Origin of the sequence: Pseudoalteromonas prydzensis (genome assembly GCF_001661495.1) — a bacterium.
Taxonomy (GTDB): Bacteria; Pseudomonadota; Gammaproteobacteria; order Enterobacterales; family Alteromonadaceae; genus Pseudoalteromonas; species Pseudoalteromonas prydzensis.
This window is the reverse complement of sequence record NZ_BDDT01000002.1, coordinates 346,029-461,371: the sequence shown is the minus strand read 5'-3', so window position 1 is coordinate 461,371 and position 115,343 is coordinate 346,029. Positions and strand designations below refer to the sequence as shown.

Genomic DNA, 115,343 nt, shown 5'->3' with positions numbered 1-115,343 from the left:
AAATGCATTCCCTGCTGCAAGTGCAGGGCCTGATTTCCAACAGGCTATTTGCAATGGGTAATTCCATGCGCCAATACCTGCGCAAATACCTAGCGGCTCTTTACGGGTGTAATAAAAGTCTTCGCCAACCATTTGTTGTTGGCCTACTTGAGCCGGTGCCAGCCCTGCAAAATATTCAATTACGTCAGCGCCAGTTTGTACATCAACACATTCTGCTTCTTGCCAAGGCTTACCTGTATCTAGCACTTCAATTTTTGCTAACTCATCGTTACGTGCGCGAAGTAATTCAACGGCTTTTAATAAAATACGACTACGCTCAATGGGTGCCATTGCAGACCACGTAGCAAAACCTTGCTTAGCACTTTCAATAGCCGCGTTTTGTACAAACGCATCAGCGACTTCTACATGGTAAATTACTTCATCTGTAGCAGGATTTTTAACTGCGAAAGTTTCGCCACTTTGATTCTTTAAAAAGTGACCATTGATAAAATTTTGATAAACAGGCGTTGTCACATTAAGCTCCATACTGTTTGATAAGTGAATTTACATAGCCTTTGGCTAAGCGTTCGCAATGTTCAAATTGATTTTCGTTTGACTTACTTAGCACCGCTCTTAACCACAGCCCATCAATCATGGCTGCACAAAGCTCAGCAGCGAGCTTGGCATCGGCATCATTCATCAATGCTTTGAATGAGCTGGTTAAGTTACTAAAAAGGCGGCGACTATTAACGTTTTGCAAACGATGCAATTGCACGTCATGCATTGACTGCGCCCAAAAACTTAACCAGGTTTTAGTGGTATCGCTTTGCAACTGTAAGCGTGCAAAGTTTGCTTCAATGATAAACATCAGCCGTTGCTCTGGCGTCGTGGTTACTGTGACACGTTCAATCAACTCACGCTTCAAGTTGGTTAATAAATAACGTACCGTTGCTTCAATCAAGCCCTGCTTACCACCAAAGTAATGACTAATAATACCTGACGACAAACCCGCTTTTTTACTAATGCTGTTAATCGTTGTGCCTTGTAAACCAAGCTCAGCAACCGACTCTATTGTGGCGTCAATTAACTGCTGACGACGAACAGGTTCCATTCCAACTTTAGGCATAATTTTTATTAATTGAACGTTCAATAAAAAACAAGGTTAGAGTAAGAGAACTGATAATTCAAGGTTGACAAACTGTGAACGAGCTAAAGTGACATCAACAAAGTGCCTCTAAGTAACTGTATTGGCTTTTATAAATTGGCTTAGAAAAAAGATTCAAAAAAATGGCTAGAGAGGAAACTAATGGCAAGCTTAGGAGGAGATCTGCAAACATTGCTGTTTAATTTTACTTTTTGTAGTGCCAAAGCTGAAGTAAAAAACACGCTACAAAATGCTACATATGTGGACTTGGTTTTCCATACAAAATAATTAACCATAAGTTAACAATAAATCATTAGTAAAATTTGATTTAATAATAATAAAGAATTGGATTAAAAATTTGAGTAATAGACTCTTACTGGTTGTATTAGTTATTGTGACAGGTATTGCCAGTACTCATGTAGCAGCGCTGGTGCGCCCTATGATTGCAGCTAATAAAATAGCGCAGCAGCCAATAACCCTGATCACGGGTGATGTTGCTATTTTCGATATCAGCCAAACGCAATCGATTGTCCACGCCCGATTAAGTGACCCTTCAAGTACTTTTATTTCTTACGTAAAAAACACACAAGTCTATTTAATTCCCAGCCATGCCCAAGCGCTTATCGCACAAGGTATTGTCGATACTGAACTGTTCAATGTATCAAAATTAGTGTCGCTAAACCTTGATGATCGCAACAGTCAGTACCTCCCTGTTTTAGTGAAATTCTCAGTTGCAGATCAACGCTTAGAGGCAGGAATAGACAGTCAGTTTTATCCAGCAATAAATACACAGTTTATTCGTTTAGATAAAACTAAATTAGCGCAAACCTGGCAACAGCTCAGCACTAACCGAGTAATTAAATCAATCACATTAGATAAGCAAATCCCCCACCACTAATAATTACCAACTATCAACATTAATAATAGAAAAACAAAATAAATCATCAACCTAAGGATAAATAATGAAAAGAAAACCAAAACTTTCCACTTTAACGAAAACATTGCGAAAAACGCTTTATGTTGGATTATTATCGACCATCAGCAGCCATGCCTTTGCAGATGCACCACTTGAGAGCTCAGAAAGAAACCTCAGCTTTACTTTAATTACTGGTGATAAAGTTGCAGCACGTTTAAACACCGACGGTACAATTGGCGGTATCCGTCTACTTGGTCAAGAAGGCGAAGAAGTGTTTACCAGCTTATTTAAACGTGGTGGTGAAAGCTACGTTATTCCTGCTGCCGCACAAGCAAAAGTTGACTCTGGCGCCTTAGATATGGAGCTGTTCAATATTGATAAGCTTTATCAAGCAGGTTATGACGATGCAAACTCAGATTCATTACAAGTAATTGTTGAATACCGTGCAAACACGTTAGCTAAAAAGCCGTTTTCAATGGCAATGCCTGGCGCGAAAGTAAAAGCCACCTTTGAAGTTATTGACAGTGTGGTAATGACTGTTGAAAAAGATCAACTGAGTGATGTACTAAGTGGCCTCTCAAGCAATACGGCAGTTGAAGGTGTATGGCTTGATGGCATGGTTCAAGCTTATAAACGCTCTGAAGGTAAGCATAAGGCAAAGCACGGTCCAAAAGACCCTAATAAATGGTGGAAAAAACTATTAGAAGTAGATGAAACTTCTCCAACAGTGCCACTGACAGGTGCTTATGGACCTTATGCAATCGGTTACAATGGCGCAGGCGTTAAAGTAGCCGTGCTTGATACTGGTTACGATACCGATCACCCAGACCTATCAAGCAATGTATTTTTATATCAAGATTTTAATAGTTACGGCTCATCAGGTATTGATGACTTTAGCGGCCACGGCACCCATACTGCCTCGACCATTGCCGGCTCAGGTATTGAGTCAAACGGTAAATATGTTGGTATGGCACCGGGCGCGCAACTACTTATTGGTAAAGTATTAAGCGATACTGGCTCCGGCACTACATCTGGCATTCTAGCCGGTATGCAATGGGCTGTTGATAATGGCGCAGACATTGTCAGTATGTCACTAGGTGGCACTGTTACATCGTGTGACGGCCCAATGGTTGATATGGTTGAAGCTTTAAGCGACGACGCCTTGTTTGTTATCTCAGCTGGTAATAGCTTTGTCCGCGAAACTATTGGCTCACCGGGTTGTTCACCGAGTGCATTAACTGTGGGTGCAATTGACCGCACAGGTAATACGGCTGAATTCTCAAGTCGTGGTCCGTCACCAGATGGTCATTCCGCTAAACCTGATATTACCTCACAAGGCGTAAGTGTAATTGCGGCAGCATCTGGCGGTAAGGGTGAATATGCGTATCGTGCAAATTCAGGCACTTCAATGTCTGCTCCACATGTATCCGGTGGCGCCGCTTTAGTACTTCAAGCTCGCCCAGATTTAACACCAGCACAACTTAAAGCGGTATTAACATCTTCGGTTGCCCCAACCCGCGCTCACGTTCTTGATCAAGGTGCAGGCCCTATGGATGTGAACCAAGCGATGATCCAATCGGTGATCGGCGCGCCAAATCTTGAGCTTGGCTTTTTTGATTCACAAAGTGAGTCTCAAGTACATGAAACAACGGTTACCTTAACAAACTTAAGTGATGATGATGTTACTTTTGATTTAGATATTACATTTGTGGGCGAAGATGACAAGCCACTCAATGCTTATAAATTGGCAGGGCTAGGTACACATGAGATAACAGTACCGGCTAATAGCAATGCAGAAGTGCCAGTTTGGATCAACCCAACGGTTGCCCTTGATAATGCCGCATACGGTACTATCACTGGCCGTTTAGTTGGTAAAGAAGTAAGAAGCCACAATGGCAAAAAACAAGGCCATTACCAAAATGGTAAGTTCTCTGAGCTACAGAAAGTCACTGTGCCGGTATCATTCTGGATTGAACCACCTACAGTTAATTTAACAATCAATGCAACTGACCGTTTAGGCTTACCAGCAGCAAGCCCATCTAAATTTTACATCATGAGTGGCGAAGATAGCTGGGGTCAATCAGGCCAATTCATAAACGGTAGCAGCACAATTGAAGTGCCCAAAGGCCATTATAGTATTGTAAGCAACATAATGACTTACGATAATCCAACGCAATTTGGGGGATTAGTTGAGTCTGCAGCAATGATGGCAAAACTTAATGTTAACTTGGATACGGATATAGCAATTAATTTTGATGCTAATCAAGCAAAACCGGTGACATTTAAAACCGATAAACCTTCACAAATGCAGGGTTTCTCATTTGGTTTTACTTATGCGTTAAGTGATGCTGAGGTATTAAAATTAGCCGCAATGGAACTTGCACCTGACTATGTTACGGGCTTTTATGCGCTTTCAGAAGGCACTGATGAACGTTTCCGTAGTTTTGTCACTACCCGCGCTTATGCACCAAAACCTATATTAACCACCCAAGGTGGCCATCAACTAGAGTACATTTTAGCAGGTGCTGCATTATCGTTTAATGGCACTGGCAGTGCAGAAGTGGTTGCTGTCGGCGATGGCGGCTATAACACAGATTGGAACAACTTTGATGTTGCTGGAAAAATTGCTCTCGTAGATGCCGATTACTATGTAACATCTAATCAAGTAGCAAAAGCGCTAGAGCATGGCGCTGTTGGCGTTATCGGTTCTGTCATTAATAGAAGTGGTCGTTACAAACCAAATATTCCAGGTCGCTTAGATATTCCTGTTGTTTCAATTACTCAAGAGGAAATGGCTGCAATCTATGCTGAGCTTGAGAATAACGAAAACTTAACTATCAGCTGGTCAGGTACTGCGCATGAGCACTCTCCTTATGTTTATAGTATTGCACACTGGACTGACGGCAGCATCGAAACAGGCCAAATAAAAATTAAAAATAAAGATTTAGCGCAAGTTGAAGCAACTTATTATACGCAAGGAAACGCGCGTATAAAGTACAGTGACACTTACACATCATTACCAAGTACAGGGGAATTTTACAGTACTGGTAGCCCACAAATGATTGCAACACCGCAAGTTAGAACTGAGTACTTTACAGCGAGTAATGTTGATAAAGCCAAGACACAGTTGCCGCGTATAACTTGGACGAGCCTTGTTATGCCATCAGTAAATTATAATACCGATGGTGGTTTATTTGATGGCCCACGTGAATACACTAAAAATGCGCAACAAGTAACTAACTGGGATAAAGCACCTATGAGTGCGACCCCTTTAACGAATGGTTCACCAAGAGGCTACCGTGATACAAACCTGCTTTATATAAAGAATGCACCTTATGGCGATGCAAATGGCCATGATGGCGGTTCAGGTTATAGTTTAAGTTCATCTGTAAGCTTTAAACTTAACGGTGAGCAGACCCACCCTACTAATGGCTATATAGAAATGCCAGATGAAAACGCCGAAATAGAATACACAATTAATACTTATAAACGTGGTGTCGGTAATGTTCATCAAGCAAAAGAGTTATTAGCCCCTGAAATGTATGTAACCCACACATTTACTTCAAGTGCTGATTCTCAAGGTGTGCAGCCTATTTTAATGCCGCAAATCGATATTCCACTTGATCTTGAAAATACCGCGTCTGCAAACACACCGGTTCGTATTAAAATCAATGGGATGATTGAGGGTATTGGCCAAGTCAATTTAGCTGATGTGAAAGTAATGTACCGTTATGGCCATGAGTGTCTTATGTACCGTTACAGTTCATGTCGAGTTGACGAAAACCAAAGCTACCCTTTTAATACAAATAAAGTTCTGCCGGAAGATATATCTACTGTGGCTGACGTTAAAAAAGTCAATGGCGATTGGTACGCAACTATTCCAAATAACGCTATTTCGGGTGATTTTGTGCATTTGCGCATTATTATCACTGATGAGAATAACAACAGCACAGATCAATCGGTATTGCGTGCTTACTTGCTAGATTAACCCGTTAATCTATACCAGTCGTGTTAAGTTATTGGTCATTTATAGCGACAGATAAATAGAGTGATAACAAGGCATAAATTTTGACATGTAGTTGCTCTACATAAGAAATTTATAACGCAGTTAGGGCTTTATTTAGCACGCTAGAATAGCTAAATATTTAAGTCGATTGGTATTAATCATAAAGCAGGTGGGTCAACTCACCTGCTTTTATTAACTCCACATATGCTTACAACCATACGTTAGATGATTAGCATTTATCAGCTATGTTGAGCGACTATCACACACACTAAAACTTAACCCTAATATACTCGCGATACAAAATAATTGAATAGCCTCTTGCTCGCTAAAGCGTCCTTGTGTTCGCGCAACATTTAATGTGCCGTAGCAATGATCATTAAAAATAATTGGCGCATCCATGCAGGTTGTTAAACCGCCTTCATGTAACATTCGACAATCTTGTTCTGTACTGGCGGATAATTGATGACAGGTAATTAAAGTTTTCGTTTTAAAGGCACGCCCCGTGAGCGTAAAGTCCACTGGCAGTGGAATAATAGAAGGGATAGCAAGATTACCTTTCACGGATACGATACTCAAGTAACCACTTTGCAAATCCAACGCCACACTGGCTCGATCCCAACTAAATAATTGCACTAACCAGCGCGCTAACACTTGTAATACCTCATTACGCGTGGATGCACTGCTAAGGGCAACAATAAAACGTGAAGGTAAGCTAACCAGCTCATGATCAGGGCGATCAAAAAAGCATCTGGCAGCTAAGTGAAATTCATTATTTTCCATAGCGGGCTCTTTCTAAAAGCAGACAGTACCATTTAGTGTAGCTGCTAAAATAAGCCAATACTCAGTTTATTACATCATTTCAGCCTAATTTAATCTAAGTTAACCCATTGCTTAATTTCTAACGCAGTCATGATCAGTTCAACAGAAAATGCAGCTAGGATCATACCCATTACACGGGTTAAAATTGATGCTCCCCCCGTACCTATTAACTTGATTATTTTACCTGATAACAACAATAAAATAAGTGTAAGCCCCAAAACAGCTAACATAACTAAAGCGGTACCTATCTGGGTTGTAATGGGATAAATATGATTATCTGTTAGTAAGATCACCGCTAAAATAGCACCGGGAGTAGCCGTTGCCGGTATTGCCAATGGAAACACTGCAATATCGTGGGCAGGGTCTTGTTGCGCTTTATTGGAGTCATTGCCAAAAATCATTTGTAAGCCAAATAGAAATAAAATAATCCCGCCTCCTAGCTGAAACGACACTAACCTTATTCCCATTGCATTTAAAATAAGCTGACCAACTAAAATAGAACCGAGCAATACACCTGCTGCATAAAGAACTGTTTTAAATGCCGTTTTACGCCGCTGTTGCTCTGTTAGATGTGACGTCAATGCCGCAAACAGCGCCATAGTACCGATAGGGTCGATAGTAGCCCAAATTACAAGGGCATCTTGAGATAGCTTTTCGAGCATATAAAAGTCCTTGTTAAACGAAAGTTCTGGTTGAAATCGGGTAACAAATTCATCTGCTTACATCGCATCATAAATTAATCTGCTGATATTTTATACATCACATTAGCAAAAAAACTTTAAGTAAAATGTAATAGCTTGGTTTATCAAGTTTGTCGTTAATAAAATACAAACTCGGCCTATACCGTTTCAATCATAAAAAATAATACGCCTAGCTATATTGATTATTTGTAAATAATCACACTTTGTTCTAAACCTAAAAGAAGCGCTTTGATTAGGAGCAAAACATGCCAACACCGCAGACAATTGATAAACACCCCCCCTTTGCAGCATGCATTGAATGTAATACGGTTAGCACATTCGCAGCATTTCATTGGCTGGCATTGGCCTTTAAAGACATGATAAGAGCTCCCGTTTTGAGCTTAATTTATGGACTGGTTTTCACTCTTATTCCGCTGGCCATCATATATTCGGCTGTATTTACTGGCAGCCACTTAGTGGTGTTACCCGCCACAGTTGCATTTGCGTTGATTGGCCCCGTGTTTGCCGTAGGACTTTACGATGTTGCATGGGAGCTTGAAAAAGGCCATAAGCCAACGCTTAGTCACTCACTCAAATCCATGTTCAGAAACCCAGTGGGTGAATGGGGCTTTGCCGTACTGCTTATGGTTGTTATGATTGTATGGATGCGCCTTGCGGCACTGGTTCATGCCCTATACCCAAGTTACGCAAATCCTACCTTTGAAGAGTTATCCGCATTTCTAACCGTCGGTTCAATTATTGGTGGTGTATTATTGGTTACCGTATTTGCGATTTCAGCCTTTACACCGCAAATTATGATGGAAAGACGGGTTGATATCATGACTGCGGTCGTCTCATCTATGCATGCTGTGCGAGTTAACTTTGCAGCCATGTTAGTGTGGTCTATCTGTATTTTTGTGTTAGTTGCCTTAGGTTTTGTCACCGGTGCTACCGGGTTTATTGTGATTATGCCGCTGCTAAGCTACGCCAGTTGGCACGGCTACATTGCTGTGATAAAAACCAAAAAAGCTAGAGGTTATGAGTAATCTTCAGTATATGAAAAGCTAACTATGGTTAGCTTTTCTTTGGTGATTATTTTTTACCTGTTAACATTGCGCTCATTACACCATCTTGCTTTATTAAGCCGTGATATAACGCAGCGCTGATGTGCATAAAGATCATTGCTAAAAATAACCACGCAATTATTCCATGTAATTCTCGAAATAGCGCAAAGTATTTAATATCTGCTTCAACCAAGTTAGGCACCGTAAAAAGCCCAAATACGTGTACTACTCGCCCATCGGCATTTTGCATCAACCAACCCGATAAGGGCATGAGCAACATCGCGATATAAAGACCACAATGGATCACCGACGCCGCTAAGCGTTGAATTGCTGGTAGCTCATTGGGTAATTCAGGTTTGGTGCTAAGCGCTTTATTTATCAGCCTTATTATTACCAGTACAAGTGCTAAAAAGCCGAATGATTTATGCAAAGCCACAGCTTCTACCTGCCAAACAGCCAAGCTTTGCACCATTGATAAGCCTAAGAACAGCATCGAAATCAAAAGTAACGCCATAGTCCAATGCAATGTTCGACTTACAGCTGAATAGCCTTTAGTTACTGACATTAGGCTCTCCTTGAGAATTTGTTGATTGGCCATAGAGTAGTTTTTCAGTAGCTCTGCGACGATAAGACTGAGCATACGCTGCTCCTCTTGCACGCAAGATAGGATCCGCTGTCGCACTCATTCCTGCGGGTAAAACTAATGGGTCAAAGTTTTGTTCGCCGCACTTCCCTTGTGCTTGAGGGCGCCAGTCAGTGATGACTAAGGTGCCAGCATTGACTGTTTTACGCGTCATGGGCCAAGGTATTGTCGGGTTATTTTCATCATCACTGTTATTTGCCAAGGTAAACAGTAGATCAAACTTAACTGACTGACTTTTGAGCTGCTGCGCCAGCTGCTTTTGTAAGGCATCAGCAGATGTTTTATCAAGCTCTGCTAACTCACGGTAATCATCATGAGGGACGGCCTGCCACCGTACGGCTTGTTTTTCGCCTTGTTCATTGTGTAAGTAAAATGCATTGATGCTGTGATAACGCTCTGCTGCAAAGCTATTGGTTGGCACGTAAGCGGCTTTCCAATCATTGAATGCTTTGCTTTCTGGGTGTGCTTTAAAAAAAGCTTTAATTTTTTCAGGATCACGTTGTTTAGTTATTGGATCAGGCGATAATGCCTGTAATTGCTGAAAAAATGCATCAGGTGTTGCAACAGCCATCACCGGTGGAGTATTCATCGCTACTCGCCATTCCTGCGACGTTGCAGGGTTAACCACAAAAGCGAAACTGCGCACCGGTGCTTTTAAATCAGGCGCCGTAGGGTTATTACCTGCAATTGAAAAGCGCCCTAGAAATTCCGTGTGGCCCTGAGCAAATATTGCTGCAGTGGAATAACTCGCTAATTCACCTGTCGACTCAAAATGGCCTGAAACACACATTCCTTTTGCATGCGCTCGGCGAAAGCCTAAATGAGGCTTATCACCTTGCTGTAAATCAACAAATCTTTGCGCGGTCACTGTATCGCCATTAAATGCGCCGGCAAAATACAAGGTTGCAGTTGCAAAACTTGCGATCGAAGCAACCAATAAAAATTTGCGTACTATTAAGGAGCCGCCATCGCTACCGTGTTTGTCTTTTGTCATATTAAAACCAGCCCTTCTATCTCATCATTTATTATCAACACTCCCCTGCAAAGACCGACTAAAGGTAGAAACTATTTCAATAAATTAAAAAAAATTCACATTGGGGTTAGCTACAAAAAGAAAATTATCAACTGCCCGTAGGTAAATATGATTTAAAGAAAACTAGCAATGTACTTCAACACAGGATGCTTAAGTGAAGGCGCTGCACTTCACTTAAGCGCCTATTTTATCGCTGAAAACTATCCCATGGTCCTGTGATGGCCAGTGTTTTGGTGGGTTTGTAAACATTAACAAATAGCGTGCTGCCATCGGGTGAAAAACACGCGCCAGCCAGCTCCGTTTGTGTATGTAGCTTTGCGAAATTATACACTTCGCCTTTAGGCGTGACACCACGTAAATGGTTGTCGACGATGTCTGTGTATTGATCTTCACAGACAATTAAATGGCCGTTAGGTGCAACGGTCAAGTTATCACCAAAGTTAAACAGCGATGCATTGGTACTTTCTACAAATAACTGCACCTGTCCTGGCGAAGTTTGCTCTTTTGCTGTTCCTTCAAACTTTGAAGGCTGATATTTCATAACTTGACCAAGCTGCTTATTGCCGCCGTTAGTACAACAAAAGTACAATTCATTTTCGCCCCAGTGTACTCCTTCACCACGAGCAAATAATGCAGCGCCCTGAGCATAACCGCGTAAACGCAGATCATCTTTCGGACTTTCGGGGCTATCTAAATCAATCCACTCTACATCCATATTGGCGTGTAATGGCATTTTCTCGCCAGCCCAATTTCGCGTATCAAATTGTGGTTGTTGCTTGATAACCATCGCTTGTAATTTCCCGCCTTTATTTAATTTACCAAACTCATTAGGAATAAACCGGTAGAACAAGCTATCACCTTTATCTTCGGTGAGGTAAACAATGCCAGTACGCGGATCAACTGCGGCTGCTTCATGATTAAACCGCCCCATCGCTATCAGTGGCTCAGGCTTAACTAAACCTTTGGCGTCTGCTGGTACTTCAAAAATATAGCCGTGCTCTTGCCCCAAGCCATCGGCTTTAGTTACCGTAGTCTCTTCACAGGTCAACCAAGTACCCCAAGGCGTGATACCGCCAGAACAATTGCGAATAGTGCCAACCAGTGATAAATATTCTTGCTCTTTTTTACCCGTTTTCAAGTTGTAAACAATATGACTGGTGCCACCAGGTAAAGCAACACCTTGACTATCAACGTCATACGCTAGCGAGGTTTTATGAGTTTGTAGGCTTAATTCAGCTTTTGCTAAATCAGTTGGTTTAAGTTCATGGTTACGTACCAAGGCGACACGTTCATCATCAAGGGCGATACACCCCATACCATCGGCTTTATCTGGTACTGTAAAACCATCAGTCATATTATCACCAAGTTGCGAAATCACTTTGTAACTAAAGCCCTTAGGTAAATCTAACAGCTTGTTGCTATCGGCGATTAAAGGCCCATAGGCTGGTAAATTACTACCAAAATCAGTGGCTGGAATTTTGCCAAATGCACTACGAGAAAGCCCTACGAACGCCAGTGTTCCCGCACTAAAAAGAAACTGTCTTCTGCTAACCATATTCAACTCTATTTATAATGTCTGATAATTTTGCCAACATCATAAATTAAAAAGAGCAATAAAAATGGGGCCAAGCAGTAAATTCACGCAATTGTCATATTTCACATTTTTAAGCGCATTCGCTAGCGGCGAGTACCGCTTTGAATAATTTACAAAGTTCTGCACTATTTTCATATTGGCTCGCAGATAAAAGTGTGAACAGTTCAAACTAATAATGTAATGCATTGATAAATAATTAAATTTAAAATATTGATATATCGGCATGGCCATTGCTTTATTAAATACATACACGCTTAGGATTCATTAACCCTAAGCGCTCAGTTTTTAATTTAGGAGGAAGTATGAGTAATAGTAAAGTCGCTGAATTTACCGCCCCTGGCATGAATAGTGAATCTGCGGAGCAAACAATTGCCCAACTCGATAACCGCATGGTCGCGTTAATTGATTTACAACTTACTTTAAAACACATTCATTGGAATGTGGTAGGCCCTAACTTTATTGGTGTTCACGAAATGCTCGACCCACAAGTAGCAGCAGTACAAGAAATGACCGACACTATCGCAGAGCGGATTGCGACTTTAGGCGGTGTACCTGTGGGAACGCCAAAATCAATTGTTGATCGCCGCTCTTGGGAAGATTATTCAATAGGTAAAGGCTTAGCAAAAGATCATTTAATTGCTTTAGATAAAGTATATAACGGGGTTAATGGCGATCACCGCAAAGCGCTTGAGAAACTATCTGAACTTGATCCTGTTTCAGAAGATATGATCATTGCACAACTTGCAGAACTAGAGCAGTTCCAATGGTTCGTACGTGCCCACATTGAATCATCAACTGGTGAATTACAAAGCTAATAAATCGTAATCCCCCCCTTCTAAAACCCCAAGTAACTTAGTTACTTGGGGTTTTTAATGGTTAATAAATAAAAGTCACATAAACTGAGCACTACAACCAACCCTTGTGTTTAAAAAACAAGTAAGGTGCAAATCCAGATAGCAGCATCACCCCAATCGCAAACGGATACCCCCACGCCCACTCAAGCTCTGGCATACTATTAAAATTCATACCGTAAACACTGGCCACCACAGTTGGCGGTAAAAACACTACTGAGGCAATCGAGAAAGTTTTAATTATTTGGTTTTGTTCAATATTAATAAAGCCTTGCGTTGAATCCATGAGGAAATTAACTTTATCAAACAAAAACGTACAGTGTGACATGAGAGTATCTATATCAAGTACAATCTCTCTTAATGACTCGCGATCCTCACCTTGAACACCTAACCGGCGTATCAAAAATGAAATGTTGCGCCGAGTGTCCATCAAGCATAAACGTACTTTACCATTGGCATCTTCTAAACGAGCGATACGACTGACCGCTTCTTCTAAATCAGAATCATCTTCTTCCAGTACGTAAGCACTGAGTTTCTCTAACTGATGATGCATATCCTCAAGCATATCAGCGTGGTTTTCGACTTTTTGGTCAAATAACGTAACCAGTAATTGCTTTGGCGTATCACACATTACCTGCCCTTTACGCGCTCTTAAACGTAATAGTCGAAAGTCAGCGAGCTCATCATCGCGAATAGTCAGTAAACAGTTATCTTTAAGTAAACAAGCCACTGTGACCGTATTAAAACGCCCTTCGTTTGGCGACATAAATAATGCGTGCACATGCAAACCTTCATTATCGATAAAGCATCGTGATGAAGCCTCAATTTCTTGAACATCTCCAGACTCAGGAAACGTTATGTCGAGTGTTTTTGCCAGGATATTACGCTCATCTTCAGTCGGTTTGATTGTGTCAATCCAATGTGCATTTCTAATTGATGTCTCTAGAGGAGTATCAGCCGAAGGCTCTAACTCATTGATCACTCCCTGCTCGATAGAAAAAAATCTCAGCATACACTTCTCCATTAAAAACAAGATAGCTTAAGTATATGTAACCGATCATTAATCAACAATGACAATACACTCGCCTGTACCGCTATTATTAATAGTATTCTCTGATCCGTTAATTGCTGAAAGGCTGATAGTTTAATAGCACATGATATCGGCCTTCATTTTTATCTTTAAAAAGTGTAAGGCGTAATGAAAAGCACCACTGGGTATGATAAATAAATTTATGCACGCTCATCTTTTGGCGAATCCATCACAATATGAGAGGTAATCGTTCGCACTTGCGGTATGGCGCCTAATACATCAGCGTGAAACGCTTTGTAGGATTTTATATCGGCCGTTTCTACTCGTAACAAATACTCAAAAGCTCCTGTCACATTGTGGCACTCTTTTACTTCATTTATAAATTCCAGCGCGTGTTCAAATGCACGTTGCGATTTCGTGGAATGTTCATTTAAACCCACACCCACATAAGCGACAAAGCCCAAGCCAAATGCTTGATTATTAATAACAGCGCGATAGCCTTTTATTACGCCTGCTTTTTCTAATTCTTGAACGCGACGCAAGCAAGCTGATGGCGATAAGCCAACATGATCTGCAAGTTCAGCGTTAGCTATGCGGCCATTGATTTTTAATTCTTGCAATATTCTGTCGTTAATTCGATCTTTTTTCATGGTAAGTTGCCAAAACAAGTCATTTAAAACACTATTAGCGCGGAAGTTGCGCGAGAATAAAAATATAATTGCATAACAATTATCCTCTGAGCAACTATAAATGAATATTGAACTGATATCGGCATTGGCACTATTTGCACTGGTTTCTTCCATCACTCCAGGTCCTAACAACTTTATGTTAATGAGTTCAGGGGCTAACTTCGGCTTTAAGCGCACAGTACCGCATATGTTAGGCGTTGCACTGGGATTTGTATTAATGTTAGTGCTCGTTGGTCTTGGAGTAATGCAATTATTTGATTTATTTCCAATCAGCTACCAAATACTCAAAGTTCTGTGCGTCAGCTATTTGTTTTACCTTGCCTATAAAATTGCCACCAGCCATGCGCCAGATAGCAGTAGCAAGGCTGAAGCTAAACCTTTTACGTTTGTGCAAGCAGCATTATTTCAATGGGTAAATCCTAAAGCATGGACCATGGCATTAAGTGCCATGAGTGTTTACGCACCATCAAAAACGTTCAACGCAATACTTATTGTTGGTTTAGTTTTTGGTTTAATAAACTTGCCCTGTGTGAGTTCATGGACACTGCTAGGTCAAAAGCTACAAAACTATTTAAACGATCCTCGTCGTTTGCGGCTATTCAATATCACAATGGCTTTGCTATTAATCACCTCAGTATTATTTAGTATGGTGTAAAGCCACGACCATCTATAAGGAAGCTCTCAGCTTCCTTTATAATAACTCTGTAGTTACAACTTTAGAGCTAACCCTTTTGCTTATACACCATTAATAACATGGCAGGCAGCACAGTTAAGCTCACGATTGTTGATACCGCAATACCACACAACACGATAATCCCCACCCCACGATACAACTCAGAGCCTTCACCTGGAATAAATACTAACGGTGCTAAACCACATAGCGTTGTCATAGTTGACATTACAATAGGTTTTAAGCGCGTTTCAAGTGCGCTAATAACCGCCTGGTAAGCCTCAATACCTGCGGCTAAATTGCGACGACTTTGATCAACAATTAGAATTGGATTATTAACCACTGTGCCTAATAAAATCAAAAAGCCAAGCATAGTGATCATGTCAAACGGTTGGTGAAAGCCGCCAAATACAGAGCCAAATCCATTAATTATATTTAGCCCTAATAAGCCACCAGCCATTCCTAGCGGCACGGTTGCCATAATAAATAGCGGCTGTCCCCAATGTTTAAAAATAGCAACTAATAATAAGTAACATAACGCTAAGGCAACAATAAAATTACCACTGAGGGCATCGCGTGTTTTCTCTAATTGGTCTGCTGCACCGCCAATACTGATATTTACCCCAGGAAGCAAGTCACCTTGCTGCTGAAGCTGGGGCAATAACTGCTCACGTACTAATTGCTGTGCTCGTTCAAGAGCGACATCACGCGGCGGAATAATATAAACGGTCACAGTACGGCGACCATCGACTCGGCGTAAACTATCGCTATCTGCTTTTTCGTTTAAATTGGCCAGTGCATTTAACGGCAGCAAGCCTTGTGAGGTCACAACTGGTGCTTGCTCAAGCCCCTCTAGACTTTGCTTATTACCCGCTTCAGAGAATATAAACACGTCGACCTTATCATCATCTAAAATAAGCTCATCGACATAGGCACCATCACTTAAAGCCGCAACGGTATAACCAAATTCATCTGCGGTCATACCAACTTCAGCAAGGCGCTGCCAACGTGGCTGAATTTCAATTAAAGGTTGATCGAGGGTTAATGAAGAGGGCTCTGAATCCACTTGTGGGTTATCAAAAACTTTACTGGCTAGACGGTAAACTGCATCGGCAGCGCGGTATAAATCTACCTGCTCTGTACCGCTTATATCAAGTGCTACAGCACGCGTCCCGCCATCATTACTTGAAATAATGGAACCTCGCGATGAAAACGCCCGCATGCCGGGATAACTTTTAAATTTGGCGGTTATCGCCGCCATCATCGCATCAATATGTTCAGGATTATTAGGCTCACTTAAAAACCAAATATTGCCGGCACCAACCGATAATGAATAATATTTTAATGACGGTAATTCTGTATTACCTTGCTCAAAGTCAGTACTCGGCGCATTTAAATGCTGATTAAAATAAGTCAGCAATTCATCACCTATTTTTTGCATGTGACTCAAGTTATAACCTGGAGGGGCAATCATCATTGAAAATGCCTTCGGCTCTTCCCCTTCAGGCAGATATTCTGCTTCAGGCATAAATAACCAAGCGCTGCCCACTAAGCCTATTATCGCCACAACAACGCATATGATTCGCTGCATTTTTGAGGCTAAAAATGATGGAATAAACCGCGGTAACCGCATTGCAAAGGTCATTGCAGCATCTGTTGTGGTACACGCAAATCGTGCCGATGCTGCTGGCACCACTAATAAAGCCACTAACATAGAGGCGATAATTGCCCCTGAAATAGCAATAGCAACATCAGAGTACAATTGCCCCGCTTCTTGCACGATAAATAAAATAGGCGCAAACACCAACACGGTCGTCATCGTTGATGCTAATACCGCAGGCCATACTTCTTGCACCCCAGCAATAGCTGCGTCGAGTTTTGACAGACCACGTTGCTTTGCTTGTTCAATATTCTCAAGTACCACAATGGTATTATCCACAGTCATACCGATAGCAAATGCCACCCCAGCTAATGAAATAACATTAATCGTGCGATCAAATAATAATAGTCCTAAAAATGCGGCAATAGTACAAATTGGTACGCCCATTACACCGATTAAAGTCGAGCGTGGGCTTTTTAAAAACCAAAACATCACTAAAGTAGCCAGCAATGCACCAATACCTAAGTTGGTCCAAACATTTTTCACTGAGCCTTTTACATAACGTACATCATCACTGAGCAAGGTTAATTGCAGGCCATTTTGTGCTAATAAATCACGGTTAATACGATCCACCACCGCGGTCATTTCATCTTTAATAGTCATCACGTTTGAACCACTTTCACGACGCACTGACAGCATTAAATTTCGCTCACCATCATTATATGACAGATCGCGAAGTTCATAGTGATCTAACTGTACTTTCGCTACATCTTTGAGCCGTACTGTGCGGTCTTGGTCGTGCGCAATCACTAATTCTTCAAGTTCTTGCGCTGACTGAAAGCGCCCGACCATACGTAATAAATATCGGCGCTTGCCGCTGTCGATGTCACCGGCTGACGCATCTTGGTTACGACTGCGAATGGCGTCTCTGACAGCGACTAAACTAATGTTTCTACTGGCAAGCTTTTGTTGATCAACCAATATCTGTATTTGATATAACGCACCGCCACGTACGTTGACTTGCGACACACCTGCTACACGCTCCATCTCTGGACGTACATTGTCTTGAGCAAAGTCCCTTAGCATATCAATATCGATATTTAGCGGGTTACCTGTAAGGGGTTTTAACGAAAAAAACATAAATGCATTAGATGAAAACGAGCTACTGTAGAGCACGGGCTGGTCAACATTTTCCGGGTAATTAGGAACTTGAGCCAATGCGTTACTGACATTGATCAGTGCTTCATTAACATCAACGCCAAACGGAAACTCAAGTTCAACCTCCGCTTCCCCCGTATTAGCATAACTCGACATCCGCTTTAAATTTGGCAATGAACGTAAATACCGTTCTTGCTCTATCAGAATTTCTTTTTCCACATCTTGTGGGGTTGCACCTGGCCACTGCGTTACAACTGTTATAGTACGTACATCTAAATCAGGGATCATCTGCACGGGAATTTTAAACGCTGCTACTAATCCTAAAATACAGGAAATAAGCACTGCAACAGCCACCAGCGTTGCGTTTTTTACGGCACCTTGGAGCATTATTTAGCCCCCGTTTGCGTTACTAACTTAACCGCTTGACCATCCTGAAGTAGTTCATTACCTTGTGTAACCACCCACTGTCCAGCGTTCAAGCCTTGTATTATCTCAACGTGGCCATTCATACGAGATCCCACTTTGACACTTTGCCTTGTAGCAACGCCATCAAGCACCGTAAATACACTAAACCCGCCATCAGGGTGACGTAACAAAGCATCTCTGTCTATCACCACGCTCGCTTTAGCACTCGGTTTTAATGCGACTTCAGCTGTTGCCGACAACCCCACTTGCAAGTCAGCTGAATTAGTAATAGCCAGACGCAGTAAAAAACTACGATGCGTTGTGTTCACGACCGGTACTTTCGCTATAACTTTTGCACTAAATGTCTCATCTGGGCGTGAGGCTAGATATACATCAACGGCAGTTTCGATATCTATTGCCGAGAAATGTTCTTGTGGCATATACAGGTCAAGCCAAAGCGTTTCATTACTTACTAACTCAAAAGCACTTTGTCCTCGGGTAACCCACTCACCTAAATCCACCATACGTTTAGCCACGATACCGTTGAAAGGTGCAGCCAATTGGTGACGTTTTAAAAGCTGTTGTTGATAAGTTTGCTTTGCTTGTGCTTCAAGTAGGCTTGCCTGAGCACTTTTTACTGCTGCTTGTCGTTGTGCTAGCTCAGTTTGCGCAAACAGCTTTTGCTTCGATAACGATTGCGCCTCAGTAAATCGACGTTTTGTATCATCAACGTCCACTTGCGCACGCGCAACATCAGCATCATTAGCTTGTAATTGCGCTTTTATTAACGCTGAATCTAACGCCAGCAGAGGCTCTCCTTGTTTAAGATATTGGCCTGTTTCTGCATATATTTCAGTAATAACCCCATCGGCAAGAACCGAAAGCTGCGCATGACGCTGTGCTTTTAACGAACCTGTAAGGGTTATTTTTGGAACCAACTGCTGCTGTTTAACTTGCTGGGTCACAACATTCACAGTTTCAGCCGCAAAGCCCAATGAGCTAAAAAGCATTAAGCCAACGAAGCAACAACACGTAAAAATTTTCAAAATAACTCCTTTTCCAATCCAATAAAAGCTATCCAATAAAAACAACTCATTACAGGCATCATATTTTAGTTAGATAAAGTTTAGATTAAAGCCTGTAAGTAACAAGATACCCAGCATTTGATAAGGGTGTAGCTACTATAATGCAAATTCAACCACGTAAACAAGAATCATTTGCAAAATGATAGTTTTAAACGCAAAATAGCGGACAATAATAAATAATTAAACAACTGGAGTATGTATGAGGCAACAAGCACTTTATGAGGCCAAAAAGTTAGTGTTTCAAAAAAATAGCGGCGTTATGTCTACCCTTTCTCATAACTTAAGAGGCTACCCGTTTGGCTCTGTTACCCCTTATATGTGTAATGAACAAGGGCGTATTTATTTTTTATTAGTAATATAGCGCAGCATACTAAAAACCTACAGCATGACAAACGTATGAGCCTAACGGTGTTTAATGCTGCCGAACAAGGCGACCAAAATGAACATGGCCGAGTCACTATTGTGGGTGATGGCAGCCTAGTTCCTCAACAATACGCTGATCGTTTAATTAATAAATACATCTCTTTATACCCAGAAGCGCAGAGCTATCGTAATGCTCATGATTTTAATCTTTGGCAACTTGACGCGATACGTGTGCGCTATATTGGCGGCTTCGGAAAAATATTTTGGCTAGAGCAAAACGAGTGGCTTCAAGCAAGTAAGCAATGGGACGAGTCACAAGAACAACACATGATTGAGCACATGAATAGCGACCACCAAGATGCAATGAGCCTGATTTTAAAACAACACTATAACCTTGATGACGCATCACCAATTATGAGTGGTTTATTGCCGCAAGGCTTTTACCTACAAAGCCTAAAAAATAATTATTACATAGCATTTAGTGAGCCATGCGACAGTCCGATGGCAGTGCGTAAAGCACTAGTAAAAATGACGCAAGATGCTAGAACAAAAAGTATTGCTTAGTAACAACTATAAGATATGGAACTTTATTTGACTAGGCTTACCTAATATTCAAATCAATATGGAGAACCCCATGAAAGACTTACAAAAATTAGTAGGCAGTCTAAATAAATCAGGTGCATTAAGTGGCTTTTTGGGTGGTGTAGCCGGTGGCGGCTTAACCAGCTTAGTGAGCGGTAAAGGCAGTAAAAAAACCGGTAAAAAAGCCATAAAATATGGCGCACTTGCAGCTGTTGGTGGCTTAGCTTGGAAGGCCTACAAACAATACTCGGAACAAAATAGCAACACACAACATCAGACAGCTAAACAAACCAGTAATTTTGACTATGCCCCCGAGACAATGCCAGAGCAGTTTTTTCAACACGTTGTAGAAGATGAAAGCGGAGCGGGCCAACTAATTTTAATGCGAGCAATGATTGCTGCTGCATATGCCGATGGCCATATAGACGAAACAGAGCGGCAAAAAATATTTGCTGCTGTTGAGAATATGCAACTCTCAATGCAAGAAAAAGCCATGTTGTTTGATGAATTGCGCAAACCAATGCAGCTTGCAGAGCTAGTGCAAGCCGTACCAGATGCGCAAACAGGTATCGAAGTATACGCCGCCAGTGCCAGTGCTATTGATTTGCAACAATCCGTGTCAGAACAATATTTGGCAGCACTTGCCAATCAACTTTGTTTACCAAAAGAGTTAGTTAGCAATATTCATCAACAATTAGCGCTTCAGTAACAGCCTAGCTTCACTCCCCCCTTTGTATTTATCAAAATCACAAAGGGGTGGCTATACTATCCCAGTGCTCACAACCAACAAGGAAACAAGTGTGCTATCGCGTTTATATGATTTCATGCCAGGTCTAAATACGTTATTTCATTATGAACGAAAGTGGTTTGCTGATGATGCCAGAGCCGCACTATCTGTTGCCGCTGTTGCTTTGCCGGTTGCTATTGCCTATGCACAACTTACCGGGGTAAATGCCGCCGTTGGCTTGTACTCATGCATACTACCGATGATCCTATATGCTCTGTTTGGCAGCTCCAAACAACTCATTGTTGGCCCTGATGCCGCAACCTGCGCCGTTATAGCTGCGGTAGTCACTCCCCTTGCAGCAGGCGACACTGTTAAGCATTGGCAACTCGTTGTTACTATGACCGCCATGACTGGCTTTTGGTGCTTAATTGCCAGCAAATTTAAATTAGGTGTACTGGCTGATTTTTTATCTAAACCAATCTTAATGGGCCTGTTAAACGGGGTAGCCATTACCATTATCGTCAGCCAATTTTCTAAAGTGTTTGGCTTTACCTTTGATGAGAAATACCTACTTGAGCGTTTAGGTGGCGTGCCCACCTATTTAGCACAAACTCATATTCCCACCTTGTTAATGGCCTTATTCACTGTTGGTGTGTACTTTACAATGAAACGGCTTAAACCAAGCTGGCCGGCATCTATGTTTGCGATTGCATTTGGTGCCGTGCTTGTATGGCTGTTTAATTTAAAGCAGTTTGATATTAATACCATTGGCACAGTTAGTGGTGGCCTACCAGTATTTAACACCCCGATTTATGATATTGGTATTATTCGTGAACTTGTCGTACCGGCACTTAACTTAGCAATCGTAAGTTTTGTCAGTATGATGCTTACAGCACGCAGCTTTGCCGCTAAAAATGGTTATGATATCGATGCTGATAAAGAATTCAGAGCCTTAGGCATTGCAAACTTTGCCTCTGCTTTATCGCAAGGTTTTGCCGTCAGCGGCGCTGATTCGCGCACAGCAGTTAACGATGCTGCCGGTGGTAAAACACAATTAGTATCAATCATTGCGGCGGGGATCATCGCTATCATTGCTTTGTTTTTAACAGCGCCGCTTGAGTTTATCCCCAGTGCCGCATTAGGGGTTGTGCTAATAATTGCGTCAGTTCACTTATTAGACTTAAAAGCCGTATGGCAATTAAAACGTAAAGATAAACACGCCTTTTATCTTGCATTAGCAACCTTGTTTGCCGTGTTATTTATTGGCGTAATACCGGGCATTACGCTCGCGGTATTATTGGGTTTATTTCAATTTATTCGCACTGTAATGCGCCCAACAGACAATATATTAGGTGTTGATATTAACGGGGTCGTAAGAAGCCTTGATGCCACTGATAAAGCAAAAGCAGTGCAAGGAGTGTTTATCTATCGTTTTAATTCCCCGTTAACTTACTTTAATGCCGGTTACTTTAAGCGGCGATTACTAGAACAATATGCACGGCAAAAAGACGATACCCAATGCGTTATTATTGATGCTGTGCCCTGCTTCACTCATTTAGATTTAAGCGTGATGGCGATGCTCGCCGATTTAGACGTGATCTTCAAAAAGCGTAACATTAGATTAGAAATAGCAGGCAGAAAACGACAACTGCTGTCATGGTTTGAAGTTGCCGGTATGACATCCGGCAGAGAAGGCATTTATATCCATTCAGATCTGTATATTGCTTTACAGAAAAACAGCGTCAACCAGTCAAGTGCAGAAGTAAGCATATTCGAAACTGACGAAGTTAAGGATACCAGCACACACCAAGCCTAAATAAATATTAAGCCGTGTTAGCCCTTTTCTGCAACCGACTAACAATTGCTTGAATGCAGGTATCTTTATCAACAACCCATAAGCCATAGCTTATGGGTAACATTTCAATTTTTGCACGACTAAATAGTTTATAAGTATCGAGTTCAAAAAAGTCAGCCCAAGGTCCAGGGTAACCAATCAAATCTATAGCTAAATACTGACCATTATATCGACATAAAATATCAACCTCAGTGCCCGCAACAGCATAACCAGACCATGTCTCAATCTTTAGCTTCGTCAGCTCTTGGATTACATCACGTTGAAAATCATCAATATCAGATAAACGCGTATGAACGGCTGAAAACTCAGTTATCGAGCCTAAATAACGTCTTAATAAATACTGTTCAGGTAACTGTGTTTCATCAATAGATAAAAATAAATGCTGTGCTTGTCTTGCCCGCGTTATAGTCACATTAAAAACATCTGCTTTATTTAAATAGACTGCCGCACGTTTAGCATCGTTATCCACCGCAAAAGAGATCAACATTATATCGCGTTCCTCCCCCTGAAACCCAAAAGGGGTGGCGGCTCTCAGTTTGTGCCTAATTATTTCAGCTTCACTAAAGTTAGCGCCTATTTGCTTAGCGATAAAGTCTGCTTGGCTTCGAAATGGCGAAACAACACCAATACTGTGATACATCCCGCTATCTCGATCATCACTCATTTGCTGCTTAATACACGCTATTATGGCACTTGCTTCAAGCTGATTAACACCATTTTTATCCCTTTCACCATTAACGCGGTGGATAAATAAATGACCACTGCTTGTACACGGGCGATGTTGCATTACTTTTAACTTTGCTTGATAAAAATGCGCGTTACTAAAATGGATTAACTCAGGTTTACTTCTAAAATGTTCATCTAAAAAGGCTAATTGCTGATCGCTGTTGAGCGCATTTAATGTCAAATCTAAAATTGAGTTATCACGATAACTAACGACCCCTTCACTTGAGAGCGATAAGTGATTTTTAGCACGAAGCTGAGTCTCTTTAGATTTGGCTAAAAAGGAGTAATGCCGTAGTTGTTTAGTATCTCCAACCACCAACGCTCGCTTTGCCCGATAAAGGGCTGGTAAACAACTGCTAATATTGCACTGCGTTGCTTCATCGATAATAACTAAATCAAACATTTGCGGCTTTAAGGGCAATACTCGATATAACGAATTTAAACTCACTAACCACACCGGAAATGCCGCTAGCAATGATGAGTATTCTATATTATCAAATAACTCAAACTGCCTTTTAGAGGTACGACTACGAATAGCCTGATTAAATGCCTGTAACGATTTACGCTGAGTGTTAACTAATGCCCGTAAGTTATTATTTTTTAACGCGGTTAAATAGCGACTCGCCAACAATTCTCTGCTTGTTTGTTGATCGTTAATTTTATCTAAAGCAGACCACTGTCTTGCGAGCTGTTTAATACTGCGCTGCGCCCACTTGATGTATAAATTGCTTAACCATCGCATATCTTTATCTTCAAGCTTTTTAAGCCGTTGACCTCGTATTATTGCTTTGCGACAAAACTTATTAAAGCGTTGCTCTAAATCATGCAGTATTGCGTTTTGTGCTCTTAGCTCTGATTCAAAAATAGCTGGGGCTTTTTCCTGCTCGTCCGCTAAATACCCAGACAATAAATCAGCAATGTAGTCTTTTAATTTTTTTAAGAACGCTTTTTGCCCAGCCCGAATTGATACATCACTTAACGCAAAGTTTTCATTCAATTTATCTGCAATCACATCAAGTGCCGGATCATTATTTGCGACAATCAGTACCGACTCACCACGGGCCATGTGCTCAGCAGCAACTGCGGCAATGGTGTAGCTTTTCCCTGTCCCCGGCGGCCCTGATACACAGCCTAAATGTGCATTAGCAGCTATCGAAATAACTTTCTTTTGCGGGGCTGATAATAAGCCTGGTAAGTAGTCATACTTTAACTCTTTAGTACTTATGGACATCTCATAACCTGCAACTAACGCGTTAATTGGTGGTGAAAGCGTCGCTGAGTCGGTGATCTCTTCAAGCTCGTGTAGTACACCCCGACTACTAGCTGAGCGCTCTACAAACACCAATATTGATGCAGGTAACAAGGTTACAGTGCTACTTTTTAAGGCGGTTTTAATTTCCTCAAAATTGGCTAGTTCTGGGTAGTTTAAAAGCGTTAATAAATTTAATTCAATGGGGCTTTGTTTTAGTATTGAGGTCCAAAAATAGGGGGACTGAATATCTGCGGTGTCATCAAGCAATTCACCTTCTGGCATTAACAGTTGAGTGAGCGATTCATTAATTTCAGGTTGAGAATCGATAACCGAAAAATAATAGTCATCGTCATTGTCTTTTTCTATTACTGCTTCATTAAATAAAATCGGTGAAACAACTTGTTTAATCTCGCCTTTTATCTCAAGTTTACCGACCAAAATAAACCGTACATATAATAAAACACGCTCTCGTTGATAAACCTCAACGCGCTTCATCATTGGCTCTGCAAATTGTTGTGGTATTGGTAATCGGGGTAAAAAGCCCGAGCCTAAGTCATCCCTTCCTTCAAGTACGTGGCAGTCTTGTTTTTTTAATTTACTCAAATCCCATAGGTTTAAGTCAGCACTATCTTCTTTGTAGCAATCGCGGTAATAACTAAGTACGTTTTGCTTACTCACATTTAAATTCCATTTCGATTTATGCGCTATCGTTAAGTTGTGCCAAGGGCTTTAAAAGTTAGGCCTTTTTCACAAACTTTGCCGTTACCATCATTTCGCCTACCCCATCAACTTTACAATCAAGTTGGTGGTCTTTTGTATCTTTGATCCAGCGGATCACGGCTTTGGTGCCGATTTTTATAACTTGCGAACTGCCTTTAATTTTTAAATCTTTGATCACAGTGATTTTATCGCCTTCGGCCAATAAGGTGCCATTAGCATCTTTGACTATAACTGTGTCTTCATCACTATCACTTTTAGGGTCCCATTCGTGCGAACACTCTGGGCAAATCAATAAGCTTAGATCTTGATATACATATTCAGATTGGCATTTAGGGCAAGCAGGCAACGACATAATAACACTCTGTAAAAATCATTCTGCGGCTATGGTAATTGCTCAAGCAAAGTTTGTCTAACTGAATACATTAACTTACAAGCGGTGTTTATTACTTGGAATATTCGTTTGATTATTCTAGTATCAGGTGGTCCAAGCTTATAATTTGTATATAAATGAAATCATTTCTTTCGTTATATTTTGCCAACCTTTTCTTGATTATTGGCACCAGCTTACTAACAACCTATTTAGCCCTTTATTTAGGGCAGCACGGTACGTCAACCTTATGGATAGGTTTGATGACCTCATGTTATTACCTCGGCTTATTGCTGGGGGCTAAGCTTGGCTATCATCTCATAAAGTCGGTCGGTCATATTCGAACCTTTGCTGCGAGCACTGCCGCTGTAATTGCCTGTGTAGCAGCACATGGAGTAAGCGATAACATCTATGTTTGGCTTGGCCTGCGGCTTTGTGTGGGCCTTGGCATGATGTGTAATTACATGGTACTGGAAAGCTGGCTTAACGAACAAGCGGCTCCTGAGTCTCGTGGTAGAGTGTTTTCGTTTTATATGATCACGTCCTACTTAGGCACTATTTTAGGCCAGTTTGCTTTAGCTGAATTTCCAGCGTTAGGGTATGCACCACTGTTTTTAGTGTGTATGGCGCTGGCTATTGGTATTATCCCAATTTCAATCACCCGTAGAATTCACCCCAAACCATTAAAGCCAATACAAGTAAGCCTGTTTGATTACTTTAAAAAAGTGCCACAATCTATGACTGCGGTGCATTTTGCGGGTATTATTAATGGTAGCTTCTACGGCCTTGCGCCTACTTTTGCAAAGCTCTCTGGCTTTAGTTCATCGGAAATCGCCATTTTTATGTCTGCCACTATTTTAGCTGGTTTATTAGCACAATGGCCTATGGGGATGCTATCAGATAGAGTGCGCCGCAGTGTGTTATTACGCAGTAATGCAGTCGCCATCGGCGTAGTCAGTCTTGCCTTGTTTTTACTGCCTATTTCGCAAACACTCGCCTTTATACTGACATTTTTATTCGGCTTGTTTGCATTTACGTTATACCCGTTATCATCAGCGCTGGCCAACTCTCGCGTTGAAGATGAAGAGCGCGTTGGCGTATCTTCTGCATTGCTGGTTGCCTTTGGTGCGGGCGCAGCCCTTGGCTCAACGGCTAATGCGCAGATCATGAGTTATTTTGGCCATCAAGCGTTATATGCATCATTGGCGACACTAACCGTGGTGATGTATTTATTGCTTACTTTCATCAACTCAAAACAAAAGGTAGAACAACCAGAATCGAGTGATTACGTGGTCGGCACGTCTGATGTTACCAATTCGCCACTGGCTGCAACCATGGATCCTCGCATTGAAGAAACCACCGCCCATGATCAAATGCTGGTGGTTGATGACGTTGATGATGAATATGAAGAAGATAACGATGCCTCTTCGAACATCAATGTGCAAGGGGATCTTTTTAAAGATTTTCCCGAGCAAGAGCTAACCAATGAACTGAAAAAGTAGCGATTTATGCTAAACAATTAAGCAGGTAATGTTGATGATTTACCTGCTTTGCTTTTTATTTTAAATAGCTGCCCACCTTCTCACCTGCAATCTTAGAGTCTGTACTTTTATAAGGCCGATTGCTTAGCAAAGGTTTTCTGGGATGTGTTCAGGTAAATGCAGATTTAAGTTATCTCTAATGTAATTTTTTAGGTCCTTGACGAACCAGTTCTTTGCCGTTTTCAAACACATCTTGGGTTACCCAGCGCCCTAACAACAGTTTATGGTTATCATCAAGTATGGCTACAAACGGGCGACCGTTAGCATTATTAGTTGCTAATGCCACCCCTGCTACATTCTTTAAACCCAAACCGCCATTATCAACCAGCAGTAAAAATGCTTCTAGCTCTTCAAGGGTCTCGATTACATCGTTATCATTGATCATCTTGTTTACTCTGTTACTTCTGAATGCACTAAGAGTATCAGTTTGCATGGCACAGGTTAAGTAAACAGGTAATTAACGTATTTATTTGCGCTTAACTTATATACGTTAGATAGTACCTCTAAACATCGCTGTAATTGCATAGGACACACATGATCAAATTAATTTTAAGCACGAGCTTGCTTTTATCCTCTTTTTCAACAATAAGTGCCTCTTTAACTGTTGAAGAACAGCGTATTGAAAAAGCCAGCACCGCCATGCCAGAGGTTTTAGCCGCATTTTCTAAAGAGATAACTCAATTTGAGCAACGCTGGAAAAACCTAAAAAGCTATAAACAGGCGACTGATTTAGTTCATGATTATTCAAGCCAACTATGGCTGGATGCAAAGCAACGTATCATAACAAGTAAAAGCTATGATGATCGCGAGCTTTACTGGGCACGGTTACTTTCAAGTAAAACGATCCGCACCACAAAACCTGATTTTCCAATTACATCAGCAGAGCAAAGTACATTGCTAACACTGCTTGAAAATGGCAGTCGTGGCCGCACCGATTTAGCTTACTCGCAAAACACTAATAAAAAGATTTTACTAACGGGGTTTGATCCGTTTTTATTAGATATAAATATCGATCAAAGCAATCCTTCAGGTGTTGCCGCGTTATTACTTGATGGTCAAGTGATCACCTACAATGGCATTAGCGCTGAAATAAATACCGTAATGGTGCCTGTACGCTATGAGGACTTTGACCAAGGCATCATTGAGCAGCTGCTTGCGCCCTATTATGCACTTAATAACGTTGATATGGTTGTTACTGTGAGTATGGGTAGTAAAGAGTTTGACCTTGAACGGTTTCCGGGAAAACGACGCAGCGTAACAGCGCCAGATAATGCTAATATCGTTTATGGTGGCACGGCAACAGCACCGCTGGTGCCCAGTCTTAACGACCGCCCACTTCCTGGCAGTGAGTTCGTACAGTTCAGTTTACCCGTTAAGCAAATGCAGCAAGCCCAAGGGCAATTCAAGATAAACGATAACCACAAAGTAATCACCCTTGAGAAAGCGTTTGAAGCAAAAACACTGGCAGAGCTTGAAGGAGCTATAGCTGTTAAAGGTGGCGGCGGTGGTTATCTGTCGAACGAAATTTCGTATCGCAGTATCCGCTTGCGCGATCAGCTAAACTCAGACATTCCTACAGGGCATATTCACACTCCACGTATTGCGCAGTTTGAACCAGAAACAGAAGCTAAAATAGTGCAGCAAATTAAAGCAATGCTAGAGCAAAGTTTAGTCGCACTATAAAACCGAGATTAAAAAACGGCTATTAGTAAACTAATAGCCGTTAGTAAGCCACCTACTCGGTGGCTTTTTTATACTCTTTAGTACAGCTCAAATACAGGTCTGTCGTTTTCATCGTATTTCACTGCAAATACCCGTGCATGACGGTTTGGATCGTAAAGGGGATCTTTAATTATTTCGGCAAGCGAACGAGTGTCTGTTTTTGGCACAACACTAGGTTCGCCAACAGCATCTTCATAATCACGTGCGTGATAAATACATAGCGGCGTCACATCGTCTTCTGCAACAGTAAAACAGTTATGCCCTGGGCCAAAAATCTTCTTATCAACATCAGTTTCAAGCACCGGCATACGTGTTTTAGTCCATGAATTACGATCAAGTAAATCATCGTTTTCATCTGCTTCCATATAACCCATACAATAACATGCGCCTGTGGCACTGGCCGAAAATGCAATAAAGATTTTGCCGTTGTGTTTTAATACCGCCGGGCCTTCGTTCACCCAAAAATCGACACGTTCCCAATCATAGTCAGGGGTTGTAAGCATAAACTGCACTGTTTTTAACTTGATTGGTGATTCCATCTCAGCTAAATACAAGTTGGATGCTGCAAATTGCCCACCGGTTTTTTCAGCCCAACAAAAATAACGCTTGCCGTTATTTTCAAAGATAGTCGCATCTAGTGAAAAATCAGTGAATGACTTATCATCACCTTCAGCCGCTTGCATCATACCCAACTCAACCCACTCATCATTGAGCGGATCTTGACCTTTGCACTCAAGTACATACGGACGCAGAGCCCAAATATCACCTTCTTCACTAGCAGCAAAATAGATATACCATTTGCCGTCTAAGTAATGAATTTCCGGTGCCCAAATATGACGACTCATAGGACCGCTTTCGTGCTTAAACCAAATATCAACCGTTTCTGCGTCTTTTAAACCAGCTAATGTTTTTGATTTTCTCAGCTCGATACGATCATACGTAGGCACTGAACCTGTAAAATAATAAAAGCCATCGTTGTGCTTATGCACAAATGGGTCGGCACGCTGCTCTACTAGCGGACTATTTGTTTGTATTGTCATCACTCAACCTGATTGTTAATTTTGATTTGTATTATTTTATTACTTTTAGTGCAAAACACAAATATAACACTATTTTTAACAAACTGTGAATGCAATTATAACTACAACATCAACTGACAAGTGAGAAAAAAGCAAACTCTTTGGGTTTAACTACAAACTAAGATCACTAAGCGTTACTATCAGCAGATACAACAAAAAACCATCAAATTAAATCATTTGCGATCAGCCAGTATACTCTTTCAGCTATGCTAGGCACCAAATTATAATTAACATTTGTTCACAAAATAATTTTTTAATCACCTCCGGTTTCGTACCAAGTATAGATAAATTAATCATTAAATATCAATGAAATAAGATTTTACAGTGCTTAAATCCTAGCCTAAGCCAGTTTAGTTTTATTTTTCAAGGTATTTGACAGCGTTGTCAATCGCGTGCTAGTTTCATTTTAATGTTAAATAAATGATAACTAAAAGTTACTTAAAACTGAGTATCCAACTCGCTAACGTTGCCCTAAAAAATTAAAGTAAGGAAAGTTAAAATGAAGAGCCACCTGATTGGGTTTAAACCCAGTAAAACCTTTATTGCTGTATCACTTGCTACTAGCGCTGTTATTTCAAGCAACGCGTTTGCAGCGAGTTGTGACGGCATAAACACTTACCCAGACTTCCCACAAGTAGATTGGCAAGGCAACCCTAGCCACGCCAACGCGGGGGATTTAATGCAGCATGAAAACAGCGCTTACAAAGCGAAGTGGTATACAAATTCAATTCCAGGGAGTGATGGTAGTTGGGCCTTCGAACATCAATGTGGCGATCCTACGGATCCAACTGACCCTACAGATCCCACCGACCCTACAGATCCCACCATTCCAACAGACCCGAAACTAGGTGAGATATGTAAAGACTACAGTATTTGGAGCCAAGGTACTGTCGCTAAAGCAGGCGATACACTGGTGAATGATGAATATATCGCTTACACCGCTAAATGGGAAACATCTTCACGCCCAGGTAGCGATGACACCTGGAACTGGCAAGTAAATTGCGACGGTACTGAACAAGGCACAGCACCACTGCTTTCATTACCCAATGCCAATGATCCGGTTAATTTAGAAATGCCTGGTTGGCCTAGTGACTTTGTGGTTGCAAGCCCAGCATCTTCGGCGCCAGCTCACCTTAGCGTTAATCTAATTAGCAGTGCTGATTTAGCGGATATCACTAAACTTACCAATGATTTTGTTGCTGTAATTGGCCAAGCTGCACAAGCTGGCACTACGTCTATCATTCTACAAAGCAATGTTCTTGATAATATTACCTTAGATAAAGGCGTCTCTTTAGGGGTGATAAGTGTTAAACAAGCTTTAACTGATGCCTTAGCAACAACAAATAAAAGCGGCAGTATCAACGTTGCCGACATTGACGCCTTAACCGATGACGCCATGGGTTGGGCGCAGGCACAAAACTTGATCATGACTGCAATCGCACCTAATGCGACTTTTGGTTGGTCATTGAGCATTGGTGACTTTGCTTTTGATACTCATTCAGGTAAGCGCTCAGTGTGGAATGCCGCATCAAAAGCAACAGCTGACTTACTTGATACCTTATCGCTGTATAAAGGTGCATCTAAAGCTGACTTTATCGCCTTCACTAAATCAGCTAGCTCCGCGAGCTTAACTAGCGATCAGTGGCATAATGCCCTTGAATACGTTAAGCAAGTCACTGATTTTGTTCAAGCACCGGCAATGCTGTCATCGGTACCAACTGCACAGGCTACAACTTACTTTATGGGTAACACCTTAGGCGAAAGTAATATTCGCAAAGCCGCGCACAGTAATCTATTTGCTATCTTATTTGATACTGACAGCACTGATTTAACAAATAAAATAGCCAGCTATCAGAGCAGCCCTGTGCCTCTTTATTATGTTGGTACACCTGCTAATGTTTCATCTCTAACTAGTATCGCATCATTAAACAATGATTTAACTAATGCTGAAACAGTGATGGATAGTGAAGTATTTTTGTACGAAACGCCCAATTCAACTTGGGTTCCTTCAACTATTTATAAATGGGCTGACTTTTTAACGGGCTTAAACTCAATGCATAACGTGGGTGTTGCTGGCGAAAAGTTCTGGCTAATTGACAGCTCAGCAGACGATGCCACCAATGCCATGTACGCTAAAGTTGCGATTGCGGCATTTTTATCACAAAGTATGCAAGAAACTATACGGTTTGATGCCTGTGATGAAAACAATTGGTCAGAGGTAAAATACGGCGCAGCCGTCGACTACCCAATGACCGCCAGCTGTGGTCAATTAGGGCAAAAATATGCTGATTACGGTACTAATCCGGTTTCAGGAAACGATCATCCATACTCATGCCCACGCGATGAAAAGATGGAGCAAACAGCCACCACACATGCTAAATGGTATGGCGCACCAGCCCCCATATTTGTGGCTCCCGATGCCGTACTTGCAGAGCAAGGTTTATTAGTTAATGGCAAAGTAGGTCGTTGGACCAATGCCGGCCACTGTAATACCGTACCAACCGCTATCGATACCTCTAAACAAGTTTACGAGCGCGACGAATGTAAGCAATACGTAGGTCAAAAAGCCGGCAGCTTTATTTGGGATGGTAGTGATGAAAGTGTGCAAGGCTGTGGCTGGTGGGGTCGTGGTGTAATTCAAACCACAGGCCGTCAAAACTTCGGTACTTTAAATCACTTTGTTGGCCGCTCACATGTTGACCCTGATACCATTGGCACAACCATTGACGGCGTAACTGTTGCAGCAGCACCAGAAAGCCCGCTATACGCAGACTTAGATTTATGTTCAAACCCAGGACTGGTTTGTAGCTCAGAAGAACATAAAGAAATTAAGTGGATTGCCGGTTTATTCTTCTGGGTTAATTCAGTACAAGCCTACAGTAATGAAGGTGGCCCTTATGAAGGTTGGGACTACTATACAGAGCTGAAAAACTATGTGGATGGTGGCTTACAAGGCACCGCCTTTGTTGATGCAGTATCTGGTATTGTAAATCGTGGTTGCCCTGATGATCATTGCCCAGTGAGTGGTGAAGTACACGCGATTGAAGAGCGCCGCGCTAACTTTAAACTAGTACTACAAAAGCTGGGGTTAAATCCACAGTAATATAACGCCAAAGTAATACAATTCTGTATTAATAAAATGCCTGTTGATGACCTATCAGCAGGCATATTTGTATCTATTTTAATTGCTATAACGACACTTCACCATACAAACTCCTAATGTATATAGTAATTATAGTATCGAGCAGAGCAATACTTACTTAAGCTGTTTCACTAGGCTATTAGCCGCAATTACTATTGGCTCAGCCGCATCGGGACTATTGCCCAACACGGCAAGTATATAGCCCTTATCACGATAAATGTTAAGCTGTGCACTCATGCCTAAGTGAGCGCCATTATGACCAATAATTTTATTACCCGCTTCGCCTCTGACCGAAAAGCCATATCCATAATTAGGCGAGTGAAGATCTGGTTTTGCTGACGTTGCCTGTAGTGTTAGTACTGGGTTTAGCAACTGGTTATTAACTAAGGCAAGTGCGAAATGATGCAAATCACCAACAGTTGAGTACCCACCACCAGCAGGGCCCCCTTTCACGGCTTGCTTCATTAAGTTTTCAGTGATGGCATTGGTTTCAAACGAATACCAATAATTCCTCGCTGTATTTTTAACTGGCACATCTAAATCAAAACTGCCACTGTTGGGCATACCCGCTTTTTGATAAATATACTGTTGAATAAAAGCGTAGTAATCCTGCTTTGAAACAGACTCAATAACATGACCAAGCATGCGCATACCGGTACTGCTGTATTGCCACTGACTACCAGGCTTAAAATTTAATGGAATATTTTTATATAAGAGCAGTGAGTCTTGCAAAGTGCGAATTTGTGATTGCTTAGCTTCAAAACCCGCAATGTCACCCAAACCTGAGGTATGCGTCAATAGTTGCTCTATGGTGATAGAATCAAAGTCGCCTACTCCAAAATAATCTCTATCCATGTATTGAGTGAGTTTATCATCAAGCGAGAGTTTATTAGCTTCAATCAATTGCATAATCCCCACACTAGTGAACATTTTATTCATAGAGCCAATTTGAAATTTAGTAGTAAGATTATTTTTTATGTCATAGCGCCTAGATGCCAAACCGTAGGCTTTAGTGAATAACACCTTATCATCTTTCGCAAATAACACCGTTCCCGAAAACACCCCATTTTTAGCCAGCTTTTCTGTTAATTTTTGAATCGCTTGAGTTACTTTTAATTCAGTTACACTTTCATCAGCTAGTTCAAATGTTTCATTCAGCGAGAGATACCAATTGGTAATTTTATGATGTTGATCAAATGAAATGACTGAATCATAACTAAGCCCTGTCGCGTTAGAATGAACATAACTAGTCACCCTAAGTATTTGGCCTTGCTGATCGTGTTTTATACTTTCTAATTTCAGTTCCTTGTGTAAGTTGGCCATATTCGTTATGTAACCGATATAACGTTCTCGACCAGTTCCTTGCCAACGATTAAGGCTTTGTGGTGCAAAGTGATCATCAACGTAATTGATAATTGCCTTTGAATCGTTACTATTAAAAACAGTTAAAAATTGTTTAACTACCGAGTCTGTATTTTGTTGAGAGTCATCAGGCTGCTTTGCAGCAATATAATATGGTAATACCAGAAGTAATATTATTTGCATCAGTCGCATTTTAACGTGTTCCTTTTTTTCATTATTTGTTTATCATAAAAACAGAATTAACTGGCTGACTTTGATAACGTCTAATTCACAGATAACCGATGAATTAGTGCTTAAAAAACAATTAAGAAAACATTAAGGCGAAAATAATCAATAATAACAATAAATTAGATAAAAGCTTTGATACCCCGTTATTCTTTAATGTATTCTATCTTAACGAGGCACGTGTAAACCCAACATCAGGGGAAGTCTCTGCTCATGGTCATACACAACTGCTCGAGCCTAAAGTAATGACGATGCTTATTGTATTGTGTGAACACGCAAACAGCATTATCTCAGCCGAAGAGCTATTTAAGCGAGTTTGGCCCCGCTCTATTTACAGCCCTAACTCGGTAAGACGCAATATTGCATTACTGCGAAAAGCATTGTGTGATAACGATAAAGAGTTAATAAAAACACACCCTAAACGTGGTTATAGTTTACAAGCAATAATTACATCACCAAGTGGCCGAGCCAACGCCAAGACTTTCACAAAACCTAAAGTGAACAGCCATAAAATAGCTCTCTATGTCGCCGTTCTTTGTATCTTGAGCCTCTTAGTCGTTACTTGGACTACTTTGCACAGTACTACAACGCCACAACAGACTTTAAATAACCTAAAGCCCATTACCGCAAGTAAAGCTATTGAGCGCTACATGCGTGTTAACCCAAATCATGATCACATGGCAATTATAAGAAGTGAGCCACACCAGAGCACTAATAGGCATATTTATATTCAAGATCTTAAGCGTAAAAAAACATGGCAAATAACGAAAGAAGCACAAAACTACACATACCTAGCTTGGCGCAACGCCAATTCATTAGTCTATTCAGCAGCACACGATAACGGTATTGAGTTTGGGCAAATATTATTAGATTCCGACTTACAGCTCCCCCAGCAAAAACCACTTATTAAACGTGGTGACATAAGCTGGAATAGCCCATTTTTTATAGATAAAAAACAACAACTATTTTATCTTGGTAATACTAACGCTTCTGAACATAGCCGTAATGTAACGCTTTATCAGCACAGTCTTATTTCAGGTGAGATAACTAAACTACTCAGCCCAAATGATGCGTTCAAACCTTATAAAATTAGCTTATCTCCCGAGCATGATACCCTTGCTGTTATCGGCTTTAATAAACAATCAATTTCTGTGGTTAAAACTTTTGACATTAAAACTGCACAATTTGAGACAATAAAAGCGCTTGATCACAATTGGTATTTTTTAACTTGGCAGCAAGACCAACAATCACTCTTGCTCAGTAATGGAAAAGATTTGTCTGAACTTCATGTTAGCGGCCAGTGGCAGCCACTATCATATAATAACTACCATTTTCTGCAGTATATCCAAGCTATTGAAGGCAGACTTTACTTTCTAGAAAAGCGCACTGACGAAGATGTATATCTTGTACAAAGAAGTGACTTATCAAATATAACAACAATTTCAGATTCAAATAGTGTAGATACTAGCGCTGCTGTATCACCAAATGAAAAAATGGTTACCTATATTTCCAGTAAAAACGGTATTCCACAATTATTTTTAAAAGAGCTTGATTCAAATAATGAATCTATTATTTTTAACAATCACAGAGAAGAACTCGCACTTGCGGCCCCTGTTTGGCTAAATAACACACACCTTATAAGTGCAGTTAATAACCGCTCCTTTGTAATAAGCGTGTTAGATAATGACGTAAATATAAAATGGTTAGATGATGTGGTCGGCATCCCGCTCATAATGCTAGAAAACAAAGATACATTTATGTATGTTGATAAATCAGCTCAGGGAGATTGGCTTTACAAATACAACCTAACCACGTCACAAAAGCAACCATTGCATGAGCAGCTAAATGCTCGCCAATTATTTAAAAATGAACAGCAACAGTTAATCGCGGCCTCCGACAATACAATTGAGAATATTAGTACCAAAACAAAATTAGTTACAGTGCCAGGGGCAAAGCTGCGTGCATTTCCAAGCAAAGATGGTATTTACTATCGCAGCTTTGAAAACAACAAATACCAACTTGGGTTTTACAGCTATAAAAATGAAGGAGAAAAGCCTCAACAAGAGTTGGATTCAATATGCGAGCTAATTTGTGACCAGCTAAAGGCTGTTACAGAGAGCTATTTTTTACTCTCAAATAAAACAACTCAGGCAGATATAGTGTCACTTGAGATCCAACGAGATGAATAGCTTATAAACAATTCACTGTTTTAAGCACTAAAATAGAACGTTGCGATTACTCCATTATATAAATACACAACTGAATCTATTTTATTTTCACTCGTGCACAACCTGTGTATTAACTCATTTGGAACTTTAAATCCGCGCAAACAGCTATTTGGTACTGAATAACTGCGAAGCTTTTGCAGTATTGAGCTCTATACCTATATCGTGATTTTTTGCTGGTACTCAAAAACCACAGCAAGGTCGTCCTCAAGCCTACTTATAAATAGATTAAATTGCAGTTTTTACATTTCATCATATCTTCCCTCGACATTGTAAAAAAAACAACGTTATACCATCACTTAATGAAACACATGAATTTACACTCGCTCAGACATAATAAAACACTCTTAAAATATTTAATGGTGTGTTTGCTGATGTTTAGTGTTTTTTCACCGTGGCACTCAACCGTGCACGCAGTGCAAAATAGCACTGAATGCCAACTCTGCATAAATTCGTTTGATTTTGACGATTTTTTATCCCCTACCACCAGCGTTTTTGAACCTGAAACAAACCTATACGGTGCTGTTTTAACTGTTCTGCCCTCTTTATTTGGCGGATCAGTTGTAACCACTGGAAACCGCGATCCACCGAGTACGCTTTAAAATTTACTATTAAAAATCGTTTTACACAGACTGTTTGTCATCAGGCAAGCAGCCCGTTTTAGTGCAAATTTTAGAGATAACATAATGAAAATTAAGTATTCACCATTAGTTTTAGCGGTATTAACTGCTATCAGTTCACATGCTATGGCAGCAGAGAAACAAATTCAAAAAGATGAAAGCGATTTAGAAAAAATTGTTATTACTGCATCTCCAATCAAACGTACCGTACTTCAATCAAGTACACCTGTATCTATTTTGAGTGGCGAACAACTTGATCAACACCAAGCCGCAACCTTAGGCGAAACCTTGAAAAATGTACCCGGTGTACACAGCTCTTATTTTGGACCTGTTGCCAGCAGTCCAATTATCAGAGGATTAGATGGACCTCGAATCAAGGTTGTACAAAACGGATTAGGTGCATCTGATGCCTCGCGCGTTGGTCCCGATCACCAAGTATCAACGGAAACATCAACAGCAACACAAATTGAAGTATTACGCGGCCCAGCCACCTTACTTTATGGCAGTGGTGCTATTGGCGGCGTAGTTAATGTGGTTGATAATCGCCTACCTGTAGAAAGACAACAAGGTATTAGTGGAGAGGTATTTGCTCAGTACGATAACGTAGCAGATTCAAAAACAACATCCACTGATTTAAATGCCGGAACAGGTGACTTTGCTGTTCATATTGATGCCTACAATCGTAATACTGGTGACTATAAAATACCTGTTCCTGCTGATATCAATGAAGATGGCGGTAACACAAAACTCTCAAACTCAGCAATCGATGCACATGGCTATAATTTAGGTGCTGGCTGGATAACTGACGATACACGCGTAGCTTTTGCTTATGGCTCAATGGATTCAGAATACGGTTTACCAGGTGAAGATGGCGTATTTATTAAATTAAAACAAGACCGTTATCAAGGCGTCGTTGATTGGAATAACCTTGACGGTTTTATAAAATCAGTGCATTGGCAAAATGCATATACTGATTATCAGCACTCAGAAATAGAAGGCACAGAAATAGGCACTACGTTTAAGAATGAAAGTATCGAGTCTAGGCTGTGGGCAGAGCACAATGCGGTCTATGGCTGGCACGGCATTGTTGGTTTGCATTACAACAACAGTGACTTTGAAGCGATTGGCGAAGAAGCCTTTACCCCACCAACAAAAACAGACAGCCTAGCGGCATTTGTCATGGAAGAAAAGCAAACGGGTGCTTTACTGTGGCAAGTTGGCACACGAGTCGAACAGCTTACTCATAAAGTAAATAACCAGTTTTTTGATGAGCTAGCAGTTGATAACAGTATATCTTTTGAAGACCAAGATTATACCGTAGTATCAGGTTCTGCTGGAGTAGTTTGGAGTCTTACGGATAAGCATTCATTGGCCTTTAATTATGCATACTCACAACGCGCGCCCTCTTCATCTGAAATTTATGCCTACGGCCCACACATAGGCTCAGGTACATATGAGGTAGGCGGTGCTTTTGATGTTGTTAATAATAATGATGGTACTTACTCAGTAGCTCAAGTTGCCCAGAGTATGGATAAAGAAGTATCAAACAACTTAGACGCTACATATCGCTATAATGCTGATAACTGGAATGCAAGCTTAAGCCTGTTCCAAAACCAAGTGAATGATTACATATACGAAGATGTAAGCAACCTTGTGCTCAGTGATGGTGAGTTTATTACGGCGCAAGATTATCAACAACAACTAAACAACGGCGTAGGCTCTGACGAAGAAACCGACGGTTTACCTGTTGTACTCTTTGCCCAACAAGACGCAAAACTCTATGGGTTTGAGGCACAAGTAGACTGGCACTTAAACGAGCAGTGGCGATTAGATGTGTTTTCGGATTATACCCGTGCGAAGTTGGATAAAGGTGGAAACGTACCACGCATTCCACCTTTACGCGTTGGTTCATCACTGCATTATGAGTATGGTAACTGGCACACTGAAGTTGAAGTCATTCGCAACAGTAAACAAGATAAGATAGCTGCTAACGAAACATCAACCGATGGCTATACCATGGTATCAGCTGCTGCCAACTACTATATTGATTTAGGGAAGGTTGATATGACAGTATATTTAAAAGCCGATAACCTAACAGACCAAGAAGCACGTGTGCATTCATCATATTTAAAAGACGAAGCCCCCCTTCCAGGCCGCTCAGTTAGCCTTGGCGTAAGGGCGCGTTTTTAAAAAAGACGCTTAGTCACAAGGTTAAATTAACAACAAAAATCCCCCCGCATTTACATGCGGGAGGTTGTTTAATAAGTAATGTAGTTGTTTAGCTAAAAAGCTTTGAGCAACACATAACTAAACTTCGTGAAATTAAACTAATTTTGAGGGTAAGTGACTAGCTAGCAAGTGAGTGCTGTTAATTATTTAACAGTGTAAACCCCAAAAGCTTAACAGCAAAAGGAGTCTACATGTAGGTTGGCAGCTATATCGTAAATTATTTGCTCCAGGTAATCTCAGCTAACTGATTGGTTGCTGTTTGATGAATAATAAGCCCATTATTCCCCATTCGCATATGCCTTATTAAGCCTGAATAAACGCCCTCTTTACTGGGTATTTGCCAACTTTGCATGGTTTCAGTTGCAAGGTCGAACCTGACTAAGGTTTCAGGGCGCTTGGCTGACTCGTTAAACCAAATTGCATTATCTGCATACTCAATAGCATACGGGTGACTATCTTCGCCACTGGGATTATCCCACTGAGTTATTTTAGCCGTTTTTGGGTTATAGCGACCTAGTTTACCCAGGCCTGAATTAACATAAAAAACCATATCATCCGCCGTTATGGCAAGTCGGCGGGTATGAGTATTCGCGCCAGGTAGTTTAATTTCGGTCAGTTTCATAGAGCTTTTATCGACCTTAATCAAACAATTACTGCCATTGCACGACACCCAAGGAGTACCGTTTGAATCAAGCTTGATACCGTAAGGCCGCGAGTCCGCGGTTGGCAAAGTAACTAATTTAATATCACCACTTTTAGGATTGAGTTTACCAATCATATTACTGTGTTGTAGGGTAAACCAAAACGTCCCAGCATCATCAAACACACCGGTATGTGGGTCGCGGGCTTTGTTATCTGGCATTTTATAAACTTTAAACTGCTCCGTTGCTAAATCTAAGTAGCCAACGGTGCCATTTTTATTGCCTAAAAACCAAGGGGTCTGGTTTTTATCAAGTGAGACACTGTGTGCATACGTACCACTGGGCAATGTGTACTCTTTCATATCACCCGTTTTTGGGTTTAACCTACCGAGGATATTCCCCCATTGGCCAACCCACCAGATAATACCGTTTTCACCCTGTACGGGATCCCGCGCACGTTGCCCAAGTGTGGGCACTTGCCAGTATTTAAACTGCAGCTTTATATCACCAGATACAACCTTTGACTCACGCTTAGCGTTTACCGGATAATTATTTGCCAAATACGCGCTTAACTCCTCAGTTAATTGACTATTAGCGCTGGTATCAATCATATAGCTCATTAACGTCTGCCAGTGCGCTTTACTGTAACCAGCACTGCGCTCTATATTGTTAAGGCTATGGCAGCTAGAACAAAGCTGCTCCACTAATTGGCTAGGCTCTTTACTCATCACTGATAAAGGTGCAGTAGCTGCACCCAGCAAGATCATTGCGACTATATATCTATTGTGCTCTTTATCCATACCGCCCCCATGCTTTTATTATTTAAAGCATAGGGTATAAACAGCTATCATCAACGCGATTTTTGCATAAAAAGCGATAATAGCTGTCACTAATAACAACTTATTGCCACACCTGAACATCATTTACTATGCAAGCCTGATCATACTGTTGCCAGTTTAAAAGCTCAGTTATAATCCCCCTTTAAAGCTACCTTTTTAGCCTCTAACTTGGATCACTACGATGAAAAAACTCTCTGCCGTGCAAATAAAACAACAGGCATTAGTCCTTAATGTTGCTGATAAAATAGAAGAACAAGGCCGCGCAGAAATACCCGGCATGCTGCAATGTTGGTTTGATGTGGAATACCACTTATTTCCGGGCTCACTGCTCATGTGCTTTCAGTTTGAGGATGAACAAGCGTTAGCGGCAGCAGAACCTGAGCTACTAAAATGGCAAAAACGTTTAAGTGGTGCAATGCTTAAAAAAGGCGTGATTTTAAAAGACATGCGCAAACATTTGGTATTTACCCTCAAAGGGCCCGATGATTAAAATGTAACAAATAAACAGTTATGGGAGAGTAAGCTCTAATGTACGACAACGCTCACGAATGCGTTTGATAATAACATCGTATATGTGATCAGGGAGCTGTGTGCGAAAGCCACCATCAATGACCTTAAGCACTTTAACTTTCAGCACTTGTAACTGTTTTTCTACCATAGATTTAGGCAGACCAATATTAACACCAAGTTGAACGAAATCCTCTTTAGTATAAAAGCCAAAGATATTATACGCGTCGCTAAAATCGCCTTCTTCCCCTTCTTCAATAGCAAGTACGCCAAAAGACATAAAACACGCTCTATCGAATACTGGATAAGGTGCCAAACTCAACATATCATACATGGGCGTAACTAAGTCCATAATGTTATTGTTTTTATTTGGCTTTCTTTGCATTGAAAAGTTCTTTAAATGCAAATCGTTGTTACCGACTATATGGCTAAATACAACGTGTAAAAACAGTTTTAGCGTAACGGCTTTGCTATTACCTGCGCAACGAGTCAACTTAATTAGCACGTTCTCGTAACTCAACGCATCGCTATCTTTGTGCTTTGGATGAACTTGGCACAACGATGCCCCATCTTCAATTAAGTAGCGCTGCTGCTTGTCGATTACATCAAAGCGTTTAGTTATATAAGCAAGCTCCCCAGACTCAAATGGAATGAGTCCGCAGTCAGCTACATCAAAGCCTATTTTTTTAGCCAATTGCATAATAAAAAATTCGTTTTCTGGTAAAAAAGGCGCAGCTTCAGGTGCTGGCTTAACAATGTATTGTCCACCTGATACTGTAGGTATAAGCTTATTACCTTCTAATTTCATAAGTAACTTACGCTGTACACCTGATATCGACTGCCCATTAGCATGATCAACTGCATAGTCATTAAAATTAGCGGGTGAGCCAACAATAGTTACTTCCCGCTGATTAAGCGTTTTAGAATCAGGAATGGGAACGTCTATCGACTGACGATCCGTTAAGTTTGATACTTTACCTGCAACAATAGCAACAGCACCAATTAACTCCTTGCCATTAGCGCACAGCAAACCAAATTCATCATTTTTATCTAGCCTAGATTTATCTGCTTGATGTTGACGCAGCCATCCCTCAGATAACAAATTAGTAAAAAATGGAGGAAGAATATCAAAGTAAAACGGCTCACTTCTTAGTGGAAAGTGATGCCCAATTGGCGCACCTTTTGTTAAATAATTTTCGTCATAAATAAAAGTGTACTCTTCTTTACCGGACAGACTTTCATCCCTATATTCAATCAGATCACCCGCTCTGATATTATTTATAAATACCGTTGCTCTGCGGTTAATTTCCATTACATCGTCCTACCAGTAATTGGTAATCCCCTAACACACTAAGGATAGACTCAATAGTTGAGCGCTTAGCTGAACCAGGACTGCTATATGCTTTATAGAGAGTCGCTTTGCTGATTGCGGCAAGTTCGCAAAAGATATCTACCGTGATGCTATTATCTTTACAATATTGATTAACGCGCGCTTTAATTTCAGACAAAGGAAAAGCTTCATCTAAGTTGGCATATGAAGACTCTAATCGTTCAACTTCTTGCAAAAGCATTAAAAGCTGTTGCTTTAGAGCGTATAAATTACTCACTATCTTCTAACCTTAAATTAATAGTTCATAAAAAAGAACTTAAACAAAATTAAGTTTACTATAGTGAACAAAAAAGCAATTATCAACAAAAAAGTACAACAAAGTAAACTTAAAAACAGGAAAGCACATTAAACAAAACTAAACATACTTTACCAATGTTAAAGTACGCAAATTAAAACTTAACCCCAGCAAAGTTCATTAAAATAAACTAAGAATAATAAATCAAGACTTTAAACCTGTACAAAGCACAGCCAGTTAAATGCCTTCAAGACCTTGTTGATTCACATGCTTAATTAACTCAGGGAAGAATGCTAAAAAAATAGCATCTAATTCAGTGTAATGACGGGTAATATCTTCCGCAGCGCCAGTAAAGGTGTTAGTAAAACGAATCCGCGCAGCAATATTATCAAGCGCCAATCCTACCCCTTCAACAGTTTCGTACTCTTTAAACCAATCGTTTTCTGTCATGCTGGTAACTACACGCTGCATTCGCGCTGGCATAACAGGTATACGTTTACCCAAAAGCCCATAACTGGTTTGCTTAAAATCAGTGAGTGGTTGATGATTAAAGGTGTGCCAATGCTTAATTAAGAAGTGATCAAATAGCACATCAACCGCCACCCCAGCAAAACGCTTCCGCTGTGATGAAAAATACTGTTTAGCCTCTTTTACGAGTAAGTGTGAATCCGTAAACTTGTCGACTAAGTAATGATTATCTAGCGCATTTTTAACGGTTGCGGGGATCTGTGTTAACTGCCGTTGGCCACCAAAATCTCCCAGTAAATTCCCAAAATGTGAGTCGGCAGTGGGTTTTGCTAAATAAAGATGAGCTAAATAATTCAAAGTATTCCTTGCTGCGGTTAATGCAAATAAAATCATAACGCAACTTTAGGCGAAATACTTAGAAAATAATCCTCGAATACCGACACTAATCTTGAGTTTAATTTTTTCCTGATGCCTATGTAACGTTTAAGCAAATATAAGGCATAACCTCGAAACCTATTTTAGCGAGATGGGGATGCTGCCACAGTATTTGATAAATCGATATTTGGATCAGTGATGCGGGCAAAAATAAGCCCGAGTTTATCGCGCGGAAATCGATTGCTAAGTTGTTGATACTGCCCTGCTATCAGCTGTTTATTTTTAAACTCTGCGACCACAAACGAGAATACGTAATAGCCCTCTTGACCCATTCGTAAATCACTCATAATCACTTTTTCGTCTTGTTGATACACGCCATAAAGCCCCTTAGTGAAGTTTTGCAGTAAAGTTATCTGCTTTGCACCACCAAGCTTCTCTAGCAGCGCGTTTTCGCTGGGGTAAAATTGCATATCAACGTTTGTAACGTCATCAAACACAGAGGCATAAATCTCATAATGCCCTTGATCGGTCACGGCTACCGCTCGCCAAAGCATGGTGTTAAAAGGGGTCGGCATACTTTCAAAGTGTTTAAATGTAATGTTCTGGTTATTTAGCGCCTGATGAATCTTCTCGCTGATATGCCATTTTGCCGCCAAGCCCCACGTTAAATAAAGCGAACTGATAATTAACGCGCAGGTATTTATGCGTTGGGCTTGACTCTTAGCACGCACAAAACAAAGCCCAATACACGAGACTATAAGTGGCAGAGTATAAGCGGGGTCAATTATAAATATACTCGAAATACCGAACGGGTATGTCGAAAGCGGCCACAGTAACTGTGTGCCATAAACAGTAAAACTATCAAGTAAGGCGTGGGTACTCAAAATCAAAAATATAGCAATACACCAGCGCGTTAACGACCCCCCTTTAGCCCAATTCATTTTAAGTAAAAGCCATGCAAACAAAGGGCTAATTAATAGTTGCACAAGAATAGAATGGCTAAAGCTACGGTGCTGAACAAAGTTCTCAACATTGCCACCAAAATTAATCAGCACATCTAAGTCAGGTAACGTACCAAACGCCGCGCCAACCAATAGCGATTTTCGGCCAAGCTTATTGCCTAATATTGAATAAGCAACGGCACTACCAAGCACAACCTGTGTGAGTGAATCCAATGAAAACCCCTTTGAAACTATGTAAGTACTAGCTAGATAGTACGGCCTCATTGTAACAGTCGATCGCTATGAGTGTTTAGTTTAGAACAAATTAGCAACTCAACATCAAGCTAAGTTTACCTACCCAATTACAATTGTATTTTACTAATTCAGTAAAGAGTCAGGCCTGATTTGCTATCACTGTTGCTGCATTTCTTCGCTATTGCATGAGTCATCCAACGCCTTGCCTAGCCTAGCTTTCAATTTAAATGCCACGTTTAATCCAGCGGATAGAGGCCACAATCACGTTATGACAACGACTTTTCTAAGTAAATCACAACAAGTCGCACTGCAACAAGCGCTTATCAGCAGTAAGCTGCTAAATAGTTACACAATAAATAGTGATAACACGCCCTCATCTGAGCAACAAGCATATAGCCATATCGCCGTCACGCTTTACCGCTTTAATTTACAAAAAATAAAATGGTCATCTTTTTTAAAAACAGCAATCAGCACAGCAACCGACGTATGCCAATGGATATCAAGCGAACTTGTCAGGTGCCAACAAGATTACCAAGCCCAACCTAATGACGCTTTAATGATTGAACAACATGCATTTTTTAGTGGTGTTTTTAGCGAAGAGCTCGCTTATATTGATGCCCTACTCGGGACTGAGGCGCAAGAAAATTAGTTTTTAGGGTCAGACAAAGTGCAACACTGACCCCATAAATTATCGCCACAGAATATTATTGCCCTTGGGCAAACTTTAACATTCGCGTTTGGTCTGTGAGCTCTATATCCATCAGCTCAAATGGCGCTTTGGCTGCTTTTGTTACAGAAAATGGCATCATAAATTGGTCTTGATTATCTATCTGCTTGGCAACTTCTACCGTAGCCAATTTTACCCGCTGTCCTTTAGTGCCCTTTCCAGTCAGTGTTGCGCGAATAGCGTAGCGGCCATAGTCAGTCACTTGTACCGGTACCTGTGCTTGGTATTGGTTGTTTCCTAAATACGCAATTTTGGCATTATCCATAGTGATGGTTTGCGAACTATGCACAAAAGGCATTTTTATAGAGCGCTTTACAATCTGCCCATTTATTTTCGTTTTAACATTTGCCTCAAGTTCATAATACCCTTTCGCTGCACCTATGGTTTCGAGCGGGTAAGTAAATACCGCCTCACCGTTTTCATAGCCTACATCGAGTTGCTCGCCATCAGGTGCCAATAACGTTAGTTGAACATCGTTATCTTTAAAGCGCTTTTGCCCCATGCTGAGCTGCATGGCCAAGCGTTGTTGGTGCTGTTTTAATTTAAACTGGCTTTTAGCATGCAAGGCATTACGCGAGCCTTTTTCAATGACGTGCACTAAATAGGTGTCATTGTCATTAAGAGCCTGGCTTGTTTTTAACATCGCCCTACCGTTAATTTGGCCTAACTTAAGCCCAACACTACCATCACTAAATCCCGCATTTTGCATTTGCTCACGCGCCGCTATGGCCTGCATTGGCAGCTGTTTAAAATTCGTATCGCGCACCGATAACTTATCTAATTGTAAACCATGAGGCTTAAACACTTCACCGCTGTCAAAGCGCGCTTTCGGCGCGATACGAATAAAGTTATCAGCTTGATTAACAAATACTGGCACACCGCGTTTTAACTCTTTTCCTGAAACATGCTGCCAATATTCTACACTGTCTTTTTCAAGCGTTTGCAGCTGCGAAACTGACGCAGACTGCACCTCGGGAAATTGATACACCGTTTGCTCATTCGCATTCGCCGCTGTGCTTACAAGCATCATCGCAGCAGCTATTTGGGTTAATTTTTTAATCATTGTTTGGCTCCTAAATTCGATTTTTAAGCATGTCTGGCAGACCAAAGCAGTTACGGCGACTTTGCTGGTGGCTTAAAGGTTCACTACCTTCAGTTCGTGATTTATCTGTAAACCACACCACACCTGCTAACGATTGAGAGCTGCAATTTAAAAAGCCATCTGAACAGCTGTCTAACCAATTTTGCGTGACTTCAAGTGCCACTTGATTTTGATATCCGCCGCAGTAGCTATCGTTGTCCCAAACGGCTGATTCAACGTCACTACCTACAACGGTTTCAAAAAGAGAGGGTAAACTTGGCCGATTCGGTGTGCCGTTGAGCCACTGCGCATTATACGATGCCATCCAAGACACCTGCTGCTGTTTCACCGCATCACTACCATAGCCAAGTAACCAGCCCAAGCTTTGCTCAAAGGAATTCCCAGCAACCACCGCATCAGCAAGCGGCGTACCACCACTAGAAGGAGCCAGTGCAATTGTGCGCGTCACTTTATTAATAATATTAGGAAAACGGCCATCCCATGTTGGGTTAGACAAAATCCAACGCACAACATTGCCGCCGTTAGAATGCGTGATCAGTGTTAACTCAGTAATATTTTTATTGTTGATAAATGTAGTGAGTTGATCAGCTAAGCAACCAACAGCGCCGTCAGCCCACATGTATTGCTCAAAATCACAATTAATAACCGTGTAGTTATTGGTGTTAGGTAGACCTTGGCGCACCGTATCAACAAAGCTGCCCGTCCAATAATCATTATATGCATCACTTTGCTGGCCAGTGCCATGTACAAATGCGACTCCTTGCGCAGCAAAAGCGCCTTGACTCAAGCCCGCCGCCAGCGCTAAAGCCGACATCAATGAGCGTGTTTTTATTTTCATGCGTGTTCCTGTTCTTTGTGTTTATATCTATCAGATTAGAGGTGTGACCTCCGATCAGAAAATAGACCAAAAAGGAACGAACGCAAGAAAACACATACATAAAATTAACTTTTGTGTGCTTTTTCACTACAAATTATTAGTTTTGTGATCAAATTAAATGAAAGAGTCGCGGCTAAAGCCGCCTTTTACAGAAAGTCTTGAGAAGGAGTTTTGTGGCAGCCACTCTTTGACTGCTGCCGCCAACGCAACAAAGCCTTGATGAAGGTTTTCTTTTCTGTATAGCAAAGCGTCTCTGAGTCTTCGGTGTTGATATTCGCTTCTAGGGTTAGCCTGTAATCTCAACCAAACTCCGTTGGGTTTCGTTGAACCCTACCCAACAGAATCACTCGCGCCAGCAAGCTTAGCGCCTACGATAATAACTTTAACCCAATTATTAAATCCATTCGCTGATTAAGTACCACCTACAAATTCAGTAATTATTTTTAAAAACCTAACACTTCCCACTTGCATTTACCTAAAAAGTGAACTTAATTTTAAAAGTACTGGACTTCAATTAAAAGGAATTTGCAATGACTAAACTCATCATTATTGCTTGCTTACTTTTTTGTTCGCACGCTTACGCGACAAATATTTTTCAGCTTAACTCAAAATCAAAAAATACAGATTTAACTGATATTCAACCAAACCACCCACAATGGAATGCCAGCTCAGTCTATGTCGCCGGTGATGTTGTGACTCACAACAACAGCTTATTTATTGCCGCTTTTTGGGTTAAAGGCATTGAACCAATAGAAAACCAGCCGCATTGGGATGGCTGGATCTGGCTGCAAAATACCGTGATAGAAAAATGGCAAGCAAACAAAGTGTATCAAGGTGGCAGCCTTGTAAAACACGGTACTGACTACTTCCTTGCCCGCTATTGGAATGAGAATAACGAACCAAAACCCCACAGTAGTTGGCAAAAAATTAAAGATTTATTTTACCTAACCCCAGAGCTACCACCGGAACACCCTGACGACTATAAAACGTTAGACGGGGTTGATCAAAATGATAACGGTATTCGTGATGATTATGAGCGCTATGTGTATGAAAAGTTTGATTCTCCGCAGCTCATCACCTTTAGTTTAGGCGCCGCTTCAACATTGCAACTCGTTATTGACATTGAACAAGGTCGTATACCAAATTTAGATGCAGAGATCGGTAAACTGGTTATTTTAGATATTATGAATATCAATTACTGCACACGGCAATTACAAAATGAACATCCTGCTTTTCGTAATCCTAAATCACTGTATTTCAATACAATTGATCGAGCTTATACGAACCGGAAAAGTCAAAATAAAATAGCAGATATTTTACGTTTTGAACCTGGTTTCCACTGGTTGGCTGATCAACATTGTGAAGCATTAATAGGGGCTAAAAAATGAAAATATACATTTTAATTATGGCCTTAATTTTTTCATACTCTGCATTTGCTAACTTACAAACTCTTGATAGACACTGTAGTAAGCAAGTTGATTATGTACGCTTTTTCCATGTAAATGGAATGCTCACAAGTTATGATGAATTTGAATCAAATCTTGCTTGGATCGATAATTTTCATGCTGTTTGGTTAGGTAAGTACTACCGAGGAGCTAAAGCAGATGGTAACTATAATAATAATGAGGTTATATATGAGCAAATTTATGAAGTTGCTCAACAAAAATATAGCGACCTATCTATATTTTCACCGAAATATAGAATCATTACCGCCATACTCAATGGTACTGTTTCTGTCTTAAATAAAAAAGATTTAATGATTTTACAAGAAGTTATCTTAGAGTCTGTAATTGATGCAAATTACAGTATCATAAACGAAACTGATTATAACAATGCTTACCAAAAACTAAATTTTCATATGAATTCATGCAATAGAATTATTTTACTGGGTCACTCCCAAGGTAATTTTTATACTAATGTTTTATTCGAAGAAATAATTGATAACTACATTTACAGTGACGGTTATTCTACTGCAGATTATCCAATGATCAGCCTTTCTGCAATCGCTCCCCCAACAAGTTCATTACCCAAAGATGAGTATAAAGCTCTAGTTTCATATCTCACTTTAGATGATGACAGTGTCATTGATATAGTAAGAATATTATTTGGAAGTCTACCACCTAATTTTTCTGCTAAATCATACTTTGACGACTCACATCATGGTTTAATAGATTCATACCTTAGAAGTAATCCTGTTGCGAATAAAATTAGTGAAAAAATTGAGTTTTCTATACAAAACCAAACTCCCTTTCCGTTATTTGAACAACATCCAGTAAAATCTGATGCTTTTTCACACATCGGCTATTCAAAAATAAGTAAAATTCTTGACCTCAAATTTGAATCTGGTGGTGTTTATCGTTATTACAATATACCAATCTTATTATGGGATGAGCTGTATTACTCAACATCAATGGGGAAGTTTTTTAATGATAATATTCGTGGTCAATATCCTGTTGATAGGTTAGACATTGAAAGTATGACTTACCTAAAAATGACAACCATTGAACCTTTTGCAAAAGTTGAAAATAACTAAATATTGGACTAAAAATAAAAAGGTGAGCCACTACGGCTCACCTTTATCAACAATTATAGTTTTTGGAATAGCGATTGGATTCCCAAACTATAATAACTTTGATCATCAAATGTGGTTGTTGAATATAGTTTGCAACTGCCACATATTATAACTCAATAAGTTAAGTTGGGCTTTTTTCAAATAAAAAATGCAACTATAGCGTTAATCTATTTCTCTTCCTCGAACTCGTTCTGAATAAAGTTTGCAACTAACATTCGATAACTTATGAATACAACAAGATTTATAGTTGAGCGTACTGCATATTATGATTACCCATTAAATTGTACAAACCTTTCAAATTACCTTCTGACTCTGGGTCATCCCAACCTCTTAGCCACCTTATTTTTATACCCAAATACTGCGCCCAAGCTACAGCTTTTTTCATTTCTTTATATTTACCATTTTTAGCACATGATTCAATGTACTGGTTAACAAGTAGATACTGATTACGACCTGCACTATATTTTGCCTGATTAAAGGCTTTCTCATAGTAACCATATGACTTATCGAATGACTTATGAGTATAAAAGTAATTGGCATAACCCCAATTTACTAACCAACTTAAAACATCATCAAGCCCAGCTTTCCTCAACCGATTGTGATAATTATCAATGTCGCCCAAAGATGTAGGGCTCTTCTTTAATTTAAGGCCTTCATAAAATAGCTCAGGAAACTCTGATGGCATTCCTTTTACACTAGGTGTCATTCCTAGCAGAGTTAACACACCATGACCAGCAAATGTCCCAACATGAGCAATTACCAATTTTGATTTTTCTAATTCAGTTAAATTCGAAAAAGATTCATCATTTATGTAACCCTGTAATAACCTAGACCCGTGTACAGTAGATATTGCAAACTGTTCCCAATATTCGGATATTTCATAAAAATAAAGTTGATTAACATCAACTTCACTCATTGAGCCTATGGATTTCTCTACAGTCTTTAAGTGTTTTTCTAGCCTTAGATTGATACGTGATAATCTACTCGACTGGCCTTGAACATGCTTTAAGCATTCGATCAAAAACTCACGCCCAAAGTTACGTTCTAGTTCTCTGAAACAATAAGCAGATACTCGCCCAATAAACAAAATTAGCTTTAATCGCTGTTTTTCTGATGCGCTTACTATTCGTCTAGCAGAGTCATTTGATGTCGAGTCCAACAACGTTAGCGAATATTCCAAATTATCAAATAGCGAACTAATGGTCGGGATTTGATCGGTAGTACTCCAGTGTTGGGCATTTTCTAAATTCTGACTTGCTCTGTAGTCTTCCAAGCTCTTATCTGGGTAGTGAAATGATGATTGGCTAATAGACAAAGAGTCATAAATGAGTTGCCAGGCATTCCTTAGTGGCCAACTGATTTTCTGTCCTTCAATATTAGGCAAAGCCCAGATTCTTAAGTCCGGTAGGCTCAGTTTCGATGCTGGTACATTTAGTCTTAAATAGTTCTTATAGAAAGAAAGCAAAACTCGATCTAAGACATACTGTTTTATAAACCACTTAGTCGAGTTTGTCTTATCAAGATAAGTACCATCATCACCCAAAACACCTTTGTATGTAGCGAGTAGAACTTCAACGGCTTCCAATACCATACAAACAATTCTCTCTTCGCCTAAGGCCTTTTCCAACAGGTGCTTAAGTGAATCAAGTAATTCGTCGAGCTTACCATCAATTTTCGAGCTTTCGTCAGCCAAACGTTTTAACTTAGTTTGCAGCTTTTTCTTGTTACTCTCGCTCAAGAATGAATTACTTCTATCCTTTTGTGCCAGAAGCCCAGTAATATTAAAAATCTCACGAACGAGCTCACCGATAGTCGGGAATGTAGCTTTATTATTTTCCATTTAAATAAAGGGCCTCAAGGGCCCATTCCTTATTATTTTTTGCCACTTTTAGGAGCAGCATTACCTCTATCTCCACCTGATTTATTGCCTGTAGTAGATGGCCAGTTACCACCAGGGCCTGGATGACTAGAAGCGGGTTTTGATGAATTAGATTTTGCCATAATAATATCCTCAATAGTTAATTAGTAATAAAGAACCAACAGCTCTGCCATTGCTTCAAGTAAAACTATAACTTTGCTATTTAATTCTGACTTCAGGCATTTTGGAAACAAAAAAGCCAATTGAGATCAATTGCTAATTCCTCAATTTTCTCATACTATCAATTTGTTCACATGCAGAGTTAAACATGGCCGATGATATTTTGACCATTCAAGAGGTCGCTTCGTACTTAAAGCTAAATGAAAAGACAGCATACCGTCTTGCAAGTGAAGGAAAATTACCCGGCTTTAAGGTGGGTGGAAGTTGGCGCTTTAAACGCGTAGATTTAGAGCAATGGATTGAAGAACAAAAACTTATCACGACAATAAATAAGGATATTTAATGGCAATTAGCTCTTTTCAATATGATTTAATGCAGCTAATCTCGCAGCAAAGCATTGCACCAAAAAGTGCGGAATTAGTGTTTAGTGAGCACTATGCACTCTGGCAATCACTCGGCTTTAGTCAAACGCAAGTCGCGCTTTGGCTTGCGTCATTATCCCAAAAAAATCAGCAAAATGAATTGTCATCGGCCTATCAGATAACCCCTGATATTGCAGCGCATTTAGTGTCACTTCTGCAACAAGCCGGTGGTCGCATGCCGTTGGCACAGGTTTTAAAAAAGCTGCCAGCAGGTATCACCACAAGCGAACAACAAATACGCAAACTGGCGCATCAACACCCACAATTAGACATTAAAGGGCCCTTGCTGATTTTACTGAATTAGCGCGTTGGTGAATTGGCAGGTTTAGTCACCCGCAACCAACCCAAAGGCATCGTTGAACGACTTAATAAAAGAATGAAATAAACATCATGGCAAAAGAAGCAAAAGCAAAAAAAACAGACCCAAAGCAGCAGCTTGAACAGCTCTTTAATCAGCTTGTAAAGCAGCACACCGAGTTCACCCAGCCTTTGGTTGAACTACCCGAGCATGAACTGGCCAAGGCAGGTCTTATTCAAGGTTTGGTTGAAGGGAATTTAACTCCTACCGTAATGCTAGTGGCTTTAAATTCAGACAATTGGGAGTATGCTTCTGACTTTGCAAAATTAGAGCTCTTAGTCATCGAATTGCTAGGAGATACTGACGTAGAGCTATGGCCAATATTCGCAGCACTTACCGATGGTCAAAAAACTCAATATGTACGCTTGTTTAGCTCACAAGGAACTATTGCTGTTGACAAACTCCCCACTTTAAATGAACTGAAAGAATACAAAACCATTGAAAGGGATCAAACTTTCAGATGGTCAATGAAGACATATACCGACTTGATGAAAAAGCTAAATTTCTGGCATGAGTCTGTATTCAGATTTACCAGAGATAATGTGGATGACAAAAACGCTATCATTGAAGAAGTAGCCAAACTACTTTTCCTAGAAAGTTTCCGAGTTCATCATGATGAAAGTATGACTTTCAAGTCAAAGAGCGGAAATGAATACGTGCTCAGTGAAGTCTTTACTTGGCAATATGTTGAACAGCATGGCGCACAAGCGGTTGAATTAATACGTGACGCTTTCGAAACACTAAAAAGTCATGAAGACTATATTGTTGTCACAGATGATGGCACTAAAAATCCGATCTTTTCAGAACGAGTACACATAAACCTAAATCGGCCAGAAAACTTTATTTCGCTACTAAAAGCAATTCAAGACCTCGGTCCGGTAACCGATAATCGCGGTAATATTGTTCATGCGCAGGGGAATTTGGGTCATGTTTCCGGTGACTTGTTAGGCCGTGTGTTTGATGTTTTTTTACGCGCAAATTTCGACTCAAAGGGTGGGAATGGTGTTTACCTCACCCCCAATCCAGTTAAGCAGGCGATGGTTGAAATAGCGCTACATGATATCGCATCCGACAGCACAGAGTTAGCTCGTTTATCTAATGGCGATTTCCGTTTCTGTGATCCTACTTGCGGATCTTTTGGCTTTGGCTCTGTGGTATTAAGTCAATTGCAAAAACTCATTGATAATGAAATAGGCATGCCGGATGTTGATAAAGAAAAGTTAAAGGAAAAATTAAAAAATCATGGTTTTACTGGAGCAGATTCGACACCTCGAATGGTGATGCTGGCAAGAGTAAATATGGCTTTGCAAGGCGCGCCAAAAGCTCAGATCTTCCAAACCCAAGATTCATTAGTTACGCAAGCACTCCAGCCAAATAGCTTTGATTTAATCTGCACCAACCCCCCTTTTGGCTCCCCAAGTTTTGGTAAAAATGAGCAAGAATCCAAAAAAGACTATGAACGCCATATGGAACAAGTGCTGGGTGGCTTTCGCCCAGCGGAAAAAGTGGTCGAAAGCTACAACGCTTACTACGACCACCTAAAAATGAAGTGGGACGATACCGGCGATTTATACCTAAACGACGACGGCACGCCCAAATGGGCCGGTTACCGCACCGATTTACGTAAAACTGGTGGCAGTGATAAAAACCCTGTTTACAGCTTACATCCCAGCACTTCAGGCCTAGCGCTTGGCAGCAAACCCGATGGCAAAGGCAATTGGAAACAAGTCGGCGCCACCATTGACCCCGCAGTGCTGTTTATCGACCGCTGCCTGCAACTGCTCAAACCCGGAGGCCGCTTAATGATTGTTTTGCCCGATGGCATTTTGTGTAACTCAGGCGATAGGTATGTGCGCGAGTACATTATGGGCAAAAAAGACGAACAAACCGGCGAGTTTGTGGGCGGTAAAGCCATCGTCAAAGCGGTGATCTCATTACCGAGCGACTGCTTTAAGCTCTCTGGCACTGGCGCCAAAACCTCGATTTTGTATTTGCAAAAGCGCCACGCTAACCCTAATCAGCCCGAGCAGTTTTTACCCGAGCCACAAACCGAGGTGTTTATGGCGGTGGCCGAAACCTTAGGTTATGTGGTGAAAAACAATATCGAAGACTATAACGCCGGTGTCGCTAACGATCTGGATAAGATCGTCTCGGCTTATAAGCGGGGTGAGTGATGTTTGTTGAACGAATTTCTGCCAGTTTGATTGGTTCAAGAATAGACGCTAGCTTTTATGATCCTATTTACTTAGAAGCTGAAAATTCTATTAAGAAGCATAACCACGCTCAGTTATCAAAAGTAACAAATTTCATCAAAAAAGGTGTTTTTGATATGCCATCACATTTGTATGGCGATGCCGGAATACCGTTTTTACGTATATCAGACTTTGATGGTTTAACAGTTGACATTGAAAACGCAATAAAGATTCCCCTATGGAAACATGAGGAGGAATATAAGACTAAACTCATCGGCGGTGACATCGTCATTTCTAAGGTTGGAACAACTGGCGAGATAGCGAAGGTACCAGCAGGCTGCGAAGTTAACGTTAGTCAAAACCTAATTGCAGTATCGATTAATCATGAAAAGATCGATGGCGACTATCTGGTTGCAATACTCAAAAGTAAACAACTTAATAAAGCGATTGAACGTCATGTGACTACGATCGTTCAAGGTAAACTCACCCTAGATATTATCCGAGAACTGGAAATTCCTTTATTTGTTCCTCTCACCCAAAAATACATCGGGAATAAAGTTCGCCAAGCCGAGCAACTGCGCGCTTGGGCTAAGCGGTTGGAAGTCAAATTAGCGTTCTTTGAAAACCAAATTCCGACCTCAAAGCCCGTGATAGGGGAAGCTAAGCACTCAAAAGCGACCTTAGAATTTTTGACGGAAAATAGATTAGATGCGCGTTACTATGCAAAGAAGCATCTTGATCTTTATGCTCAATTCAATAATGAATTTGAAAGCTTTGGGAGTATCTGCTCGGGTTTTAAATACGGCGCATCTATAGCTGCAAACTACGTAAACTCTGAGGGCTTACCTTTTATTCGTGGTAACGCTCTATCACCTAACAGAATTAATCAAGACGATATAGTTTATCTGAGTAAGTCCTTAAAAGATGAACTTAAAACTGCTTATGTTGAAGAAGGCGATATTCTAATCACGCGAAGTGGTACAGTCGGCGTAACAACTTATGTAGCTGCTGAACATGCAAAATATTGGTATGGGTCTTTCATTATTAAATGCAAACTAGCAACAAAATCGTATCTACCTGCTTACGTTAGTTGGTACTTAAATTCTTGGGTGGGCCAGCAACAATTTCGACGATTAGAAAATGGTGCTGTGCAGCTAAATATAAATACCGAGGAATTAAGTTCAATTGCTATATGGAAAGCGCCGCAAGAGTTTCAAACAGAGATTGATAAATTACTGATAGAGCAAATAAGTGCCGTAAATCTATCAAAGTCACTCACAAGCGCCGCCAAAACCCTCGTCGAATCCCTAATTGAAGGCCAATTGACAGAGCAACAACTGATCCAAGCCCAACAAGCTTTGGATGATTGTGACAACAGTTTAGATCAAGCGATTTTAAGTAAGCTTAGCAGTGAAGGTTACGCCGTTGACGGTGCCACTCCGCTGTTTAGCGATATCGATGAGCTGTACCGTTTGCTGGAAAGCGCTGCTCAAGCCGAGGCTGAGGAGTAACCATGGTGGCCGTTGTTCAGGACAGCAACATGGGCAGTCTCGCGCAAGCCAGAAGCCTGTTAAGCCATGAGGCAGCGCAAGGCTGTTGCCAACTGCTTAGCCAGCTTTGGTTTAGTGGCGGCTTAGCGGCCAGTAAAACCGCCGTGTTACTGGCCGCCATTCCTGCGCTTAAAAAACTATTACAGCCAATTGCGGCGGGTGCAGTTGGTGATATAGCAGGCGATGTCAATGAAAAAAACAGCGCCTATTGCCTAAGCGAGCCTTTGCTGAATGCGTATAACGAACTCAGCCAATTAGGCGAATGGCAATTGGCGCAACTCGGTTTAAATCCAGAAGTACGTGCCCACTGGCTGAATTTAGCCGCTGCCCGCTGCCGTGAAGCAGGCGCCATGAGTGACCCGCAGGTGTTAGTAAAGCTTATCCAGCAACTGGGCAATGCCAGTGAATGGGTGTTCACGCAGTTGGAAAGCATAGGTGTTACTACAGAGGCTGCGCCACAAATAGCGGCGGGACCCTTGGCGCAACTAGAGCGAGATTTGCTCGGCCACAGCCTAAACGATAACGCCGCTATTCCGGCGTTATGCCGCATTTTGCGTGCCTGTTTTAAGTTGCACGCTTTGAGCGAGCAAAACGAAACTTTAACGCCTATCCAACCGGTCGATACTAGTGCAAAACAGCTCGCCAACAACTGGTGCCATGGTCGTTTACTGGCACTGCCGGACGCTTTGTTTAGCGAATACAACTTCAATCAGCCGATAAACCCTAATGCTGACTGGTTGTTAGTATCTCGTCCTGTCAATGATGAGGCGAAGCTTATTGAGCGCTTCGCCCACCAGCCTTGGTGGTTTTTATTAAGCCTGCTGAGCTTTGTGCAAGATGCGTGGGCCGCCGAGCAGCGCGGCGGTTTATTGCTGACTCTGCCAGCCGGTCAAAACGCTTTTTCGCCAAGCCAAGTGAATGTGGCGGTACAAGGCATTGACGGTGATGAAGTGGGCTTGGGCAGTTTGGCCGAGTTTTTAGTGCAATTATTGAGTGAGCTAAATATTGCCCTTTACCCTGCACTAACCGATAGCGCAGAAGATATGCAGCACTTAAACCGTGCGCTTAGCCCGCTCATTGCTGAATTATTGGCAAAAAAAATCTGGCAGTTTTTAGAGGCAGGCCGCGGCGAACCCGGCCATTACCGCATTCACCCCGAGTTTAGCGATGCCTGTTACAGCCTGCCGCTCGCACCGCTGTTTGGCTACAAAAGCCAATATTTACAACAGGCGATTAAGCTGCTGGCGCAAACAAACTATGCCAATAAAAAACGCACCAGCGCGGCTAACAGAATACACAGTTAAGGGATTTTAATATGAGTTTTGAATTAGATAATGTGGTGGTTGATAAGTTAGCCAAGCAACACCGCTGGGCCGCCACCGGTGTGTCGGACTACCCACCGCGCGACCCATTAGTCGGCCAAAGCCGTTTTTTTAAACGCTTTCAAACCTTTTTACACACGGTTGACCATGACGACGACCGCTTTGCCCATGTATTTGCGGTAGAAGCCGAATGGGGCCGTGGTAAATCTCGCTTGGGCCATGAGTTAGTGGCGCAAATTAACGACTGCTCTAAGGGCTGGTTTGTGCGTGACGAGCAAGGCCAGTTGCACGATCAGCAGTTGTTTAACACTGAAGCGCAAGATAAATACTTAGCGCTGTATATTCGCTACTCGCAAGTGGCATCAGATTATCAAAACTCCGATAACTGGTTTGCCTTTGGTTTGTATCAGGCGCTGTTGCCACTGGCGACCCAAGCCTTTGATGGCTCCATTCAAAGTGAAATTGCCAAACAAGCTTATGAGCGTTTAATGCCGTTTGGCTTTAACGCTGCACTATTGGCCGCTGCGCTTGAGCTCGATAAAAACCACAGCGAAGAAGACCTTTACACCGACCAAACCTTAGTGGTGAGCTTAGTGCAAGCCGCCTACGACGTACTCAAACGTTTTGGTGTGCAGTATGTGTTAGTGGTGCTCGACGAGCTAGAAACCGTGGCCGAAGCCGCCACCTTTGGTTTAGAAGACGAGCAAGATAAACGCCTCGATGGCCAAGCCATTCGCTTAATTGGTAAAGCCATTAAAGAAGAAGATCCACGTCGTAAACTGCCTTGGCTGCGTTATGTGGCTCTCTGTTCACCCCTTTTGGGCCAGCAACTGCGCGAAATTCAATCGGTGGCGCGCCGTTTTGAGTTAGTTGAACTTGAGCACAACGCCTTTGCCGATGTATCGGACTATGTCGCCAGCCTATTAAAAGCAGGCAAACTGGGCTTTGATTACCCAGCGGGTTTAGTTGAAGCCGCCTACGCCATGAGTGGCGCTAACTTTGGTTGGTTTAACGTGGTGATGGCCAATGTCGATGCGGTGCTTAACCAATTTCAACAAGCAGGCCGCAGCATTAATGATGTCGGTGATTTGTTTGAAGCGGTGCTGGCTGGCTCTGGCCGTGTGGCGAAACATGTGCTCGACAAAGGCGCGATTGAAGGTATTCAAACCCGCGACCAAGCGCTGTTAGCCGAGTGTCGTAGTTTGCTGTATGGCCAATTGCCGGTGCGTTTGGCTGACGTTAGCCAAGCTACTGCATTACTGGCATTGAAAAACGAAGACCAAGAGCCGATTGCCGCTTACTACCGCAAACTGAGCATCGACCGCTTACAGTGCCGCCAAGCGTTAGAGCAAGCTAAGTTTGTGCGTAAAAATGATGAATGGTTATACCCTGCCGTTGACCAAGCACTGAGCCTAGACACCTTACTCGATAACTTGCGGACCTTTTCAATTAAAGAGCTGGCCGCCAGTGGTGATAAAGGCGCGGTGTTGCTGCCGTTATCCAAGGGTGAGTTTAAATATTTACTGAGTTTATTGTACGACCACCCGGCGATTGAATTTGCCGCCGATGCTCTATGGCATAAATTAGTCGGCGATACCGCCGAGCTGGATGCCAGCGAAGCGACCCATATTGGCCCCAGTGTGGCGATGTTATTGCGTTTGGATTTACGTTATCGCAGCGCACAGCAAAATTCGCTGATTTTTAAAGACCCGAGCATGGGCGATGGCCACGAACAGGCGATGGCCGAACTGGCTAAACAAAGCAGCCAAAAACCGATTATAAAAGCCTTAACCCGTGTTACCGGCTTTGTTCGCTTATTGGATAACAACTGGCGCTATGACGAAAGCTTACTGAGCAATAAAGCCGGTAGCGACGACGCACCACTAGCGATACTAACTGAGCCAAAAAGCCGCCAAGGTGGGCTATTTACCTTAGAAGGCTTTAAGTTACACCCAGAGGGTAAAGCCTTATTTGCTTGGGTGAGCAATCTGACTGAGCTTAATAAGCTACATACCTTTGCTGCTGAACACAGCCGCCAAAGTGGCCGCACGCCCGTCTTGGCGCTCACGGCCTCTGCCCATTTAATGGAGCAATACAGCCGCTTGGATGACAGCAATGAATTACGCGATGCCATACTGCTGCATTATGTCAACCCAAGCGAAGCCGACCAATTAGAGCGTATTGGCTTAAGTTTGGCGGCCTGCCAGCAACATGGCGTGACCTTAAGTACTGAGAGCTTTACCGCCAAGTTTAATAACAAGTTGCATGCGTTAAGCACCTTTGCCAATGATGCAATTCATAAGTGGCGCCAGCGCTTGCAAAAGCGCGGTTTAATTGCATGGCCACTAAAAGTAGATGGTAAATTATCGCCCATTGATCGCGACTTATTATTTAAAGGCTGGTATCAGCTGGCTATTGCCCACCCAGAACTTAACGGTGTACTGGATTTACAGCAGCAACACGGTGTGCCAGTGGATGAACTCAGCAGTTTATTAGATAAACTCAAAGTGCCGGGCAGCTATATGGCCAAAGGTTACACCGCTGATGAACATGCGGGTTTATTTACTGAGCTGAATAATGTGCAGCGCAGTACTGCGCAAATCCCGTTGTTTTTAGCCCGCATTGCCCACCCTAACAAACAACAAAAGTGGCAGTTTGAGCGCTTTAAGCAACAGTTTTATTTTGCCTATGTGGCCGAAACCAGCATTACTGCTAAAGTCGTGTTTAACGACTGGATGTGGTGGTGTGGTGAGCTGAATTTACTCACCCTAACTAACCCAACTGATAAACAAGCCATTTGGGAAAGTTACCCACGTTCGCGTTTAGAAAATGCCATTATCGAGGCGCAAAACTGGTTTAGCGGTAACGCTATGGACAGTTACAAAGCCAACGTGGAAGTGATGAGCCGCGTATATGGTTATGGCCGCATTAATGAAGTGTTCGCGCCTTTAGGCAAAAACCAGTTGGGCTATGCCACGGTTGAGGCCAAAGAGCAGTTAGAAAAAGCACAGGCACTCTTTAATGCGCTTAAGCAGCAAGAAGAAAAGCTCGAGGATATTAGCGAGCCCAATGAGGCTCACCTTTTAGCGGGGCTTATTGATAAGCGCGCTGAAGTATTGGCTTTGGTCGCTAAGGTTAAACCACTTAATGGCAGTAAGCCTACGCTTAAAGATGCGCACATTCTTGATTTAGAAGACAAAACGATGTCGCTTTATCAGCGGGTTGAACAAGCCTGTTTATTTGCTGAATTTGTCGAGCGTAGTGCCGAGCGTATTAATCTTCGACTCGCCGATTTAATCAAAGACGTTGAGACAGACTGTGCCGCGATCGCTCATTTCCCAAAAAGTTTATATACCAACACGTTGCGCACCATTGGCCATATTTTAGATGGCGCATTAAAAGAGGATGCCAGCAGTGCCACAGGCCAAAAAGAGCAGCAAGCTGGCAGTGATACGTTATTACACTACCTGCGCAAACTCGATTTAGGTAAAGCGCAGGATAAGCTTTCGGCTTTAGCGTTGGAGGTAGGCTTAAACCTGCACACTGAACAACAGCTGCCACTTCCAGAAATTCAAGGCAGTATTTTAGCTAGCTACCGTAATTGTAAAGAGCGCTTTGAGAAGTTAGTGAATAACCTAGCCGAGCAAAACCAACGCGCCCAACAGCTACAACAATTACTCAGTAGTGCCACTGCCGAGTATGAGCACACAAGTGATATTGCCGAATTACCCAAACTGATCATGAAGTTACAACTGATTGACGATGCAATAGCGGATTTACCCGCTGATGCTGAAAGCAAACGCCAGAGCATGCAAACCACTTTACGCAATGGCCAGTTCTCGGGGTTGCGTGATTTACCAGAAGAGCTACTCAAATCGGCACGCGGGCAAATTGCTCCGATCCAAGGCCAACTATTAAAAATAGAGGAGCGTTTAAACCACGTTAAACGCGCCGCCATCGAGCAGGTTAATAGCTGGTTGCCAGTATTAAAGCCGCTATTAGCTTCGCAGCAGCAACCGCTACCTGCTGAGTTAACACTAACCGACGTCGCCAAGTTAGGGATAAGTGAGCTGGTGATGGTCTGTGATAAAACTTTGGCTGATTGGCAGCAACAAGGTGACGCCATTTTGCAAGGCACAGGGCTAACACTGGTACAGTGGCAGCCTATTTATCAAGCGCTTAGCCAAAATCAAGAGCCAGCATTAACGCCTGTTCAACAACAAGGTTTAGTCGCTAAAGGCATAGTTAAAATGCGCCTCACCTTTGCTACGGGTTTGTAGAGGTGATGCAATGAGTATTTATTTGTCCGCCGCATTGGCAAGCAATCGTAAAGGTCGCTTTTTACAAACGGTTGCGGGGGCTACGCCACTTGAAAGTGACTGGCTAAACTCGCCGCCTGCTTGCGGTTTGTTATTAGTGCAAGCAGAAGAGTTAACCGACCATGAAGCTTGTCAGAGCTTGTATTTATGGGCCATGCAAGCGGGCTGCGCCGCGTTAGTTATTAACCCACAAAAGGCACAACTGGCCACGTTGGCTGAGCTACCTATTGTGCTAGATTGGTCATTAGCACCGGCGACCTTGAGCGCTCAAGAGCCTGAGTTAACCGCGTTATTAGCCAGTGAAACAGACCAAATGATTACTGGCTTTGCTGGCAGTGCAGATCGTCTACAACATATGGCGGGCGATGCTGTGCATACCCGCTATATACGCAAACATAGCAACAGTGGCTTATTTGCGGTGACGACGTTGCCTTTGTGGTCGTTAAGTTTGCTCGACCATGCAGAGGTTTTAGTGAGCTGGCTAAATTGGTTTTTGGACCATGCGGGGCTCGCAGTACCTATTGCTGAGAAAAAAACAGCGTTAGCGGAATATTCGCCGGACAAGTACGACTTGGTTGTATTGTTACTGCTTTATGCCGCAAAGGGGCAAAGCCTCACTACGATTTGTGAAAACGAGGCAGTTAAGCTGATGTTTGATGTACAGAGCCTAGATATCACTAAACGCAGCGAAGTATTAGTACAACATGGTTATATTAACGAAATGGGTTTAACGGAATCCGGTAAAAACTCGTTACAAACTTCGCAATACTGGGCCTATGCACCGCTACTTGGCGAACAGTTAAACACAGGAGCGCTATTAGCATGAATGAGAATAAAACTATGAATTTAGCGCAGTCACTTGCCATTGATAGCCAGCTGCGCTTACCAGGTAGCGCCGGGCGTTTGTTAAAACAAATTCGTGATATTGAACAAGTAGCGCCCCTGTTTCGTGATGCTGGCTTAGTGAAAGCAGTGCCTAAACCTACAGTAGTGAATTTACGTGTAGCAGGTATAGCGACTAAATCATGCCTAGACAAAGCCTTGGGTGGCTTTATTTATGCCAGTGCTGCGGTGCGCACCGACTTGCTGATAGATGAAAACAGAGTTAGCACCCTAGGTGGCGATTCGGTCTCGGAACTGGACGATATTGATTTTGAAGCGCAGCGTAAGCGACTTGATTTAATAGAAATTCGCCAAGCCTACCAGTTGGTTGAAAAACAACTGTTAAGCCAAGAGCCTTGCGATTTAATTTTACTCGATACGCCACTGTTTTTAGCGCGTGATATGGCGCCACTGGAGCGCAACCTTCGCCATAAGCATGAGTACGACAAAACCAAGCAAGCCATAGAATTATTTTGGCAAAATCATCGGTCGAAACTGTTTCCGTGGAATCCAACTGGCATTGTACTGGCTAGTATTTTGGCTGAACGTTTTAGTGCCATTGTCAGTATTGCGAAGCAAGATTTACGCACCGAACAAGGTCGTAAGCAGATTTTAGAATCAGATGGTTTTTCTAGCGAGTTGATACAAAATCTAGCAGGACTGGATGAAAGCTTGGCAGGTGTGGGTGATTTGCGGTTTATTAACGGTATTTTGGGTAACTATTCGCGAACCATCGCCTTTCGTTTGTCGGAACAAGAAAACCGCATAGAGCCTATTGCTGAAGCAAAACAAGGACTCATCGGCTTTCACTTTCGTAGCGCTCGTAGTGGTCAAATAAAAATGGTGCAACTGGCCGGTGATGAACCTGATTGGCAAAGTACAGACTTAGATTTAGTGGCGTCGCGCTTAATGGTGCTGGATATGCAAAACAAAGGTAATGCAATGCCATTACCACAATTATTGGGTTACCAACAACTTGGAATTTTACCTAAGTTTGCCAAGTTCTATCGCCAAGGTTTACACGGTGCACTTAAAAATAATGATATTGAAGCTGGCTGGTTAGCTGGTTTAGATGAGGGATTAAATAATGGCTTATAAAGTTTTAGGTAAATTAGTCGGTAATACCGGCGATGCCAACCAGTTAACTATGGTGGTAAAGGATTCGTTTTCAGTGCGCCGTGGTGAGTTTGTGCGCATTATGCATCAAGAGGGTAAAGATGAAGGCGAAGTCGCGGTACTGGGCCGCGTAATGAAAATAAGCCGTACTAACATGTTGTATAACTCAGGCTTTGGCGATGGTGTGACTGAGCTTGAGCTTTTACCAGGCGCAAACGTTACCGGCGAAAACATGTTTGCTCAGGTTGAGTTGGTTGGCTATCGCTGCCCTATATCTCGGCAAATTAAGATCCCGCGCCGCCCACTCAACCCAGGCACCGCTGTTGAAACCGTCGATTTTCAGTTTTTAAGTGATTTTTACGAATTTAATGAGCATTCAAGTCTGCACCTTGGCAACTTGGTTGGCTACGATAAAGGTGAGAATACAGTTCCTGTTTTTATAGATGTGAATAAGTTGGTTACTGAACATTTGGCAGTGCTAGCAATGACGGGTTCAGGAAAGTCATACACGGTTGGCCGTATCATAGAGCGCTTGGTTGCAATAAATAACGGTACTGTCGTGGTGTTTGACCCTCATGGTGAATACGGTAAAGCCCTCGCTGGTGGAAACCTGCAATTCTCTAGTTTGTTAGATGCGACCGACGATAAGCGCGATCAAGAAACGTTACCACTCATTAAACAAACCTTTGAAAAGCTACAAGCTGCTGGCGCTGGGATTCAGGTTTACTCGCCACAGCATGAATCGTTTAAGCATAAATACGCCAGTAAGAACGCCCCTCTTGCCCTTCAGTTCGACCATTTTGAAATGGACGATATTGCGGAAATTTTACCAGGTTTAACGGAGCCTCAGCAGCGTGTGCTTGATGTGGCCATTCGTTATTGGCGCTCAGTGGATAAAGTAGAGCCTCGAGATATCAACCGATTAAGGCATTTGTTAGGTGATGGTATTGAAGAACTTAAAGAGTGGGGTGATCTCTCTGAAGCTGAAGCGAAGGCGCTGTCAGGTCGAAGTGCTGCCGTTGCGTCGATGAAGCTTTCTCGTGTGTTGAACGAAGCGCAAAGTTTTTACAGTGCAACGATGGCTGAGCCGACTGATATTTATAAAATGGTTGGGCGTCCGAGTAATCAACAAGGGCGTTTAGTGGTTGTCGACTTACAAGGTTTGAGTGATACCGCAAAACAAGTCGTTTGTGCACTGCTCTCGAGCGAAATTTTAAAAGCGGCGTCCAGTAAAACAGATCCTCTTCGCCCTTGTTTTATTATTTACGAAGAAGGTCATAACTTTGCGCCCGCAGGTGGCAATGCCGTAAGCCATCGTATTATTAAAAAGATTGCTGGTGAAGGCCGTAAGTTTGGGGTTGGTTTTGGCATTGTCAGTCAGCGCCCGTCCAAATTGGACTCAGACGTGACCTCTCAGTGTAATACGCTGATTACGATGCGCTTGAAAAACCCAGACGATCAGCGTTTTATCGCTAAAGCTTCAGATATGGTCAGTAAAGCGGACTTGGACGAGTTACCGAGCTTGTCAACCGGTGAAGCCTTAGTGTGCGGCCGTTCTATTCCGGCTCCGCTATTAGTAAAAGTAGGAAGTAAGGCGCTTATTCACGGCGGTGAATCTCCTGAAGTATTGCGCGTTTGGGGCACCTTTAATGGCTAAGCTATCCATGCCTGAGTTTGCTTGGGTAAGCGAGATGTTTCCACTTATAAGTAGCGGCAAACTATTGGACCTAGATGTATTGGTCCATAGCTTGGGCTGTAGTGTCTGGAATACCTTTGGGCATGAACAGTCGTTTATGGCAATGGTGGAATGCCCAGCACCTGGTACTTTTGGTGCTGATATTCGCTCAGATTCAGGTTGGTTTGATAAAGCATCGGCATCACCTTCATGTTTAATTGAATTTGAACGATTTGATGGTTCCATTCGCGGCCAACAAAAGCTAGAAGAAAAATTAAAAAACTTATTAGAGGCCGCACAGCGCTGGGGATATTCCCCAAAAACCTTGGTTCTCAGTGCATGGAGCCAAGGCTTAGTGAGTGCGCCTGATACGCAGAAACTAAAAGAGATCTGTCGTTCGGGGTTTACGTCTTCTACTGGCACGTTCGTACAGTCAGATTCTGAGGTTGAGGTGGTCTTTAGCCGCTTCTTGTTTGTAAAAAATCTAAATTCTATTGCTTTGGATAGAATTCACTATGAGGTGTTGATATGAATCTAAAATCAGCACATTTTTTACCAGGGACCAATAAGCGCCTTGGTGATAAATATTTATTACTTGAATGCCTAGGTGATGGTAGTCATGGCTGGGTATGGCGGGCCGAGCGCTTGCAAGATGGGCAAATTGTCGCGGTAAAAATCCCTAAGGATATTACACGAGAAGATCGCCATCTAGCCGAAGGGAAAGAGCTGTTAGATGTTGAACCGCACGACAATATTGTACAAATTTATGATATGGGGCGGATTGATAACGAATGGTTTTATATCGAAATGGAGTATTTCCCAAGCCAGACATTGGCGCAAAAACTTGATGATAGGCAGCGTAACTTTGGCCAGACTTATGAGCGATTATTTAAGATTTATCGCCAAGTACTGTGTGCAGTGCAATACTTAGCGGAACTCGCTGTTCCTATTTCTCATGGTGATATCAAGCCGCACAATATTTTAGTTGGTGAGCGGGACCTTGTGAAGTTGACTGATTTCGGTAGCTCAGCTTTACCGGAAGAGATCTATGTTCGCACCCGCGAAAATGGTGGTACGGTTTTATATTCCGCCCCTGAGTTTTCTAATGTCGATAGCCGTAGAGGTAACTTAGAAGAGCTGTTGCTGGGTGATATTTATAGTTTAGGTGTACTGCTATACCAATTATTAACAGGGACATTGCCGCATGATACTCCTCAACAGGTGCAACGTAGCGCCCCTTTTAAGCGCCCTACAGAAATAAATAGCTCTATTCATGCAGACTTAGAGCAGGTTGTACTCACCTGCCTGCAAAAGCAACCACAGCATCGTTATTTAACTGTTGGCGCATTAATTCAAGCATTTGATATTGCCAGCAGTAAACAACTAAAAATTGGTGCTATCGCTCCATTGTATCAGGCTAAGCCAGATCAGGATTGGTCCAGTGCCGTAATTGATGCAATGTCTGAACAGTCATATCAAAAAGCGGCTCAACTGGCCTCTCAGGAATATAATCGCAGTAAAGACCTACAAGCTTTACACCAACAACTTATTGCTTTGTATCGCGCAAATCGTTTGTTTGATTTTGAAAAGGTTGTTGAGAACAATAAATCTGTCTTAATTGAAGGCAAGATGGCCCAAGCTTCAGAGCTATCCGAATTGATTGTTAAAGTGAACTTACAGTTGCGCAATATTGCTCAAGCTAAATTCTGGCTGCTGCAAAGAAAACAAATTGAAGAAGAAAGTACGACAACGTTATACCTAGAGTCGTCCATTTTAGGCTTAGAAGCTAAATACCCAGAAGCGAGAGCACTGCTGGAAAAAGTAAATCAAGCAACTCCAATGAAATTTCACGTATTGAGCCAACTCATTTTAGTTTGTGAGCAAATGCGCGATTACTCTGGTGCGGCTGCGTATTTGAAAGCGGCATTGCGAGTAATGCCATCTGATAACAGTATGAAAGAAAAGAAAGAGCTTTATGCAAAGCTTGGTGTGATTTAATTGAAAATAATCTTTTAACCTCTTTGTTTTATATCGGTTGATTTCAACAACAAAAAAGCGAACCATTTTTGGTTCGCTTTTTTATTTTTACTGACCTCTAAATCCAACTATCGGTTGCAAACTTTATTTGAGTTGCAAACTTAATTCCGATAGTTGCATTCTTTATTCAAGATCTACACCAACACGCCAGCAAGCTGTGCATCTACAATGTTTAAACGCACACAAAAAAGCCGCTACATTGCTGCAACGGCTTTTTAAATTTTATAATTCCCAATCTTTAAATGGAAATTCTAAAAATTATTAATCGCGATATGTCTCTACCGCTGGGCATGAACACACTAGGTTACGGTCGCCGTATACGTCATCGATACGCGTTACTGTAGGCCAGAATTTGTTTTTTGCAACAGCTGGTACTGGGAATGCAGCGTAGAAGCGGTCATATGCACGATCCCACTCATTACCAAGTACGTCGCCTTGTGTGTGCGGTGCAAACACAAGCGGGTTGTTTTCGATAGACCATTCGCCAGAGATAACTTTATCGATTTCGCCTTTGATTGATACCATTGCTTCGATGAAACGGTCGATCTCAACTTTAGACTCAGACTCAGTAGGCTCAATCATCAAGGTGCCCGCTACTGGGAACGACATAGTTGGTGAATGGAAGCCGTAATCTTGTAAGCGCTTAGCCACGTCCATTTCAGTGATGCCTGAAAGTTCTTTAAGCGGGCGTAAGTCAACAATACATTCGTGAGCAACACGGTTGTTGCGGCCACGGTATAAAATTGGGAAGTGCTGGCTTAACTCGTGAGTTAAGTAGTTAGCATTCACAATCGCCATTTCAGTGGCTTGTTTAAGGCCTTCGCTACCCATCATGGTGATGTAAGCCCATGAAATAGGTAAAATAGCTGCTGAGCCGTATGGCGCTGCTGATACCGCACCATTACCTTCGTTAGTACCTGGCACGTTAATTACGCTGTGATTAGGCATAAATGGTGCAAGGTGTGATTTAACACCGATTGGGCCAACACCTGGGCCACCGCCGCCATGCGGGATACAGAAGGTTTTATGCAAGTTTAAGTGCGACACGTCTGAACCGATAAAGCCAGGGCTTGTTACACCTACTTGGGCATTCATGTTCGCGCCGTCCATGTAAACTTGGCCGCCGTGTTGATGAATAATGTCACAAATTTCACGAATTGTTTCTTCGTATACACCGTGCGTAGACGGGTATGTGATCATGATGCACGATAGATTTTCTGACACTTCTTCTGCTTTCGCTTTAAGGTCAGCCATATCAACGTTACCGTTTTTATCGCAATCAACAACCACGATTTTCATGCTCGCCATTTGTGCAGATGCAGGGTTAGTACCGTGCGCTGAACTTGGGATCAAACATACGTTACGGTGCGCATCGCCACGTGACTCATGGTATTTACGAATTGCGATTAAGCCTGCGTATTCACCTTGTGCGCCAGAGTTTGGCTGAAGTGATACGGCATCGTAACCTGTGATGTTAACTAACCAATCATGTAGTTCGCCTATCATGATTTGGTAACCTTCTGCTTGGTCTAGCGGGCAGAATGGGTGCAGGTTAGCAAACTCAGGCCACGTGATTGGGATCATCTCAGCAGTCGCGTTTAGTTTCATAGTACATGAACCTAACGAGATCATTGAGTGGTTAAGCGCTAAATCTTTGTTTTCAAGACGCTTGATATAACGCAGCATTTCAGTTTCGCTGTGGTACGAATTGAAGTTAGGGTGTGTTAACACTTCGTCATCACGCTCTAAGCTTGCTGGGATTGAATCACTGCCGTTTGCTTCGATATCTGCGGCAAGTGCGTCAACGCTTAAGCCATGGCCTTCGCCTAGGATGATGTCGAAAAGCTCAGCTACGTCTGCGCGCGTTGTAGTCTCAGATACTGAGATTGAGTACTCGCCTACATGGTTAGTTGCAAAGTTAACGCCGTTTGCAATTGCACGTGCTACTACGTCATCTTTGTTATCACTAACAACCGTTAATGTATCAAACCATGTATTGTGCTTAAGGTTTACGCCTTTCGCTTGTAGGCCTGCGGCTAAAATATCAGCAAAGCGATGAATGCGCTGTGCGATTGTTTTTAAGCCTTGTGGGCCGTGGTACACCGCGTAAAACGCTGCCATATTGGCAAGTAATACTTGCGCTGTACAAATATTTGAGTTGGCTTTGTCGCGACGAATGTGTTGCTCACGCGTTTGCATTGCCATACGCAGTGCGTCGTTACCTAAACGGTCTTTTGATACACCGATGATACGACCTGGTAATGAACGTTTGTATGCATCACGTGTTGCGAAAAATGCAGCGTGAGGACCGCCATAACCCATAGGTACACCAAAACGCTGTGCTGAACCAAGTACTACGTCTGCGCCAAGTTTACCCGGTGCTTTTAATAGTAATAAGCTCATGATGTCGGCTGCAACACAGGCAATCGCTTTTTTGCTTTGTACGCCAGCGATTAAGTCTGTAATATCAACTACTTCACCTGATGTTGACGGGTATTGGAATAGCGCGCCAAAAATCTCGTGATTTACAGCATCAGCAGCAGGCCCTACCACAACTTCAAAACCAAACTGATCGGCACGCGTTGCCACTACGTCGATAGTTTGTGTGTGTACGTCATCTGCGATGAAGAAGATGTTGGCTTTTTTAGCTTTAGATACACGCTTTGCAAGGCCCATTGCCTCAGCAGCTGCGGTAGATTCATCAAGTAACGATGCACTTGCTAAATCAAGACCAGTTAGGTCTAAGGTCATAGTTTGGAAGTTTAATAATGACTCTAAACGCCCTTGAGCAATCTCTGGTTGATATGGAGTGTACGCTGTGTACCAACCTGGGTTCTCAAGTACGTTACGTAAAATTACGTGTGGTACGTGAGTTGGGTGGTAGCCTTGACCAATATAAGATTTGAACACTTTATTTTTGCTTGCTACTGATTTTAAGTAGCTTAGTGTTTCAACTTCAGTACGGCTTTCGCCTACTGTTAGGCCTTGCTCTAAGCGGATGCTTGCAGGTACAGTTTGACCGATCAGCTCTTCAACACTCGATACTCCAAGAGCACTTAGCATATCGCTTACTTGTGCCGGGCTTGGCCCAATATGGCGGCGAATAAAATCTTGCGTTTGCTCTAATTGTTCAAGAGATTTGGCGTTTGACATTTGTCCAGATTCCTATGATCCAAAAAATAAATGGTTATTACTAATGGGTGACCAGCAATAACTTAAAAGCTTTTTGATTTAATAACTTACAACGTATGGAAAAGTAAGTAGTAAAATCATAAAAGCCCCAAGTTTGTGGGGCTTTTAATATCGAGTAAAACTAATGATTAGTCTTCGTCGATCGTATGTGCATAACCTTCAGCGTCAAGCAAGTTTTCAAGCTCAGACTCGTCAGATGCTTTAATGCGGAATAACCAACCGTCGCCGTAAGCGTCGTTGTTTACTGTTTCTGGTGCATCTTCAAGATCTTCGTTGATTGCAACAATTTCACCGCTGATTGGTGCGTAGATATCTGATGCTGCTTTTACTGACTCAGCAACTGCACAATCTTCGCCAGCGTCTACTTCGTCGCCAACTTCTGGTAATTCAACAAATACCATGTCACCAAGCAGCTCTTGTGCGTGCTCAGAAATACCTACAGTGAAAGTACCATCACCTTCGTCGCGAACCCACTCGTGTGAAGAGGCATACTTTAACTCGCTAGGGATATTGCTCATTTTATTCATCCTTTGGTTTATATTGGGTGATAACACCAAATTTATAATTAATACTTTAAAGTACTGACTTACCGTTACGTACAAAGCTTGGTTTAACTACTTTTACGTTAACTAATTTTTTACGCATTTCTACTTGGGCTGTCTCGCCTGTTGAACGTGGTACACGCGCAAGGGCAACACTAAAACCAAGTGTAGGTGAGAAAGTACCTGAGGTAATAACCCCTTCACCACCTTCAACGATTACTTTTGAACCACTACGCAATACGCCTTTTTCTTCAAGCACTAAACCAACGAGTTTATCAGTGCTTTTATCAGCGCGTTGCTGCATTAATACGTCACGACCAATAAAGTCACGATCTTCAGGTTCCCATGCAATGGTCCACGCCATGTTAGCAGCAAGTGGTGAAACGCTTTCGTCCATATCTAGGCCGTAAAGGTTCATACCTGCTTCTAAACGAAGTGTATCACGTGCACCTAAACCTGCAGGCTTTACACCTGCATCTAGCAGTTGTTGCCATAGATCAGCCGCTTGCTCATTCGGTACTACAATTTCGTAACCGTCTTCGCCAGTATAGCCTGTTGTTGCAATAAATAAATCACCCGCTTGCACACCAAAAAATGGCTTCATACCTTCAACAGCAGCTTGTTGTTCAGCTGTTAAGATAGTCGCGGTTTTAGCTTTAGCATTAGGGCCTTGCACTGCAATCATGGCAAACTCTGGGCGCTCAGTCACTTCAACGGCAAAATCAGCTGAAACTTTAGCCATGTGCGCTAAATCTTTTTCACGCGTTGCAGAGTTAACTACTAAACGGTAATCAGTGTTTGAGAAGAAGTAAATAATAAGGTCGTCAATTACGCCGCCTTGCTCATTAAGCATGCCAGTATAAAGCGCTTTACCTGGGACAGTTAATTTAGCAACATCGTTAGCCACTAATTTACGTAAGAATGCTTGTGCTTGCTCGCCTTTGACATCAACAATAGTCATGTGTGAAACGTCAAACATGCCGGCATCGGTACGCACAGCGTTGTGCTCTTCGATTTGCGAACCATAGTTAATTGGCATTTCCCAGCCATGAAAATCAACCATTTTAGCTTTTGATTCTAGGTGCTTTGCATGTAAAACTGTTTTAGAAGTCATAATATTCCTTCACTTTATAATTAACCCAATTTTGGGCGTGGCCTCAATTTAATGAGGGGGAATAACATGGGCGGCGATTATACATAAGTTGTACTGCACTGACACCCAAATTGCGATTTGTTGTTTTAAATAAACGACAAAAAAACTGGCAAGTGTTCATTACACCAGCCAGTTTATAAAATCTGTTAAGCAACCTCAGCAAGCGACATAGCAAAGCCACGTTGCTGTAGATAAGTTTGCCATTTTTCCAGCTCTGGAAGTTTAGCCACCAGCTGAAAATACTGCGTAGATTGTTTATCTATAGCGGTAATGAATACTTCACCACTTTGTGCACCGTAACAGCTGTTAGTGTCTGACAAGCGCAGTCCTGGTGTAAGTTTAAATGCGTCAACTAAGGCATCAAAGGCCTGCTCACCGGATAAAGTTAGCGTCGCTAAATCTGTGCGCATTACAAACTCAATGTCATAACGCAGTTGTTGCTCGCTGATCAGCGCTTGTAACTGTGCTGCACCATCGCCATGTAAGACAAATCTAAACGCCGTTGCGCTAAAATAGTACAAGGCGAAGCTATAGTTGCTGTTTAAGTCACCGTCTAAGGTACCTTTAACGCCCAAACCACTGGCGGTTAATTTATTTAAATCTAACCCTAAAATAGTGGTTAAAAATGGGATTGCCTCAGTGCCGCTAAAATCGATCACTACGTTGTTAGTGTTGATCTGCAGTAAATTGCTATCAGGCACTTCAATGTGGCTATGACGAGCAAACATTATTGGGGTAAAGGTCATTATCGACACCTATCAATCAGTAATGGCAAAAGTATATTGCTCACAGGGTGTAACAACAAATTGTAATTATTAATCAATTGATAAATAATACTTATCAATCTGACCCTATAAATTGTAAATTTTAATATGAAAAATATCTCCACAGACAGTTTACGCACCTTTGTAACCGTGGTTGAAGTGGGCGGTTTTGCTAAAGCGGGGGATTTACTTGGCTTATCGCAACCTGCTGTGAGTTTACAAATAAAAAGGTTAGAAGATTTAATAGGCTGTAAGCTGTTTAAAAAACAAGGCCAACGCCAAGTGCTTAATCACTACGGTGAAGTGCTATTGCCGATGGCAAAACAAATGCTGCTTACTAATGACAGTATTTTACAGCAGTTTAGTAATGAAACGGTGGCGGGTAAAATTCGCTTAGGTATCCCCAGTGAATTTGCCGCCAGTATATTACCGGCAATTATTGGCGACTTTGTCTCCCTCTACCCTGATGTTTCGCTAGAAGTTAAATCAGAGCTTAGTAAACAGCTAATGCACGTTTCAAACCAAGATCAATTTGATTTAGTGCTGACCCTAATTGAGCAAATCGACAATCCTAAATACCCTATTTTTATGTATGATGAATTAGTCTGGGTAGGTGATCTGAATGTTGACCCTACTAAGCCAATCACCTTAGTAAGTGCGCCTGAGGGATGCATTTATCGCCGCAGGGCTATTGAAGCACTCGAAAAAGCGGGCTTAAAATGGCATGTTGTTTACAGTAATGCAGATCTAACAGGCCTGACTGCGGCACTCAAAGAAGGGCTTGGTATTACAGTACTGGCTAAAAAAACCGTTCCGAACGATCTTACCGCACAAACCCAAACCGCAATTTTGCCTAACTTAGGTGAAATTGGCATCAGCTTAATTAAACAGGCTGAGCAATCAGAGCATGCGGTAGATAAACTGGCGGAGTTTATTACCTTACGTTTAAGCTAAAATTTTTCTGGGTTATCGCAATTAATCTATTTATTGCGATAACCCCATATAAATAGTCCCCCGTAATTCCTTCGGCAAAAGCTGGTGCGTCCTAGTACATAGTGGTTTTCCCCTTTAAAAAACTTTAGTACCAAAATAAAGCAAACCTAAAACAGAAACACAATACTAAACACTGATTTTCAAGAAAATGAGGCTATAAAATACTTAATGACATTGATTCGTATTTTTCACCGTGTTTAAATTAGGGAATTTATTTTATTTCAATAAAAATACAGGACTTTCGATGAAATCTCAGTTTATTGTTTCTTCACTTGCTGCAGCTATCACTTTATCGCTTAGCACAGGCGCTATCGCTAAAGATGCAACCGATAAAGAACAAGCATTTGAACAGATCACCGTGATTGGCTCACACGCTGCTATCAATGATATTCCAGGCTCTGCCACTTTTATTAGTGATGAAGAGTTACAAAAATTTGAATACACAGATATCTCGCGTGTATTAAGCGCTGTACCTGGTGTGTATGTCCAAGAAGAAGACGGCTATGGCCTACGCCCAAACATCGGTATGCGTGGTACAGGTACTGGCCGTAACGATAAAATTGCAGTAATGGAAGACGGTGTATTGGTTGCACCAGCACCTTATTCTGCTCCTGCGGCGTACTATTTCCCAACTGCGGGCCGTATGCAGTCAATCGAAGTATTAAAAGGTGCAGCATCTGTAAAATATGGTCCACGTACCACAGGTGGCGTATTAAACTTAGTTTCACGTAGCTTACCAACTGAAGGCTCAACCGGTTTAGTTAATGCTGAACTGGGAAGTGACGGATTTTACAAAGGCCATGCTTACTTTGGTAAAAAGAAAAACAACGCAGCAGGCTTAATTGAAGTATTTAGTTACGGCGCGGATGGCTTTAAAGAGTTACCTGTAGGCAGTGACAACACTGGCTTTGAAAAAAATGATCTATTGCTAAAGTTTGGTTTTGATTTTGGCGAAAACGAAGCACATAACCTTGAAATGAAAATAAAGTACTCTGATGAGCGCTCTGATGAAACCTATATGGGCCTTACTGATGCGGACTATAAAGAATCACCATATCGTCGTTACGCTGCATCTCAAGAAGATGAAATGAACACTCAGCACAATGCGTATCAACTTAACTATGCCTACCGCTTTGGTGATGGTTATGAGTTTTTAGCAACTGCTTATTTAAATGACTTTCATCGTAACTGGTATAAAGCCAGTAAAGTTGGCGTTAGCGACTTAGAAAAATACAGCGACTTTGAAGCAAACCCAACCAGTGAAGGTATTGAAGGTATTGGTGTAAAAGCCAATAACCGTAATTACCAAGCAAAAGGGATCCAGTCAGAGTTACATATCCCAGCAGGCGACCACTACATTACTGTTGGTATGCGTTACCATGAAGATGAAATGGACCGCTTCCAATGGCAAGACGAATACACACTAAACCAAGACTTATCAATGACGCTAACCAGTCAAGGTGCTCTAGGCTCAGACAGCAACCGCTTTGATAGCGCAAAAGCAACAACCTTATTTGTACAAGATCAATGGACACTTGATGCGTTAGTGATTAGTGCCGGCCTTCGTTATGAAGACATTACGATTTCTCGCGAAGAATGGTCAAAGTCTGATCCTAAGCGTGAAAATGGTTTAACAAAAGACATCAGTAATGACACCGAAATTTTAGTGCCATCACTGGGTGCAACTTACACAGTTAACGACAACTTGACACTACTTGCCGGTATTCAACAAGGTTATGCACCTGCCGCTCCTGGCAATGCTGATCAACAAGAAGAAGAAAGCTTAAACATTGAGCTGGGTGGTCGTTATGATTACGCAGGTTTCAATGGTGAAGTGATTTACTTTAATTCTGATTACGACAACATGCACGGCAACTGTACAGCTGCTATTGGTTGTAGCGATGATAGCATTGGCGATCAGTACAACTACGGTGAAGTGTCTGTTGAAGGCTTTGAATTAAGTGCAGGCCGCACATTTGCGACTGATAGTGCAGCATTCCCTGTTCGTTTAACCTACACGTATACCGACTCAACATTTGAAAACGATTTTGAATCAGGCCTATGGGGTCAAGTAAATAAAGGCGATGCAATGCCTTACGTGCCTGAAAACCAAGTTGCCTTATCATTTGGTGCTGAGTTTTCAAGCTTAGTATTTGATACGCAAATGCGTTATGTGTCTGACTCACATGCAAACTTAAGCCCTACAGGGTTAAATGCAATCGACAGTCGCGTAGTGTGGGATTTAGCCGCTAAATACTTAATTGATGACAATCAAAAAGTATACCTAACCGTTGATAACCTATTTGATAAAACCTACATTGCCAACCGCGCAAATGGTGGTATTCAACCAGGTAAACCACGCACCCTTCAACTTGGTTACAGCTACGCTTTCTAAAGGCTAAAGGCTAAAGGCTAAAGGCTAAAGGCTAAAGGCTAAAGGCTAAAGGCTAAAGGCTAAAATTATAAAAGCCGTGTTTGTTCAGTCAAGCACGGCTTTTTTATTGGTGGTAATTTATCACGAAAATGGCGCTTATATTAAAGCGACCTGTAGCCCAAAACCTCAGTACTTTTTCGGCTAAAGCCGAACCTACAGGCATAAAAAAAGCACGGTATAAACCGCGCTTTTGCTCACTTACAAACTTTCTTAGCTAGCTAACTTTACTCTCGCCAACTTTACTCTCGCTAACTCACCAACTCAATTCTACTTCCAGCTTCTCATTTTATGGCCTTTAAGCGCATAGAATAAGATGAATAAGTAACTTGGGATCATCAAGGCGTAAGCACCTTGTGCGCCTAGGCCTGCTACGTTACCTAAGCCAATCAGCAATGGACCTAACGCACCACCGGCAATACCCATGATCAGTAAGCCCGATGCAGTCCCCGTTAAACGACCTAGGCCAGTTAATGCCAAAGGCCAAATTGCTGGCCAAACCATAGCATTTGCAAAGCCTAGCAAGGCAATGCATAACAATGGATCTGGCAACTCTGGGCCACCAAACGGCACTAACAACAGGTTCGCAATAATAAACGAATCGTTACTTCCCATTACCACTGCAAGTACAGTTACAATGCCTGCAATGCCAGACATAACCAACGCATTTTGCTGCGACATAAAGCGTGGAATAAGTGCAATACCAATGGCGTAACCAATCAACATACACGCCATGGTATATGACGTCATCACTGAATAATCAGCAATACCAATCTGCAATGCATACGAGCCAATAGTATCTGCGGCAATCACTTCAACCGCTACATATAAAGCGATACCAACTACACCCAGCACTAAATGAGGGTGTTTTAATGCTTCTTTTACCTCGCCTTTGCCATTACCTGCTGACTCTTCAAAAACTAAATCAGGTAATGGTGAAAATTTAGCAAATGCTGCAAACGCAAAGATCAAACCCGCAATAGCTATATAAGGTAAAATAAGGCTATTCGCCATGGCATCTTTTTGCCCTTGCGAGAGTTGCTCACCATCAGCGACCACACCACTGACAACAACGGCAGCAAAAATAACAGGCACGATAACTCCGGCAAATTTATTCAGTAAGCCCATGATACACACACGTACTGCGGCTGATTTTTCAGAGCCCATTTTAACAACATACGGATTTACCGCTGTTTGTAGGATTGTTTGCCCTACACCTATCATTAACTGTGCGAATAAAAATATTTCGATCATTTGCATTTTAGCGGCAGGAATATACATCAAGGCAGACACAGCCATAACCGCACAGCCAATTGCCATACCATTTTTGTAACCTACACGCTTAATAAGCATTGCAGATGGGATGCCAGCGACTGTTACGGCAATATAAAATGAGGAAATAATGAACGAAGCTTGCAGTGGCGATAGCACCAGCATTTGTTGTAAAAACGGGGTAATAGCGCCATTTAACCAGGTTATGCAGCCTAGAATAAAGAACATTGAGCCTGCCAATGTCATTGGTAGCCAAATACTATGTTTGCTATTTGCTTCACACTCGACGATTGCTTCCATAAAAATATCCCAACAATTTATTTTAATTTTTTATTTTAGTATTACACCGTTAAAGCTTTAAAACCGAGGCTGAGCAACACTAAAACCATTTTTATTACATTTAATTAATCATACACCAACAAAAATGACAGCGCTATCATTTTTAAAAAACAAAAAATAGTCACCACTGTTGCACTATTCTATTGAGAAAAGTTGAAAATGGTTATTGCTTAAAGAGGTAATGACCGCCCTTTACGAAAGCGACTAACCTACAGCTTTAACGTGCAGTAGATTAGTCACTTTATTTTCATCATCATAAATAAACCACTGACCACAAGTGCCCTTACATACCAATATATGGTTTTGTGTGCATGATTTTACGGACGTCAGCAGTGTTTTACCGGCGTCACGTTTCAGCATATGCAGTTAAGTTAGTTATAAACGAAATAACAAAAAGTGCACAGCACTAGTGCTACGATAAAGTAATGTGACTTCATTGTTGTTCTACCTAAAATTATAAGCAGAGCGGTGATCTCAATTAGTTCGTGGGCATACAAACAAAATGACTCAAAGGGTGTGATCACCACTCTAAATTGAGTTTCTAGTCTGCACCTTGAATAATTATTATGCGGCACTAAGCTATGAGATTGTGATACTTTTCAACTATCATTCCGTAATTAGGTAAGTCGCTAAGCTAATACTAAAAACCTATATATAAATATTGACTGCCCAGCTAAAAGTTGTTTTTATCACAATAAATAATAATTATAACGAGGGAAAAATAATGCGTGCTATGTGTGAAAAAGTTATTCCAAACTCCAATTCATCATGGCGATACTTTAAGTACACTCTTGATTTTATTCCATTTAATTGGCATTACCATCCCGAATTTGAAATTTGCTTAACGCTTAACAGCAGCGGTGTTTGTCATATTGGTGATTATATCGCACCTTATGCAGAATTAGATTTAGTCATATTAGGTCCAGATCTCCCCCATACTTGGCAGTCATCCGTTAATGACGATGACAGCTTGCAGGTTGTACATGTAGCACAAATTCCAAAAAAATGGCTTCAGCAACAAGTTGCCAGCAACCCTGAATTTGCAGTCCTAGAGCCTATGCTTATTTCTGCACATAGAGGATCAAAATTTTCCTTAGCCACTGCAATCAAAGCCAAAGCTATTTTTGAAGAAATTGAGCAAGCGGATCCATTTGCTCAGTATTTGGGGTTATTTAAGCTGCTGCACCTATTGAGTAAAGACAGGGAAGCACGCACACTATCAAGTTCAACGTTTAATTATTTAGAGCAGAATGATCCAGCGCGAGATAAGTTTGACAAGGTGGTTGAATATATTTATCAACACTATACAGAATCACTCAGCGCAGAGCAGCTAGCCACAATGGCGCATATGAGCACCAACCATTTTCATCGCTTTTTTAAAAAGCGTATGGAGCGCACATTAACTGAGTTTATTAACCAATTGAGGATCGGCAAGGCCTGCAAAGAATTGATCAACACGAATCGTGCTATTACCGCCATTAGTGATCAGTGTGGATTTAAGAATATTTCTAACTTTAATCGGCGCTTTCTTGCACTAAAGGGTTCTACTCCATCTCAGTTTAGAAAGCGCTTACGACAAAAATCTCTGGTATAAAACTCGCTTTATTATTTGCCTATCGCTTGTTTAGCAAACAGCTGTTTAATTGGGCCTAAGTTATCAACCATAGTTAAGCCCACACCGCGAACAAGCTTTTTAATGGGGTTAGTACCGGCAAATAACTCTTTCAAGCCTTGCATCATGGCAATATGTTTTTGGGCATCAAGTTTGCGAGTACGCTCGTAATCGCGAAGTAATCGCTCATTGGCAAACTCGCCCTGTTGCGAGCTTAATAACTGGGTTAGATAGGCTGCATCTTTTAAACCTAAGTTCATGCCAAGCCCAGCTAATGGGTGAATAGTATGTGCTGCATCGCCCATTAATATCACTTTGCCACTGAGCCACTTCTGCGCATAACGCATTTTAAGTGGAAACGCGACACGCTCACTTTGCACATCACATAAACCACATTGACCATCAAGGGCTGCCATCACCGCTTTATTAAACTGCGTATTATCCATTGCCAGTAATTGCTGGCAATGCTCAGGTGTTGTTGACCAAACGATTGAGTGGCTATGTTCATCTGGCAATGGTAAAAATGCCAATGGCCCGCTAGGCAAGAATATTTGTCGTGCGGTATTGTTATGCACTTCAGCGGTTTTTACCGTGGCAACAATGGCATTGTGGTCATAATCTTTAAAAGTGATCGGCAAATTAAACTGTTTACGAATTGCTGAATTAGCACCATCGGCCGCCACCAGCAATTTCGCTATAACGGGCTCGCCAGAATCAAGCGTAATAAATACATCGTTATCGCTTTGGTGAATTTGCTGATAGCGAGTATCAAGCATCAATGTTGCTTGGCTGTGCTTTTCGAGCTCTTTGATCAACGCATACCGAATAATATCATTTTCAACAATATGGCCTAAATGGGGTAACTCTAATTCAGTACTATTAAAGGCAATTTTACCAAAACTGTCTTGATCACGAACATCCATGTGGGTGTAGGCACGCGCTCGCTGAGCGATGATCTCAGGCCACACATTGAGTGATTCAAATAATGCTTGGCTGGCTAAGCTTAATGCACTTACGCGCAGTGCGTAATCTGCACCAGGTAACACTTGCTTTGCTGCTGCATCAATAACCACTACGCTAATATTTGCTTTTGCCAGCCCTAGTGCAAGCGTTAAGCCAACGCAGCCGCCACCCACAACACATACTTGCGCCTGTTTCATAGTCGTTTACCTTGTTTTACTTGCCCCATTAATTGCTTAGCCAGTGGGGTTTTTAATGAAGAACATAAATCCATCGAGAATAAGCCACAACTGCGGCCCAAAGCGAGTAATCGCGAGCTATTTGAAAACAATCGTACTAAGCCATCGGTTAAAGTCATCACAGTATCAATGTCTTGACTGCGTTGCTTAGCGTATTCACGGGTAAATGCATAACTCCCCAGTGGCTGTTTGCTTTTAACAAGGTCACACAATACTTGTACATCGCGCAGGCCTAGGTTAAAGCCTTGCCCAGCAATAGGATGAATTGCATGTCCTGCATTACCAATCAGTACAGTACGATGCGCAGTTAACGACTCGGCGCGGCCATATACCAGTGGGTAGCTTGCTCGCATACCGACTTTAGTGAATAGCCCTGCCCGATAACCAAATGCCGTGTGTAGTGCTGTTAAAAACGCGTCGTCAGCGAGTGACATCTGCTCACTCACTTGCTGTGGCTCCATGCACCACACCAATGAATAACGGTTATTACTCATTGGCAAAAGTGCCATTGGGCCCTGCTCCGTAAAGCGTTCAAAAGCATGATTATGGTGACCACTTTCAACTTCAATATTGGCAATTATTGCCCCTTGTGAATAAGGCTCAGTGGTAAAATTAAGGTTAGCTAATTGTCGTGTAGATGACTGCGCGCCGTCAGCAATAACCACTAAAGCAGCTTGAATTTGCTGCCCAGAGTTCAGAGTTATCGCGGCGTAGTCTTGCTGGTAACTTAAACTGGCCACACTGTCGGGACAAAAAAGCTCAACCTTGGAGTGTGTTAACAACTGGTGTAAAGAGCGGCCAAATGGATTAACTTCAACCACGTAGCCTAATGCTGGTTGGTCGAATTCTTGGCAATCAATATGGGTTTTACCAAAGTGGCCACGATCTGAAACCGTCACTTTTTTTATTGCTGCGGAAAAACTTGCTGTGGGGTCAAATAAATTAAGCTGTCGTAAAAATTGCACTGATTGCTGCGCCAGTGCAATGCTGCGATCATCAAAGCTGGGGTGGTGGTCGCCACTAGGTTGGTGCGCTTCAATAACAGCAATATTCAGCTCAGGTGCTGATTTGGCTAAACTCAAGGAACAGCTAGCGCCGGCTAAGCCGCCACCAATAATGACTACATCAAACTGCTTTGCCACGGTTGCTCCTAGCATTTGCCCATGTTTATCACGGCCTCTATTTCACTAATGCTTTTTGGCACGCTAGCGGTTAAATTTTCATGACCTTGCTCGGTCACTAAGAGGTTATCTTCAATACGAATACCAATGCCTTTATATTGCTCAGGCGCTTTGGCATCTAGCGCAATATACAAGCCAGGCTCAATTGTAAGCACCATACCCGGTGCAAATGGGCGCTCTTTTTCATCTTGCTTGTAGTCACCAACATCGTGTACATCAAGGCCAAGCCAATGACCCAAGCCATGCATATAAAATGCTTTACAAGCTTGATTATCAAGTAACTCTTGTAATTCACCTTGCAAAATACCCAAATCCAGTAAGCCTTGAGTTAGAACCGTCATCGCTAATTGGTTGGCTTTAGATAAGCTGCCGCCGGGTTTAACTTCTGTAAATGCCGCTTCTTGTGCCGCAAGTACAATATTATACAACTGTGCTTGAGGTTCACTAAATCTGCCATTGATAGGAAAGGTGCGCGTAATATCTGCCGCATAACCTTGCAGCTCAGCACCTGAGTCAATCAATACTAGATCACCGTCATTAAGTGTGTCGCTGTTTGCGGTGTAGTGTAAAATATTCGCGTTATCACCACCGCCTACAATAGTGCCATATGCCGGATGACGAGCTCCATGCATAGCATAATGGTGGTGTAGTTCCGCTTCTAATTGGTATTCTGTGGCGCTGGGTGTTGCAAACTGCATAGCACGAATATGACCTTGCGCACTGATCTCACATGCTCTGCGCATAATTGCCACTTCTGCAGGTGATTTAAACAAGCGCATTTCATGAACTAAGCCACGAATATCTTTAATTGTATGCGGTGCTTTGTAGCCTTTTTTAGGCGCGCCGCGTAGAGTATTTAACAGCCCCCACACTTTGTCATCAAACTGCGGATAAGTCCCCTGCGCATAAAATAAAATCTGCTGGCCGTTCACCAAATTCAATAATTGCTCATCTAGTTCAGTCAGCGCACAGGTTTGGTCGAATAAATACTCTGTTTTTGCTTTTTCAAAACCAATACGACGACCATGCCAAATTTCAGCTAATTTGTCTTTATTTAAACAAAACAGTGTACTGGGTGTCTCACTGCTTGGGCAGAGCACTAAAATAGCGTCAGGTTCATTGAAGCCAGTTAGGTAATAGAAATCGCTATCTTGACGAAATGCATATTCGGTATCACGGCTGCGAGTTACTTCATTCGCAGCAGGGATGATAGCCACGCTATTTGGCTCCATCATCGCTAATAAACGTTCGCGGCGTGCTTTAAATTCAGCTTTTTCAATACTCACTGTTGGCATCATAAACCCTGTTTATACTGTTAATTTTAACTTAGTGAAGTGTTTTTTTAGTGCTTGCTGGTGCTTGCTCTTTGCCAAGCTCTGCAAAACAAAGTAATGCCGATACACGCACATACTCAATCACTTCATGCAGTGCTTGGCTATCTTCTTCGGTTTCATCAAACATGGTATCGAGGCGAGTTATTTCGCTAAAATCGCTGATCACTTCTTTGACGTCAGCCGACAGTGTGCCGTAATCTTTTTGCTTTAAACCAAAACCCAGCATAAATCCGGCTACCCACGATACTAAACCATTGGCTTGATCAACTAAGGTTTCATCATCACTTGGTAAAAATAAATCAAATTGAAACTCTTCGTCGTTAAAGCTGGCAACTACTTGCTTATAAATCACAGCAAAAAATTCTTTTAAGTCATGACTAAATGACTGGCCATCGTTAAACACATCGCTTAATAAGCCTAAGTATTCTTTGGCTTCAATGTTCAAACCACAGGCGAGTAACCCACTGATCACACCGTGGGCCTCTGCTGGAGTAACAAAAATTTCGTTCTTCTCAAGTAATAATTGAGCTTGTTGGTAATCTGGTAATTCGTTCATGCTGGCATCTTTCACTTGGCTAATTAAGTTAATGCTACCACTCGATAAATGGCAACTCCAATGAAAAGTATGATTGAGGTCAAAAAGCAATCCAAAAAGTAAATGTGCCGTTACCAGCGTTGAAAAAGCAAGCAAGCAGTATAAGTTTTTTCAATTTGGGGTGTAAGGATTGGATTATGTCTTATATACTTAAGTCGTTCCCTAGGGTGTTGGAGCTTGGTTAAGTCCCTGAGCCGATAAATTTTATGTTAGGGTTTCTGTTCGTCTGCTATTGTGCAAGCTCGGCATGTACCGAGAAGCCTACGGCAAACCGCAGATCCCCGCCCTGAGACCTTATGGTTTCAGGATTGATACCGAGTGCCGCATACTTGGGGAACACCTTCAACTCCTTTCAGATTATTCCTTTTTGTACTTGAATCCGTTTAAAATAATACGGCGCAAATGTGTTTAATAATGTCGCAAGCACTATCAATCCAGTTCCTAATATTTGCATTAAACTCATTGATGTATCAAAAAATATTAATTGAAACATCATCGCAAAAATTAAATTAGTATAGATAAGCGGTGCAAGCTCTGAGTTTGAATCTACTAATCGATATGCTTTAGAGCGAAAAAATTGCGTGGACGCCGTCGACAACCCCAAAAATAGTAATAACAACGGGATCCCTTGTTCAATATTTGTAAGTAATTGCACACTCTGCTGGTACTCATATTGCTCTGTAAACATCAGCATTATCGGCAATACCAATAATGCGGCAATCGCAAAACACCAGCCGTTGATCACCAGCACTGGTAAATTAATTTTACTGGCTCTGAATAAGGCAACTTGCGAGCAGCCATTAAAAACCCCTGCCGCTAAGCCAATTAAAAGCTCCCATCGCCAAATGATCCCTTGTGTAGTTAAGTTTTGCATTACCACACCAATTATCATCACTATTAAAGTCGGCATTACTAGCCTACTAATCTTGGTTTTATAGAAAAACCGCTCCAGCAGCGGGATAAATAATGGCCCGGTACTAAATAACACCACCGCTTCGATTAAGCTTAAATAGCTCAGCGCCAACATAAAACAGCTTTGACAGCTGGCAATAAAAATTGCCCGTAGGGTAAATGCACGCCAAGCAGCTTGGTTTGGCATAACCCAATGGCTAGCCATCGCCAACAACAGCATCACCAAGGCGGGAATGAGTAAACGCAGCATAACTAAAATAGCGTCACTAAAATGAATCGTTAAAAATTTTGATAACAAGCCATTCAACGCTAAAGTAAATGTGGACAACAGCATAAATATACTGGGCCGTAATATAGTCGCCATAACAACCCCTTCCTCAATAACTAAATACGTTTTATATTGAGAATAATAAGCTTAAGATAAGTTTGGCCGCTAAAGTAGCGTGAAAGCGTACAATTAAAAAGCGAGTAATAGTGCACAAACCTGTAAGTAAAACTTAATAAAGAGACGATATGGCTCATTCAATCCCATTAAAATCACTGCATAGTTTTGTGGCAGTAGCGCAAACAGGCAGCATGGTACTTGCTGCAGAGCAGCTACATATAAGTCACTCAGCGGTAAGCCAAGCGATTAAGTCGCTTGAATCGCAGCTCAATACAACTCTGTTTAACCGAGTGGGTCGCCGAGTTGAGTTAAACAGCACGGGCAAACGCTATTATCAACGAGTACAGCCCGCGCTTAATGAGATTATTGCCGCCAGTGATGAAGCATCGCAAACGCAAACAGATAACTATTTAACCTTAAATATGGTTAATTCTATGGCGCTACATTGGTGGATCCCCCGCGTCGCTGAGTTACAAGCTTACGCGCCAGAGCTCGATGTACGTTTATCAAATTTGGTTGGTGAGTTTAATTTAGAGCAGCAAGGAGTTGATGTTGCATTAATTCATGGCAATGCCAAAGATTGGACTAACTACGCGTGTGAAAAGTTAGGTGATGACGAGCTAATTTTAGTGTGTAGCCCACAACTACTCGATCCAACGCAAAATCTACAAACAATGCTGAGTAAATACCCTGCAATTTTTGTCGAAAACCCACGTCGCTATACCGATTGGCAAGTCTGGTGCGACGCCCAAAAGTTAGCCATGCCACAACAGCATAAAAACTTAACTTTTAGTATATCGGTGCAAGCAACACAAGCGGCTATGCGCCAATTAGGTATAGTGGTTACCCATAAACAGTTTGTAAAAGATGATATTAAACATGGCATGCTAGTGCAAATAGGTGAGCCTATTTTGAATCCATACCAACAATTTCACTTCGTGAGCGCAAAAGGAAAGGCTGAAAATGCGAATATACTGCAGCTCAAACAATGGCTAAAACTGCAGTTTAATGATGAATAAAAGCGAGTAGCCCAATAAAAAAGTTACCCTTTTACTTTAAATGCACCAAATACAATACACACAGCCCCACCAACCATGGCCGCCCACGCTTCAAGCGGAGTTTCGCCATTTAAAGTGCGGGTAATTTGCGAACTTGCTGAGTCATAGACGTCATAACCCCAAAAAGCTAATGCAACACCAATACAGATCAGCGCAATACCAATTATTTTATTCATTTGAATTCCTATAAAACTCAACGTTAAGAATATCTAAAAATACGCTATGGCATTGATTAAAGCAAAATTAAAGTAGCAATTTAAACCAATGCACTCTTTACAAAGATAAATAGAGTTTGCTCACCTTAACGTGTGCAACCTCGTATAATTCCAGCAAAAACATAGCGTTACACTATAATAAAACACAATTATTGAATATTTTTCACTTTGTTCGAACCATCCCTGTATCAGCAACAAAGCATGCCTTTTGTACCCTAAACATCTTAACCTGTAGCTTTATTCATTGCGCTTATAAAAGTAAAAAATCAGCTGCATTTTTCATAGCTAAATTTACGCATTGCTTAAATAGCAACCATTTGTATAATCGCCGCCCTAGGAAGCACTACAACATCAAAAAGGACCTCTTATGAATGCTTATCTAAAGAAAACCGTTGCAACAATTTCTCTTGCAGCAACACTTGCTTTAACTGGCTGTGTATCAACAGAACTTAAAACAAACGACAAATATGACCTACCCGTTGAGTTTTCAACCACTAACCCAGCAATGATCTTTCCAGTTTCATTGCATGGCGTACCAGGCAACGATTCCGAAGTAGGTTTAGCGATCAAAGACAAAAACTTCTCTTTTGAAAACGTTATTGTACTGCACGTAGATAGCACTGGCGGTATTCCAGTGCCAGGTGTAAGACGCGTTACAGCGTTTGGCGGTATTATCAATGTGAAAAATTTAGAAGTTATTTCTTACATTGAAAAAGATCTGGTTTTAGGCAATGACCAAGATGCTATTTTGGCGCAAATGCCACTAGAGATGAATGCCATTGTTGAAGAGCTGACAGGCAAGAAGTAATGTTCTATGCCTTGCACGTAATCCAGTGTAAGGCATTAACACATTGAAATTAAAATAATAAATTCATAAGAAAAAAACTCCCCACAATATAAATCAAATTTATAGCAGCCCTTGCTAACCAAGGAAGCTTGGGGAAACTGAGTTTAAATTGCACGCTTAGCAGCGCACATCCGCCCATTAAGATAAACCACGGCGTAAAGAAGTAAATAAACTGCCACTTAATAAGCATTACAGCCAAATCATGCAGTGCCCCACTAACAGCAAACGTCACTAATACCGCACACCAATTAGGTAAAAAATCGGCTATTGGTTTCATCACGAAGCGTGATAAATAGTAGCTCCAAATTGGGTTCCAATAACGCCAAAAGACATAAAACGAAGGGGCACCAAGCGAGCGCTCGAGCATATTACGCATTGAACCTGAGGCTCCCAGCGCCACACCAGTTCGTTTCTTAACATATTCCGACAACGAAATAGCGATACTCATTTTATGGCCTTATTGAATGAAGTAGCCTATTACTTGCCACTGCTGAGCTGATTTTTTTAAGGTAACCGTTTCAATAGAGCCCGCTTTATTTGCAAAATCAGTTTGAAACTCTAAAATCACATACTCACCGTCAGGTAATTGTGGGATCGAGCTTAACACTTGACGGCTAACACCTTGGCGAGATTGAACAGCACCAAGCGGAGTACGAACTTGCTCTAACTTAGAAACCCAAAGCGCTTCTGGTACATTTTCTTGAAAAAACGCCCCCGCCTGTTGCCAACTATTTGCGTATTTTCCACTATCAATCACTTCTAACCAGCTAGTCGCTGGGGCGATTTCTGTTGCAACATCAACAACCTTTAATGTTTGCGCTCCAGTGAATGTGCTTATAAATAAACATAAAACAGCAATTATATTCTTCATTTTAAGTCCTACTATTTTTGCCGACGATTACGCTATAACTTTGCCATAAACCAGCGCATTATGAAAATCTCCAAGCTAAAGCTGGCTTTTATTACAATAAGTGGCCTTTTCAAAGTCACTGACATTCATTGCAATATTATCAATATGTGGAAACAACTGAGTAAGTTTAGTCACAATCGCTTTTGATAATTCAGCTTTTTGAAGTGTTGTTCGTCCTTGCATTATATGAGTAAATACGTGGATAAACTCATCTCGTTTGTTACCCACTAAATAGTTTTTATAAGGGTTTACTCTGGCTTTAATTTCGTGCTCAGCAAACAATCCAGATGCGTTTGCAGTATGATGAATTTGTTCATTAATAGTATCTTCATCATGGTAAGCCAAGATACTCTGCGAACAATCGACAATAAAATGTGGCATTAAATAACTCCTTGTTTATGCGTATGACTAAGCCTTTTAGCCTAGCTCTTATTAAACTATAAAACACTCTTTTATAATCACTTTACCTTTGCAAGCGCCGTCACATTTTACTTTTTACTTTACTGGTCGCGACACTGGTTGCAGGGCTGTCTGGCCAAAAATGTTTGGGATATCGACCCTTCATTTCTTTTTGCACATCACGATAACTAGTCTGCCAAAACCCTGCAAGATCTTGCGTGAGCTGCAATGGCCGCCTTGCAGGTGAAAGCAACTCCATTAATAGGGCAAGCTTGCCTTGTGCGAGTAATGGCGTACTGGTCATGCCGTATACTTCTTGCATCCGCACACTGAGTTTTGCCGGACCGTCAAGCTGGTAGTTTATTTTAATATTTGAGCCACTCGGCACTGTTAATCTAAGTGGTAATAACGCTTTTAAAGCTGATTGTTGCTGCCAGTCAAAGACATTTTGTAGTGCCTCACAGTAATTAAACTTTTTAAGTTGTTCTAGCGTTTTTATATCTTCTAGGTATGCACCAAGCCAGCTATCGGCATTGTCAATGAGTGACTGCTCAGTCATGGCTGGAAACTGTTCTGGTAATAATTTACTGGCTAAGCACATACGTATAAGTAACTGCTCACTGTCAGCCTGTTCATTGAAAATACTAAAGCCATGCTTTTTAAACATGTTAAGCCATGCTTTAGCTCGCTCACTTTTATCAAGAGAGTGTTTACTCGGCTGACTGGCGAGGGTAATAGCGCCTAGCTTTATCTCATCTTGATGAATAAAGCGTCCGGTTTTTTCATCAAACTCACAGCGTGTTTGCTGATAAAATAAGTGCCCAAGTTCGCTTTCAATTTCAGCAGGAGCAAATGCAACCCCGGCAAACACGCGTCCACCTTTATGCCCCCCCATGCTGGCAATCGCGAGGTAGTCATCGTTATGCCAAAACTCGTCACTAAGTTCAGCGCCAGCACCATTGGCAAGTAAATAACCATTACCACGCTTTTTAGCAAGTCGGTCTGGAAACGCAAACGCCACCAACAACGCTAAATAGCTGGTGTTTAATTGCCCTACAGGGCTGAGTTTTAAGCGCTTTAACCAATAATTAAGTTGTTGTTTAAATGCAGGATGTGGCCGAGTGTGTTGGCCATGTAAGGCAAGGTTTAAATCGGCAGCATGACTAATACGGCTTTCTAATAACGCCACTAAATATGCAGCTAAACCATAAATGCCGGGCATGCTCGACTCTAATTGCTGCGCTTTAATAAGCATGTGCGCTAAGCGAATGTCAGTACCAAAACCTAGCATCAGTGTACCAAGGGCGGTGAGTTTTTCTTTACCGTCGAGAGCTTCTAACATTTGCAGTAGTTTAGTTGCTTGCTGAACTTGTTGTTGCGCAGGCGGATCTAACAAGCTCAAGTCACTTAACTCAGCGCCCCAGCATTTTGCCTCTAATAATAACTGGCTTATATCGGTGCTCACTATTTCCGGCGCATCATGGCTATTACGTCGTTCAAAGGTTTGCTTTGAGCCAAGCCGATATACAACACCGGGCTCTATTCGCCCAGCTCGACCTGCTCTTTGCACAGCTGAAGAACGAGAAATACTTTGTGTTGTCAGCTCAGTAACACCGGTTTTTAAGTTAAAACTGGCGGCACGACGCTTGCCACTGTCCACAACAATTCGAATACCTTCAATGGTTAAGCTGGTTTCAGCAACATTGGTCGTCAATACAATCTTGCGCATTCCGTTTTTAGCGGGTGCAATGGCTGCTTGCTGAGTTGCCTTATCTTGTTCACCAAAAAGTGTAAAAACCTGACAATCAGCAGGTAACTCTTTAAGTGCTTGTTGGACTCGATTGATTTCTCGTTGGCCGGGTAAAAATACCAACGCACTACCCGCTTGTTCGTCGATGGCTTGAGTGATTATTGCAGGTATTTGCTCGAGCCAGCGGCTTTCGTCTTTTACTGGAATGTACACTTCATCAATAGGGAAACTACGTCCATTTGATTCAATAATGGGGCAATCAAAAAACTGCTGATAACGCTGCCCATCAAGGGTTGCCGACATCAGTAAAATAGTTAGATCATCACGCAGTGCAGCTTGTGATTCCAGCGCAAAGGCTAACGCAGTATCAGCGGCGAGAGAGCGTTCATGAAATTCATCAAAAATAAGTAGATCGACACCGGTCAATTCAGGATCGTTTTGTAGCATACGGGTAAGCATGCCTTCGGTGACAATCTCAAGGCGGGTATTAACACTAACTTTGGTTTCTTGCTTGATCCGTAAACCAACACTTTGCCCGACAGGCTCATTTTGACAACTGGCTAAATAGTTGGCGATGTTACGTGCTGCAAGACGACGCGGTTCAAGCATAACAATTCGCTGAAAATGCCCATCACGCATTAATTGCAGTGGCAACCACGTTGATTTACCCGCCCCTGGCGGCGCTTGTAATAAAGCTAGAGGCTGAGTTTTTAGTTGGGTAACCAGTTCTGTATAAATATCTTCAACAGGTAGCACACGTTTTTACCATTAATAACTATTTTGCTGATTGTAACGCAAGCTGCGTTAAAATTTCAGCTTTGCGGTAATATTGCTATAGCTTTTTAATTCACCTGCTAATAGGTATTTACGATAATGCTTAACCACATCGTCACTTTGCCAATGTAGTTTCTCAGTCGAAGGGACAATGCCTACCCAGGCATTGCGTTGATTTTCTTTTGCTAAATATAAAGCACCATCGGCAAGTTCAATCACCTGCTCCCAATTGAACAACTCTGGCATCGCTGCGATAAATGGATAACTGGCAAATCCTACCGAACAAGTGCAATGCAAAAATTCATTATGATTTAACGTAAATTGATGATTAGCAATAGCATTACGGATACGATTTAGGGTATGTGCAGCTTCTTCAACAGTGAGGTTATCCATAACAAGCAAGAATTCTTCTCCGCCCCATCGGATCAATAAATCGCTATCGCGACTGTGTTGTTGCAGTATTTTTGAGAACTGCTCTAACACCTGATCCCCCGCTCCATGACCATGGCTATCGTTAATATTTTTAAAATGATCAATATCCACCACCGCAAAGACTAAACTTTTTAATTGCGCAGGAGGCAACAAATGATTAGTACGTGATAATTTTGCAAGTTGCTGGTTAATAACACTAAAAAAATAATGACGATTATGCAGCCCAGTTAAGCTATCAGTGTAACTCATTGTTTTTAAAAGTTCGTTGCTCTTAGCAAGTGCATGAGTACGTTCAGCAACTTGCTGCTTCAACGTCACCAAATAACGCTGATTTTGCCAACGCCAATAAATGAATACCAGCCCACACATTATCAAAATGCCTGCTAGCAACCAGCGCTGTTGTTGTAATTGCTGATTCTCAATTGTTTGCTGTTGTTGCAATAAACGCTGCTCTTTTAATGCATTATCTTTACCAAGCAGCTGTAATTGTTGATTTTGCGAATCAAACTTAAAATGCGCTTCTAACTGTAGCACTTTATTGTTGCGTCGCTGCAAGCTCAATGCATCTTTGCTCAACGAATAGCGATTTAAATAACGATACGCCAGTTTATACTCTTTTTGCTGGCGGTAAGCACTCGCCACCAAAAACTGTAGCTGTGCCTGCTCTTCTAAGAAGCGCGTATTATAACTATTTTCTAGCTGCGATAACGCGGTGTGTATTGCCAGCTTAAACTTACCCGCCTGCAGATAGCAATTAGCGAGAGCCACGTAATAATGTAAACGCACTCGCTCTTGTGATTTACTGATCTGATTAGGATCAACTTTAGCTAACATCAGCTGTGCAGCTTGATAATCTCCGAGCTTAAGTAAAATTTGCGCATGGTTAACCGCCACTTCATTGCTAAGATCACCAATATTTGCAGTTACACTTTGTGCTTTTTCACTCGCCTGTAACGCTTGATGGTAGCTCCCCTTAGCCAAATAGATTTTACTTTGCCAAAGGTACATGAGTGCCGTGTACTCTGAATTATCATTTTCATAAAAATCAATGGCATGCTGTATATACTCCTGCGCTAAACGAAAACGCTCCAGCTCCATCTCTAAATGCGCCAAATGTAAATAAGCCCAAGCAGTGTACTCTTTATTACCAGCAGATTGCGCCAACTCTAAGGCATAATTATTAAGTTTTACTCCCTCTTCAAAGGCCCCATAACGGCGTTTAACCAACGCTTCTAACAAATAACTTTCAACCTCGATCTCCAGCGCTTGCTGCGAGACAGCTAATTGCCGTAGTTCGTTGATATAACTCATGACATGCAGCATTTTATCGGCATCAATATCTGCTTTAAATTTATCGTAATAGCGATCTAATTGCTGCTTTTCTTGCCCTGCGGTACTGGCAAGAAGCTCACAACCGTACATCAGTAGCACTAAAAAAAATACGTTAAAATAACTTTTCATTGGGTGGGTACTATCATTTGCTGATTTATTATCTGCCAATCTTTAACCTGTTGATTGATGAATCCTGATTGCTGGAATGCCTTATTGATAACACCGCTTTGTTGCAATATTTTTAAACCTCTCGAAAGGGCTTGGGCGACCTCTTTACCTTGCGGGTGCTTTTTACTTACAACAAAATGGCGGGTATCAGGCAGCACCACCTTAACGTTTTTTATTGGCGTAAATAATTGTCCGTCATAATTTAAATCCAAGTCAGCGCCGACACTAAAATTAATCATCATCGCATCAACCACTTTCGCTTTAACCATCGCCAACATTTCCTCCCATGGTCCAACATAGCTAATTGCGCTCATCGGAGTATTAACCAGTGCACGCCAATCAACCTGCCAACGAGGATTAACAACCACAGTTAGCTTATTGAGTTGCGATATTTGTAACTGTTGTGCTTGCAAATTATCTGCGGCGACATATAAGCCAGCCTCGTACTGTCCAAATTCAATAACAGCCTCACTAACATACAGCGAGCCGCGGTAATTTAAGATATCTTCATGCCACATACTACGCGCCAGCATTAAGCTAGAGCCATCAATCAAAGCATCAAATTCTGTATTGTTTATCCATGACTGCGCACGAAACTCCACCGGGCGAGTTTCACCGCCTAAATATAAGGCTTGTTGGAGTAAAATCATTTCCACGATCTCAAGATGAGAGCCATGTGTATTAGCAGTAAAATCAGTAATACTAAGTGCGTCACGGCCATTTAAAAATGCGCTATAACGCTCACTAAAATTCTCATTACTAAGAATATCAATAACCAATGCTGGCTTTGCAACTAAGGCATTACTAAATAGTATTAACAAACAAAATAAGTACTTCATAAACAAAGCCCTGATAATAAAAAAGTTGCGGCACTAATACAGTGCCACAGTGGCTAATTATACAGCAACAGCAAGTAAATTGTTAATTTCCGTTATTTTATGTAATCAACATCACACCTATTTTTAGTTTGCTTTTTATTAACTACAAACAACTTACGTTTGCCACCGGTAGCAAATATAGATAGAATTACTTTAGTATTAATCAATTTGGGTAGGACTAAATGAAAATCGCATTAATGAATGAGTTCAGTCAAGCAGCTAAAAATCCAATCGTGCTTGAGCAGTTAAATAGCGTAGCGGACACACAAGGTCACCAAGTATTTAATGTTGGCATGGATGGCGATAACGATCATCGATTAACCTATATTCACCTAGGAATTATCGCAAGCCTGCTGCTCAACTCTAAAGCGGTGGACTTTGTTGTAACAGGTTGTGGTACAGGTCAAGGCGCACTAATGGCGAGCAATGCGTTTCCTGGTGTGAGCTGCGGTTATTGTATTGATCCATCTGATGCTTATCTATTTGCCCAAATAAACAATGGCAATGCACTCGCTTTACCTTATGCCAAAGGTTTTGGCTGGGGCGCGGAGCTAAACATTAAATATATTTTTGAAAAAGCCTTTACTGGCGAAAAAGGCCAAGGCTACCCAGCTGAGCGTAAAGAATCACAAGTGAGCAACGCAGGTATTTTAAACCAATTAAAAGCCGACGTAGCTAAAGATTACTTAAGTGCACTTGAAGCGATAGATCCAGAGCTAATTAAACAAGCGATTGGCGGTGCTCGTTTTCAAAAGTGCTTCTTTGCACATTGCCAAGATGAAGCCATTGCCACTTTTGTTAAGGCACGGATTTAAAGTAGGTAAAAATACCAACACAATATAGTTTTATTCATTGAGTGCTTGATAATGAAGGGAATATCTTCAAGCCAACGGCTTTCGTCTTTAATTGGCAGATAGGCTTCATCAATGGAGTACTACGTCCAGATAAACTATAATAGGGCTTGAAAAAAGTTCACTGTAGCGCTCGTCATCTAACGTTGCTGACATTAGAGGGATTTTTAAATCTTCTCTCAGTACTGGCCGTGTATATAGTGCAAATACCAGTACCGTATCAGCGGCGAGTGGGCGCTCATGAAGTGCCTGTTAATTCAGGGCGTCAACGCACCTTCGGTGACAATCTCTAGGCGAGTATTGCTACTCACTTTACTTTCACCGCGTTCACGTAGGCGATACTTTGCCTAAGTGTTTATTGTTGTTGGCAGGCCAAGGAATTAGCAACTAGGTTCAAGCATAAAAAATACGCTGAAACTGGCCTTCTCGGATTAATTGCAAAGGCAACCACGTTGCTTTACCTGCCTCTGGAAAGGCTTGTAATAATGTTGAGGATCCGTACTTAGTGTTACAAAGATAAATGCGTTTCAATTATTAGTTTTAGCACTAATTACAGCTTGAGAAATCAGCTCATCCAGTTGATTTTGCTGCAGCTTGACTTGGTGTTGTCGCTGCTTTTGCAGCTGCTTGGCAAGCACTCCTTCAAGCCCTTTAGTGAATGACAGCTGCTGCACACAAGCATGTTGCTGTCGAGACTGATCGCCTTGCAATTGCATTACCCGCTCTGATTGTTGTTGTGATAAGCCATGTAGAATATGTTTCATACCCGCAAGATTTTGCAGATCCAGCGCACTTCGCATTTGATTATTGGTTTGCATACCATCAATAAATTGCTTTAGCTGTGCTAAGCGTTGTTGCTCTTGCTCAGTGTGTTGTTTTAGTAATGCTTGCTCATTAAGCATGCTGTCGAGTTTCTGCTGCTGCAGCTGTTTAAATTTATCAAGCACGATGTTTTCCTATTAACTGTGATAACTTTTGCTGAGTGACCTCAAAATCCGCTTTTTCACTTAATGCTTGGCATAAAAATGATTCTATTTCTGGGTATAACTGCACAGCTAAATCAAGCTCAGTATCTTTTCCAGCCTGATAAGCGCCTAAGGGAATGAGTTCATGAACTTGCAAATAACGGCTATACAATTTTTTTAATTTATAGCAAAACGCTAATTGCTCAGCAGAGACAATATTTGGCATCACCCGGCTAATTGAAGCACCAATATTAATAGCTGGATAATGGCCTTTTTCTGCTAATGAGCGGTCAAGCACAATGTGACCATCCAAAATGGCTCTGGCATTATCGGCTATCGGGTCTTGTTGGTCGTCACCTTCGGCTAACACAGTATAAATCGCAGTCATTGAACCGTGACTTCTCTCGCTATTACCTGAACTTTCAACTAATTGCGTTAGTTTACTAAATACCGATGGTGGGTAGCCTTTTGCTACTGGTAATTCACCAACGGCTAAACCGATTTCACGTTGTGCTTGGGCATAACGCGTTAATGAGTCCATTAACAGTAAAACATTCAGGTTTTGATCACGATAAAAAGCAGCTAACTGATGGCTTAGTTCAGCCGCTTTAGCGCGCAGTAAAGGAGAGTCATCCGCAGGAGATGCAATAACAATGGCTTTTTTTAACCCTTCAGGACCTAAACTTTGTTCGATAAATTCTTTTACTTCCCAACCACGCTCGCCCACTAAGGCAACAATCACCACATCGGCACTGGTGAAACGCGTCATCATCGCTAGTAACTTACTTTTACCTACACCAGAACCCGCAAATAAACCAAGGCGCTGGCCTTTGCCAACAGTGAATAAGCCATTGATGGTGCGAACACCTACATCAAGTGGTTCACTCACGCCTTTTCGTTGTAATGGATTAAGCGAAGCTTGCTTTTTTAAAATGCAATCTGAACCCAGTGGCGCTTTAACCAGAGCACCTAAATCATCAATTGGCTGCATTTGAGCATCAATAACGCGCCCGAGTAATGAACTGTCTACTTTGACCATTTGGCTCTCGGCGACCGCTCTAACTCTTGCTCCTGCATATAAACCATCAGCCTTATTTAATAACATCAAAAACGCTTTGCTATCATCAAAACCGATGACTTGAGCATCATTCCAGGCGCCATCAATTCCTTCCACTTGATACTTTTTAGCCATTAGAAACTGGCCACCAACTGCGGTTAACGTCATACCATTTACCCGCACCAAGCGGCCATAGCTCTGCACTAAAGGAGGAGTTGCTAAATACTTAGTTGCCGATAAGACTGCCTGAGATAAAGTGTTATTCATCAGCTATTGAGCCATTCATTAACGCTGGAGTGATTTCAGTAAATACAGCGTCAAGCCGCTCAGTTAAAGATAAACTATGACTTTGCTCACTGGAGATTAACTTTACTGTGCCACTTGCAAGTTGATGTTCAAAACTGACTTTTAATTGACTGTTTTCAAAGCAAGTTTGCGCAATTAAATCAGCATCTGCGGCTGAAAAGACAATTTCGTGCACCTCATCGCGTCCTGCCAATAAGCTTAAAGCTTGCTCTACTAAATCAATTAAACATTGTGGCTGTAACTGTAATTCACTAGCGATCACGCGCTCTGCAACTTTCGCAACCAGCACACTGATATCTTTTAACACTTCATTTGATTGTATATTAAATTGCTGCTTAAACTGCAAACAAAGCACTTCAAACTGCGCTGTTAACTGCTGCTTGAGCTCATGTTCACGGGCATTAAGTAACGCCTCAGCACGCTCATTAATATGTTTTTCAATTTCAGTTTGCAACATAGCTTTACCTTGTTGTAAACCATCATCAAAACCTTTTTGCCAGGCTAGTTGCTCAGCAGCATCAATTCGCTGCTGAACACTTTGATGCTGCTGAGCCTTAGTTAGTGTTGGAAAACGAAATGCTTGCATAACAATTAACCTGCTGTTTCTTCTTGGTATAATTGATAACTGATTTCTTCTCGCTTACTCATATCACGGACGATTGCCATAATTTCACGTCGCGCAGCTTCCACTTTACTAACAGGTTGCGATGTTGTTGCTTCTAATTGCTGCTGATAGACTTGCGCTAAACGCTTTGGCAGCGCTCCTAACAAACGCGTAATAATCACTTCGTCTGCACCTTTTAATGCCATAAGCCAAAGTTCATCCGGCACATCGTTCATTAATTGCGAGAGTGTTTCATCGTTTTGTAGTAATAAGCTAGCAAAGTCATACATACGTTCTTGTACGGCATCGGCTACTCGTAAGTCATGCTTTCTAATAACTTCAATAATTTGGCTCTTATTGCCATTATATCGACTCATAATATCAGCCACCTTATCAACACCATTAACCCGAGAGCCAACTTGACGACCAACAAAATCAACGCACGCTTCCACAGTTAAGCGAATATCGTCCATAACATGCTCACTTACTTCCCGTAAGCTGGCGATACGGTAAAGTAAATCTTCATGCCTAGCCTCAGGAAACAAGGCTATTACTGCCGCCGCCTGCTCTGCGGGTAAAAAAGCTAAAAATAGAGCCTGCATCTGCACATGTTCATGCTCTAAAAAACGCACAATCAGTTCAGGTGGGATCCACTCTAATCGGCGTAAGTCATCACTCATGGCCCCACCATAAATATCATCCAACATACCCCGTGCTAAGCGACGGCCGACCGCCTTATCCAATGCTCTTTCAAGGTATAGCCGCGATGCGCCATTGACACCACTTTCATTACGATAACAATCAAAAAAACTGGTTAAGGTATCAGCCACATCATGCTTAGTAATATTCGCAATACTGGCCATACGCTGTGAAATAGCTTGTACTTCTCGACGCCCTAATTTACGAATAACACTGGCCGCATTTTCTTCACCCATACTAAGCAGTAAAATAGCAGCTCTATCTAAGGAGGCTCGTGCAGTTATTGGTGCTGTCACATTATCTTGATTTGCTTGATTCAACTTCAACTCCTTGCTCTACCCAATATTTGATAACTGATGTAACACGCTCAGTTTCTCGACTAGCCAATAACTGCATATGCGCAATTTGTTCTTCAAAATCACCACCCACTTTTGGTAAAGCGATATTCTCACCCTCTTGATGCTCTTGGTCTGAGTGTTCGCTTCGCTCCAATGCACCATCAAGTGGTGTACTTTGTCGTTCATAAGCGTCAGATTTATTTTCCGCGGTATTATTTTCATCATTTTCAGTACTCGTTAAAGCGGTACTTTTACCTTTGATCAAATGATTAACCAACGGCCTAACAGCAAATAAAATCAGCATTAAGCTAATGAATGAGCCAAATACGTAACGAGCATATTCGCGAATTTCAGGCATCTGCCACCACTGTAAACCATCAGCTGCCATGAAAGGCTGCGCTTCTACAAACGCAAAGCTAGTGATGTTAAATTGATCGCCCCGCTGTTGATTAAACCCAGTTGCTGTTTTCACCATTTCCCCCAAAGAGTTCAGACCATCTTGACTCCATCCTTGATCACTTGTTGCGGCTTGTTCATTAACTAGCACAGATACACTCATTGAACTTAATCTGCCAACTTCGTAGCGGGTGTGAGTCACTGAGCGACCATTTTCATATTCACGGCTACTTTCACTTCGCTCAGACACACGTTCGTTATCGTTTTGTTCACCTTCTTGATCAGGTAAAGGGGGTTGATTTGCTAAAGCACCAGGTATTCCTCCTGCGAATTGATCTTGGCGGGAATCCGACTTTACCAACTCCTGCTTTAATACACCTTGTGGGTCAACCGCTTCTCGGGTTTCTTCAACAACACTAAAATCAACATCGGTAGATACTTGAATGCGAAAGTTACCTTCCCCTAAAATTGGCAGTAGCATGATTTCAGCACGCTGCTCTATGTTGCGTTCTATTTTTTCTATAAAGGCAAGTTTTTTATCACTTTCTTTCCCGACTGGTGTGGTATCAAACAGATCACCTGACAATAACTTGCCACGTTGATCAACCACTGAGACTTCCCGTGCGCTTAACCCTGACACTGAGCCAATGACCAATGAAATAATGGCTTCAACTTGTTCTGGCTTTAGCTCATGTCCTGGGGCTAAATCAACCATAACCGACGCTGCTGACTTTTGCTCTTCTCGGCCAATAAATAAACTGCGCTTTGGGATAGCTAAGTGGACGCGTGCGTTGCGTACCCCTTGCATGTTGATTATGGTGCGTGCCAACTCCCCTTCTAAGGCATGTTGATACTGCATCGACTCCATAAATTGGCTGGTCCCCATTGACACTTTGGTCGTCAAGTTATCAACCCCTTCAGGCATTGACGCTTTTATACCGCGAGCAGCCAAGGTGATCCGCGCATCCGCCAGTTTTTCCTGTGGCACTAAAATATTGCCAGTATCATTATCGATGCGGAATACAATTTGTTCTTTATCTAAAATCTCTAAAATATTCGCTTTGTCATAACTTTCTTGATTACCGTACAAAGGCACGTAATTCTTTGCTGAAGTCCACAGAATGACAACAATCGTCGCGGCAACCAAGGTTGCAAGTAATGCAATGGTTGCAACATTGCGGTCATTGCTTTTCGTCGAGAAATTAATTTTATTTGAGAAACTTACCACCTTCTCACGTAAATTTGTCTCTGCAGATAGCGGCGGTACTGCTTTGGTTAATTCGCCTTTCATAGCAACCTCTATAATGACATGCGCATGACATCATCGATGCCATTTAACAGTTTATTGCGCACTTCCATCAGCATGGAAAAGCTTAAACTAGCCTTTTGACTCGCGACCATAGCCCCTACAACATCATCACTTTGACCAGTATCTACAGCATGCATCATTTGTGAAGAGATATTTTGCTGCTCATTTATTGCACGAACCACAGTCTTAAACTCATTGCTTAGCTCTGCATCTTGGTATTTACTTGCTGCAGGAGCAATCTGTTCAGCTGCGGCAAGTTGCTGCATATCAGTCATTTTTCCAAGCAACAAGCGTTGACTTTCAATGGGTGACATTGTCTTACTCCTTAATTAAGCGATAGCGTCTATATCCATGCCGTATTCACGCATGGCTGCAATTTTGTATCTGAGGGCGCGAGTACTTACGCCAAGCGCCTCAGCTGTTTGTGTTCGGTGACCATTAAAGCGGCTTAGTAAATTGTAGATGTAATCAAATTCAGCTTGTTTCTTGCTTTCTTTCAATTTTGACGTACTTGCGCTTGGTAATGTTTTTACATTTTCTGGTAGATTTAAATCGGTAGCTTGGATTTCGATACCTCGCGCCATAACTAAGGCCCGCTGCACAACATTCTCTAGCTCTCTCACATTCCCAGGCCAGTGGTAGTCCTGCATTATTTGCTCAGCTTCACTACTAAAATGAAATTTTTCTTCGTCGTATTTCGCAATAAAATAATTCGCAAGGGGTAAAATATCGTCACAACGATCCCTTAGTGCAGGCCACATTAATGGCAGGACATCTAAACGATAAAATAAATCTTCGCGAAATTGGCCTTTTTCAACTTGCTCCCGTAGTGGCTTATTGCAGGCCGCAATAACACGGATATCAAGCTTTATAGGTTGATGACTGCCAAGCCTTTCAACTTCACGCTCTTGTAATACACGCAGTAATTTAGCTTGTAAATCCAATGGCAGTTCCGTAATTTCATCAAGTAAAATAGTCCCGCCATTAGCGAGTTCAAACTTACCTGCTTGTTGCGCGACAGCGCCTGTGAAAGCGCCTTTGTTATAGCCAAATAACATGGATTCCAGCATATTTTCAGGAATAGCGGCACAGTTAACAGCAACAAATGGCTTATCTGCCCGTGGCGACGATTGGTGAATAAAATTAGCTAGCTTTTCTTTACCCGTACCGGACTCTCCCATAATTAAAACGCTGGCAGATGTTTGTGCTGCACGGTTTGCAAGGCGAAGTACCTGTTGCGACTTTAACGACACCGCAATTAAGTCACTGACTCCATGCTTCATCGAATCAGCATTACGAATCGTTAATTTTAATTGGTCTGCAAAGAATGGTTTTAATAGAAAATCCACTGCGCCATTATTAAGTGATTGTGATGCCAGCTCACCTTGACTTGACTCAACTAACGAAATAATTTGGCAACTGAGATGAGTTCGTTTAACAAGTTTCACCAAATCCACTAGATTCATTTGCGCTTGCTGTGCATCAATAAGTACTAATTCCGGCTGATAACTTAAGCAATAACTAATGGCATCAGGGATTGATTCTGTATACAGTAACTCATACTGCTCATCATTGATCGCCAATTCAATTTCACGAGATGGTTGCTCTGGAGCAAGCCATAATAGATGTTTTTGATCCATAAATTCCTCCTCAAACACCTTAGCTATTTTGACGAAATAGACGAATTAAAACGCGTCTGTTAGATGACTGCCCACTCGTATCTGCATTATTCGCAACCGGGTAACGACCACCATGCGCCCTAATTTCAATAAGTTGCGAATCAATACCTAATTCAATTAACCGAGAAGCGACATCATCCGCTCTTTCTTTTGACAGCAAACGATTTGCCAACGGCGATCCGACATTGTCAGTGTGGCCATCGATCATGACTTTATTAACTGTTGGGTCGAGTTGAATATAGCGAACCAACTTTTCTAGATAGCTTAAATCTTCATGGCGCTTAACCACACGCTCACCGGAGTCAAAGCTAATTTCATAATCTCTTGCTTGCTGCCAAGAAAGTGGTGCCAATTGTTCGCGGCATTGCTGATATTGATTGATAGCGCTATCACTATGTGTGGTAGGAAAAGTTAACCTAAGCTGCTCATCGCCAAACCCTATGATAGTGTCTAGCCAATAGCCTTGTTTAATTGCACTAAGAAGTGGTGCTACACCTTGCACAAACATCACTTGCTGCTGGACAATATCAGCTGAAAAGAATTGTATTGTTGGCGCTGTAATATGCTGATTTTGCCAATCACCTTTACGCGTAAATACGCGCACATCAGTAATTGCACGCTCTGTTAACAGCCATTCAAAATCTAAATATTGTGCTCTAGCCGGTTTACTCACTACGCTTAGCTTTGCATAGTTATCGAGTTTTTGACTCAATTGACAATGAAATGCATCGCCACTGACATGCCATGTTGCAAGTTCGTAGTTTTGAGTAATTGTACGTTCTGCTTTTAATGGCGGAGCGTAAGCAACTAAACAGCCCATAACTGTAAAAGCAGATGCTATTACAAGTTGCTCTGAGTAATTCATTGATATTCCAAATTATCATAAACAGCCCAATTAAAGGCTTAATGTATACAATAAGCGGAACAAACTGTCTGAATAGACATTAGGAAGTGCCGCTAAGTTAATGTAACCCCACTATCATGACCATATTATTGGCTGTAGACTGGAAGCTTTGCGTCCTACCCTTTCGGTGTAGTTTGCCATTTAATTGTCTTAGTTTCCGACTTGATTACATTTATTATTAAAACGTTAACAAGTACCTGTTAATAATTGATTATAGTTAAAAAAAATAAAAAAGCAACAGAACGCCACTATATTCACACTTTATTCATATTTACTTGGTTACCCTAAGGAGCCAACAATATTTACTTTAACATTATCAGGCACTTCATTGTAGGACAGCACCGCTAAGCCGCCTTTCGTAAATGAACGAGCATAGCGTGCAAGTAGTGGCCTTAATTGCGGAATTACGATTAATACTGGTGATACACCAATCGCTTTCATTTCATCTAAAATAATCGGCATCGCACGTTGGAATTGCCCCAGTAAATTAGGGTCAACAGCAAAACTATCAAGCGCTACTTTCCCCGCTTGCATTGCTTGCTCTAGCGAACTTTGCATTGTGTGCTCTAATTTTTCACCAAGGCTATATGCCGTTAATTCATCACGACTGCCCATCACTTGCTTTACTAACAAACGCTGTAATGCACAGCGAACATCAGCGGCTAATAAAATCGGATCTTTTGTTACTTCAATGCTATCAACTAAAGTGCCCGCAATCGTTACAATATCGCCAATAGCAACATGTTCTTTTAAAAGCATTCGCATGACTTTTAGCTGCAAGTTAATCGGTAATGATTTTTCTAAGGCATCGGCTAAACTTGGCGAGATAGCTTTTAATCGCTCATGTAGGTTTTGTATATCTTCATAGCTAAATAACTCATCTAAATGCTGCTTTATTATCTTACCCATGTGCGTTGCAACAACCGTTGCTAAGTCAACCACGGAGTAACCCATGTTTAACGCTTTTGCTTTATTTTGTTCCTCAACCCACACAGCTTCTAAGCCATATGCAGGATCTGTAGTTAGTTCACCATCTAATTGACCGTAGGTTTCACCTGTATTCAGTGCCAATAATTGTTTTGCATTTAATTGCCCAGATGCCACTGCAACCCCGGCTAACTTAATTTTATATTCTTGCGGGTTGAGATTGAGGTTATCTTTGACTCTGATTTCAGGTAATAAAAACCCTAATTGTTCAGACAGACTTTTGCGCATGCCACGAATGGTTTTAGCCAGCTCCTCACCTTTTTCTTTGTCAGCTAAATAAACGAGGCGAAAACCAAGTTCAACACTTAGCTTATCTACGTGTGGAATATCTTGCCAGCTAAGTGCCGATTGCTCTTGAGCAATCGTATCGGTCATATTTTGTGCTTCATCCAACTGCCCATCATGGGCACTTTTGTATAATCGCCATGCAACGTATAACAATGGTAAGCCAAAACCAATAAACGCTAGACTTGGCATACCCGGTACAACACCAAGCACTAACATCACAATTGCGGCTGTTAGGATGACCCGTGGAGAAGCTAACAACTGGCTCCCTACAGCTTCACTCATGTCCCCTTCATCATTCATTCGCGTAACGATAATGGCTGCTGCAACAGCAAGTAATAATGAAGGGACTTGAGCAACTAAGCCATCACCTATGGTTAACAATGCAAAGCGCTGAAAAGCTTCAGCCATGCTTAAATCATGTTGGAATACACCGATACTGACACCACCTAATAAATTGATCACCAAAATGATCAGTCCAGCAATGGCATCACCTCGAACAAATTTAGACGCCCCGTCCATCGAGCCGTAAAAATCCGCTTCTTTGGCAATAGTTGCACGGCGCTCTTTAGCTTGTTCAGGACCAATTAAACCAGCATTTAAATCCGCGTCTATTGCCATTTGTTTACCTGGCATGGCATCAAGGGTAAAGCGCGCAGCCACTTCAGAAATACGCTCGCCGCCTTTGGTGATCACCACAAAGTTAATCACCATCAAAATAATAAAAACCACAATACCGACGACATAATTACCGCCAATCACCACTTCACCAAAGGCTTGAATTACTCTACCTGCCACGTCTGAACCTTCATGCCCGTGTAGTAGCACGACGCGTGTCGACGCGATATTGAGGGTTAATCGCATTAAGGTTGCGACCAATAAAATAGTTGGAAAAACAGAAAAATCCAATGGCTTAGCACTTGATACTGCAACTAAAAGTACAATCACTGACAACACAATATTGAAGGTAAATAAAGTGTCTAATAACCACGCTGGCAATGGCAATATAACCATAGACAAAATAGCTAAGAGTAATACCGGTATTGCAGTGTATGGTCGGGTTAAACTACGCCAATTCAAAGTCATTCTCCACTTCTATGGTTTTTGTAAGTTGGTTGGGATTTCAAGTTCAGGTAGTGGCGCTGGAGCTTGTCCACGCCCTTGCTTATAAGCTTTTAATTGCATGACATAAGTCAGTACATAGGCCACCGCTTTATATAAGCCATTAGGCACTTCTTGGTCTATTCGAGTTGAAAAATAAATGGCTCGTGCAAGTGCAGGTAATTCAATCACCTCTTTGTTATGCTCGCGCCCTAAGGTCCTGATCCGTAAAGCCATCTCATCCATGCCTTTAGCGACAACATAGGGCGCTTTCGCTTTTTCTTCGTTATAACGAATAGCGACTGCATAATGAGTCGGGTTGGTAACAATGACATCTGCTGTAGGGACACGCTCTTCGATACGGCGGCTTGCTTGTTGGTACTGTATTTGTCTAATTTTACTTTTGATCTCAGGGTTACCATCTGATGTTTTGCGTTCTTCTTTTACTTCCTGATGTGTCATTTTTATTTTGTCGAGAATTTGCTTTTGTTGAAAAGGCACATCAATCACGGCAACAAATAACAATAGGGTAACGGTGATCATCATTGCCAAAAACAACAGGCTAATACCTTGATTTAATGCCACTTGTAAATCTTGGTTTTGTAGTGCAATTAGCTGCTGCCAAAGCTGAGTTAAAAAGCTAAATAAACAGATTGCTAGTAACGCTATTTTGACCATTGATTTTAGTAATTCGATGAAAACTTGTTTGCCAAACATCCGACCTAAACCCGATATTGGGTTTAGCTTACTGAATTTAGGAGCGATCAATTTCTTAGAGAAAATAAAACCACCAGGCAAAACACCGGTGATCCACATAGCCGCAAAAGCTAACAATAAAAATGGCACAAGAGTGGCCAACATATCGAGTAATGCCACTGCAATCGCATTGGTCATTAATTTATTGTTCTCTAAAATTGTATGATCTAGCTGCATAGTGCTGCGCATCAATTCGATAAATAGGTTATAAAATAAATTGGCAAAGCAAAGTAACCCAGCCACACTCACCATCAGTAAAATTGCTGTATTGAGTTCTTTTGAACGCGCGACTTGCCCCTCTTCACGGGCTTTTTTAAGACGTTTCTCAGTAGGCTGTTCTGTTTTTTCTTGTGCGCTGTTGTCAGACATTTACCCTCCCATTGCCGTATTGAACACAGTTAATACATGGTAAGTAAGATTAGCAAAGGCGCTACCCGTATAGCTTAGTGTCATAAACACGCAAAAGAACCCCATGATTAATGCCATAGGGAAACCCAACACAAATATATTCAGTGCAGGTGCTGCTCGACTTGCAACACCAAAAGTCAAGTTCACCAGCATCATGGCGATTACGCCTGGCAAAGCGAGCAACAAAGTAGACGCTAATAGCCAAGCAAACAGATTAACCACAGCCATAATATCAAGGTTGTAGATGCTATTGCCGATAGGCCATACTGAGAAACTTTCCACCATGACATGCAAAGTGATCAAATGCCCATCAGCAGCAAAAAATAATAATGCCGCCATGAGCCAAAATAACTGGCCAAGTAGCGCCACTTGGTTGCCACTCCCTGGGTCCATCACAAGTGCCATTGATAACCCCATTTGCATTGATAGCACTAATCCCACTAATGACATAACTTCAAATAAAAGCCTTAACGCTAATCCCATCAGCACACCAAAAATAATTTGCTCTACAGTTAACACTACGCCATCAAGAGAAAATATATCTACCGCAGGCGCCAACGGCAGTTGCCCTGCCACTAAGAAAGCCAGCATCATTGCTAAAAGAATTCTTGAGCGTGGCGTGACTGCTGGATTTTCAAAAACAGGCATGGCCCATAACAACGCCGAAAATCGCACAAAGGGCCACCACATGGTGCCCATCCAACTAACGATATCATTGCTGGTTAACGCGATTAATGAGTTCACCCAAAGACTCCTGGGATCATAAATTTTAAGTTATCAAACCATGTCAATAAGGTTCTCACTAACCAATGACCTGCAAACACCACCATCAGCAGGGTTAATAGCATACGCGGTAAAAAAGTAAGGGTTTGTTCTTGAATAGAAGTTGCCCCTTGGATCACAGCAACCACAATGCCTAAAATTAGTCCTGGCACAATCAGCACTAAGATCATCTCAATGATGGTGTAAACAGCGTCGGCTATCAGTTGGGTCGCCATTTCTGGGCTCATGGCTGCGCACCAAATGTGGCTGCTAAGGTACCCGCCACCATCGACCAGCCATCGGCCAAAACAAACACCATCAATTTAAATGGTAAACTTATTATCAAAGGCGACAGCATCATCATCCCCATCGACATCAGAACACTAGCAACCACCAAATCAATAATCAAAAATGGAATAAACAACATAAAGCCAATTTGAAAGGCAGTAGTAAGCTCACTCAGTACAAACGCCGGCATCAACACCTCAAAAGGAATTTCTTCTGCCTTTAAGGTTGTTGGTTCATTGGCAATAAGAAGTACCTGATGAAGCTCACTCTCTCGTGTTTGCTTAAGCATAAAAGCACGCAGTGGTTGCTCTGCACGGATAAGCGCTTGCTCTAAGCCCATTTCCTCTGCTTGAAAGGGTTTGTAAGCATTTTGATAAATATCTTGCCAAACTGGACGCATGATCAGCATGGTCAACATTAAGGCTATGCCAATTAACACCTTATTTGGCGGGCTTTGCTGTAATCCCATCGCTTGACGCAAAATAGCCAGCACCACAACGATACGGGTAAAAGAGGTTAACACCATTAACAGCGCAGGTATTAAGCTAAGCACTGTCATCATTAACAGAATTTGTAGTTTAACGCTGTAGTCTTGTCCTTGCTCCGTATCACGCAAAGAAAATAACGTTAACTCTTGAGCACTTAACCAAGTTGGCAGCAAACAAACAACTAAGCAGAACCCTACTTTTAATACGCTGCGTATGTTCATTTATTATTTATCCGCCTCAATTTGCTTATCATGAGCAATAAATTTAATGCCATACTGGCCATCAACCATCACCACTTCAGCTTTAGCAAAATAAACGCCATTCACTTTCACATCCATTGGCTCTCCAGCCGCTTTGTCTAAGCGCAGTACATCGCCATGTGTTGCCTGTGACAGCTCACCTAAGGTGAGCTCTGTGCTCGCTACTTCCAGTGTGATAGTTAACGGCACATCGGCAAACATCGACATATCATTGTCTTCACTTGGAGAAGTGGTTAAATCGTCTAAGCCGTCTAGCTCTAAGCCGGCTAAGGCATCATCAAGGTTATCGCTCATTATTGGTTTACTCTTTATTGAAGTTATTTATGATTTGAAAGGTCAATGCTGCATCTTGCTCTACAATTTGGCCTGTAAAAATGGTGTCTTTGCCTAATTTAAACGGCGCAGGTTCGCTCAGCTCGATTGCTAAAATTTCGCCATTGAGGGCAGCTTTAAGCTGCTTTAGTGTGACTTTCTTTTGTGCCATCTCAACACGGCCCTGTACCAAAAACTCATGACTTTTTGACATGTTGAGATACTGTGGCTGTTCGATTGCTTCTGCTTTATTGTTAGCGTAACTAAAAAACGCCACAGGTAGCCAAATAAACCAACTGATCACATCATTATCGAGGATCAAGCGAACTTTAAATGCCAAGTAATTTACGGCACTGGGTAAGTTATTGGTGCTACACGGCTCAGCTAACAAACACGCTCGTTCTTTAAATAGGAGTTCTTGAATGCCTTGTACTTGCTTTTGCAGTAATCTGGCGCAAATACGACTTTCGCTTAGGCTTAACTCTGGGGGGGACTTATCCACTATCATTGTACTTGGTTGACTCAAGTCACCACCTAAGCAAAGATCAGCCATACGATGTGCACTTTTATAATCCAGAGCAATGTAAGCATCGCTATCAATAGGCTCAAACACCGTACTTTTAAAAAACACTCGCTTGGCTTCACCGAGCCAACTTTGTAACGTGCTATGTGAACAAAGGTTGATATCGACAGCAAACTGGCTATCGTTAAATAACTGTGCTAACTCAAATTCAACGGCTTTGTGTAAACTAAACTCAGCAGCTCGTTGATAGGCAACTTCATATTGTCTCTGCTGCTGCGTGATTGCATACGGCATACACGCTTTAGCTTGCTCAGCCTTGTAGAGTTTTATTTTTGGCTTTACAGTTTGCTTCATAATTTTCCTACTAGCCTCTATTTACTGCTAAACGCTGCCGCTTGACGCGCTTGTTTTTGTAATTCAGCAACGAGTTCAATGCGTTTTAATTCATCTTTTGCTTGCCATTCAATGCCAACAAAATTAAGTTTTTCAGTCACAGTACGGGTATATTTAATAATGCCAATAAAGCTATTTGTGCTGTTGAACGACACGCGTATCTTGCGTGGTAATCGATGCTCACTGGGCACTAAAATTCCTGCGCCACCGACACTGATATCTTTAATCACAGCGCGGCATAAAAAGTAATTAAAAAACCATGGATGATGTAACTTAACGGCAATTCCTCCCTGCTGCATTGCTGCTGGGATCTCACGGCTCGCATTGAATAATGACCAACGCGGGTGGCTACGTTTTGATTTTGCGAATTTATTCATGTAGCCCCTGCGAACGTAAAACAGGTTCATTTGCAGTCGCTGCACTGGCAGCCTTTTTTACAGGGTTATTGACATTATCTTCAGCAAACATTTGATTTAATTCAGCTTCGGCTTTTTTTGTCAGTATCAGGATCTCTACTCGTCTATTTTCACTGGCAAACTTATCATCAACGTTAATTAAACGGTTTGCAGAAAAAGCATTTACTTGCATCACTTGAGATTGCAACATGCCACCCGCTACCATGATCTTTCTGGCTTGCAATGCCCGTGCGCCGGATAAATCCCAGTTACTGTAATGATTGCCTTTATAAGCACTGGCATCACTGTGACCGGATATTATGATTTTGTTATTTATGTTTTCGAACAAGCCACCTAAATGTAAAAAGAGATCCTCAAAAAATGGTGACATCGTTTGTTCGGAGCGAGCGAACATTTGATGGTTTTTGTCATCTTTAATAATGACACGAAGGCCTGATTGCACTTTTTCAACTTGCAAATTTTGCTGTAACAACTCTTCTTTCGCTAAATCTTGGAAGCTATTTAATAGCAAACTTAAATCACTGGTTGCTGCAAATTCATTGTCTATAACAGAATTCAGCTTATCGCCCTTACCTGCCATAGGCGCATGGTCACCTTTTGGAACTTTTAAATATTCGCTCATACCTGGACGCGGATTATCGGGTGGCAATCGGTTTGACGCCTTGTGATCAACGATGGATGGAGAGCCACCTAAATCAACCGGAAACGGACTATTTCCCGGCTCAAAAATAGCGGGACTACCATCAAAAATTGAATGCGTACGCATGTAATGAGCTATATCTTTGCGCTCTTGATCGTTTGTGATAGCCATGATCCAAAGCACCATAAAAAATGCCATCATTGCTAAGGTAAAATCAGCAAAAGCCACTTTCCATGCGCCACGATGCTGCTCTTTGTTTACTGTTCTGCGGCTGCGACGAATGATAATAGGGTTAGCGTTAGGATTAGTCATTTATGCTGCCCTGTTATTGATCCACTGTTCCATCGTGGTAAAAGACGGCTTACTTTCTTCGGTGATTAACTTGCGGCCTGAATCAGTCGCAACGATCGCTACATGTCCTTTTGCATGGGCCACTAACATGGCGCGAACACACTCCAGCATAGCCATTTGCTTTTTCACATATTGGTGCATCGCTGATGACAGCGGCGCCATTAAGCAATAACAACCAAAAATACCAATAAAGGTGCCCACTAACGCAGCAGCTACGTGATAGCCGATTTCACTTAACGGTCCATCTAAATGCTGCATAGTGATAATAATGCCGCCAACCGCAGCTAAAATACCAAATCCTGGCATGGCTTCAGCTATATCAGCCAAGGCATTCGCAGGTTTTGATTTTTGCTCTTCAATGGTGAAAATCTCTAGCTCTAACATGGCGTCAAAATCATGTGGACTAATCTTTCCCATGCTATACAAGCGTAAGTTATCGCAAATAAAGGTGACTAATTGTGGAAATGCAGTTACTTGCGGGTAAGCCAAAAAAATTGAGCTAGTATCAGGGTTCTCAACATGGTCATCCAGCTCTTTAATACCTTTTAAACGTGCCAACTCTAATAAGGAATACACCACCATTAATAAGTCGTGGTATAAATCTTTATTGTTATATTCTTTGTTATTAAAAAATTGATACCTCAACTGGCTTAGCATTTCTTTAAGTACATAACGAGAATTACCAACTATTAGCGCACCTAAGCTGGCGCCAAAAATGATGACGAACTCAGCAGGCTGCCACATACTCGCTAAATTACCACCAGCAAAAGCAAAGCCACCTAATACGGCTGCTAGCACAACTATTAATCCTAAAATTCTTTGCATGATTGTTTTTCCCGGTTATTCACTTTGTTGTAATTTGCGTGTTAATGCGTCTAACGCTTGTTTATGTAGCTGACACACACGCGCTTCGGTTAAATCCAATGCGAGCGCGATTTCTTTCATATTCATTTCGTGGCTGTAATAAAGATGCAGCAATAATTTATTGCGTTCCGGCAATGTAGCCAGCACTTTTTGCAACATCAGTGCAGTTTCAGTATTAGATAATTGACGGCCTGCATCGCTGAACTGTTCTGTGCCGCCAAGCAGTCCTTCTAAGCTATCAATGGCTTCAGCTTGGCTAGCATAATGAAGCTTTAATAACTGCGTTAAATCAATGTTTAGCTCTTGGCATAACTCACTGTCACTCGGCTCACGACCTAGCTGTTTCAATAATTTACGAGTTGCATCGCGCAGTTGGTGTGATTGCTGTCTTAGCTGACGACCACGCCAGTCAATACGACGAAATTCATCAAGCATAGCGCCACGGATGCGCTTAAATGCAAAGGCCGCAAACTGCTCATCCACGTTTCGACCATAGCGACGAATGGATGACAATAGCGCCACTAATCCAATTTGCTGAATATCATCCATATCAACAACAACACCTAATTGGGTACGCATATGTGCTGCAGCACGTTTTACTAAATAGGCATAACGTTCTAGTAATTCACTTTCTACAGCCCCACTCAATAAGCTAGTCTGCGCTGCATCAGCATTGGGCCATTGTTGTTCTACTAACATGGGCGTTCTCTATTGAATGAAAACATTAGTTATCAATACGTCAGCAAGCTCAAGAGATGATTTACTTGCTAATACAGTATTAAATTGAGAGCGTAAATTGAGCTGAACCTTATCAACATCAGTAAACGTGTTACGCACTGACCCATGGTCCATATTGGCAAAATTTTTCACTAAAACATTGCGCAATACTGGCATAAAGGTTTCAGCATCCATTTCATTTTGTAATGTAGGTGCAAAACCTAAACTTAGGTCCAGTACGAGATAACGAGCATATTCATCATCTGCAACACTAATAATGAAACGCTCCATTGCCATATACTTAACATCTGGTTTGTCAATTAGCTTTGCCGGTGCTTGCTGGGCCTGTGGTTGCTGAAAATAACTTGCTGCGAAGTATCCTAGTGCTAATAACACCAAGGCGATGACTGCTAACTGTAATTTTTTCAAGGTATTAACTCCCATTCTTTATATCAACCTATTCAACCAGTCTTGCTGATGTTTAGAGGTAATTTGTTCAGCTGCCTCATTAAGCTGATTGGTTTTGATCTGTTGCTCATGTGTAAAGTGTTGTGATTGTTGCTGTTGCTCATGTTTATCACTGATATCAACAGCAACAGCCGATTGCTCTGAACTGACGAGTGATTGCCTTAATTGCTCTAATGTTTGTTGCATGGCCTCCCGTATTTGCGGGTTACTCGCTACGATATGCACTGTGGTTTTTTCAGCTTCAATACTGATACTAATATCGATACTACCGAGGTTAGGGGGATCAAGACGGATCTGCGCCCGCTGGACCTGCTGCCCTATTTGTAAATTAACCTTGTCGTGCAACACATTTAACAGCCTTTGCCCCCACTCACTCTGGTTGCCAGACAATGTCTCTGTTCGCCATTGCTGTATCATTTGAGTATGCTCAATGACAGGCACAGAATGAGCCTGTACCCCACGATTAACTTCATTTAAATTGCTAATAACTGGTTGTATCGTTGGTTTATCTTTATTTTGCAGTGGGGTATGTACAGAGTTATTTTTGGGGTCTATCTCTTTACTTATATCGATTTGCTGCTGAGGTACATTGCTTTTAGCTATATG

97 protein-coding genes, 1 other RNA gene, 1 pseudogene and 1 riboswitch (2 of these 100 cut by a window edge) are annotated in these 115,343 nt (G+C 41.7%); of the genes and pseudogenes, 36 read left to right on the top strand and 63 right to left on the bottom strand.

The features are described 5' to 3' along the window. Both betB and betI read right to left on the bottom strand, forming a co-directional pair. Window positions 1-513, bottom strand: the beginning of a protein-coding gene (betB, locus tag A7968_RS06425) for a betaine-aldehyde dehydrogenase (protein ID WP_064665930.1). The gene continues 951 nt to the left of window position 1, outside the view; only the first 513 of its 1,464 coding nucleotides appear in the window; its start codon is at window positions 511-513; its stop codon lies beyond the left edge, outside the window. 1 nt (window position 514) lies between these two features. Continuing rightward, window positions 515-1,105 (bottom strand): transcriptional regulator BetI, encoded by a 591-nt coding sequence (gene betI / locus A7968_RS06420; protein WP_064665740.1) that lies wholly within the window; start codon window positions 1,103-1,105, stop codon window positions 515-517. A gap of 376 nt (window positions 1,106-1,481) precedes the next feature. On the opposite strand from betI, the gene A7968_RS06415 reads away from it, so the two are divergent. Both A7968_RS06415 and A7968_RS06410 read left to right on the top strand, forming a co-directional pair. Next, window positions 1,482-2,021 (top strand): hypothetical protein, encoded by a 540-nt coding sequence (locus tag A7968_RS06415; RefSeq protein ID WP_064665739.1) that lies wholly within the window; start codon window positions 1,482-1,484, stop codon window positions 2,019-2,021. Between the two features lie 64 nt (window positions 2,022-2,085). Further along, window positions 2,086-6,027: a S8 family serine peptidase gene (locus A7968_RS06410; protein WP_064665738.1), complete on the top strand. Its 3,942-nt coding sequence runs from the start codon at window positions 2,086-2,088 to the stop codon at window positions 6,025-6,027. Window positions 6,028-6,288: 261 nt separating this feature from the next. Here A7968_RS06410 and A7968_RS06405 read toward each other — a convergent pair whose 3' ends face one another. Both A7968_RS06405 and A7968_RS06400 read right to left on the bottom strand, forming a co-directional pair. Further along, window positions 6,289-6,825: a GAF domain-containing protein gene (locus tag A7968_RS06405; protein ID WP_064665737.1), complete on the bottom strand. Its 537-nt coding sequence runs from the start codon at window positions 6,823-6,825 to the stop codon at window positions 6,289-6,291. Window positions 6,826-6,914: 89 nt separating this feature from the next. Beyond that, entirely contained in the window at window positions 6,915-7,526 is a 612-nt protein-coding gene (locus A7968_RS06400; RefSeq protein ID WP_064665736.1) for a MarC family protein, read from the bottom strand. Between the two features lie 284 nt (window positions 7,527-7,810). Between A7968_RS06400 and A7968_RS06395 the strand changes: the two genes are divergently transcribed. Continuing rightward, window positions 7,811-8,590: a DUF2189 domain-containing protein gene (locus A7968_RS06395; RefSeq protein WP_064665735.1), complete on the top strand. Its 780-nt coding sequence runs from the start codon at window positions 7,811-7,813 to the stop codon at window positions 8,588-8,590. Window positions 8,591-8,636: 46 nt separating this feature from the next. On the opposite strand, the gene A7968_RS06390 is transcribed toward A7968_RS06395, so the two are convergent. The 3 genes from A7968_RS06390 to A7968_RS06380 all read right to left on the bottom strand — a co-directional run bounded on the left by A7968_RS06390 (window position 8,637) and on the right by A7968_RS06380 (window position 11,839). Beyond that, window positions 8,637-9,173: a cytochrome b gene (locus A7968_RS06390; RefSeq protein WP_064665734.1), complete on the bottom strand. Its 537-nt coding sequence runs from the start codon at window positions 9,171-9,173 to the stop codon at window positions 8,637-8,639. Next, window positions 9,160-10,245 (bottom strand): catalase family peroxidase, encoded by a 1,086-nt coding sequence (locus A7968_RS06385; RefSeq protein ID WP_227008890.1) that lies wholly within the window; start codon window positions 10,243-10,245, stop codon window positions 9,160-9,162. Before A7968_RS06385 ends, A7968_RS06390 begins: the two co-directional genes overlap by 14 nt. Before the next feature lie 226 nt (window positions 10,246-10,471). Further along, window positions 10,472-11,839, bottom strand: coding sequence for an alkaline phosphatase PhoX (locus tag A7968_RS06380; RefSeq protein WP_064665733.1), 1,368 nt, complete (start codon window positions 11,837-11,839; stop codon window positions 10,472-10,474). Window positions 11,840-12,180: 341 nt separating this feature from the next. Between A7968_RS06380 and dps the strand changes: the two genes are divergently transcribed. Continuing rightward, entirely contained in the window at window positions 12,181-12,693 is a 513-nt protein-coding gene (gene dps, locus A7968_RS06375) for a DNA starvation/stationary phase protection protein Dps (RefSeq protein WP_064665732.1), read from the top strand. Between the two features lie 91 nt (window positions 12,694-12,784). On the opposite strand, the gene corA is transcribed toward dps, so the two are convergent. Further along, complete coding sequence (gene corA / locus A7968_RS06370; protein ID WP_064665731.1) at window positions 12,785-13,741, bottom strand: magnesium/cobalt transporter CorA; 957 nt, start codon at window positions 13,739-13,741, stop codon at window positions 12,785-12,787. A gap of 218 nt (window positions 13,742-13,959) precedes the next feature. Continuing rightward, window positions 13,960-14,409, bottom strand: coding sequence for an Lrp/AsnC family transcriptional regulator (locus tag A7968_RS06365; RefSeq protein ID WP_064665928.1), 450 nt, complete (start codon window positions 14,407-14,409; stop codon window positions 13,960-13,962). 100 nt (window positions 14,410-14,509) lie between these two features. Here A7968_RS06365 and A7968_RS06360 point away from each other — a divergent pair, with 100 nt between their 5' ends. Continuing rightward, window positions 14,510-15,103 (top strand): LysE family translocator, encoded by a 594-nt coding sequence (locus A7968_RS06360; RefSeq protein WP_064665730.1) that lies wholly within the window; start codon window positions 14,510-14,512, stop codon window positions 15,101-15,103. A gap of 67 nt (window positions 15,104-15,170) precedes the next feature. Here the strand turns inward: A7968_RS06360 and A7968_RS06355 are convergent, their stop codons facing one another. Together A7968_RS06355 and A7968_RS06350 are read right to left on the bottom strand one after the other, a co-directional pair. Continuing rightward, a complete protein-coding gene (locus A7968_RS06355) occupies window positions 15,171-18,263 on the bottom strand; it encodes an efflux RND transporter permease subunit (protein ID WP_064665729.1) in 3,093 nt (1,030 codons plus the stop codon). Next, window positions 18,263-19,327, bottom strand: a complete 1,065-nt coding sequence (locus A7968_RS06350; protein WP_193330415.1) for an efflux RND transporter periplasmic adaptor subunit — start codon at window positions 19,325-19,327, stop codon at window positions 18,263-18,265. Before A7968_RS06350 ends, A7968_RS06355 begins: the two co-directional genes overlap by 1 nt. A 238-nt stretch (window positions 19,328-19,565) precedes the next feature. Between A7968_RS06350 and A7968_RS23790 the strand changes: the two are divergent. The 4 genes and pseudogenes from A7968_RS23790 to A7968_RS06335 all read left to right on the top strand — a co-directional run. Next, window positions 19,566-19,957 (top strand): annotated as a pseudogene (locus A7968_RS23790) (pyridoxamine 5'-phosphate oxidase family protein); the annotation flags it as partial. A gap of 99 nt (window positions 19,958-20,056) precedes the next feature. Then, complete coding sequence (locus A7968_RS23785) at window positions 20,057-20,293, top strand: DUF2470 domain-containing protein (protein ID WP_371850145.1); 237 nt, start codon at window positions 20,057-20,059, stop codon at window positions 20,291-20,293. Between the two features lie 70 nt (window positions 20,294-20,363). After that, window positions 20,364-21,020 (top strand): tellurite resistance TerB family protein, encoded by a 657-nt coding sequence (locus A7968_RS06340; RefSeq protein ID WP_064665728.1) that lies wholly within the window; start codon window positions 20,364-20,366, stop codon window positions 21,018-21,020. Window positions 21,021-21,111: 91 nt separating this feature from the next. Further along, complete coding sequence (locus A7968_RS06335; protein WP_064665727.1) at window positions 21,112-22,854, top strand: SulP family inorganic anion transporter; 1,743 nt, start codon at window positions 21,112-21,114, stop codon at window positions 22,852-22,854. A 7-nt stretch (window positions 22,855-22,861) separates the two neighbouring features. Here A7968_RS06335 and A7968_RS06330 read toward each other — a convergent pair whose 3' ends face one another. Together A7968_RS06330 and A7968_RS06325 are read right to left on the bottom strand one after the other, a co-directional pair. After that, the gene (locus tag A7968_RS06330; RefSeq protein WP_064665726.1) at window positions 22,862-25,549 is read right to left on the bottom strand and encodes a DEAD/DEAH box helicase; all 2,688 of its coding nucleotides are present in this window, start codon (window positions 25,547-25,549) and stop codon (window positions 22,862-22,864) included. 58 nt (window positions 25,550-25,607) lie between these two features. Continuing rightward, window positions 25,608-25,943 carry a zinc ribbon domain-containing protein YjdM gene (locus A7968_RS06325; protein ID WP_064665725.1) on the bottom strand — a complete coding sequence of 112 codons (336 nt, stop codon included), beginning with the start codon at window positions 25,941-25,943 and terminating at the stop codon, window positions 25,608-25,610. Window positions 25,944-26,098: 155 nt separating this feature from the next. Between A7968_RS06325 and A7968_RS06320 the strand changes: the two genes are divergently transcribed. Next, window positions 26,099-27,460: an MFS transporter gene (locus A7968_RS06320; RefSeq protein ID WP_064665724.1), complete on the top strand. Its 1,362-nt coding sequence runs from the start codon at window positions 26,099-26,101 to the stop codon at window positions 27,458-27,460. Window positions 27,461-27,635: 175 nt separating this feature from the next. On the opposite strand, the gene A7968_RS06315 is transcribed toward A7968_RS06320, so the two are convergent. After that, window positions 27,636-27,884: a hypothetical protein gene (locus A7968_RS06315; protein ID WP_064665723.1), complete on the bottom strand. Its 249-nt coding sequence runs from the start codon at window positions 27,882-27,884 to the stop codon at window positions 27,636-27,638. A gap of 149 nt (window positions 27,885-28,033) precedes the next feature. On the opposite strand from A7968_RS06315, the gene A7968_RS06310 reads away from it, so the two are divergent. After that, window positions 28,034-29,182 (top strand): PA0049 C-terminal domain-containing protein, encoded by a 1,149-nt coding sequence (locus A7968_RS06310; RefSeq protein ID WP_064665722.1) that lies wholly within the window; start codon window positions 28,034-28,036, stop codon window positions 29,180-29,182. A 77-nt stretch (window positions 29,183-29,259) separates the two neighbouring features. On the opposite strand, the gene A7968_RS06305 is transcribed toward A7968_RS06310, so the two are convergent. Beyond that, entirely contained in the window at window positions 29,260-30,261 is a 1,002-nt protein-coding gene (locus A7968_RS06305; protein ID WP_064665721.1) for a family 43 glycosylhydrolase, read from the bottom strand. Between the two features lie 538 nt (window positions 30,262-30,799). Here A7968_RS06305 and A7968_RS06300 point away from each other — a divergent pair. Then, window positions 30,800-33,403, top strand: a complete 2,604-nt coding sequence (locus A7968_RS06300) for a cellulose-binding domain-containing protein (protein ID WP_064665720.1) — start codon at window positions 30,800-30,802, stop codon at window positions 33,401-33,403. Window positions 33,404-33,556: 153 nt separating this feature from the next. Here A7968_RS06300 and A7968_RS06295 read toward each other — a convergent pair whose 3' ends face one another. Next, window positions 33,557-34,996, bottom strand: a complete 1,440-nt coding sequence (locus A7968_RS06295; RefSeq protein ID WP_064665719.1) for a serine hydrolase domain-containing protein — start codon at window positions 34,994-34,996, stop codon at window positions 33,557-33,559. Window positions 34,997-35,118: 122 nt separating this feature from the next. Here A7968_RS06295 and A7968_RS06290 point away from each other — a divergent pair, with 122 nt between their 5' ends. Both A7968_RS06290 and A7968_RS06280 read left to right on the top strand, forming a co-directional pair. Next, window positions 35,119-37,218, top strand: coding sequence for a winged helix-turn-helix domain-containing protein (locus A7968_RS06290; protein ID WP_307568492.1), 2,100 nt, complete (start codon window positions 35,119-35,121; stop codon window positions 37,216-37,218). A 722-nt stretch (window positions 37,219-37,940) separates the two neighbouring features. Next, on the top strand, window positions 37,941-40,064 hold the full coding sequence (locus A7968_RS06280; protein WP_064665716.1) for a TonB-dependent receptor: 2,124 nt from the start codon (window positions 37,941-37,943) through the stop codon (window positions 40,062-40,064). Window positions 40,065-40,320: 256 nt separating this feature from the next. Here A7968_RS06280 and A7968_RS06275 read toward each other — a convergent pair whose 3' ends face one another. Then, the gene (locus A7968_RS06275; protein WP_084448058.1) at window positions 40,321-41,544 is read right to left on the bottom strand and encodes a Vgb family protein; all 1,224 of its coding nucleotides are present in this window, start codon (window positions 41,542-41,544) and stop codon (window positions 40,321-40,323) included. A gap of 220 nt (window positions 41,545-41,764) precedes the next feature. Here A7968_RS06275 and A7968_RS06270 point away from each other — a divergent pair, with 220 nt between their 5' ends. Continuing rightward, window positions 41,765-42,073, top strand: a complete 309-nt coding sequence (locus A7968_RS06270; protein WP_064665715.1) for a hypothetical protein — start codon at window positions 41,765-41,767, stop codon at window positions 42,071-42,073. Between the two features lie 18 nt (window positions 42,074-42,091). Here the strand turns inward: A7968_RS06270 and A7968_RS06265 are convergent, their stop codons facing one another. The 4 genes from A7968_RS06265 to A7968_RS06250 all read right to left on the bottom strand — a co-directional run bounded on the left by A7968_RS06265 (window position 42,092) and on the right by A7968_RS06250 (window position 45,733). Further along, window positions 42,092-43,402 carry a type II toxin-antitoxin system HipA family toxin gene (locus A7968_RS06265; RefSeq protein ID WP_064665714.1) on the bottom strand — a complete coding sequence of 437 codons (1,311 nt, stop codon included), beginning with the start codon at window positions 43,400-43,402 and terminating at the stop codon, window positions 42,092-42,094. Then, on the bottom strand, window positions 43,392-43,697 hold the full coding sequence (locus A7968_RS06260; RefSeq protein WP_064665713.1) for a hypothetical protein: 306 nt from the start codon (window positions 43,695-43,697) through the stop codon (window positions 43,392-43,394). Before A7968_RS06260 ends, A7968_RS06265 begins: the two co-directional genes overlap by 11 nt. 255 nt (window positions 43,698-43,952) lie before the next feature. Beyond that, the gene (locus tag A7968_RS06255) at window positions 43,953-44,540 is read right to left on the bottom strand and encodes an acyl carrier protein phosphodiesterase (RefSeq protein WP_064665925.1); all 588 of its coding nucleotides are present in this window, start codon (window positions 44,538-44,540) and stop codon (window positions 43,953-43,955) included. 161 nt (window positions 44,541-44,701) lie between these two features. Next, the gene (locus tag A7968_RS06250; RefSeq protein WP_064665712.1) at window positions 44,702-45,733 is read right to left on the bottom strand and encodes a metal-dependent hydrolase; all 1,032 of its coding nucleotides are present in this window, start codon (window positions 45,731-45,733) and stop codon (window positions 44,702-44,704) included. Between the two features lie 289 nt (window positions 45,734-46,022). Here A7968_RS06250 and A7968_RS06245 point away from each other — a divergent pair, with 289 nt between their 5' ends. Then, on the top strand, window positions 46,023-46,403 hold the full coding sequence (locus tag A7968_RS06245; RefSeq protein WP_064665711.1) for a hypothetical protein: 381 nt from the start codon (window positions 46,023-46,025) through the stop codon (window positions 46,401-46,403). Window positions 46,404-46,458: 55 nt separating this feature from the next. Here A7968_RS06245 and A7968_RS06240 read toward each other — a convergent pair whose 3' ends face one another. Together A7968_RS06240 and A7968_RS06235 are read right to left on the bottom strand one after the other, a co-directional pair. Next, window positions 46,459-47,544, bottom strand: coding sequence for a DUF4785 domain-containing protein (locus tag A7968_RS06240; protein ID WP_064665710.1), 1,086 nt, complete (start codon window positions 47,542-47,544; stop codon window positions 46,459-46,461). Between the two features lie 10 nt (window positions 47,545-47,554). Further along, complete coding sequence (locus A7968_RS06235; protein WP_371850144.1) at window positions 47,555-48,415, bottom strand: lipase family protein; 861 nt, start codon at window positions 48,413-48,415, stop codon at window positions 47,555-47,557. A gap of 575 nt (window positions 48,416-48,990) precedes the next feature. Here A7968_RS06235 and A7968_RS06230 point away from each other — a divergent pair. Together A7968_RS06230 and A7968_RS06225 are read left to right on the top strand one after the other, a co-directional pair. Then, window positions 48,991-49,848 carry a carbohydrate-binding protein gene (locus A7968_RS06230; protein WP_064665708.1) on the top strand — a complete coding sequence of 286 codons (858 nt, stop codon included), beginning with the start codon at window positions 48,991-48,993 and terminating at the stop codon, window positions 49,846-49,848. After that, on the top strand, window positions 49,845-50,993 hold the full coding sequence (locus A7968_RS06225) for a KTSC domain-containing protein (RefSeq protein WP_064665707.1): 1,149 nt from the start codon (window positions 49,845-49,847) through the stop codon (window positions 50,991-50,993). The genes A7968_RS06230 and A7968_RS06225 overlap by 4 nt, the downstream gene beginning before the upstream one ends. 280 nt (window positions 50,994-51,273) lie before the next feature. Here A7968_RS06225 and A7968_RS06220 read toward each other — a convergent pair whose 3' ends face one another. Both A7968_RS06220 and A7968_RS23700 read right to left on the bottom strand, forming a co-directional pair. Continuing rightward, complete coding sequence (locus A7968_RS06220; RefSeq protein ID WP_064665706.1) at window positions 51,274-52,872, bottom strand: hypothetical protein; 1,599 nt, start codon at window positions 52,870-52,872, stop codon at window positions 51,274-51,276. Between the two features lie 32 nt (window positions 52,873-52,904). Then, window positions 52,905-53,033, bottom strand: a complete 129-nt coding sequence (locus tag A7968_RS23700) for a hypothetical protein (protein ID WP_016898921.1) — start codon at window positions 53,031-53,033, stop codon at window positions 52,905-52,907. Between the two features lie 185 nt (window positions 53,034-53,218). On the opposite strand from A7968_RS23700, the gene mads1 reads away from it, so the two are divergent. The 11 genes from mads1 to A7968_RS06165 all read left to right on the top strand — a co-directional run bounded on the left by mads1 (window position 53,219) and on the right by A7968_RS06165 (window position 68,904). Continuing rightward, window positions 53,219-53,413, top strand: coding sequence for a methylation-associated defense system helix-turn-helix domain-containing protein MAD1 (gene mads1 / locus A7968_RS06215; protein WP_064665705.1), 195 nt, complete (start codon window positions 53,219-53,221; stop codon window positions 53,411-53,413). Continuing rightward, window positions 53,413-53,796: a hypothetical protein gene (locus A7968_RS06210; protein WP_064665704.1), complete on the top strand. Its 384-nt coding sequence runs from the start codon at window positions 53,413-53,415 to the stop codon at window positions 53,794-53,796. The genes mads1 and A7968_RS06210 overlap by 1 nt, the downstream gene beginning before the upstream one ends. 86 nt (window positions 53,797-53,882) lie before the next feature. Then, complete coding sequence (locus A7968_RS06205) at window positions 53,883-56,024, top strand: HsdM family class I SAM-dependent methyltransferase (RefSeq protein WP_064665703.1); 2,142 nt, start codon at window positions 53,883-53,885, stop codon at window positions 56,022-56,024. Beyond that, on the top strand, window positions 56,024-57,553 hold the full coding sequence (locus A7968_RS06200; RefSeq protein ID WP_064665702.1) for a restriction endonuclease subunit S: 1,530 nt from the start codon (window positions 56,024-56,026) through the stop codon (window positions 57,551-57,553). Before A7968_RS06205 ends, A7968_RS06200 begins: the two co-directional genes overlap by 1 nt. 2 nt (window positions 57,554-57,555) lie before the next feature. Continuing rightward, window positions 57,556-58,896 (top strand): hypothetical protein, encoded by a 1,341-nt coding sequence (locus A7968_RS06195; RefSeq protein ID WP_208855833.1) that lies wholly within the window; start codon window positions 57,556-57,558, stop codon window positions 58,894-58,896. Window positions 58,897-58,907: 11 nt separating this feature from the next. Further along, window positions 58,908-63,194, top strand: a complete 4,287-nt coding sequence (locus A7968_RS06190) for a hypothetical protein (protein WP_064665701.1) — start codon at window positions 58,908-58,910, stop codon at window positions 63,192-63,194. 10 nt (window positions 63,195-63,204) lie between these two features. Further along, window positions 63,205-64,059, top strand: a complete 855-nt coding sequence (locus A7968_RS06185) for a hypothetical protein (RefSeq protein ID WP_064665700.1) — start codon at window positions 63,205-63,207, stop codon at window positions 64,057-64,059. Further along, window positions 64,056-65,213 (top strand): hypothetical protein, encoded by a 1,158-nt coding sequence (locus tag A7968_RS06180; protein ID WP_064665699.1) that lies wholly within the window; start codon window positions 64,056-64,058, stop codon window positions 65,211-65,213. The genes A7968_RS06185 and A7968_RS06180 overlap by 4 nt, the downstream gene beginning before the upstream one ends. After that, window positions 65,203-66,888 carry a helicase HerA domain-containing protein gene (locus A7968_RS06175; protein ID WP_064665698.1) on the top strand — a complete coding sequence of 562 codons (1,686 nt, stop codon included), beginning with the start codon at window positions 65,203-65,205 and terminating at the stop codon, window positions 66,886-66,888. The genes A7968_RS06180 and A7968_RS06175 overlap by 11 nt, the downstream gene beginning before the upstream one ends. Continuing rightward, window positions 66,881-67,438: a hypothetical protein gene (locus A7968_RS06170; RefSeq protein ID WP_208855832.1), complete on the top strand. Its 558-nt coding sequence runs from the start codon at window positions 66,881-66,883 to the stop codon at window positions 67,436-67,438. Before A7968_RS06175 ends, A7968_RS06170 begins: the two co-directional genes overlap by 8 nt. Further along, window positions 67,435-68,904: a serine/threonine-protein kinase gene (locus A7968_RS06165; RefSeq protein WP_064665697.1), complete on the top strand. Its 1,470-nt coding sequence runs from the start codon at window positions 67,435-67,437 to the stop codon at window positions 68,902-68,904. The genes A7968_RS06170 and A7968_RS06165 overlap by 4 nt, the downstream gene beginning before the upstream one ends. Window positions 68,905-69,204: 300 nt before the next feature. Here the strand turns inward: A7968_RS06165 and gcvP are convergent, their stop codons facing one another. From gcvP to A7968_RS06145, 4 genes are all read right to left on the bottom strand, one after another. After that, window positions 69,205-72,096: an aminomethyl-transferring glycine dehydrogenase gene (gene gcvP, locus A7968_RS06160; protein WP_064665696.1), complete on the bottom strand. Its 2,892-nt coding sequence runs from the start codon at window positions 72,094-72,096 to the stop codon at window positions 69,205-69,207. Window positions 72,097-72,263: 167 nt separating this feature from the next. Continuing rightward, the gene (gene gcvH / locus A7968_RS06155; protein WP_016708738.1) at window positions 72,264-72,653 is read right to left on the bottom strand and encodes a glycine cleavage system protein GcvH; all 390 of its coding nucleotides are present in this window, start codon (window positions 72,651-72,653) and stop codon (window positions 72,264-72,266) included. A 55-nt stretch (window positions 72,654-72,708) separates the two neighbouring features. Beyond that, window positions 72,709-73,791: a glycine cleavage system aminomethyltransferase GcvT gene (gene gcvT, locus A7968_RS06150; RefSeq protein ID WP_064665695.1), complete on the bottom strand. Its 1,083-nt coding sequence runs from the start codon at window positions 73,789-73,791 to the stop codon at window positions 72,709-72,711. Window positions 73,792-73,976: 185 nt separating this feature from the next. After that, a complete protein-coding gene (locus A7968_RS06145; protein ID WP_064665694.1) occupies window positions 73,977-74,576 on the bottom strand; it encodes a hypothetical protein in 600 nt (199 codons plus the stop codon). A gap of 126 nt (window positions 74,577-74,702) precedes the next feature. Between A7968_RS06145 and A7968_RS06140 the strand changes: the two genes are divergently transcribed. Beyond that, on the top strand, window positions 74,703-75,548 hold the full coding sequence (locus tag A7968_RS06140; RefSeq protein ID WP_064665693.1) for a LysR substrate-binding domain-containing protein: 846 nt from the start codon (window positions 74,703-74,705) through the stop codon (window positions 75,546-75,548). 283 nt (window positions 75,549-75,831) lie between these two features. Next, complete coding sequence (locus A7968_RS06135) at window positions 75,832-77,982, top strand: TonB-dependent receptor family protein (RefSeq protein ID WP_064665692.1); 2,151 nt, start codon at window positions 75,832-75,834, stop codon at window positions 77,980-77,982. 306 nt (window positions 77,983-78,288) lie between these two features. Here the strand turns inward: A7968_RS06135 and nagP are convergent, their stop codons facing one another. Further along, window positions 78,289-79,590 carry an N-acetylglucosamine MFS transporter NagP gene (nagP, locus tag A7968_RS06130; protein ID WP_064665691.1) on the bottom strand — a complete coding sequence of 434 codons (1,302 nt, stop codon included), beginning with the start codon at window positions 79,588-79,590 and terminating at the stop codon, window positions 78,289-78,291. 763 nt (window positions 79,591-80,353) lie between these two features. Here nagP and A7968_RS06125 point away from each other — a divergent pair. Beyond that, a complete protein-coding gene (locus A7968_RS06125; protein WP_064665690.1) occupies window positions 80,354-81,223 on the top strand; it encodes a helix-turn-helix domain-containing protein in 870 nt (289 codons plus the stop codon). Between the two features lie 11 nt (window positions 81,224-81,234). On the opposite strand, the gene A7968_RS06120 is transcribed toward A7968_RS06125, so the two are convergent. Genes A7968_RS06120 through A7968_RS06105 form a run of 4 tightly spaced genes read right to left on the bottom strand, consistent with a single transcriptional unit; the run spans window position 81,235 to window position 85,511 of the window. After that, window positions 81,235-82,401, bottom strand: coding sequence for an FAD-dependent monooxygenase (locus A7968_RS06120; RefSeq protein ID WP_064665689.1), 1,167 nt, complete (start codon window positions 82,399-82,401; stop codon window positions 81,235-81,237). After that, the gene (ubiH, locus tag A7968_RS06115) at window positions 82,398-83,582 is read right to left on the bottom strand and encodes a 2-octaprenyl-6-methoxyphenyl hydroxylase (protein ID WP_064665688.1); all 1,185 of its coding nucleotides are present in this window, start codon (window positions 83,580-83,582) and stop codon (window positions 82,398-82,400) included. Before ubiH ends, A7968_RS06120 begins: the two co-directional genes overlap by 4 nt. Before the next feature lie 8 nt (window positions 83,583-83,590). Next, window positions 83,591-84,916 carry a Xaa-Pro aminopeptidase gene (pepP, locus tag A7968_RS06110; RefSeq protein WP_064665687.1) on the bottom strand — a complete coding sequence of 442 codons (1,326 nt, stop codon included), beginning with the start codon at window positions 84,914-84,916 and terminating at the stop codon, window positions 83,591-83,593. A 31-nt stretch (window positions 84,917-84,947) separates the two neighbouring features. Next, window positions 84,948-85,511 (bottom strand): UPF0149 family protein, encoded by a 564-nt coding sequence (locus A7968_RS06105; protein ID WP_064665922.1) that lies wholly within the window; start codon window positions 85,509-85,511, stop codon window positions 84,948-84,950. A gap of 195 nt (window positions 85,512-85,706) precedes the next feature. On the opposite strand from A7968_RS06105, the gene ssrS reads away from it, so the two are divergent. After that, window positions 85,707-85,890, top strand: a non-coding RNA gene (ssrS, locus tag A7968_RS06100) — 6S RNA. A 12-nt stretch (window positions 85,891-85,902) separates the two neighbouring features. Here the strand turns inward: ssrS and A7968_RS06095 are convergent. Next, a complete protein-coding gene (locus A7968_RS06095; RefSeq protein ID WP_064665686.1) occupies window positions 85,903-86,826 on the bottom strand; it encodes a DMT family transporter in 924 nt (307 codons plus the stop codon). Window positions 86,827-86,975: 149 nt separating this feature from the next. Between A7968_RS06095 and A7968_RS06090 the strand changes: the two genes are divergently transcribed. Then, on the top strand, window positions 86,976-87,866 hold the full coding sequence (locus A7968_RS06090) for a LysR substrate-binding domain-containing protein (protein ID WP_064665685.1): 891 nt from the start codon (window positions 86,976-86,978) through the stop codon (window positions 87,864-87,866). 23 nt (window positions 87,867-87,889) lie between these two features. Here the strand turns inward: A7968_RS06090 and A7968_RS06085 are convergent, their stop codons facing one another. Next, window positions 87,890-88,081, bottom strand: a complete 192-nt coding sequence (locus tag A7968_RS06085; protein ID WP_064665684.1) for a DUF3185 family protein — start codon at window positions 88,079-88,081, stop codon at window positions 87,890-87,892. Between the two features lie 406 nt (window positions 88,082-88,487). On the opposite strand from A7968_RS06085, the gene A7968_RS06080 reads away from it, so the two are divergent. Beyond that, window positions 88,488-88,928, top strand: a complete 441-nt coding sequence (locus A7968_RS06080) for a hypothetical protein (protein ID WP_064665683.1) — start codon at window positions 88,488-88,490, stop codon at window positions 88,926-88,928. A gap of 49 nt (window positions 88,929-88,977) precedes the next feature. Here A7968_RS06080 and A7968_RS06075 read toward each other — a convergent pair whose 3' ends face one another. The 6 genes from A7968_RS06075 to A7968_RS06050 form a co-directional block, all read right to left on the bottom strand. Beyond that, the gene (locus A7968_RS06075) at window positions 88,978-89,415 is read right to left on the bottom strand and encodes a hypothetical protein (RefSeq protein ID WP_064665682.1); all 438 of its coding nucleotides are present in this window, start codon (window positions 89,413-89,415) and stop codon (window positions 88,978-88,980) included. A 9-nt stretch (window positions 89,416-89,424) separates the two neighbouring features. Further along, window positions 89,425-89,838 carry a DUF4019 domain-containing protein gene (locus A7968_RS06070; RefSeq protein WP_064665681.1) on the bottom strand — a complete coding sequence of 138 codons (414 nt, stop codon included), beginning with the start codon at window positions 89,836-89,838 and terminating at the stop codon, window positions 89,425-89,427. Window positions 89,839-89,913: 75 nt separating this feature from the next. Then, window positions 89,914-90,258 (bottom strand): 5-carboxymethyl-2-hydroxymuconate Delta-isomerase, encoded by a 345-nt coding sequence (locus tag A7968_RS06065; RefSeq protein ID WP_064665680.1) that lies wholly within the window; start codon window positions 90,256-90,258, stop codon window positions 89,914-89,916. A 100-nt stretch (window positions 90,259-90,358) separates the two neighbouring features. After that, the gene (hrpB, locus tag A7968_RS06060) at window positions 90,359-92,782 is read right to left on the bottom strand and encodes an ATP-dependent helicase HrpB (protein ID WP_064665679.1); all 2,424 of its coding nucleotides are present in this window, start codon (window positions 92,780-92,782) and stop codon (window positions 90,359-90,361) included. 48 nt (window positions 92,783-92,830) lie between these two features. Next, window positions 92,831-94,732, bottom strand: a complete 1,902-nt coding sequence (locus tag A7968_RS06055) for a GGDEF domain-containing protein (protein ID WP_084448057.1) — start codon at window positions 94,730-94,732, stop codon at window positions 92,831-92,833. Then, complete coding sequence (locus tag A7968_RS06050; protein WP_193330414.1) at window positions 94,690-95,571, bottom strand: hypothetical protein; 882 nt, start codon at window positions 95,569-95,571, stop codon at window positions 94,690-94,692. The genes A7968_RS06055 and A7968_RS06050 overlap by 43 nt, the downstream gene beginning before the upstream one ends. 221 nt (window positions 95,572-95,792) lie before the next feature. Between A7968_RS06050 and A7968_RS06045 the strand changes: the two genes are divergently transcribed. After that, a complete protein-coding gene (locus tag A7968_RS06045) occupies window positions 95,793-96,425 on the top strand; it encodes an RpiB/LacA/LacB family sugar-phosphate isomerase (protein ID WP_064665677.1) in 633 nt (210 codons plus the stop codon). Between the two features lie 563 nt (window positions 96,426-96,988). Here A7968_RS06045 and A7968_RS06040 read toward each other — a convergent pair. The 21 genes from A7968_RS06040 to A7968_RS05940 form a co-directional block, all read right to left on the bottom strand. Further along, on the bottom strand, window positions 96,989-97,408 hold the full coding sequence (locus tag A7968_RS06040; protein WP_064665676.1) for a hypothetical protein: 420 nt from the start codon (window positions 97,406-97,408) through the stop codon (window positions 96,989-96,991). Then, window positions 97,401-98,750: a FliI/YscN family ATPase gene (locus A7968_RS06035; protein WP_064665675.1), complete on the bottom strand. Its 1,350-nt coding sequence runs from the start codon at window positions 98,748-98,750 to the stop codon at window positions 97,401-97,403. Before A7968_RS06035 ends, A7968_RS06040 begins: the two co-directional genes overlap by 8 nt. After that, window positions 98,743-99,375 carry a FliH/SctL family protein gene (locus A7968_RS06030; protein WP_064665674.1) on the bottom strand — a complete coding sequence of 211 codons (633 nt, stop codon included), beginning with the start codon at window positions 99,373-99,375 and terminating at the stop codon, window positions 98,743-98,745. The genes A7968_RS06035 and A7968_RS06030 overlap by 8 nt, the downstream gene beginning before the upstream one ends. 5 nt (window positions 99,376-99,380) lie before the next feature. Continuing rightward, window positions 99,381-100,412, bottom strand: coding sequence for a FliG C-terminal domain-containing protein (locus tag A7968_RS06025; RefSeq protein WP_227008888.1), 1,032 nt, complete (start codon window positions 100,410-100,412; stop codon window positions 99,381-99,383). Then, on the bottom strand, window positions 100,390-102,117 hold the full coding sequence (gene fliF / locus A7968_RS06020; protein ID WP_064665673.1) for a flagellar basal-body MS-ring/collar protein FliF: 1,728 nt from the start codon (window positions 102,115-102,117) through the stop codon (window positions 100,390-100,392). Before fliF ends, A7968_RS06025 begins: the two co-directional genes overlap by 23 nt. A gap of 8 nt (window positions 102,118-102,125) precedes the next feature. Next, window positions 102,126-102,449, bottom strand: a complete 324-nt coding sequence (gene fliE, locus A7968_RS06015; protein WP_064665672.1) for a flagellar hook-basal body complex protein FliE — start codon at window positions 102,447-102,449, stop codon at window positions 102,126-102,128. Between the two features lie 15 nt (window positions 102,450-102,464). Further along, complete coding sequence (locus A7968_RS06010; protein WP_064665671.1) at window positions 102,465-103,775, bottom strand: sigma-54 dependent transcriptional regulator; 1,311 nt, start codon at window positions 103,773-103,775, stop codon at window positions 102,465-102,467. 19 nt (window positions 103,776-103,794) lie between these two features. Then, window positions 103,795-104,679 carry a MotY family protein gene (locus A7968_RS06005; RefSeq protein WP_064665670.1) on the bottom strand — a complete coding sequence of 295 codons (885 nt, stop codon included), beginning with the start codon at window positions 104,677-104,679 and terminating at the stop codon, window positions 103,795-103,797. Window positions 104,680-104,777: 98 nt separating this feature from the next. Further along, window positions 104,778-104,867: riboswitch (cyclic di-GMP riboswitch) on the bottom strand. Window positions 104,868-104,997: 130 nt separating this feature from the next. Continuing rightward, complete coding sequence (gene flhA, locus A7968_RS06000; protein WP_064665919.1) at window positions 104,998-107,070, bottom strand: flagellar biosynthesis protein FlhA; 2,073 nt, start codon at window positions 107,068-107,070, stop codon at window positions 104,998-105,000. A 15-nt stretch (window positions 107,071-107,085) separates the two neighbouring features. Further along, entirely contained in the window at window positions 107,086-108,216 is a 1,131-nt protein-coding gene (gene flhB / locus A7968_RS05995) for a flagellar biosynthesis protein FlhB (protein ID WP_064665669.1), read from the bottom strand. Beyond that, complete coding sequence (gene fliR, locus A7968_RS05990) at window positions 108,217-108,999, bottom strand: flagellar biosynthetic protein FliR (RefSeq protein WP_064665668.1); 783 nt, start codon at window positions 108,997-108,999, stop codon at window positions 108,217-108,219. It lies immediately after the preceding gene. Beyond that, window positions 108,996-109,265 (bottom strand): flagellar biosynthetic protein FliQ, encoded by a 270-nt coding sequence (locus tag A7968_RS05985; RefSeq protein ID WP_064665667.1) that lies wholly within the window; start codon window positions 109,263-109,265, stop codon window positions 108,996-108,998. The genes fliR and A7968_RS05985 overlap by 4 nt, the downstream gene beginning before the upstream one ends. After that, window positions 109,262-110,014, bottom strand: coding sequence for a flagellar type III secretion system pore protein FliP (gene fliP / locus A7968_RS05980; RefSeq protein ID WP_084448055.1), 753 nt, complete (start codon window positions 110,012-110,014; stop codon window positions 109,262-109,264). Before fliP ends, A7968_RS05985 begins: the two co-directional genes overlap by 4 nt. Window positions 110,015-110,017: 3 nt before the next feature. Next, window positions 110,018-110,347 carry a FliM/FliN family flagellar motor switch protein gene (locus A7968_RS05975; RefSeq protein ID WP_064665666.1) on the bottom strand — a complete coding sequence of 110 codons (330 nt, stop codon included), beginning with the start codon at window positions 110,345-110,347 and terminating at the stop codon, window positions 110,018-110,020. Between the two features lie 7 nt (window positions 110,348-110,354). Next, window positions 110,355-111,242, bottom strand: a complete 888-nt coding sequence (locus A7968_RS05970; protein WP_064665665.1) for a hypothetical protein — start codon at window positions 111,240-111,242, stop codon at window positions 110,355-110,357. 17 nt (window positions 111,243-111,259) lie between these two features. Continuing rightward, window positions 111,260-111,658, bottom strand: a complete 399-nt coding sequence (locus tag A7968_RS05965; protein ID WP_064665664.1) for a PilZ domain-containing protein — start codon at window positions 111,656-111,658, stop codon at window positions 111,260-111,262. Beyond that, on the bottom strand, window positions 111,651-112,649 hold the full coding sequence (locus A7968_RS05960; protein ID WP_064665663.1) for a flagellar motor protein MotB: 999 nt from the start codon (window positions 112,647-112,649) through the stop codon (window positions 111,651-111,653). The genes A7968_RS05965 and A7968_RS05960 overlap by 8 nt, the downstream gene beginning before the upstream one ends. After that, entirely contained in the window at window positions 112,650-113,513 is an 864-nt protein-coding gene (gene motA, locus A7968_RS05955) for a flagellar motor stator protein MotA (protein WP_064665662.1), read from the bottom strand. 15 nt (window positions 113,514-113,528) lie between these two features. Beyond that, window positions 113,529-114,251, bottom strand: coding sequence for an RNA polymerase sigma factor FliA (gene fliA / locus A7968_RS05950; protein ID WP_064665661.1), 723 nt, complete (start codon window positions 114,249-114,251; stop codon window positions 113,529-113,531). Between the two features lie 9 nt (window positions 114,252-114,260). Beyond that, the gene (locus A7968_RS05945; RefSeq protein ID WP_064665917.1) at window positions 114,261-114,698 is read right to left on the bottom strand and encodes a flagellar basal body-associated FliL family protein; all 438 of its coding nucleotides are present in this window, start codon (window positions 114,696-114,698) and stop codon (window positions 114,261-114,263) included. Between the two features lie 18 nt (window positions 114,699-114,716). Continuing rightward, window positions 114,717-115,343, bottom strand: the end of a protein-coding gene (locus tag A7968_RS05940) for a flagellar hook-length control protein FliK (protein ID WP_064665660.1). Its footprint extends 741 nt past the window's final position; the window shows 627 of its 1,368 coding nt (coding positions 742-1,368); its start codon lies beyond the right edge, outside the window — the gene reads right to left on this strand; it ends in the stop codon at window positions 114,717-114,719.

Coding starts and splice junctions, on each gene's coding strand:
- betI (WP_064665740.1), bottom strand. CDS start 1,105: ATGCCTAAAGTTGGAATGGAACCTGTTCGTCGTCAGCAGTTAATTGAC.
- A7968_RS06410 (WP_064665738.1), top strand. CDS start 2,086: ATGAAAAGAAAACCAAAACTTTCCACTTTAACGAAAACATTGCGAAAA.
- A7968_RS06405 (WP_064665737.1), bottom strand. CDS start 6,825: ATGGAAAATAATGAATTTCACTTAGCTGCCAGATGCTTTTTTGATCGC.
- A7968_RS06400 (WP_064665736.1), bottom strand. CDS start 7,526: ATGCTCGAAAAGCTATCTCAAGATGCCCTTGTAATTTGGGCTACTATC.
- A7968_RS06395 (WP_064665735.1), top strand. CDS start 7,811: ATGCCAACACCGCAGACAATTGATAAACACCCCCCCTTTGCAGCATGC.
- A7968_RS06390 (WP_064665734.1), bottom strand. CDS start 9,173: ATGTCAGTAACTAAAGGCTATTCAGCTGTAAGTCGAACATTGCATTGG.
- A7968_RS06385 (WP_227008890.1), bottom strand. CDS start 10,245: ATGACAAAAGACAAACACGGTAGCGATGGCGGCTCCTTAATAGTACGC.
- A7968_RS06380 (WP_064665733.1), bottom strand. CDS start 11,839: ATGGTTAGCAGAAGACAGTTTCTTTTTAGTGCGGGAACACTGGCGTTC.
- dps (WP_064665732.1), top strand. CDS start 12,181: ATGAGTAATAGTAAAGTCGCTGAATTTACCGCCCCTGGCATGAATAGT.
- corA (WP_064665731.1), bottom strand. CDS start 13,741: ATGCTGAGATTTTTTTCTATCGAGCAGGGAGTGATCAATGAGTTAGAG.
- A7968_RS06365 (WP_064665928.1), bottom strand. CDS start 14,409: ATGAAAAAAGATCGAATTAACGACAGAATATTGCAAGAATTAAAAATC.
- A7968_RS06360 (WP_064665730.1), top strand. CDS start 14,510: ATGAATATTGAACTGATATCGGCATTGGCACTATTTGCACTGGTTTCT.
- A7968_RS06355 (WP_064665729.1), bottom strand. CDS start 18,263: ATGCTCCAAGGTGCCGTAAAAAACGCAACGCTGGTGGCTGTTGCAGTG.
- A7968_RS23785 (WP_371850145.1), top strand. CDS start 20,057: ATGATTGAGCACATGAATAGCGACCACCAAGATGCAATGAGCCTGATT.
- A7968_RS06340 (WP_064665728.1), top strand. CDS start 20,364: ATGAAAGACTTACAAAAATTAGTAGGCAGTCTAAATAAATCAGGTGCA.
- A7968_RS06325 (WP_064665725.1), bottom strand. CDS start 25,943: ATGTCGTTGCCTGCTTGCCCTAAATGCCAATCTGAATATGTATATCAA.
- A7968_RS06320 (WP_064665724.1), top strand. CDS start 26,099: ATGAAATCATTTCTTTCGTTATATTTTGCCAACCTTTTCTTGATTATT.
- A7968_RS06315 (WP_064665723.1), bottom strand. CDS start 27,884: ATGATCAATGATAACGATGTAATCGAGACCCTTGAAGAGCTAGAAGCA.
- A7968_RS06310 (WP_064665722.1), top strand. CDS start 28,034: ATGATCAAATTAATTTTAAGCACGAGCTTGCTTTTATCCTCTTTTTCA.
- A7968_RS06305 (WP_064665721.1), bottom strand. CDS start 30,261: ATGACAATACAAACAAATAGTCCGCTAGTAGAGCAGCGTGCCGACCCA.
- A7968_RS06300 (WP_064665720.1), top strand. CDS start 30,800: ATGAAGAGCCACCTGATTGGGTTTAAACCCAGTAAAACCTTTATTGCT.
- A7968_RS06295 (WP_064665719.1), bottom strand. CDS start 34,996: ATGCGACTGATGCAAATAATATTACTTCTGGTATTACCATATTATATT.
- A7968_RS06280 (WP_064665716.1), top strand. CDS start 37,941: ATGAAAATTAAGTATTCACCATTAGTTTTAGCGGTATTAACTGCTATC.
- A7968_RS06275 (WP_084448058.1), bottom strand. CDS start 41,544: ATGGATAAAGAGCACAATAGATATATAGTCGCAATGATCTTGCTGGGT.
- A7968_RS06270 (WP_064665715.1), top strand. CDS start 41,765: ATGAAAAAACTCTCTGCCGTGCAAATAAAACAACAGGCATTAGTCCTT.
- A7968_RS06265 (WP_064665714.1), bottom strand. CDS start 43,402: ATGGAAATTAACCGCAGAGCAACGGTATTTATAAATAATATCAGAGCG.
- A7968_RS06245 (WP_064665711.1), top strand. CDS start 46,023: ATGACAACGACTTTTCTAAGTAAATCACAACAAGTCGCACTGCAACAA.
- A7968_RS06240 (WP_064665710.1), bottom strand. CDS start 47,544: ATGATTAAAAAATTAACCCAAATAGCTGCTGCGATGATGCTTGTAAGC.
- A7968_RS06230 (WP_064665708.1), top strand. CDS start 48,991: ATGACTAAACTCATCATTATTGCTTGCTTACTTTTTTGTTCGCACGCT.
- A7968_RS06225 (WP_064665707.1), top strand. CDS start 49,845: ATGAAAATATACATTTTAATTATGGCCTTAATTTTTTCATACTCTGCA.
- A7968_RS06220 (WP_064665706.1), bottom strand. CDS start 52,872: ATGGAAAATAATAAAGCTACATTCCCGACTATCGGTGAGCTCGTTCGT.
- A7968_RS23700 (WP_016898921.1), bottom strand. CDS start 53,033: ATGGCAAAATCTAATTCATCAAAACCCGCTTCTAGTCATCCAGGCCCT.
- mads1 (WP_064665705.1), top strand. CDS start 53,219: ATGGCCGATGATATTTTGACCATTCAAGAGGTCGCTTCGTACTTAAAG.
- A7968_RS06210 (WP_064665704.1), top strand. CDS start 53,413: ATGGCAATTAGCTCTTTTCAATATGATTTAATGCAGCTAATCTCGCAG.
- A7968_RS06205 (WP_064665703.1), top strand. CDS start 53,883: ATGGCAAAAGAAGCAAAAGCAAAAAAAACAGACCCAAAGCAGCAGCTT.
- A7968_RS06200 (WP_064665702.1), top strand. CDS start 56,024: ATGTTTGTTGAACGAATTTCTGCCAGTTTGATTGGTTCAAGAATAGAC.
- A7968_RS06195 (WP_208855833.1), top strand. CDS start 57,556: ATGGTGGCCGTTGTTCAGGACAGCAACATGGGCAGTCTCGCGCAAGCC.
- A7968_RS06190 (WP_064665701.1), top strand. CDS start 58,908: ATGAGTTTTGAATTAGATAATGTGGTGGTTGATAAGTTAGCCAAGCAA.
- A7968_RS06185 (WP_064665700.1), top strand. CDS start 63,205: ATGAGTATTTATTTGTCCGCCGCATTGGCAAGCAATCGTAAAGGTCGC.
- A7968_RS06180 (WP_064665699.1), top strand. CDS start 64,056: ATGAATGAGAATAAAACTATGAATTTAGCGCAGTCACTTGCCATTGAT.
- A7968_RS06175 (WP_064665698.1), top strand. CDS start 65,203: ATGGCTTATAAAGTTTTAGGTAAATTAGTCGGTAATACCGGCGATGCC.
- A7968_RS06170 (WP_208855832.1), top strand. CDS start 66,881: ATGGCTAAGCTATCCATGCCTGAGTTTGCTTGGGTAAGCGAGATGTTT.
- A7968_RS06165 (WP_064665697.1), top strand. CDS start 67,435: ATGAATCTAAAATCAGCACATTTTTTACCAGGGACCAATAAGCGCCTT.
- gcvP (WP_064665696.1), bottom strand. CDS start 72,096: ATGTCAAACGCCAAATCTCTTGAACAATTAGAGCAAACGCAAGATTTT.
- gcvH (WP_016708738.1), bottom strand. CDS start 72,653: ATGAGCAATATCCCTAGCGAGTTAAAGTATGCCTCTTCACACGAGTGG.
- gcvT (WP_064665695.1), bottom strand. CDS start 73,791: ATGACTTCTAAAACAGTTTTACATGCAAAGCACCTAGAATCAAAAGCT.
- A7968_RS06145 (WP_064665694.1), bottom strand. CDS start 74,576: ATGACCTTTACCCCAATAATGTTTGCTCGTCATAGCCACATTGAAGTG.
- A7968_RS06140 (WP_064665693.1), top strand. CDS start 74,703: ATGAAAAATATCTCCACAGACAGTTTACGCACCTTTGTAACCGTGGTT.
- A7968_RS06135 (WP_064665692.1), top strand. CDS start 75,832: ATGAAATCTCAGTTTATTGTTTCTTCACTTGCTGCAGCTATCACTTTA.
- nagP (WP_064665691.1), bottom strand. CDS start 79,590: ATGGAAGCAATCGTCGAGTGTGAAGCAAATAGCAAACATAGTATTTGG.
- A7968_RS06125 (WP_064665690.1), top strand. CDS start 80,354: ATGCGTGCTATGTGTGAAAAAGTTATTCCAAACTCCAATTCATCATGG.
- A7968_RS06120 (WP_064665689.1), bottom strand. CDS start 82,401: ATGAAACAGGCGCAAGTATGTGTTGTGGGTGGCGGCTGCGTTGGCTTA.
- pepP (WP_064665687.1), bottom strand. CDS start 84,916: ATGCCAACAGTGAGTATTGAAAAAGCTGAATTTAAAGCACGCCGCGAA.
- A7968_RS06105 (WP_064665922.1), bottom strand. CDS start 85,511: ATGAACGAATTACCAGATTACCAACAAGCTCAATTATTACTTGAGAAG.
- A7968_RS06095 (WP_064665686.1), bottom strand. CDS start 86,826: ATGGCGACTATATTACGGCCCAGTATATTTATGCTGTTGTCCACATTT.
- A7968_RS06090 (WP_064665685.1), top strand. CDS start 86,976: ATGGCTCATTCAATCCCATTAAAATCACTGCATAGTTTTGTGGCAGTA.
- A7968_RS06085 (WP_064665684.1), bottom strand. CDS start 88,081: ATGAATAAAATAATTGGTATTGCGCTGATCTGTATTGGTGTTGCATTA.
- A7968_RS06080 (WP_064665683.1), top strand. CDS start 88,488: ATGAATGCTTATCTAAAGAAAACCGTTGCAACAATTTCTCTTGCAGCA.
- A7968_RS06075 (WP_064665682.1), bottom strand. CDS start 89,415: ATGAGTATCGCTATTTCGTTGTCGGAATATGTTAAGAAACGAACTGGT.
- A7968_RS06070 (WP_064665681.1), bottom strand. CDS start 89,838: ATGAAGAATATAATTGCTGTTTTATGTTTATTTATAAGCACATTCACT.
- A7968_RS06065 (WP_064665680.1), bottom strand. CDS start 90,258: ATGCCACATTTTATTGTCGATTGTTCGCAGAGTATCTTGGCTTACCAT.
- A7968_RS06050 (WP_193330414.1), bottom strand. CDS start 95,571: ATGAAGTACTTATTTTGTTTGTTAATACTATTTAGTAATGCCTTAGTT.
- A7968_RS06045 (WP_064665677.1), top strand. CDS start 95,793: ATGAAAATCGCATTAATGAATGAGTTCAGTCAAGCAGCTAAAAATCCA.
- A7968_RS06035 (WP_064665675.1), bottom strand. CDS start 98,750: ATGAATAACACTTTATCTCAGGCAGTCTTATCGGCAACTAAGTATTTA.
- A7968_RS06030 (WP_064665674.1), bottom strand. CDS start 99,375: ATGCAAGCATTTCGTTTTCCAACACTAACTAAGGCTCAGCAGCATCAA.
- fliF (WP_064665673.1), bottom strand. CDS start 102,117: ATGAAAGGCGAATTAACCAAAGCAGTACCGCCGCTATCTGCAGAGACA.
- fliE (WP_064665672.1), bottom strand. CDS start 102,449: ATGTCACCCATTGAAAGTCAACGCTTGTTGCTTGGAAAAATGACTGAT.
- A7968_RS06010 (WP_064665671.1), bottom strand. CDS start 103,775: ATGGATCAAAAACATCTATTATGGCTTGCTCCAGAGCAACCATCTCGT.
- A7968_RS06005 (WP_064665670.1), bottom strand. CDS start 104,679: ATGAATTACTCAGAGCAACTTGTAATAGCATCTGCTTTTACAGTTATG.
- flhB (WP_064665669.1), bottom strand. CDS start 108,216: ATGTCTGACAACAGCGCACAAGAAAAAACAGAACAGCCTACTGAGAAA.
- A7968_RS05985 (WP_064665667.1), bottom strand. CDS start 109,265: ATGAGCCCAGAAATGGCGACCCAACTGATAGCCGACGCTGTTTACACC.
- fliP (WP_084448055.1), bottom strand. CDS start 110,014: ATGAACATACGCAGCGTATTAAAAGTAGGGTTCTGCTTAGTTGTTTGT.
- A7968_RS05975 (WP_064665666.1), bottom strand. CDS start 110,347: ATGAGCGATAACCTTGATGATGCCTTAGCCGGCTTAGAGCTAGACGGC.
- A7968_RS05970 (WP_064665665.1), bottom strand. CDS start 111,242: ATGAAGCAAACTGTAAAGCCAAAAATAAAACTCTACAAGGCTGAGCAA.
- A7968_RS05965 (WP_064665664.1), bottom strand. CDS start 111,658: ATGAATAAATTCGCAAAATCAAAACGTAGCCACCCGCGTTGGTCATTA.
- A7968_RS05960 (WP_064665663.1), bottom strand. CDS start 112,649: ATGACTAATCCTAACGCTAACCCTATTATCATTCGTCGCAGCCGCAGA.
- motA (WP_064665662.1), bottom strand. CDS start 113,513: ATGCAAAGAATTTTAGGATTAATAGTTGTGCTAGCAGCCGTATTAGGT.
- fliA (WP_064665661.1), bottom strand. CDS start 114,251: ATGTTAGTAGAACAACAATGGCCCAATGCTGATGCAGCGCAGACTAGC.